This is a genomic window from Nonomuraea sp. NPDC049378 (genome assembly GCF_055586745.1).
This window is the reverse complement of record NZ_JBVJHP010000023.1, coordinates 1-112061: the sequence shown is the minus strand read 5'-3', so window position 1 is coordinate 112061 and position 112061 is coordinate 1. Positions and strand designations below refer to the sequence as shown.

The window sequence follows — 112061 nt, the reverse complement described above, 5'->3', positions numbered from 1 at the left end:
TGGACCGTAACAGCCGCAGGACCGCTGCTCCGATCGCGATCACGATGGTGTTGACGGCCTTCGCGGTGGCTTCTCTGATCATCGCGGTCGCCACGACGGCACAGAGCAGGGCCGGCTACCAGCCCCAGGCTCGCCCTGGCACTCTCGTCGTGAATGTCTGGGCGGAAGACGCGTCGATTGCACGGGCGGTCATTCAGCAGGAGCTGCCCGGAGCGCCTGTCGCCCAGAAAGATGTCCTGGACCACCAAGGATATTTCAGCCTGGACGTCAAGGACGTCGACCTCCCGGACGTGGAGAGCGTGCATCCGGCTGGTTCCATCGGCGATCAGGCGTTCCTGCGCTATCTCACGGGTAATCCGGCCACGCCGTACGACGACGGCACAGCCGTGGTGGTCACGCCTGATGACATACAGGTCGACACGGTGACGCTTTCCTACTCCTTGTCCACCGACAAGGAGTTGAAGGACCTCCGGGTCAAGTCCATCCCCGCGATCGCGGTCAGATCCGCCGATCCGCACGTCAACGAGGTCTTCATCCCGCCGAAGGTCGTGCGGGACCTGGGTCTTCGCCTGGAGCCGGACAAACTGATCGTCGACCCCTCAGCCCATCGAACGACGAAGGCCGAGCAGGACCGGATCGACCGGCGGCTGGGTGATGGGGAGAGTACCTACGTCGAGCGAGGGTTTCAGGAATCGGCCGGATGGATGGGCGTGGTCGCTGCGGCGATCGTCGTGGCGCTCGGCAGCGCGCTGGTCGCGGGCGGCCGGGCCGGCGCCGGAGGCCGGTCGAGACGAGTGTTGTTGCGCGTCAGCAACGGGTCGGTCCTGACCCTGCGGATGTTCGCCGCGAGTCGATCAGGACTGAGCATGTTCTGCGGTACGGCGCTGGGGGCGGCAGCAGGGTGTGTCATCGGGTTGCTCGTGGCGTGGCCGAGCACGACCTCGATCGGTTGGGAGGTGCCGCAGCGGGTGTCCTTCGAAACCCCGTGGTGGGCGATCGCCGGCCTGGTCGCCGGTCTGCCCGTGCTCGCCGGGATCATCGCGGCGCTGCCCGGGCCTCGCGTGAGGGGTTTCACACGTTGGTGATGGAGATCGACTTCCTGACCGAATCCGACCGCGCCTGCTGGGAGTCGCTGGTCCGCGGCAAAGACACGTACTTCCAGGTCGAACGTGGCGACGACGACTACGAACGGGCCTGGCGAAGCCTGCTCGACGACGAGCAGGCACGCGGGGTCGCCGCCAAGCTGGACGGCAGGATGGTCGGCATCGCGCACTACCTGTTCCACGCCAGCGTCTGGTACGCCGGGAGATGCTATCTGGCGGACCTGTTCGTGGACGAGGAAGTCCGGCGGCGGGGTGTCGCGACGGCAGTGATCGAGTGGGTGGCACGGGACGCCAGGGAGCACGGCTTCCCAGGCCTCTACTGGAACACGTTGGAAGACGCCCCGGCTCGCGCGCTCTACGACAAGGTGGGCAAGTTCCACAAAGGGCTCATCCTCTACACCTACCGGCGTGACGATTCTCGGGTGCAGACGTGAAGTGCACAGCTTGCCGTAGCGCAAAGCCGCATAGCCGGGCAAGCCACGGAGAACGCGAAGCAACGTAGTCTTCCCCCGTGGAACTGCGGTTCAAGACGCGCGAGTCGGACTCGGCGTGGGTCGACACGGTGTGGGCATGCACGAGCGAGCAGGTCACTGCAATGACGTCCGTCGCAGGGGTGCGTTGGGGCCTGGTGTTCTGGCAACACGACGGCCGGGCGTACGCGGGCATCACCGGTCCCGAGACCCGGACCGGCACGGCGCCGGTGCCGGAGGGCGCGACCTTCACGGGCATCGAGTTCGCCGTGGGCACCTCGTTGCGGGCCGTGCCCACGCTGGCGCTGGTCGACGGCGGCATCGGGCTCCCCGACACCACGCGCCGGACGTTCCGGCTGGATGGCGCGCGCTGGGAGACGCCCAGCTTCGACAACGCCGAGGCTCTGGTCGAAAGTCTCGTCCGGGCCGGGATCGTGGTCCGTGACCTGCTCCTCGGCGAGGTGCTGCGGGGTCACCGTCCGGCCGTCTCGGGGCGCACGGTCGAACGCCGGTTCCGCGCCGCGACCGGACTGACGCAGGGCACCGTCCGGCAGATCGAGCGCGCCCGCACGGCGGCGCAGCTGCTGGCTGCCGGCGACCCGGCCGCCGACGTCGTTGCCAAGCTCGACTACTTCGACGAGCCGCACCTGGCCCGCGCATTGCGCTCCCACGTCGGACGCACCGTCAGGCAGCTGCGCGAGGGCTCCGGCGGCGCGATCGCCCTCGACCTGGATCAACGCCTGACGTCGTAAACCAGCTTCAGGATCCCGTTCGAGTAGCTCTCCGATTCTCGCAGCGTCAGCATGTGCTTGTCTCGGTCGGCCCGGCCGAACAGGCTCTTCCCGGCGCCGAGCAGCACGGGAAAGACGAGCAGGTTGTACTGGTCGATCAGACCCGCGTCCGACAGCCGCCGAGCCAGCTCCGCGCTCCCGTGGATGAAGATCGCGCCGCCCTCACCCTCCTTGAGCGCGGCGACGTCCTCGGTCGAGCGCAGGATCGTGGTCAGCCCCCACCCGTTGACGATGGCGTCGTCAGACAGCGTGGTCGACACCACATACTTGGGCAGCTCCTTGTAGCTGGCGTGGTCCTCCGAGCCGGGCCAGACCGCCGCGAACGCCTCATAGCTGCGACGGCCGAACATCAGCGCCGTCGTGTCGGTGAGCTCCTCACCCTTCAGCGACCAGGCTTCGGGGACGAACTCGAGGTCCTTGAACACCCACCCGCCGCTACGGTGTTCTTCCCCTGGCCCGCCGCCAGGCGAGTCCACGACGCCGTCGAGTGACATGAAACCGGTGTAGACCAAGTTACGCACTGTGCTGTCTCCTCATGCTCGGGCGTACTGCCGGGTCCACGCTAGATCACGGCCGCGGTAGCCGTCTTGGACAGAAACGACACCTTGGTCAGTGTGCGATGTTGATCAGGTCCAGGTGAAGGTGCGGCGGAGCTGCCGGCGGGCAGGTTGTCCGCCAGTGATCCGACGGAGGACGCCGTTGACGGCGGCCCAGCGGATGACGGCTCCCAGGTCTCGGGGTAGCACCGGGCTGGGTCAGCGCCGGGGCCGTCTGGCGACCAGCACCTCGATGGCAAGTATCTGTTCCCACCGGCCTGCTGGGTTGTCGTCGAGCAGCGCTTGTCGCAGGGTCCTGACGAAGGCAGGCAGCGTGTCGCCGAGCCGGGAGGGTGAGCTGTAGGAGTAGGAAAGCTGGAGCCCGATCAACCCGTCTACGTCCCAGGTCAGGAGGCGGCTGTATTCGCGGGCTTGCATGCTGCTGAAGGGCGAGGCGGCCAACATCTCGTGGTGGTGCTCGCCGGTGGCGTGGAAGGAGTTGGCGGCGGTGTGGATGTCGAGCCCGAACTCCTCGCATACCCGCCTCTCGACCCCCTGCCACGGTTGCGCGTCCGGCTGCCACGGCTCTCCCTGCTGCCTCGTCGGGCTGACCAGCGCCACTGCGCCGCCGGGCGGCAGCAGTTCGTCCAGTTCCATCAGCACGGCCCCACGGTCCATCCAGTGGAACGACCGACCCATCACCACGTGCTCGAATGGCGGCAGCGTCCGCAGAACGGTCGAGTCGCCGGGCAACCAGGTGATGTTGGTGACGCCCTCGGCCAGGCGCCTGCCCTCGGCGAGCATCTCCTGCGCCGGGTCCACAGCGAATACCGCCTTCACTCCTGGGGCCAGCGGGATCGCGATCGTCCCAGGGCCACAGCCGAGATCCAGCACTCGGCTGTCCGAGCCGAGCGTTTCCGCCAGGTGCGCGATCACCGCCTCGCCGTAGCCCGGGCGGTATCTGGCGTAGTACGGAGCGGCGCCGCCGAACAGGTCCTCCACGGATGGGACCATAGACGGACTCCGGACCCCGGACCGTAGCGATCGGGACAACAAGGCGCAGAAAGGGGCGCCGCCCGGCAGTGCAAGCCGAGCAGGTCTCGGCCGGGCCTCAGGCAGGCGGCGCCAGTCGGCTGACTCGATCAAGAAGCGCATCGTTCAGATCTCCCACGAGCACCCCGTTGTTCACCGAGGGCCTGCAACGGGAAAGGATCCGCACCCAGGCCGGCGGTCCCTCCGCGTAGCCGAAGTGCAGAAGGAACATTTCCCGTCGTCCATCGCCGGTTTCCCTGCACGTGTTCCCGCCCGGCTCGGCCTTCAGCGAGTTCAGTTCCGCCGCCAACTGGCGCGCCTGCTGCTGCCCATGCTGCAGCCCGTCAGATGGGTGCGGTGTAGCGCTCCCGCTCTGCTTATCCCGGCAGACCAGCACCTTGATCGCCCCATCGGGCACCATCTGCTCATCCTGTCCCCGCCGCCCGGTCGCCGGGTCGCAAGGGTCCTTGGGCGGGAGGAGCGTCCAGGTCCCGGTGCGGTAGGCGGCGGTGATGCTGGGCCCGATGTATGAATTGCTGACGACTGTGCCGTTGGTGGTCGTGACGCAGGAGTTGACCTCTTCGGCGCTGCCCACCCACAGCGCCTGGCGATCGGGGTAGGCGAACCGGATGAGGTAGTTGGTCATCTGGCCGCCCACCAGCGTGCACATCTTTCCGACACGGTCGGTGGTGACAGGAAGATATCCCAGGTCGTGGGCCATCGACTTGGCCTGGTCGGTCAAGATCCGTGATCCGGCGAGCGACCCCCCGCCCGGTCTCGAGTTCTGACCGGGGTAGGAGCAGATCAACGCGCTTGTCGGTCTACCGGGCACGAGCGAGTCCTCAACCCCGTCGAGATCGGCGGCCGCTGGAACCCAGTGGCCGATCTCGCTGCTTTCCCATCGCTGCGGACACGAAGCCGGCACCGGTGGCACAGGCTCGCCGACCCTGCCCCGGCTCAGGACGACCGCCGCGAGAAGCAGGACCGCCGCTGCGACCACGCCAGTCCAGTGGATGGGTCTCACACCGTTGATGACGTTGTCCGCCCGCCACCGGTTCACCGAAGTGCCGCATCAGGCGACGTTCGCCCTTACGCGAGCCCTGCGTACCGAACGTTGTGGCCGCTGGCGATAATCTACTGATGAGTCCCAGCGAACGTCCCATGCCGCCCCTGAACGCCGACGAGCGCACCACGCTCGAAAGCTGGCTTGACTTTCACCGCACAACACTCGCCATGAAGTGCGAGGGCCTGGACGACGAGCAGGCCTCCGTAGCATCCGTGCCACCGTCCGGCTTGACGGTAACCGGCCTGGTCCAGCACATGGCAGAGGTGGAGCGGAGCTGGTTCCGCCGCGTGTTCGCCGGAGAACAAGCCCCGCCCATCTACGACCCGCAAGCTGACCCGCGTGGCCCCGACGGCGGCTTTGAGCTGGCGAAGGGCGCCACCTTGTCCGACGCTCTGGCCACCTGGCGCGCGGAGATCGCCCATGCCCGCGAGCACTGCGCCGACCGCGCTCTGGCCGACACCGGTCGTTTCATGGAACAGGACGTCAGCCTCCGCTGGATCTACGTTCACATGATCGAGGAGTACGCCCGCCACAATGGCCACGCCGACCTGCTCCGGGAGCGCATCGACGGCACCACCGGCGTATAACGCCGATCAGACGGCGTTCGCCCTGCCGCGTCGACAGGGCGTAGGCACTGGGTGTCGGCGACGGAGGTGTCTCTGCACCAGCCCCGGCCCCGGCAGAAGGGCGCGCGCCGCCGTGGTGGACGCGGGTTATGAGCCGGTGGGCGAGGTCGCGCTGCTGCCGCAGGCCGGTGGGTCGTGCTGCAAATGTCGGACAGGCGCGGCAGGGCCGGCATGCAGTGGTCCGAGAGCCGGATGCTGCACGGGCCGACCCATGGTCGCTCACCGCCCGGTACGGGCGCCCTGCTGCGGAACTCAGCCCTCGGCCCGGTCGTCCCCCGGACCGCCGAGGACTTTCACGTAGGGTGATGAGCCCGTCCGCGCTCGGTGCGAGGTGGTCGAACGGACCCTCGTCGACCCACCCCTTGCGCTCGTAGAACCTCCGGGCCCGGACATTGCCGGCGACCACCGCGAGCCAGGCCCGCCAGTGACCGTTCGCCGCGACACGGCGTTCCGCCTCGGCCAGCAGCGCGGTCGCCACGTCGGTGCCCCGGTGTCGCCTGGCCACGTAGACCTGCTCCACCTCGTCCTCGGCCACCATCACGAACCCGGCCACGGCACCCTCGACGGTCGCGACGACCGTGTCCCCGACGCGTCGCGCGGCGCGTTCCCCGAACGACTCCGGGGTCCGGACCGCGGCGAGTTCGTCGGGCACGTTTCCCCGGTGCCCGTCGCCCCACCCTTCGTGCCAGATGCGGGCGACCGCCGGCGCGTCTTCATCTCTCGCCCGACGCAGCTCCACAACCTCACTCCTCGCCGGCCGAGTGCGGGCTCTCGGCCCCCGAAGTCACCGGCTCCGCCACCTGCCACCGGCAGATCACCTTGGTGAACAGGTCGGCTCCGATGCGCTGGTAGAACCGCTGTGCCCCCACGTTGGCCGTGGCGACCTCCCAGCGGATGACCATGCCGTCCGCGGCCTCCGCGGCGGCGCGCATCAGCTGCTCCCCGACCCCGTCGCCACGCTGGCCGGCGCGTACGTAGAGGTCGTCCAGCGCGAGATAGTCCGTGCCCGCCCACAGGCTGATCCTTTGGAGCCAGGACACGTAGCCGACCGCTCGCCCGTCCGTCTCCGCGATCAGATAGGTGATCTCGGGTCGGGTGAGCAGCTCTCTCAGCCGTTCGACGGTCAAAGTGATCGCGGAGCGCTGGCTCTGATGCTCGGCGATCTCGCAGATCATGCCATGGACGGTCGCCGCGTCAGCGGCGGTCGCACGACGGATGGACACCATGGTGAGTTCCTTTCTCAGCCGGTGGGAGGAACCTGACACAGGTGGCGGAGCGCCACGACGGCGGCGACGGCCGCGGGGGTCGACGATGTTCGTCACTCACGCTAGAAAGCCCCAGGTGGTCGCCGAATCAGTGAAGTCGCCAGTCCCGGCCGGCGCAGGGGAGAACATCTCGATGCCGCTCGTCTGCATGTCTGGATCGTGCGTTCGCGCTGGTGGCTGGTCGTTCAAGCGTCGCGAGGCACGGTGGCGGGCTCGCGCGTGCATCGAGGGACTGTTGCCGGGGCTGGAGCGCAAGAACGACATTGGCCGAGTACACCGGCCAGTTCACACCGGAGGGAATGCAGCACAGTGGCCAAGCAGGTTGGTGACCTCCTCTGGGAGGAGGGAGACGAGCCCTCCGAAGAGGCCAACTGAGACTGGACACGACGAAGGGGCCGACTTGGATGGGGTCGGCCCCTTCGCGTTTACTGCCTCAACCAGGCGCGGAGGATGGGGGATTTGAACCCCCGAAAGGTTGCCCTTTACACGCTTTCCAAGCGTGCGCCCTCGGCCACTAGGCGAATCCTCCGCGGACGAGCTTACCTGACTCCGAGGGGTACGGAGACCACGTTTCTCTCCGAGCCTGCGGGGATGGAGCGAGCACTGCGGCATGCGGCTAGACTGTCAACGGACCCCTCGCGCGGCGTCATCCTGTGAACCTCCCCAGGGCCGGAAGGCAGCAAGGATAAGCGGGCTCTGGCGGGTGTGCGGGGGGTCTCTTCGTTGAGAGCCCCCTCGCAGGCGGGATGGTCGCATGAGCCTTGCGCTTTACCGCAAGTACCGACCCGGGACCTTCGCCGAGGTCAAGGGTCAGGAACACGTCACAGATCCGCTGCGACAGGCCCTGCGTACGGGCCGGATCAACCACGCCTACCTGTTCAGCGGTCCTCGTGGGTGCGGCAAGACCTCCAGCGCCCGCATCCTGGCCCGCTCTCTCAACTGCGAGCAGGGTCCGACGCCCGACCCCTGTGGCGCCTGCGAGTCGTGTGTCGCGCTCGCCCCCACGGGCCCGGGCCACCTCGACGTCATCGAGATCGACGCGGCCTCGCACGGTGGCGTCGACGACGCGCGCGACCTGCGTGAGCGGGCGTTCTTCGCCCCCGTCTCCGCGCGCTACAAGATCTACATCATCGACGAGGCGCACATGGTGACCCGCGAGGGGTTCAATGCGCTGCTCAAGCTCGTCGAGGAGCCTCCGCCGCACCTGAAGTTCATCTTCGCGACGACCGAGCCGGAAAAGGTCATCGGGACGATCAAGTCGCGCACGCACCACTACCCGTTCCGGCTGATGCCGCCCGCGACGTTGCGCGCGCTGCTGGAGGAGATCCTCACCTCGGAGAGCGTGCCGTTCGAGCCGACGGCGCTGCCGCTGGTCGTCAGGGCGGGCGCCGGGTCGGCGCGTGACTCGCTGTCGATCCTCGACCAGCTTCTCGCCGGGGCCGACGACGACGGCATCACCTACGCCAAGGCCGTCTCCCTGCTCGGCTACACCGACGGCGATCTGCTCGACTTGGTCGTCAACGCGTTCGCGGCCCGTGACGGCGGCCAGGTGTTCCACACGGTCAACCGGGTCATCGAGGGCGGCCACGATCCGCGCCGCTTCGCTTCCGACCTGCTCGAACGCTTCCGCGACCTGGTGATTCTGGCCAACGTTCCCGAGGCGGCGTCGAGCGGGTTGCTCGACCGGCCGGCCGACGAGCTGGAGCGTCTCGTCCAGCAGGCCGCCTCGATGGGGCCGGCCGAGCTGACGCGCGCCGCCGAGGTGTTCAACGCCGGTCTCACCGAGATGCGTGGCGCCACCTCGCCGCGCCTGCTGCTTGAGCTGATGTGCGCGCGGGTCCTGCTGCCTGGCGCGGCGCAGGGCGAGGAGGCGCTGCTCGCCCGCCTCGAACGCCTCGAACGCGGCGGCGCGGTCGCCCAGATGGCCGCCCGAGCCGCGTCGGCTCCGCCGGCCGGGCGCGGCATCTCCGGAGGTTCCGGTACGCCCGCGGGTCCTGCTACGCCGGCGGGCCCCGGTGTCCCCGAGGTCGCGGGCCATGGTCGGGTCGCTGCTTCGCCGGTCGGCGAGGGCGCCGGGCCGGGCGGTACAGAGGCGGCCCAGCCATCCGCCCCCTCGCCGAACGCCGGGGATGACTGGCCCACGCCCGTTCGTCCCGGTGCGGGCGGAGGGCAACAGGCAGGGAGCGATGCGTACGCCGCCCAGCCGTCAGCCGGTGCCGGGGACGGTGCCCAGGACGCTCCGGCCTCGGGCGGGTCCCAGGGCGCTCCCGCCGCAGGGGGACCGGGCGCGATCCAGGCGCAGTGGGCCGGCGTGCTGGCCGCACTCAAGCAGCGCAGCATCGTCGTCTGGGCCAACGTGAGCACCAACGCCCAGGTGGTCGGCGTGGAGGGCAACCTGGTGACGCTCGGCTTCACGCAGGTCGGTGCGATGAAGAACTTCACGGGCGGCGGCAAGGACGCCGTCGTGGCCGCCGCGCTCGGCGACGTGCTGGGTGGCACGTGGCGGGTCGAGGCGGTCGTCGGCGGGTCTCCTGCCCCGTCCGCCCCGCGCGGTCCCGCACGTCCGCAGCAGCCCTCTCATGGCGGTGGCCAGGGGCCGGCCGGTCCGCAGGGGGCGCCGGCCGCACCTGCCGCGTCCCACGGCACGCAGGGCTCCCAGGGCCGTACGTCATCACACGGCGCCTCCCACGGCTCGTCCGACGGCGCCTCCCACGACGACCAGGGAGCCGCGGCGCAGGATCCCGGCCAACCTCCGGCGGGCCCTTCGTCCGCCCTTCCCGGCCCTCCGACCACCGACGAGTCGTGGCCGGACGCTCCTGACGACCTCGCCCCCGGCGCGCCTCCGACCCCCGACCCCACCCGTACGGTCGCGGCCGTCCGGCCGGCGGGTTCACCTGGTGGGGCGGCAGGCACCGGGCTGGCGGCGGCTCGGTCAGCGGCCAAGGCCGCCGCGCAGGCCGGTCCTCGCGTCCCTTCCCCCCGTGGCGGCGCCGCGGCGTGGCCGGACGCGGTCCCCGGCCGCTCCAAGGGCCCGGACGCCGACGAGGTCGACCCGCTCAACGACGCGGACGCCGATGTGGACTCGGTCTCGGGCATGGCGCTGCTGCAGCGCGAGCTCGGCGCCCAGGTGATCGGTGAGATCGACCACACCTGACCTCTGAGCACACCTCGGCGCACGGATGGCTGACCCGCGGCACGGAGGGCGGGGCAGACGCAGGGGGTCAGAGGAGGAGGCGGGCGCGGGCGGCGGCGGAGCGCGAGTCGGTGGGGGGCAGGGCGGCGAGGCGTTCGAGCACCTCGTAGTCGTCGCGCCCGTTGCAGGTCTGCGCGTACGTCCAAAGGTCGTCGGGTGTGCCGCGCCGAAGCAGGCAGGCCCGTACCTGGGCCTCCAGCTCGTCGCGTTCCCTGCGGATCTCCGGTGACTCCGAGCGCAGCAGCAGGGGGCCGTTGTAGGCACGGGCCAGCGAGGTCGGGTCGCCCGCGGCGAGGTGGCGGCGCAACTCCAGGAAGTCGGCCTCGATCGGGCAGGTCAGCCGGTACGGTTTTGCCGCGATCGCGTTCCCGAACTGGGCCCGCAGCCGGTGGATCTCCGCCCTGATCGTCACGGGGTTGCCGTCGTCGCCGTAGAGCAGGAACGACAGTTGCTCGGCCGTCAGCCCGTGGGGGTGGAGCGCGAGGAGGGCGAGGAGCTCGGCGTGCCGGAGCGACAGGGGGCGTTCGTGGTCGTCGAAGGTGGCGGTGGGCGTGCCTGCGCCGAGGAACGTCATGGTCAGGGGCGGCGGCGTGGTGGCCGGCGAGGGACGCAGGAGGAATCCGCTCGAGAAGGGCTCCAACAGGGCGACGGAGCCGTCTTTGAGGAGCATGCGCTGGGTCTGGCTGCCGAGGGGAACGCGCTTGCCCAGGCAGCCCGACGGGTCGCCGGAGATGACGCGGCCGGTGGACGACAGCAGGATGCCGGGCCGCCCGCGCAGTGCTTCGTAGCGGCGCCGGAGGTGTTCGTCGCGTTCGTACATGCGCAGGGCGAGCTGGGATTCGGCGAGCTTGGCCGTGACGGCCACCATGGCGACGGTGGCGGGGTGAAGGGTGCGGGCGGTGCCGCTGACGTCGACGCAGCCGATGATCTGGCCGGAGTCGGGATCGCTGATCGGGGCGGCGCTGCACGACCAGACGTGGAGCACGCGCATGAGGTGCTCCTCGGAGTAGACGTGCATGGGCCGGCGGATCGCGAGGGCGGTGCCGATGCCGTTGGTGCCGACGTTGTGCTCGGCCCACTGGTGGCCGTCGGCGAGGCCGATCTGGTCCGCGCGACGGATGACGGCCGGGTTGCCTCGTCGCCACAGCACGCGCCCGTCGTCGTCGGTGACGACCATCACGTGGTCGATCTCGTCGGCCAGGCCGGACAGGGTTTGGACGAGGAGGGGGAGGAGGGGCCGCAGCGGGTGGGCCTGGCGGACGTCCTCGATGTGGGAGGGGTCTAAGACGGGGGGCGCGTTCGACCCCTCCGGGTCGATGTGGGCTTCGAGGGAGCGACGCCATGATGCCGCGATCAGACGGCGTGGGGACTCCGGCCAGTCCTGGCCGGTCGCCACCGCTTCGTGTGCCCCACGTAGGGCGCGGGAGTATTCGTCAAGATAGGCGTAACTCATCGGTCACTCCAAGTAGTCAGCTTGACTATCCGTCTTGAAGGCCCTTCGCGCAAGCCGTTCGTGAGAATTGCACAGAGTGATCAAATAGACGCAACCTGTACGCAACGTTCGCCTCAGTAGCGTTCCCGGCCAGCGCGTCGGTTCGCCGGCGTGAGGCCGGGTCTCGGACGCTGGAGGGGGGCCTGAGACCCGGCCGGACTCGCCGGAAGCATCAATGAACGCCCGTCAGGGGACACGCCGGACAGCGAGCGGATCATCCGGGCAGGGGCCCCGGGACGAAACATGGGGCCGCCACCAGTACATGACGCCGCCCAAACACCGTAGGCTCGTGGCAGTCAAGAACGCGGAGCCACGAGGAGCGCACGACGGTGAACCCAGGGGATGTCAACCTGCAGCAGCTGCTGGAGCAGGCACAGCTCATGCAGCAGCAGCTTGTGAGCGCCCAGCAGGAGCTCAACGATGCGCAGATCGAGGGCTCAGCAGGCGGCGGCATGGTCACCGCCGTCGTCAACGGCTCGGGCGAGCTGCTCGAGCTCAAGATCGACCCGAGCGTGATCGACGCTGGCGACGCGCAGGACACCGCTGACACGATCGCCGACCTGGTGATCGCGGCCGTCCGCGACGCCGTGCGCGCGGCCGCCGATCTGCAGCAGGAAAAGCTCGGCCCGCTCGCGCAGGGGCTGGGCGGCGGCGGCCTCGGACAGTTGCCAGGGTTCTAGGCATGTACGAAGGGGTCGTCCAGAATCTGATCGACGAGCTGGGGCTGTTGCCCGGTGTCGGTCCCAAGAGCGCGCAGCGGATCGCGTTCCACCTGCTGGCGGCCGACCCGGCCGATGTCAAACGGCTGGCGCACGCGTTGCTGGAGGTCAAGGAGAAGGTCCGTTTCTGCCGCACGTGCGGAAACGTGGCCTCCGAGGAGGAGTGCCGCATCTGCCGCGACGCGCGCCGCGACACCCACGTGATCTGCGTGGTCGAGGAGCCCAAGGACGTCGTGGCGATCGAGAAGACGCGCGAGTTCCGCGGGACCTACCACGTGCTCGGGGGCGCGATCAGCCCGATCGACGGTGTCGGCCCCGACGACCTGCGCATTCGTGAGCTCATGACGCGCCTGGCCGACGGTCGCGTCACCGAGCTCATCCTCGCCACCGACCCCAACCTGGAGGGGGAGGCGACGGCGACCTACCTCGCCCGTCTGGTCAAGCCGATGGGTGTGAAAGTGACACGACTGGCCAGCGGTCTGCCTGTGGGCGGTGACCTCGAATATGCCGACGAGGTCACCTTGGGCCGCGCGTTCGAAGGACGGAGGCTGCTGGATGTCTGACGAGTGGAGCGTGCTGGCGCAAGAGATCTCCGGGCACGCACAAGACTACGTCGACGGGCTGACGAGGGTGGCGGGCGGCGAGGGCGGTGACGCCATCTGGTCGCTGCTGCTGGTGGAGGTCGCCCAGGTGAGCCTCGCGGGAGCCAAGCTCGGCGCCAACCGTGACGTGATCCTTTCCGGCAACTACGAGCCGCCGATGAGCGAGGACCCCGACATAGACGGCGTGCGCACGGCGCTGGCCGAGCGGCTTGAGGCGGTCGACGACTACGCCGAGGTGTTCGACCCTTACAAGGACACGGTGGTCACCCCCTACCGGCTTTCCGACGACCTGACCGCGGTCGCCGCCGACCTCATCCACGGGTTGCGCCACTACCACGCGGGCCGCCCGCACGAGGCGCTCTGGTGGTGGCAATACTCATATTTCAACACCTGGGGCAACCACGCGGGCGCCGCCATGAGGGCGCTGCAGGCGCTGGCCGCGCACTCGCGGCTCGACGTGGCGGAGGAGACCACCGCGGTCTGAGGAACATCCACAGAGGGGTATGGCCCATCGGGCGCATGAGACGGCTTCAGTAGACTGGCAGCTCATAGTCCAGACCGGGAGACTTCTTGTGGCCCTCGTTGTGCAAAAGTACGGTGGTTCGTCCGTCGCCGACGCGTCCTGCATCAAGCGGGTCGCGCAACGGATCGTCGCGACGAAAAAAGCCGGCAACGACGTGGCCGTGATCGTCTCCGCGATGGGCGACACGACGGACGAGCTGCTCGACCTGGCCGAGCAGGTGTCGCCGCTGCCTCCTGGCCGCGAGCTCGACATGCTGCTGACCTCGGGCGAGCGCATCTCGATGGCCCTGCTGGCGATGGCGATCGCCAACCTCGGCCACGAGGCCCGCTCGTTCACCGGCTCGCAGGCGGGTCTGATCACCAATTCGGTCCACGGCAAGGCGCGCATCATCGACGTGACGCCGAGCCGCATAAGCGAGGCGATCGACCAGGGCCACATCGCGATCGTGGCCGGCTTCCAGGGTGTCTCGCAGGACACGAAGGACATAACGACGCTTGGTCGCGGCGGCTCCGACACCACGGCGGTGGCGCTGGCGGCGGCGCTCGAGGCCGACGTGTGCGAGATCTACACCGACGTCGACGGGGTCTACACCGCCGACCCGCGCATCGTGCCCGCGGCGCGGCAGATCCCCAGGATCTCCTACGACGAGATGATGGAGATGGCCGCCTGCGGGACGAAGATCCTGCACCTGCGCTGCGTCGAGTATGCTCGCCGCTTCAACCTGCCGATCCACGTACGCAGCTCGTTCAGCACCAAGGAAGGCACGTGGGTCGTCTCCGACCCTTACAACGAAGGAACCGAGATGGAGCAGCCGATCATCTCCGGCGTCGCGCACGACCGGAGCGAGGCCAAGATCACTGTTGTCGGGGTGCCCGACAAGGTCGGCGAGGCTGCCTCGATCTTCAAAACGCTGGCCGACGCCGAGATCAACATCGACATGATCGTGCAGAACGTCTCGGCCGCGGCCACCGGTCGCACCGACATCTCCTTCACGCTGCCCACGGCCGACAGCCAGGCCGCGCTGACGGCGCTGAAGAAGATCCAGGAGCGGATCGGTTACGAGTCGCTGCTCTTCGACGACCAGATCGGAAAGGTGTCGCTGATCGGAGCGGGCATGCGCTCGCACCCCGGCGTCACGGCGACGTTCTTCGCGGCCCTCGCCGACGCGGGGGTCAACATCGAGATGATCTCCACGTCGGAGATCCGCATCTCTGTCGTGGTCGGAGAGGACGGTGTCGACGCGGCCGTGGGGGCCGCCCACCGTGCCTTCGATCTCGACGCCGACCAGGTCGAAGCCGTGGTGTATGGAGGAACCGGACGATGAGCAGCAGGCCCAACCTGGCCCTGATCGGCGCGACCGGCGCCGTGGGCACCGTGATGCGCGACATCGTGTCGACGCGTGAGGACATCTGGGGCGAGATCCGTCTCGTCGCCTCGGCCCGTTCGGCGGGCAAGGTCCTGCGCGTACGCGGCGAGGACGTCGTGGTCCAGGCGCTCGCGCCCGAGGTCTTCGACGGCATCGACGTGGCCATCTTCGACGTGCCCGACGAGGTGTCGGCCGAGTGGGTGCCGATCGCGGCCGCCCGCGGCCCCGTCGTGATCGACAAGTCGGGCACGTTCCGCATGGAGCCCGACGTGCCGCTGGTGGTGCCCGAGGTCAATCCGCTCGACGCGCGCAACCGGCCGCGCAACATCATCTCCACGCCCAACTGCACGACGTTGTCGATGATGGCGGCCATGGGCGCGCTGCACGCCGAGTTCACGCTCACCGAGCTGGTCGTCGCCTCCTACCAGGCGGTGTCGGGCGCCGGCGTGGCCGGTTCCGCGCGGCTCTACGACGAGGTCGAGGCCCTGGCGGGCGACCGCAGCCTCGGCCAGGTGGCCGGTGACGTGAGCAGGGTGCTGGCCGACAAGCTGCCCGGCGAGTCGCCGTTCCCGGCGCCGGTCGCGTTCAACGTGGTTCCGTGGGCCGGCTCCTACAAGGACGGCGGCTGGGCCTCCGAGGAGCTCAAGCTCCGCAACGAGTCCCGCAAGATCCTCGGCATCCCCGAGCTCAAGGTCTCCGCGACCTGCGTGCGCGTTCCCGTGATCACGACTCACTCGCTGGCCGTGCACGCGCGGTTCGAGCGCGAGATCACGGTGGCCGACGCGCATCGCGTGCTGGAGGCGGCGCCGACGGTGGTCCTCATGGACGACCCGGCGGGCGGGGTGTTCCCGACGCCGCTCGACGTGGTGGGCAACGACCCGACCTACGTCGGCCGTGTCCGCCAGGCGGTCGACTTCCCCAACACGCTCGACCTGTTCGTGTGCGGAGACAACCTGCGCAAGGGGGCGGCGCTGAACGCGGCGGAGATCGCCGAGCTGGTCGCGTCCGAGAGGTGACCGGATGATGTGGTGTGACGCCGTGGGTGCCGCACGGCGTCCGCCGCAGGGCACGTCACCGGAAAAGGATGTCCCAGTGGTCGCCTTCGTCGGCGAAGACGGTGCCTGATCCGGATCGGTAGAGCCGGGCGCCGTCGCTGCGGACTCCGGCCCGGTCGCTGACCTTCTTGATGTGCCGGTCGATGCAAGAGTTGTGTGAGATATCCAGCTTGTAGCCGTTGCCGTGGCTGTACTGGCCCGGCGCGTGGCCGGTCTCCGTGCCGCCCGTCACCATGACCGGGCAGCCGCTCTCGCGCTTCAGCTGGATGATGCCGGCGACGGTCCCGGCACGCACGGAGTCGAACGAGGTGCAGTGGCGCCGGTGCTTGCTCGTGCAGTTGCCGGTCGACTTCGTACGCAGGCCCGAGCTCCGCAGCCAGCCGGCGGCGGTGGCGTGGGTCAGCTGCGCGGCCGCCTGCCGGGGCATCACGCGTGCCAGGTCCACGCTGGCGCGCTTGTGAGCCTTGTGCCGCCGTGTGTGGCGCTTCTTGGCCACCTTGGTGCGTTTTCGTGCCTTGGCGGCCTGTGGCCGGCGTTCGGCGGGCGACAGGTTCGCCCGCGGCTGGGCCGGCCACGGCTGCGCGTGTGTGGTGTCCGGCGCCTGCCTGCCTTCCGTGAGCCACCGCAGGTCGTCCAGCGGCCAGTTTCGCAGGGCCGCCAGATCGTCACGGTTCATCATGTTCTCGCGCGCCCAGGGGCCGGCGGGAAGCGGCCAGTTCTCGGAGGCGCTGGACTGCGTCTCCGCCATGGCTGCCCCCAACGGTTGCGGGAGGGGATCCTCCCACCCGCCGGGCCCGGCCTCGTTGGGGCCGCTTCCTGTCCGCTCCCCATCGGGGTGGGTGGCGGCGGAGGCGGCCGAGGCCAGCGCGATGATGGTGATCTCTATGCCGAGGAGCGCGACTACGATGAGGCGCACTGTTCCACGTATCCACATGTCGATGCCTTTTCGCGGAAATAGCCCTTCCGCCTGAAACGACAATCCCACCATTCACAGGAGATAACTCATGCCGCGGATGCAACTTTGCCGTGGATCGGCGATCACCGTGCGGCTCCATGACCTAACCAGCTTTCCCGACGTACAGTGACGAACGTGCCCGAAGCCCGAAACCGCGGATCGGAGAGCACCCGGGAGCTCATCGTCGAGACGGCGTTGCGGCTGTTCAGGGAGCGCGGCTTCGACGCGACCACCATGCGCGCCATCGCCGCGGAGGCCGGGGTGTCCGTGGGCAACGCCTACTACTACTTCGAGAGCAAGGAGGCGTTGATCCAGGCGTACTACGACCGCGCCCAGGCCGAGCACGAGGAGGCCTGCATGGAGTTCCTGGCGACCGAGGAGGCGTTCGCGGCCCGGTTGAGCGGGGTGCTGCGCGAGTGGGTACGCGTCTCCGAGCCCTACCACGAGTTCGCCGTGAAGTTCTTCAAGCACGCGGCCGAGCCGACCAACCCGCTGAGCCCGTTCAGCGAGCAGTCGTCCCCGGCGCGGGAGGCGTCCATCGCGATCTACCGCCAGGTCGTCGAGGGGTCGCGCGACCGCATGAACGCGGAGCTGCGTGAGGAGCTGCCCGAGCTGCTGTGGTTGTTGTCCATGGGGATGGTGCTGTTCTGGGTGCACGACACCTCGCCGGGGTGCGCGCGTACGTACCGGCTGATCGAGGTCACGGTGCCGCTGGTGGACCGGCTGGTCGGGCTGTCGCACCTGCCGGGGCTGCGGGGGATCACGAAGGACTTCATCGCGGCGGTCCACGAACTCCGCGCCTAGCCTCCCATACCGAGCGGTTGGTAGGGTTGACCGGCCAGCGTCCAACCGCGGGCGGAACCGAGCCGGAGGCCGTGCATGACGCAGAAGTGGGGCATGACCATTCCCTTTTACGACCGCTCGCTCGCGCGGTCGCAGGAGCTGATCGCGCAGCTGCCCGGTCTCGGCTACACCGACGCCTGGTCGGCCGAGGTCAACGGCGTCGACGGGTTCACCCCGCTGGCGCTGGCCGCGCAGTGGGCGCCGGGGATCAGGCTGGGCAGCGCCATCGTGCCCGTCTCGACGCGCGGTCCCGGGCTGCTGGCCATGTCCGCGGCCACGCTGGCCGATCTCGCGCCCGAACGGTTCGTGCTGGGCATCGGGGCGTCCTCCCCGGCCATCGTCGAGCGGTGGAACGCCGGCACCTTCGACAAGCCGTACGCGCGCACCCGCGACACCCTGCGGTTCCTCAAGAGGGCGCTGGCCGGTGAGAAGGTCTCGGAGGCGTACGAGACGTTCGAAATCAAGGGGTTCCGGCTGGAGCGGGCCCCGAAGGCGCCGCCGAGAATCGTGCTGGCGGCGCTGCGGCCGGGCATGTTGCGGCTGGCCGCAGCCGAGGCCGACGGCGCCATCACCAACTGGCTCTCCCCACAGGACGTACGCCGCGTGCGCGCCGAGATCGGCCCCGGCACCGAGCTGATCGCCCGCCTGTTCGTCTGCGTGAGCGAGGACGCCGCCCAGGTGCGCGAGATGGCCAGGCGGATGCTGGCCGGCTACCTGACCGTCCCGGTCTACGCCGCCTTCCACGACTGGCTGGGGCGCGGCGAGACGCTGCGGCCGATGCACGAGGCCTGGGCGGCCGGCGACCGGCAGGCCGCGCTGAAGGCCATCCCCGACGAGGTGGTCGACGACCTCGTCGTGCACGGCGACGCGGCCACCTGTCGCGCCAGGATCCAGCAGTACGTGGACAACGGGCTCGACACCCCCGTCCTCGCCCCCATCCCCGGCGGCGAGGTCTCCATCGACCAGGCGGTGCGCGACCTGGCTCCCCGGGCGTAGGAGGCGACGTGGACGACGTACTGAGGCTGGACGCGGTCGCCCAGGCCCGGGCGGTCAGGGAGGGACAGGTCTCGGCGCGCGAGCTGGCCGAGGCCGCGATCGCCCGCATCGAGGCCCGCGACGGCGAGCTGAACGCCGTCATCCACCGCCGTTTCGAACGCGCGCTGGCCGAGATCGACGCCATTCCTGCGCAAGCGCCCTTCAGAGGGGTGCCGATCCTGCTCAAGGACCTGGGCTGGCGGCAGGCGGGGGAGCCGTACAGCGCGGGCTCCTCGGTGCTCGACGGCGCCGTGGACGCCCCCGACGGGTACGGCGTCGTCAGCCTGCGCGAGGCCGGGTTCGTCGTGCTCGGGCGGACCAACACCCCGGAGTTCGGCTCCACGATCACCACGGAGCCGCTGGCGTTCGGGCCCACGCGCAACCCGTACGATCCGGCGTACTCCGCGGGCGGGTCGAGCGGCGGCTCGGCGGCGGCGGTGGCGGCCGGGATGGTGGCGCTGGCCACCGCCAGCGACGGGGGCGGCTCGATCCGCATCCCGGCGTCCATGTGCGGCCTGGTGGGGCTCAAGCCGACGCGCGGGCGGGTCAGCCTGGGCCCGGCCATGGGAGAGGGGTGGAGCGGGTTCTCGTGCCCCGGGTTCGTCAGCAGGAGCGTGCGTGACACGGCGGCGGCGCTGGACGTCGTCGCGGGCATGCGTCCCGGCGACCCGTACGACGCCCCGCCGTTGCCGGGCCCGCTGGCCGCGGAGGTGGGGGCGGATCCCGGGCGGTTGCGGATCGGGTTCCTCGCCACGCATCCCCGGGGCGACGTGCCGGAGGAGCCCGAGGTCGCGGAGGCCGTCACGAGGGCCGCGCAGCTGCTGGAGTCGCTGGGCCACGACGTCGCGCCAGGAGGCCCCGAGGCGCTCGCGGAGCCGGACTTCACCCGGCACTTCGGCGCCATCGTGGCCGACCACCTGGCCGCGCAGGTGGCGGGCCTGGGCGCGGCGCGCGGCAGGCCCGTGGACGTGGAGGAGCTGGAGCCGCGCAACGCCGCCATGGTCGGCGCGGCCCAGGGGCACAGCGCGGCCGACCACATCCTGGCCACGCAGTGGATCGACGGCTTCCGCCGGCGCATGTCCGCCTGGTGGGCCGCCGGGCACGATCTGCTGCTGATGCCGTCGCTCGGGGTCGCGCCGTTCCCGCTGGGCTGGATCCCGCCGAACGACCTCAGCGTGAGCCTCGGCAGGACGATGCACGCCGTGGCCTACACCTCGCCGGTCAACGCGACCGGGCAGCCCGCCGTCTCGCTGCCCCTGCACAGGACCGCGGCGGGGTTGCCGGTGGGCGTGCAGCTGGTGGCGGCGGCCGGCCGGGAGGACCTGCTCGTCAGGGTGGCCGCGCAGGTCGAGCGTGCTCGCCCGTTCGAGCATGCGGCGCTGGCCTGATCGGCAGGAACTCGTGGCGGCGGCGACGCGTTATGTCGTGAAGAGCCACGGGTAGGGGGTTGTCATGATGGCAAAGGCAGCACGCGCGGCGGCGGCGTGGCGGACCTACCGCGAGGTGACCAGACCCGGGTCCCCCGCCTTGATGACCAGGGTCCGCGCGATCCCGCGGATGATCGGCGCCGTCATGCGCGGCCAGTACGACGGCATGGGCAAGGGCAAGCTGGGCCTGCTCGCGCTCGGCGTGGTCTACATCCTGTCGCCGGTCGACGTCCTGCCCGACTTCCTCATGCTGATCGGCGTCGCCGACGACTTCGGCGTCTTCCTGTGGCTGCTCGCCTCCCTGCTGGGCGAGAGCGGGCGCTACGTCCAGCACGAGCGCAGCGTCATCCAGGGCCGCGTCGAGGGCCTCGAACAGGCCTAGATCTCCTCCATCCGCAACCAGGCGCGCGACGGCAGCGGGTGGCCGAAGAGGCGGGCCGCGTTGCCGTACGCGACCCGTGCGATGTCGGCGGGCGGCAGCGTGCCGAGGTTGTGCGCGACCGACTTCTGGGTGTCGGGCCAGGTCGAGTCGGAGTGGGGATAGCCGCTCTCCTGGAGCACGTGGTCGAGGCCGACGGCGAGCCGCACTCCCGACAGCGCGTGGTCGTCGCGCGTGCCGAAGAAGAAGTTGCGGCGCAGCACCTCGCTCGGCTTGAGCCCGCCCTCCCATGACGCCTCACCGGCGACCGGGTGGTCGAGGGCGTAGTCGGCCCGCTCGGCCAGCATCGGCAGCCACCCGACGCCGCCCTCCACGATGAGGATGCGCAGCGCGGGGAAGCGCAGCGGCAACCCCGACCAGAGCCAGTCGGCGCAGGCGAACATGGCGCTGGTCGGCATCAGCGTGGTGATGGCCTCGAGGGGCGTGTCGGGGGAGGGCACGGGCGACCACGACGCGTCGCCCGTGTGCAGGGCGACGACGGTGCCGGTCTCCTCGCAGGCCGCGAAGAACGGATCCCAGTGGCCGGAGTGGATCGACGGCAGCCGCAGCCTGGTCGGGAACTCGGGGAACACCACGGCCTTGAAGCCCTTGGCGGCGTTGGCGCGGATCTCCTTGGCGGCGAGGTCGGGATCGGGCAGCCACGGGAGCTGCAGGCCGATGACGCGCTCGGGGTAGGTGCCGGCCCAGACATCGATGTGCCACTCGTTCCACGCCTTGACCAGGGCCAGGCCGAGCTCCTGGTCGCGGGTCCTGGCGAACGGCATGCCCGACTGGCCGGCCAGCATGCCGGGGAAGCAGAGCGCGGCCCAGATGCCCGCGACGTCCATGTCCTTGATGCGTGCCTCGATGTCGTGGCAGCCCGGGCGCATGCTGTCGAACCTGACGGGGTCGAGGGTCCACTGCTCGCGCGGCAGCCCGGCGCCGACGTCGATGCCGGCGCACGGGTAGGTGGCCCCGCCGTAGCGCCAGACCTGGTGACCCGCCTCCGTCTCCACGACCTTGGGCGCGACTTCGGCGTATTTCTCCGGCAACCGGTCATCGAACAGGTCGGGAGGCTCGATCAGGTGATCGTCGGCGGAGATGATCACGTAGTCGCGCCGCCTCGGGTCTGGGTCGGGGAGCAGCGGCGTAGTCACGCACGTAACCGTACGACGAGGGGATAACGTCGAACAAGCTGCGACGTATCCGTTGGGTCTCCGAGATCAACACATCGGGAGCCGACTCGTGTCAAGGCGCCTCCGTCAACAGGTGGTCGCGCAGCTCGTCGACGGTGTCCTGGGCCAGGCCGAGCACCTGGTCGGCGTACGCCTCGACCGAGCCGTGCCGGTGTACGAGGTCGGTCAGGAAGAGCCGCATGGTCTCGGCGGGGGCCAGACCGAACCCGGGCCACGGAGAAGTTCCCGGGTGTCTCCTGCCCCAGTCGGCGATGAAGCGGTCGGTGGCCAGCCCGGTGAGCGCGTAGTCGGCCACGATGTCGTCCTCGCCGACCCCCGCCAGCGACAGGACCAGCGCGGTGAGCACGCCGGTGCGGTCCTTGCCGGCGGCGCAGTGGATGACGGTGGGGGCGTTGTCGGCCCGCGCGATGGTCTCCAGCGCGGTCCTGAGGTTCGCCACGCCGTCCTCGGTCACCTCCAGGTAGCGGTCGGCGAGGTAACGCTCGATGCCGATCTCCTCGTCGTAGGTGGTGGCGGTGTCCCAGCGGCGGCCCTCGACGGGCAGGTTCTGGTAGAGCAGGCCGTCGGACCGGGGCACGCGGCCGTACCTCTCGATCTCGAACGCGTGCCGCAGGTCGATGACGGCGCGTACGCCCAGGTCGCGGAAGGTCGTGAGATCGTCGCCCGCCAGCCAGCCGAGGGAATCGGCCCGGTAGAGCCGCTGCCACCGGACGACACGCCCATCTTTCGTGAAATATCCGCCTACGTCGCGGAAATTGCAGAGGTTGGTGAACTTGATATGCCGCACTTCACCACCTTAGCGGGGTGCGCTCTCCGCTTCCTCGGCCTGCGACGCCCCCTCCGAGCCCTTCGCGGCCGCCGCCCTCCGCTCGGCCACCTCGCGGCGGATCAGCAGGATCCACCCGCCGACGGCGATGCCGATGAACAACCACCATTGGACGCCGTAGGCCAGGTTGAGCCCGCCGCCGGCGCCCACGTCGGGCTCCGGCACCGGGGCGGGCGCCGCGGCCGGCCGCGGCTGCTGTTCCGTCAGCTCCACGTAGCCGCCCACCAGCGTGTACGGCAGCCCTTTCCCGATCCTGTCGACGTCGATCAGCAGCACCTGGCCAGGAGGCAGCCCTGAGCGCTCGCGGATGCCGCTGGACTCCTCGGTCTCGCCCGGGCGCAGCCGGCCGGTGACCGTCACCTGCCCGGCGGGAGGCGGCGGGACCTCGGGCGGGGTGTCGGCGGTGGCGCCCGCCTTGACCCAGCCCCTGTTGACGATCACCGCCGTGCCGGGGCCGGTGACGAGCGGGGTCAGGACGTAGTAGCCGGGCCTGCCCTCCTGAGGGCGCCGGCGGACGACCAGGGCGTGGGACGGGTCGTACGTGCCCGCCACCGTCACCTTCCTGAACCGGTCGTCCTCGCGGACCGGCCGGCCGGGGGCCGCCAGCCGCTCCAGCGGCACGGGCGCGGCCTCGATGTTGGCGGTGACCCGCTCGCTGTTGGCGGACCGTTCTTCGAACCGCCCGAACTGCCACCGCCCGAGGAACACGAAGGCGGGGATGACCAGCAGCACCACCACGTGGAGCGCGAGCCATCGAGGCGTCAGCAGGAACCGGTACACGCTCTCAAGACTAGGCGCAAGGAGGGGCGCCACCTGCGGCGGGCCGCTCACGCGCTCCTGAGTTCGGCGCTCTCGCCGGGGACGGGCGTGACCTCGCGCGGGCCGCTCACCTCGTGGCCGTCCTCGCAGCGGAACTGCAGCTCGACGGGGGCGCCGCACCCGCGGTGGGTGAGCCGGACGGGCGGTCCTTCTTCGCCTGTCAGGTATTTGTCGCCCCAGTGCATGAGCGCGACCATCAGCGGATAGAGGTCGCGGCCCTTGTCGGTGAGCCGGTATTCGTCGCGCTGGCGCTGCCCGGGCTCGCGGTAGGGCTCCTTGCGCAGCAGGCCCTCGTCGACCAGCCGGGCCAGGCGGGCGCTGAGCACCTGGCGGGGGGCGCCGGTGATCGCCTGCATGTCGGCGAAGCGCCGCACGCCGCTGAACGCCTCGCGCAGCACGAGGAAGGTCCACTTCTCCCCGACGATGTCCAGGGTGCGCTCGATCGAGCAGTTGTCCGCTCGGAGACCCATACGAGACGGCACGTTCATCTCCCTATCATACCTGAGTTCAATTGACAGACTCAGGAGCGACAGGGCAGGCTGAGTTCATGCACGGAACTCAGATCCGCCAGGCCTGCTCTGACGACGAGGAGCGGATCAGACGCTTCCTGGCGGGTTTGTCGCTGCACACGCAGACGCTCCGCTTCTTCACCGGCGTCGCCAGCCCCGCCGCCGGGCTGGTGCGCGCGCTGCTCGCGGTGGACGAACGCCGCGACGCCCTCATCGCCACCACCGCCGACGGGGAGATCGTCGGCCACGCCATGAGCTATCGGGGCGAGTGCAGCGACGTGGAGATCGCCGTGGTGGTGGCCGACCGGTGGCAGGGGTTCGGGCTCGGGCCGCGGCTGGTCGACATGCTGCTGATGCGGGCCGCCGTGCGCGGGGCGAAGACCGTGGCGATGGACGTCCTGGGCGAGAACCGGCGGGTGCTCAGGCTCATCCGCAGGCTCTGGCCGGACGCCCAGATGACGGTCACCTCCGGGTCCGTGGCGGTGACCGCTATGATCAATCAGGCCGGGCCATTTGCGGAATAACGTTCTGGTGGCACACCATTGACAGCGTGAAGAGTGTCAAGAACGGACGCGACGGCCGGACCCGCATCATCGAGGGTGCCCTCCGCCGGTTCAGCCAGGACGGGGTCTCCGCCACCACGCTGGCCAGCCTTCGCGAGGAAAGCGGCGTGAGCGTCGGCAGCTTCTACCACCACTTCGCCAGCAAGGAACACGTCTTCGGCGTGCTGTACGCCGAGATCCTCACGGCCTACCAGAGCGCCTTCCTCGCCGAGCTGGTCAGCCACGAGGACGCCCGCGACGGCATCGAGGCCGTGGTGGCCTTCCACATGCGCTGGGCGGGCGAGCACCCCGAGCGGGCCAGGTTGCTGGTCAGCGAGCGGCCGCCCCGCAAGAACGAGCCCGGCGGCGCCGAGGTGGCCGAGGAGCGCCGCGCGTTCTTCCGCAAGGTCTCCGACTGGTGGCGCCCGCACATGAAGAACGGGCTGCTCCAGCCCGTCCATCCGACCATGTGCTACGTGTTGTGGCTGGGGCCCGCACAGGAGATGTGCCGCCTGTGGTTCGCGGGCGCCCACACGCCGACCGACGAGGAGATCAGGGGACTGGGCGAGGCGGCCTGGCAGAGCCTGCGCCAGCGGCCCGAATAGCGGGCACCCTCCAGCTGCCCCTGCCGAGCGAGATGTCGAGCCGCAGGTCGCCGCGGCGCCTGCGCAGGCCGGGCACGCGTACGCGGGCGAGCACGGCGTACCTGCCCTGACGCGGATAGCCGAATCCGAGCTCGCCCGGCAGCACGCGCAGGTCGTCGCGGTTGCCGCAGCGCGGGCAGGTCCACGAGACCAGGTCCATGCCGCGGTGGTAGCTGGAGCAGGCGCGGAAGTAGTCGTCTGGAACAAATCGGGAATCGCAGGCCAAACAGGGGATCAGCATGAGTCCGCTCCTCCGGATGACGCGCTGGCTTCTCTAGACATATCGCGTCCCGGATGACCGGCGCAGGCAGAGTGCCGGGGCGGATCGGTAACAGTATGAACACTCTCGGTATCGGATCATGCGTAGGAGTCCGCGATGAAAGGATGGACTTGTGGAACGACTGCGTGATCACCTCCTGGAGACCGGTTACACGATCGACGGCGTACGCGAGCGCCTCGGCGCGATGGCCGCCTCCGCGCTGTCCCGGGAGGAGCTGGTCCCGGCGCTGCGCGCCACCGCCGACGGTGATCCGCTGGCGACGCTGATCAGGTTGTGGTGGCTCGGCGTTCCCGTGCCTGCGAGCGCGCTCCCGCCCGCCGTCACGCGGTCCGGGCTGGTCGAGACCGACGGCGACGAGGTCCGCGCGACGGTCCACCTGCAACCCTGGGAGACCGGCGGCTACCTCGTCTCCGACCGCAAGGTCCGGCCGGGCGATCCCGCGCTGCGGCCCGACCACGTCGTGGGGGCCGGCGGCGCCTCGGCCAACCTGGCCCAGCTCGTCACCCGCCGCCCGGTCGGGCGCGCGCTCGACCTCGGCACCGGGTGCGGGGTGCAGGTGCTGCATCTGGACGGGCGGGCCGAGCACATCGTGGCCACCGACCTCAACCCGCGGGCCCTTGAGCTGGCCAGGCTGAGCTGGGAGTTGTCCGGCGTCGCAAAGGTGGACGCGCGCACCGGGTCGATGTTCGAGCCGGTCGAGGACGAGTTGTTCGACCTCGTCGTGAGCAATCCGCCGTTCGTGATCGGCCCGGAGGGGAGGCTGACCTACCGCGAGTCGGGCGCCGAAGGCGACGGCTTCTGCCGCGACCTGCTCCGCGGGACGCCCCGCCATCTCAGCCCCGGCGGACAGGCCCACTTCCTGGCCAACTGGCTGCACGTCGAGGGCGAGGACTGGCACGACCGCGTCGGCGGCTGGCTGCGCGAGACCGGCTGCGACGCCTGGGTGGCGCAGCGCGACGTGCAGGACCCCGCCGAATATGTCGAGCTCTGGCTCAGGGACGCCGCCGAGCAGGGCACCAGGAGCTACACGGAACACTACGACCGCTGGTTGTCCTGGTTCGAGGAGCGCAAGGTCGAGGCCATCGGATTCGGCTGGATCACGATGCGCAACTCGGGCACGCTCGACCCGGTCGTGCGCGTGGAGCAGCTCACCCACCAGGTCAGCCTTCCGGTCGGCGACTACGTCGACTCGGTGATCGACGCCGTCGCGGCCGCCCACCGGGCCGGCGACCTCGACGCCGCGCGGCCGCGTACCGTCGAAGGCCTGCTCGACGAGCGGATCGGCCTGCCGGGCGCGGAAGACCCGATCCGCATCGTGCTGCGGCAGACGCAGGGGCTGCGCCGCACCAGGGAGGTCGGCACGGTGGAGGCCGCGCTGGCCGGCGTCTGCGACGGCGAGCTGGCGCTCGGGCCGCTGCTCAACGTGATCGCCGAGCTGGTCGGCGACGGCGAGATCCCCAACGCCGACGCGGTCAGGCCCCTCATCGCCGAGGGATACTTCCTGCTTTGATCCGGCATTGATCGGACGTTGACACCGCGGGTGGAGGCTCGAGGCCAGGCACGGCCTTGGGGGGTTCGAGGGCCGTGTCAGGTCCGGCCGGTCGTCTATGTGAGGCGGCTGCCGCCTCGCGGAGCATCCCGATGACCGGGCCCCCTAGCGACGCGTGGCGGCGAAGGATGACCGGCCGGGCCGAACTTCAGTCGATCACGAGCACATCGTGACTCCCGAAGGACAGCCTTGATCAACCATGTGTGGATGACACGTCTGGACGACGAGCTGTACTCAGGACTCGACGACGGTCTCGCCGTCAGTCCCGGCGACGGGCTCGCCAGTGGGGGCGCCAGTGGAGATGCCAGTGGTGATGCCAGTGGAGATGCTGGCGGGCTCGTCGGTGGGGGCGCCGTCGAGCAGGACCTTGAGATCGCCGGCCTCGGGAGCGCCGAGCCGGGAGAAGATCTCGAAGGCCTGCCGTAGGCAGTCGAGACTCCTCCCCACGCTGCCGGGTCCGTGATCGAGGCCGCGCAGCGCCTTGCCGAGGACGGTGAGCGAGAGCGCCTCGCCGTAGGGATGGCCGATCTCGCGGGAGACCACGAGGGCCTGCTCGGCGTGGCGCACGGCCTCGGGGTAACGCTCGGCGGCGATGAAGGTCTCGGCCAGCCTGGAGCACACGCGCTGCTCCCAGACCCGTTGCCTGCTGGCCCGGAAGAAGGCCAGGCACTCGGCGTGGTGGTGCACGGCCTCGGTGAGCCGGCCGACCCGGGAGAGCACGATGCCGAGGTGGTAGCGGGCGCGTGCGGTGCCGGCGCCGCTGCCGATCTCGGTGAAGATAGCCAAGCCCTTCTCCGCGGCCGCGATCGCGTCGTCAGGGCGGCCCAGGCCCAGGTGGTCGCGGGCCGAGTAGCTGAGCACCAGGGCCTCGCCGGCCGGCACGCCGTTCTCGCGGTAGAAGCGCATCGCGGAGTCGAACAGGGACAGCGCCTCCGTGTGGCGGCGCTGCCTGCCGACCACGACGGCCAGGGCGTTCAGCACCTCACCGGTGACGACCATCTCGCCGCGCTCGCGCGACAGCTCGTCCACGCGCCTGAAGTGCTCCTCGGCCGCCCTCAGCCGGTTGCCCGCGAACAACACCCGGCCGAGCACGTAACGGGCACGCAGCTCGCCCGCGGTGTCGTCCATGGCCAGCGCGGCCGCCAGCACCGCCCGCGTGCTCTGGTCGAACTCGCGCGTGTGCGTGCCCGACTCCAGCAGCGGCTCCATCGCCACCAGCAGGTCGGCGGCGGGCAGGAGGTGCTCGGCGGCACGCGCGGACGCGGCGGCCTGGTTGATGGCGGCGAACAACGAGTCGCCCTCGGCGATCAGCCACGCCACGGCCTCGTCCACGCTCGTGAACGTGCGCCCGCTCCCCACCACGACCAGGTTGGCCGAGATCATGCTGCCCTCGTACGCCAGCCGGTGCGCGGACTGGGCGGAGGCCAGGTAGAAGCCCAGCAGCCGGCGCAGCGTCATCGTCCTGGCCTGGGGCCGCTCCGTCTTCTCCAGCTCCCGCCTGGCGAACAGCTTGAGCAGGTCGTGGAAGCGGTAGCGGCCCGGCGCGGGCGCCTCCAGCAGGCTGGCGTCCACGAGCGACTCCAGCACCTCCTCGGCCTCGAACGCGCTCATCGACAGCACGGCCGCCGCGGCCCCCAAGGAGATGTCGGGGCCGTTGGGCAGCGCGAGCAGCCGGAACGCGCGGGCCTGCGGGGCGTCCAGCTGCCCGTAGCCGAGCGCGAACGTGGCCTCGACGGCCAGGTTGCCCACCCGCAGCTCGTCGAGGCGGCGCTGCTCGTCGGCCAGCCTGGGCACCAGCGAGGCGACCGTCCACGACGGGCGCGCGGCCAGCCTGGCGGCCACGATCCGCACCGCCAGCGGCAGGAACCCGCAGGCGGCCACCACGTCCATGGCCGCGCCGCGCTCGGCAGAGACGCGCTCGGCCCCGGCCACGGCGGTGAACAACGCCAGGGCCTCGTCCGGCTCCATCACATCGAGGTCGACCAGCCGCGCCGACGGCAGGTCGGCCAGCTTGCCCCGGCTGGTGACGACGGCCGCGCACCCCGCGGAGCCGGGCAGCAACGGGCTGACCTGCTCTGCGTCGCGGGCGTTGTCGAGCAGCACGAGGATGCGGCGCTCGGCGAGGATCGACCGGTAGAGGGCGGAGCGTTCCGCGAGGCCCTCCGGGATGACGTCCGGCGGGACGCCGAGAGCGCGCAGGAAGGCTCCGAGCGCCGACTCGGGCGCGGTGGCCTCGCCGGAGTAGCCGCGCAGGTCGGCGTAGAGCTGGCCGTCGGGGAAGACCTCGTCGACCTGGTGGGCGACGTGCACGGCCAGCGCTGTCTTGCCGACGCCGCCGATGCCGGAGATAGCGACCACCGGCACGCCCTCGGGCGACGACTGGGCGGGCGAGCCGGCCGACACCATCGTGCGCAGGCGTACCGCGATCTCCTTGCGGCCGGTGAAGTCGCTGACGGCGGCGGGCAGTTGCGCCGGGCGCGGCAGGTCGAGCGCCTGCGGCTCCTCTTCGTCCCGCGGCTCTGCGGCGTACGCCTCGTCGTCGGGGACGGGCGCGGCGGCCAGGGTGGGGTCGGCGGCCAGGATGCGCTGGTGCAGCGCGGTCAGCTCGGGGCCGGGCTCGATGCCCAGCTCGTCGACGAGCGCCTCGCGCGTCTCGGTGAACACGTTGAGCGCGTCACCCTGCCGGCCGCAGCGGTAGTAGGCGAGCATGAGCTGGGCCCGCAGCCGCTCGCGCAGCGGGTGGTCGGCGGTCAGCGCGATCAGCTCGGAGACGACCTTCGCGTGGTTGCCCAGCTCCAGGTCGACGTCCATGAGCGTCTCGACCACGCTGATGCGGCGCTCGACCAGCCGGTCGCGCTGGTGCTCGGCGTACGGCCCGACGGCCCCGGCCAGCGGCTCGCCCTCGAACAACGACAGCGCCGCCCGCAGCGCCCTGGCGGCCTCGGACAGCCTGCCCGCCTTGCGCGCGGACTCGGCCTCGCGGATGCCGCGTTCGAAGCGGGTCAGGTCGAGCGCGTCGCCGGCCAGCCGCAGCGCGTAGCCCCTGCCGATCGACGTCAGCAGCTCCGGGCGGGAGCGGGCGGGCCGGTCGGGTTCGAGCACCGTACGGAGCCTGGAGACGTAGGTGCGCAGGGCGCCCAGGGCCCGCGGCGGCGCGTCCTCACCCCAGACCGCGTCGATCATCTCGTTGGGGGTGACCGCGTGCCCTTCCCGCAGCAGCAGCATGCCGAGAATGGAACGCTGGAGCGGGGTGCCGAGGTCGAGTTCCCGGCCATCACGCCACGCGCGGACAGGACCGAGCACGGCGAACCGCAGCTCGCCTGGAACGCTCTGACCAGCCATGCCGTCTGTCTCCAAGCCAATGGAACGATTTGCTACCAAATGATAGATCCATCGTTGCTCGTCACCTAGATGCCGGCTGATCGTTCACCGGGCCGTTGATCCGCCGTTGATCAGGCGTTGAGCTCGCCCCTGGATGCTGGTGGCCGGCTGGGTATGACACTCAGATCGGCACCGAGCACACGCGGGGGCGTGTCATACAGAGCGCCGGCAGGCAGGCAAAAATACCGGCCCCGCCCAGAAAGTTCGGGCGGGGCCGTGACGGACGGATGATCAGGACGCCTCGGCCGCTGCCGGCCTCATGGCGATCCGCCAGGAGCCCGGAGCGGGCATGGGCACACGATGAGCGGGTGTTCATACGCGGGAAACTCTTTCGCCGGCGGCTGCGGACGGGGTGTCTCCGCAGGATGACGACCCTTTGTGGGGGGTGGGGCAACCGGCTCACGGGACTTATGGGGCTGTCGGGAAGAGGATCGCCTAGCCGCTGCAGGGGGCGGGTACGAGCGCGGGCGCCTGCGCGGAGCGTACGAGCGAGAGCTCTTTCAGTCCCATCGACAGATGGTTGAGGTTGGCCGCGATCCACGGGAGCTGGAGCGGGTCGGGGCTGGTCAGAGCGGTCAGCCGCTCCTGCGCGGACTCGCCGTAGAGCAGGCTCACCGCCACTCGCATCCGGGCCGCGGCGGGGTCGTCGCCGAAGGCGTGCCCCGGCAGGACGCCGATGCCGTGGTTCTCCAGCAGAAGTTTGGTGATCTCGGCGGAGCCGCCGAGTCTCAGGTGGCTGAGGTCGGGGTAGAGGTAGAAGCCGCCCTGCGGGGCGGGCACGTCGGCGCCGATTTCCAGGAACCTGTCACGCACGGCCCGCGCGACCAGGCCGTGCAGCCGGCGGCTGCGGGTGATGCGCTCGGTCAGCTCGCGTGGATCGCTGAAGGCGTAGGCCGCGGCCTCCTGTACGGGTGCCGCGGGCGCCGACCAGATCTCGCTGGCCACCGCGAGCAGGCGGGCCCGCAGTGCGTGACCGTCGTCGGGGAGCCGGGCGACGCCGATCCGCCAGCCGCCCAGGGCCAGGCTCTTGCTGAGGCCGGTGGTGACGATCGTGCGCTCGGGTGCGAGGTCGGCCGGGGAGGTGTACGGCAGGGCGGGGTCGTGCAGCAGGTCGCGGTAGATCTCGTCCGAGATGATCATCAGGTCGAGCTCGCGGGCGACCTCCACCAGGCGGCCCACGGTCGCCGGCGTGGCCAGCCGTCCCGTCGGGTTGTCGGGCAGCGTGACCAGCACCGAGCGCACCGTCCTGCCCTGCGCCCTGGCCAGCCGCACCTGGGCGGCCACCAGGTCGGGGTCGGGCACTCCGCCCTCTCCTGGAGGTGCGGGCACCAGGATGGGGCGTGAGCCCACGAGATCGGCCTGCGCGGCGTAGCTGACCCAGCTGGGCATGGGCAAGACGATGTCTCCGCCGATCGCCAGGAGCAGGCCGTACAGCAGTGACTTGCTGCCAGGTCCGCAGACGATCAGCTCGGGGTCGGTGATGAGCCCCCGTCGTGTCCAGTAGCCCGCCGCCGCGACCCGCAGTCCGGGCGCCCCCGCGACCGGTCCGTAGCCGTTGTGCTCCGATGCGGCGGCCAGCCTCTCGCGCAGCGCCGGGTGGACGGGCAGACCGGCCTCACCGAAGGCCAGGTGCAGCACACGTTCCCCGGCGCGTCGTCTTCGTTCGATGTCCTCATTCGCCGCCAGAGTGGCGGACAGAGTTACCGTCATGTTTGTCACGTTCCCAGGGTGGTTGCCAACAGGCATCAGGACAAGCGAGGCTTTTCGTGGGTAGGCATAAGGAAGTCTGATGCTGGAATTGCGGCGTTTGGTGCTGATCTGCGAGTTCGCACGCCGAGGAAGTATCTCGGCGACTGCCGAGTCGCTGGGGTACAGTCCTTCGGCCGTCTCGCAACAACTCGTCGCGCTCGAACGCGAGACCGGCACGGCGCTGATCGACAGGACCGCGCGCAGCGCCGAGCTCACCGACGCGGGCCGCCGGCTGGTCATGCACGCGGAGCGCATCCTGTCCATGGTCGAGGAGGCCGAGTCCGACCTGTCCGCGCACGCGGGCAAACCGGCGGGACGGGTGGTCGTCACCGCGTTCCCGACGGCGGCGGTGGCGTTCGCGCCCGCGCTCGCGCGCTCGCTGCGCCGCCACACGGAGCTCACGCTGCGGCTGGGGCAGAGCCGGTCGGGGCGCGGGCTGCGCGAGGTGCAGTCGGGCGAGGTGGACATCGCGCTCGTGGACGACTGGTACGGCCGGGTACGTGACAGCGACAGCCTGCGGGTGTTCCCCCTGCTGCGCGACCCCCTCGTGCTCGTCGTGCCGCGCAAGCACCGCCTGGCCGACCCGGAGGTGCCGCTGGACCTGCGCGAGCTGCGGGACGAGGCGTGGATGGCCACGCCCGACGGCGAGCCGTCGCGGCTGGCCGTGGACCGCCTGCTGGTGGACGTGGGCGGCACCCGGCCGACGCCGTGGGAGTTCGAAGGGCTGGGGACCATCCTGTCGCTCGTCGCCAAGGGCATCGGCATCGCCGCCGTGCCCGCGCTGGCGCTGGCCGCCGGGGTGCGAGGGCTGGCCGTGCGGCAGTTCCCCGGCAACCCGGTGGGCCGCGACGTGCACGCCGTCGCCAGAAGCTCCAGCGTCAACCGGCCGTCGGTGTCGGTGACGCTGCGGGCCATCCACGTGGCCGCCCGCTACATCGCGGCCGACCTCGAGCCGGTACGCCCGGCGGAGCGGCGGCGCCCCGAGGACGACATGCTCGCCGACTGGCCCGACGGGCCGGTCCGCTCGACCAAGGACGTGGTCGGCCGGTCGTTCGGCGAGTGAGGCGCCGGGCTTCGGCCACGACCGCGCACCGGCCGGTCGTTCGTCGAGGGAGACGTCGTTCGGCCACGACCCGCCCCCGGCCGGTCGTGGAGGCGATAGCGTCTGCGTCCATGGCGCCGACGTACGACATCGAGCACCTCCTGCTCTCCCAGCACAGCGTCCGCACGGTCGCGGGCGTCGACGAGGTGGGCAGGGGCGCGTGGGCGGGACCGGTCACCGTCTGCGCCGTGGTCACCGACCTGTCCGAGCCGCCTGCGGGCCTGACGGACTCCAAGCAGGTCTCCGCCGCCAGGCGTGCGCCGCTCGCCGCCGAGCTGGCCGCGTGGGCGGCCGGAGTCGGCTACGGCGAGGCCACCCACGAGGAGATCGACAGGCTCGGCATGACGCAGGCCCTGCGCAGGGCCGCCCGCCGGGCGCTGGAGGCGCTGCCCGTACGCCCCGACGCGGTGATCCTCGACGGCAAGCACGACTACATCGGCCCGCCCTGGCCGGTGCGGCTGGAGATCAAGGGGGACGCCGCGAGCATCTCGGTCGCGGCGGCGTCCGTGCTGGCCAAGGTGCGGCGCGACGCCTACATGGGGACGATCGGCTGCGACGAGTACGGCTTCGCCGAGAACGCCGGCTACCCGTCGCCGCCGCACCAGGAGGCCCTCGCCCGGCTGGGGCCCACCCCGCACCATCGTCTTTCGTGGTCCTACCTGGACGATCTGCCGCAGTGGCGGCATCTGAAGCAGCACCGTGATCCGCTGGCGGGGGAGGGGCAGGCGACGCTCTTCGGGTGAGCGGGCGCAGCGGGCTCGCTGGGAGTGAGGCCTTCCGGGTGGCGGCTCCCTCCGGATGACCGCCATGATGGATCAGGTGCGAATCGGCATTTTTCTGATCGCGGCGCAGTTTCCCGGCCAGGAAGCCGGGCGCGTGCTGTCCGACGCCGTCGAGCTGGTCGTGGCGGCGGAGGAGGCGGGGTTCGACGACGCGTGGATCGCCGAGCACCATTTCATGTCCTACGGCGTGTGCCCGTCGGCGACCACCCTGGCGGCGGTCGCCGCCGGCAGGACCACGCGCATCGGGCTGGGCACGGCCGTGAGCGTGTTGTCCACGCAGCATCCCGTGGCGCTGGCCGAGCAGGCGGCGATGTTGCACCACCTTTCCCGCGGGCGGTTCACGCTTGGCGTGGGCAGGGGCGGGCCGTGGGTGGACCTGGAGGTGTTCGGCACGGGGGCCGAACGGTTCGAGCGGGGCTTCGGGGAGTCGCTGGACGTGCTGCTCGACGCCCTTTCCTGCGGCCCGGTGGCGGCCGGCGGGGAGTTCTTCCGGTTCAGGGAGGTCGGGGTGGTGCCGGAGGCGGTGCTGCGGCCGGTCGTCGCGTGCACCTCGGAGCCGACGGTGGGGCTGGCGGCGGCGCGCGGCCTGCCCATGTTGCTCGGCATGCACATCGGGGACGCGGAGAAGGCGGCGCTGGTCGCGGACTACGCGGCGCGCGGGGGGACGGCGGCCGGGCACGTGGCGGCGGGGGTCGCGTACGTGGCGGACTCGACGGCCCAGGCGGTGCGGGAACTCGGGGAGTCGTTGCCGCGGTGGCTGGGGCCGGGGCTGGCGGGTTATGTGCCGGTGGACGGCCGGCCGCGCCCTTCACGAGACATCCCGGCATATGCGGATCTGCTGACGCGCATCCATCCGGTCGGGTCGGCCGGACACTGTGCGGAGACCCTGCTGCGCACCGCGGAGAGGACCGGAATCGAGCACTTCATCCTGATGGTGGAGGGTCTGGGGGAGCATCGCCGGACGCTGGAGAACATCAGGCGCTTCGGCGACGAGGTGCTGCCGCTGCTGCCCCGGTGACCCGGCGGGGTGCCGGGTCACCGGGAGGGATCAGCAGTCCACCAGCTCCGGCTTCTGGTTGAGGATCTGGGCGCGCGGAGTGACGAACTCGTGCAGGGCCTTCGTGGCCGTCGGGTCGAAGACGGCGACCCGGTGGCAGTTCTGGAAGGCCAGGCGGACCCCGAAGTGGCGCTCCAGCGCACCGCGCATCGCGTCGCTCGCCAGGCAGCGCAGGAGCTGGCCGCGGGCCTCCTCGGACGGCGGTGGCACCGTGTTGTCCGCGAACTCGGCCCCGGTCTGCTCGCGCCGGCTCGCCAGGTCGCTGATCAGCGACCACGCGTACGGCAGCGAGTCGCGGACGCACGCGACGAAGGCCGCGTCGTCCACGTCACCGGCCCTGGCCTGGTCGAGCAGATCGTTCGGAACGGTCAGCGACATGCTGTCTCCTCTCGAAAGGGATCAAATGTGACGCTAGGCGGGGATGGGGGGAGCCTCCAGATGCCTGGAGGGGGACAGTCGTGTGATCAGGGCCCGTAGACGAAGCCCGGATCTATCTGCTCGGCCAGGTCGGTGCCGGTGCGCTCGTTGCCCCACGCGCGGGCGTTGCGCAGGTGGAACTCCACGGTCTGCCGGCCGAAGCGCTCCCAGTCTTTCTCCTGCTCATCGAGGGTTTTGCGGAGCAGGGCGAGCGCGTCGGCGTTGGCCGGCTCGAGGTCGTCGAGCGTGAAGTGGCGGCCCTGCTCCATGGCGCGGACGGCTGATGAGTGCTCCATCCAGGTGAGCAGATCGTCACCCACGTGCTCGCGCAGGAACTCGACGTCGGACTCGCCGTGCACCTTGTTGCCGACCACGGCGAGCGCCACGTCGTACTGGGCGGCGTAGTCGCGATATTGCCGGTAGACGCTCACGCCCTGCCTGGTCGGCTCGGCCACGAGGAAGGTCAGGTCGAACCGGGTGAACAGGCCGGAGGCGAAGGAGTCGGCGCCGGCGGTCATGTCGACCACGACGTAGGAGCCGGCGTCGTCGACCAGGTGGTTGAGCAGCAGCTCGACCGCGCCGACCTTCGAGTGGTAGCAGGCCACGCCGAGATCGTCCTCGCTGAACGGGCCGGTCGCGAGCAGGCGCAGGCCGTCGGGCGTGGTGAGCCCGAGCGGGTCGGCGGCGAGGTCGTCGAAGCTCAGCAGCGTGGATCCGCGGCCGGGCGGGGTGGTCTTGACCATGGACTCGGCCGAGGGGATGCGCGGGTTGGCGCCGCGCAGGCGCTCCTTGATCTCGGTGAGGTGGGCGCCGAGCGGCTCGGGCTGCCGGTCGAGGCCGAGCACGAGGGCGAGGTGCTGGTTGATGTCGGCGTCGATGGCGACCACGGGGCCGCCCTGGCTCGCCACATGCCTCGCGAACAGCGCCGACATCGTCGTCTTGCCGCTGCCGCCCTTTCCGACGAACGCCACTCTCACGGCGCCTCCTCTTGGGGATGAAAATCGTTACCGTTTCTGTCGAGCCTCATCATGCCACACTCGCTCCATGCGGAACGACGATTTGGCACGCGCCGTACGCCTGCGTGAGGAAGGCCAGGGCGAGCAGGCCCGGCAGCTCCTCGTCGAGCTGGCCCGGCGGCACCCTGACGACGCCGAGGTGGCCTACCAGGCGGCATGGGCGCACGACGCGCTCGGGTTGGAGGCCGAGGCGGTCCCCTACTACGAACGCGCGCTGGCGGGCGAGGGGCTGAGCGACGCCGACCGGCTGGGGGCCTTCACGGGGTACGGCAGCACCCTGCGGGTGCTCGGCAGGCACGCCGAGGCGCTGGAGACGTTCGAGCGAGGGCTGAAGGAATTCCCCGGCGACGGGGCGTTGCGCACGTTCATGGCGATGGCGCTGCACAACGCCGGGCGCTCCGCCGAGGCGGTCACGACGCTGCTCCAGGTGGTCGCCGGGTCAGACCGGGCCGGCGGGTACGCCCGCGCCATCGCCTACTACGCCGACCACCTGGACGAGACGGTCTAACCGCAGGTGGCGTCGAGGTTGATCGGGCTGTCCGGCTTCGGCGTCGCGGGCGGCTTCTCGCGCGTCGGCACGGTCCTGGTGGACGGGCGCTCCCTCAGGGCGTCGGAGACTTTGTCGCGGATGAGGCGCCAGTCGGGGTACGCCGTGTCGATCAGCGGCGGCACGAAGCTGAGGCTGCGGATCCTGGCGTTCTTCACCTTCTGCGACAGGTCCACGACGGCCGGCAGGAGGTCCTGGGGCAGGTCGGTGGAGATGGTCCGCTTGGCGGCCGCGGCCAGCCGCTCGAAACTGTTGATCACGGTCATCGGCTCGGCCTGCTTGACGACCGCGTTGAGCAGGCACTTCTGCCGACCCATGCGGACATAGTCGTCGCTGTCGGTGCGCGAGCGGCCGTACCACAGGGCCTCCTCGCCGGACAGCCTGCGCGTGCCGGGCGGCAGCAGGCCCTCGCGGTTGCGGCCGTACACGATGGGCTCCTTGATGGTGACCCGTACGCCGCCCATGGCGTCGACGAGCTCCGCGAAGCCCTTCATGTCGACCAGGACGTGATACTGCACGGGAAGGCCGATGATGCCGCTGATCGTCTGCTTGAGCAGGGTGGGACCGCGCTCGCCCTTCGGCACGCCCGGCACCATGTCCGGGTGCTCCTCGGCGTACTGGAAGATCTCGTTGAGCAGGCCGGGCGTGTCGGGGCCCGCGCCGGTGAAGCCGAACGGGAAGCGGCTGCCGGCCGGGCCGTGGGGGAGCGGCACGCGCTGGAGGTTGCGCGGCAGGCCGAACAGCGTGGTGGCGCCGGTCGTGGTGTCCACGCTGGCCACGGTCATGCTGTCGGTGCGCACGCCGGGCCTGCCGGGCGCCGAGTCGCCGCCGATGAGCAGGAACTGCACGCGCGCCGCGCCGTTCCACGGATCATGGGCCATGATGGGCGTGCTGTCGGCGCTGGACGGGAACAACGTGTTCACGACGTCCCGCGACAGGTAGGCGATCCTGGCGGCGTAGGCGGTGGGAGCCAGGATGAAAGCACAGAGGGCGACGGTCAGCGTCGTGGTCAGGAAGCGGCCGATCCGGTCCGTGCGCGGGGGGCGTACGAGGACGAACGACCAGACGATCACGCCGGTCCAGGCCAGGGCGATCGCCACCAGCGCTACGGTGAGCACGGTCAGCCAGCGGGGCTGGACGGCCAGAGACAGGAGGTTGGCGCTGTACGCGGTGAAGACGGTGAGCACGCCGGCCAGCATCAGCACGTACGCCGCCATGAGTGCCAGACCGGACCGGCGGCGCTCGACCGCCAGGTGTGCCACTCCCCACAACATCGCCGCGCCCATGGTCAGGGCGATGCTCGCTCCCAGGCCGAATCCTCGTTCTCTCTCCGTCATGCCTGGTCAAACCCCCAATGTGTGCCCATCCAGGTCACCCTAGTAATGAGCAATGCGCTGTGATGGTGCGTCAGGGCGGGGTCCGGTCAATTCCCGGTCAAGACCAGCTTGAGATATAACGTGAATGTGGGCAAGCGACACGGTAGATACGGGTTCGACGCACCCTGGGCGCTGGCGGGTCTGCTCCTCGGAGTGATCATCCTGTCGGCGCTCACGGTGTTGTCGTTCGTGTACGACGTCCCCGAGGCGGGGGTCGCCTTCCTGCTCGGCGGCACCTACACGCTGGCCAGCGCGGGCAGCCACCTCTACACGACGCGGCGCGGCAAGCCGGCCGTCTGGGCGGCGGAGCTGGACCGCCTGGAGGGCGGCGAGCGCCTGCTGGATCTGGGCTGCGGGCGCGGCGCCGTCCTCACGCTGGCCGCACGGCGGCTGGACGAGGGCCACGCGACCGGCCTCGACCAGCGCTCCAAGGAAGCGCCGCGGGCCAGGGCGAACGCCGAGCGGGAGGGCGTCGCCGACCGGGTGTCGCTGGTGGTGGGCGACCTGCGTGACCTGCCGTTCGAGGACGGCGCGTTCGACGTGGTCGTCACCGACCAGGCCATCCACACCATCGCGCGCCCCGGCGGGCGCGAACAGGCCGTGCGCGAGGCGCTGCGGGTGTTGCGGCCCGGCGGGCTGATGTTGATCGCCGACCCGCACCACACCCGCGCGTACGAGGACACGCTGCGCTCGCTCGGCGTCGTCGACGTACGGCGGCGCGACGCCGGCTGGCGGTTCTGGTACGGCGGGCCGTGGTCCCGCACGGAGATCCTCGAGGCCAGAAGCCCCGCCGCATAGGGAAACGTTTGCCGTTCGCTCGCCGGGTATCGAGATGACCTTATGAGCGACGTGGAAACCGGCACCATCACCACGAAGGTGCCCGCGCGGCTGGACCGGCTGCCGTGGTCACGCTGGCACTGGATGATCGTCATCGGCCTGGGCACCGTGTGGATCCTCGACGGGCTCGAGGTCACCATCGTCGGCAACCTCTCCGCGCAGCTCGCCAAGCCGGGCAGCGGCCTGGACATCACCCAGGCGCAGGTGGCGGGCACGGCCGCGGCGCTCTACGTGGCGGGGGCCTGCTCGGGGGCGCTGTTCTTCGGCTGGCTGACCGACAGGTTCGGCAGGAAGAAGTTGTTCATCATCACGCTGCTGGTCTACCTGGCGGCGACGCTGCTGACCGCGTTCTCGTTCAGCGTGTGGTGGTTCTTCCTGTTCAGGTTCGTGACGGGCTTCGGCATCGGAGGCGAGTACGCCGCCATCAACTCGGCCATCGACGAGCTCATCCCGAGCCGGCACCGCGGCCGCATCGACATCATCATCAACGGCAGCTACTGGCTCGGCGCGGCCGGCGGGGCGCTGCTGACCGTGCCGCTGCTGAACGACCTCCCGGTGAACATCGGCTGGCGCGTCGCGTTCGGTCTCGGCGTGGTGCTGGGCCTGGCGATCCTGCTCGTCCGCCGGCACGTGCCGGAGAGCCCGCGCTGGCTGTTCATCCACGGCAGGGGCGACGAGGCGGAGAGGATCGTCGAGGACGTCGAGCACCAGGTCGGCGAGGAACTGCCGGAGCCGTCGCGGTCGATGACCATCCACCAGCGCAAGTCCATCGGGTTCGTCCGCATCGCGCACACCATGGTCGCGCTCTATCCCAGGCGGACCGTCCTCGGCCTGTCGCTCTTCGTCGGGCAGGCGTTCCTCTACAACGCCATCACCTTCGGGTACGCCCAGATCCTGTCCACCTTCTTCGGCATCACCACGAGCACCGGCTACTACTTCGCCGTGATCGCGGTCGGCAACTTCCTCGGCCCGTTGCTGCTCGGCCACCTCTTCGACACCGTGGGCCGAATTCCGATGATCTCGGCGACGTACATCGGGTCGGGGCTGCTGCTGCTCGGCACCGCCTGGCTGTTCGCCCAGGGGGCTCTCACCGCGGTGACGCTGACCGCCTGCTGGTCGGTGGTGCTCTTCGTGGCCTCGGCGGGGGCGAGTTCGGCGTACCTGACCGTCAGCGAGATCTTCCCGATGGAGACCAGGGCGATGGCGATCGCGTTCTTCTTCGCGGTCGGCACCGCCTGCGGCGGCATCGCCGGGCCACTGGTCTTCGCGAACCTGGTCGAGAGCGGCGTGCCGGGGGACACGGCGCTCGCGTTCGCCATCGGGGCCCTGGTGATGATCGCCGGAGGGTTGGTGGAGCTGTTCCTGGGAGTCAAGGCCGAGCGAAAGGGGCTGGAGGACATCGCGGCGCCGCTCTCCGCGGCCGAGGTGACCAAGGCCGCCTGATTTCCGCCCGCCGCCGATCCGTTTAGGCCGCGTAAAGCCGAATGAAATCGCTGTTCTGTAGAACGGTGGCCATGGTCGAAAACATCAAGAAAACCGTCAGCACACTCGGCGCCGTGGCCCTTCTGACCCTGGCAGCGGCAGCCGCCCCCGCCCAGGCGGCCTCGGCCGCCGACATCCCCGTCGACAGGTGCAAGAGAGGAAATTTCTGCATTTACGATCCCCCCAGGTACCCCCTCTGGCAGTACAGCGGGAACATCAGCTACACCCACACCTTCGACGGAGGGTCGTCGTGGATCAGGAACAACGGGTATAGAGTCGCCGGCGCCGACCACATCCGCTTCACCTACCACTATTTCGGCGAGGCGAAGAAGACCGGATGCCTGCATCCGCCGGGCGACGGCACGACGATCAAGAAATTCACCAAGAAGAAGAGCGTCAACATCAACTCGGTCACGTGGGTCGGCGCCTGCTGAGACCCCGCCGTGTCCGACCCGCAGTGGGGGGCGAAGCCCGGAGCCGTGATCGTCCTTCTTGTGCCTGACACCGTGTGAGGCGGTATGCCAGTATGTGCCGACTTCAGGGAGACATACCATGGCGATGGCTGAGCGGGTCGACGAGGTCCTCCGCGCGGGCAAGGCGCCCAACTTCCACGGTCTCGTGGTGATGCGGGGCGGGGAGGTCGTCCTCGAACGTTACGGAGCCGGGCCGGATCACCGGCTCGGCGAGGACCTGGGGCACGTCGTGTTCGACCGGGACACGCTGCACGACGTGCGATCGGTGTCCAAGAGCGTCGTGGGGCTGCTGTACGGGATCGCGCTGGGTGAAGGGCTGGTGCCGGAGCCCGGCGAGCGGCTGGTGCGGCAGTTCGCCGAATATCCGGATCTGGTGGCCGATCCGGAGCGGGCGCACCTCACCATCGAGCACGCGCTCACCATGACCCTCGGCCTCGAATGGAACGAGGACGCCCCCTACACGTCCCCGGCCAACAGCGAGATCGCCATGGAGTTGGCGCCCGACCGGTATCGCTACGTGCTGGAGCGGCCCGTCGTCGAGGAGGCCGGAAGGCGGTGGCTGTACTGCGGGGGCGCGACGGCGCTACTCGGGGGCGTCATCGCGCGCGGCACGGGCAGGCCGCTGGAGGAGTACGCCGAGACCGCGCTGTTCCGGCCGCTCGGCATCGGCGACTTCCACTGGTCCAAGGGCGACGACGGGCTGGCCATGGCCGCGGCCGGGCTGCGGTTGCGCCCGCTCGACCTGGCCGCCGTCGGCCGGCTGGTGCTCGACGGCGGCCGCGACATCGTGCCCGGCGGGTGGATCACGGAAATGCTCACGCCCCGGGTCGTGATCGAGGGCGAGTTCCGCTACGGCTACCAGTGGTACATCGGCACCGGCGAGCGCCGCCAGTACGAGGGCATCGGCAACGGCGGCCAGCGACTGCTCGCGGTGCCGGAGGAGGACCTGGTCGTGGCGGTGACGGCCGGCGAGTACGACCGGGACATGGTCAGCGCCACGACCGTGCTCGACGCCGTGCTCGGCAGGTGAGGGGGCAGGGAACGGGCATGACCCGCCGGGCTCAGCGGGGCAGGATGTCCCGGTCGAAGATGTCGATCGGGAGGTAGAGCGTCACCGTCGGGTTCGGGATCGTGACGATGCAGCTGATGCGGATCTCGACCTGGGCTGCGACGTTCAGCGCACGGCAGCGTCACTGCACCTGCACCGGACCACGGTGTACTACCGGCTCGGCCGCATCGCCATGATCCTCGACACGGACCTACGCGACGGATTGGTGCGCTCGCACCTCCACCTGGCACTGAAGGCCCGCCGGATCGGCCGGGGCCGCTCATCGATCATGAACTGACCTGGTCGGCGAGGTGGGTGACGGCTGTGCGGAAGGCGGAGACGGCCGCTCTGACCGCCGGGTGCCCGCCGTACCCTCGCCTGAAGGCCGCCAGCGTGCGGCGGCTGAGCGGCAGACGGGTGAGGGACACGTCAGGCGGCGGATCGATCGCCGCCAGGCGGGGCACGAGCGCCACCCCCTGGCCGGCCGCCACGAAGGCGAGCACGGTGTCGAAGTCGTCGATGTGGTGGCGCACCATCGGCTCGAACCCGGCCGCCTGGCATGCCCTGATCGCCATCGTGTGGCAGAGGGTGCCCGGTTTGTTGGTGATCCACGCGTCGGCGCGGGCGGCGGCGATCGAGGGGCGGTCGGTGAGGTAGATCGGCTCGCTGAACAGCGGCTCGGTCTCGATGGACGCGTCCGTGACCGGCGGCACGAAGTCGTATTCGTGCACGAGCGCCACGTCCAGCTCGCCCGCCCGCAGCGCGGCCGAGACGTCGGCCGGGTCGATCTCCGAGACCCTCGGCTCGAGACCCGGGTGGGCGCCGGTCAGGGCGGCGAGCGCGGGCGGCAGGAGCACGCGGGCCGCCGTGGGGAACGCGCCGACGCGCAGCGGCCCCGAGGGCCCGGCGCGGGCGGCGGCGAGCGCGGCCGACGCGCGTTCGAGCTGTTCGAGCACGGCCTGCGCGTGCTCGACGAGGAGGTGGCCCGCGGGCGTCAGCGTCACCGTGCGGCCCGTGCGTTCGAGCAGCGGCACGCCCGCCTCCCGCTCCAGCGCGGAGAGCTGCTGGGAGACGGCCGAGGGCGTGAACGTCACGGCCTGCGCCACCGCGGCGATCGTGCCGCGCCTGGCGAGCTCGCGGAGCAGGAGGAGCTTGCGCGGGTCGAGCATAAGTTGAGCTTAACCTCTGGCCAAGAAATCAGTGCTGGACCTAACGGGTTCGCGCGCGTCACCCTCGAAGCATGCTGAGAGGAATCCACGTACCGCTGATCACCCCGTTCACCTCCTCGGGAGAGGTGGCCGCGGACGCGGTCGAGAAGCTCGCGGGCCACGTGCTCGACCAGGGCGCGGCCGGCCTGGTCGCGCTGGGCACCACCGGAGAGGTGGCCGCGCTCGATCCGGAGGAGCGGGCGCTGGTGATCGACGTCTGCGCGCGGGTCTGCGCCGAGCGGCAGGCGCTGCTGACGGTGGGGGTGACGGGGAACGACACCCGATCGACGGCCGTGGCGCTGCGGCGCCTCCCGGAGGGGGTGGGGGCGGCGCTGGTGACCGTGCCGTACTTCCTGCGGCCGGGAGAGCGCGGCGTGGTCGCGCACTTCGAGGCGCTGGCGGAGGAGACGCCGGTGCCGCTGGTGATCTACCACATCCCCTACAGGACCGGGCAGGCGGTCGGGGCCGCCACGCTGCGCCGCCTGGGCGCTCATCCGATGATCGCCGGCGTGAAGTACGCGGCGGGCCTCGACCAGGACGCCGTGGCGCTGCTCGGGGACCCGCCCGGCGGGTTCGAGGTGCTCGGCGGCGACGACGCGTTCATCTCGCCGCTGCTGGCGCTGGGCGCGGCCGGCGGGATCCTGGCCTCAGCGCATCTGGAGACCGCGAGCTTCGCCGAGCTGGCCGGCGCCTGGCACGCCGGGGACGTCACCCGGGCCAGGACGCTCGGGCACCGGCTGGCCAAGCTCTCGGCGACGCTCTTCGCCGAGCCCAACCCCACCGTGCTCAAGGGCGTGCTGCACGCCCAGGGCATGATCCCGACCCCGGACGTGCGGTTGCCGCTCGTGCCCGCGAGCGCCGGCGCGGTGTCACAGGCTCGGCTCGTAGCGGTACATCCAGGCGAGTGATTCCTGGCTCGCGCTCTTCTTCAGGAAGACCGGCAACATCAGGTCGCGGAAGACCCGGGCGACCGGGCCCGCGGCCTTGCTGTTGCTGATCGTCCTCGAGTAGGCCACGACCCGCTCCACCCGGGGCCGCCGCGCGGCCTCGAAACGCTCGAACGCCTTCCTGTGGTCGCCGCTCTCGCGCAGGCACCGGGCCAGCACGATCGCGTCCTCGACGGCCAGCGAGGCGCCCTGGCCGGAGCTCGGCGAGGTCGCGTGCGCGGCGTCGCCGGTGAGCAGGGCCCGGCCGCGGTGCCACACGGACACCGGCGGCAGGTCGTGGACGGGCAGCCCCGGCCCGACGTCGGCGTGCCGGATCAGGTCGGCCGAGGCGTTCGCGTCGTGCTCGAACGCTTCGGCCAGCACCGGCTTCCAGTCGTCCGGGATGTCGCCGAGCTGCCTGGGCAGGTTCGCGAACCACCAGGTCTCGCCCGACTCGGCCACCGTGTAGCCGAAGAACGCGCGCTTGCCGAAGACCATGTTGTAAGTCCCGGGCTCGCCGGTGAGCCCGGAGTCCTCGACGATGCCGCCGAAGCTGTACAGGCCGCTGTAGCGGGGCCGCACGGCGCGCGGGTCGAGGATGTCGCGGGTGCGCGAGTGCAGGCCGTCGCACGCGATCAGCAGGTCGCCGGTGGCCTCCGTGCCGTCCGCGAACCTGGCCGTCACCTGGTCTCCCCGGTCGTCGTACGAGACCAGGCGCCTGCCGTACGAGATCGGGACGCCGCGCCGGGCGGCCTCGTCGCGGACGGCCCGGTAGAGGTCGGACCGCAGGATGGTGTGGCTCACCGTGCCGTCGTCGAGCCGCAGGCCGTTGGCCACCTCGCCGAGCCGTTTGCCGGAGCCGCTCCACATGACCATCCGGGGAGTGGGGATGGCCGACGACATCACCCTCGTGTGGGCGCCGAGCGTGCGCAGGGCGGCCAGGCCGTTGGAGGCGATGTTCAGGAACGAGCCCACGGTGTCGGCGCCCCGTTCGTACGCCTCGAAGATCTCGGCGTCGATGCCCACCTCGCGCAGGGCCATCGCGGTGGTGGGGCCGCCGATGCCGCACCCTACGATCAACGCTTTCACGGTGATATCCTTTCGTTCGGTCGAACGAAATATAGGCAGGAAGAAGATCTCGTGTCCAGAGATATTTCGGAGCAACGAAATGATTTGCTGGAGGCGCTCAGCACGGCGGGGCGGGAGAGCAGCAACGCCGCCGTGATGTACCACAGCGCCATGGGCGCGCGGTTGGGCCTCGGCATGACCGAAGAGAAGACCCTCGACCTGCTGCAACGCCTCGGGCCCCTGACCGCGGGGGAGCTCGCGCAGCACACAGGGCTGGCGCCGGCGACGGTCAGCGGGCTGGTCGACCGGCTGGAGTCCAGGTGGCTGGTGCGGCGGGTACGCGACACCAAGGACCGGCGCCGGGTCATCGTCGAGATCAACCCGGAGCAGCTGGCCGGGTTCGCGGAGCTGTTCGAGCCGTTCGTCGCGGCGCTGTCGCACCTGTACGAGCGGTACACCGACGACGAGCTGGCGCTGATCCTCGACTACCTGAAACGGTCGACGGCCCTGCAGCGGGAGGCCACGGAAGCGCTCACCGGATGACCTGGCGCCGCACGGGCCCGCCCCGAGCGGGCGCCGGTCAGCGTTCGGACTCCCTGATGGCCGTGCCGACGTCGCCGACACGGTCGGCCAGCAGCCCGATCGCGCCGACGGCCCTGGTCATCGGGTCGTCCTCGGCTCCCCCGAGCGCCTTGGCCCTGAGGTAGGCCGCCTTGATCGCCGCCCACCGTTCGGCCTGGGCGGGTGTCAGGCGGCCACGGAGCTCGGCCAGCTTGAGCAGGTTGGCCTCGGCGTCCGAGGTCAGGGTCTGGGCCTCGCCCAGATAGTGGTCGTCGATCAGCGCTTCGAGCTCGTCGTCGTTCATCGCGGGCACGATGCGCTCGGCCAGCTTGTTCATGTTCCGGTACGACCCCTGCAGCCGGTACGGCGGCTCGGTGCGGGCGGCGTCGGACTGGGCGGCCGAGGCGATGTAGGCCTGGTTGTTGGCCAGGACCACCTCCTGCACCCGCACCAGCTTGGCCAGCACGCTGAGGATCTGGTCGAGCTCCGGCTTGGTGTACGGGTGGCCGAGCTGGTCGGGCCGTACCGTCGTGTCGCCCCTGGCCAGCCGCACCAGCAGTTCCACGTCCGCGCGGTCGCGGCCGGCGAGCGGCGCGAGCACGGGGTTGGAGGTGAGGGCGTTGTCGATGTAGCTGAGCGCGAACAGGTGATCCTTGCCGGACAGCACGTCGCCCAGGTTCCACACGTCGGCCCGGTTGGCCAGCATGTCGGGGATGCGGAACCGCTGGCCCGACTCGGTGTACGGGTTGCCCGCCATGCACACGGCGAACCGCTTGCCGCGCAGGTCGTACGTGCGGGTGCGGCCGTTCCACACGCCCTCGATGCGGCGCTGGGCGTCGCAGAGCGAGATGAACTTCTGCAGCAGTTCCGGCGAGGTGTGCTGGATGTCGTCGAGGTAGAGCAGCGTGTTGTTGCCCGTCTCCAGCGCGAACGAGATCTTCTCCACCTCCTGCCTGGCCGTGGCGTCGGGCGCGTCGGCCGGGTCGAGCGAGGTGACGCCGTGGCCCAGCGCCGGGCCGTTGACCTTGACGAACACCAGGCCGAGCCGGCTGGCGACGTATTCCATGAGGGTGGTCTTGCCGTAGCCGGGCGGCGAGATGAGCAGCAGCAGGCCCATCTGGTCGGTGCGCCTGCCCGCGCCGGTCGCGCCGAGCTGCTTGGCCAGGTTGTCGCCGATCAGCGGGAGGTACACCTCGTCCAGCAGGCGGTTGCGGACGAAGGCGCTCATGACCTTGGGGCGGTACTCGTCCAGGCGCAGCCGCCGCCGTTCCGCCTCGACCAGCTCGCTCCTGCGGCGCTGGAAGGCGCGGTAGGCGGGCACCCGCTCCTGCCGGAACCGGCGCGCCCTGGTGAGCAGCTCGTCGAGCCTGATGTCCAGCCTGCGCCCGGCGACGCGGGGGTGGGATCCCAGCAGCCCGTTCACGGTCTCGGTCGTGGCGGCGCTCGAGTCGTGGCGGGGCAGGTCGCACAGCTGTACGGCGATGGCCTCGGTGACCTCGGGGCCATCGCGGAAGGCGGACATCCACGCCTGCGCGAGCTGGAGGCGTTCGGGCAGGGCGACCGCCTGGAGGTCCTCGTCGAACTCGCGCGCCTTGGCCGGGCCCAGCTCGTGGCGGAACGCGTCGAGCAGGTCACGCGCGCCCTTGCTGGTCACGAACCCGGCCGGGCCGCCGCCCAGCTCCTCGACGAGATATTCGCCGGCCAGGCCCGCGTCCGGCGCGGCGTCCGTACCGAGACCGGACATGAACTCCGCGATCGCGGCGCCCAGCTCGGCGGCCAGCGCGCCCAGGGCGGAGGTGTCGCCGAAGACCGTGCGCGCCCGCACCAGCGACAGCGCCCGGGTCGTCGATGTTTTACGTGAAACCTCGTCCAGCCCGAACGCCCAGAACAGCTGGGCGGCCGCGCGGACGTCGGCCGGGTAGCGCAGCAGCCCGGCTCCGTCGCGCAGCCGTACGAGCGCGTCCAGGATGATCGTGGCGTCGTGGTCGTGCACGCCCCGCTCGTAGCCCTCGTCGTACCGCGACTCGGCCGCCTGCCTGACCAGGTCGGCCAGGGGCGCGCCGGCCGTGACCGAGTCGAGCAGCGAGGCGGCCAGGTGCTCGGACCGGTAGACGTCGGGAGTTTCCGAGACCAGCAACTGGTCCCAGAAGGGCCGGGTGTCGGCGAACGACTCGGGTACGGGCGCGCGGTAGTCGGTGCCGGTGATCGCGAAGTACATGGAGGTGCGGTCGTCGTCGCGCTCCACGTGCGGCACCAGCGTCAGGTCGATCGGCTGGGTGTTGACGGCGAACCGGTGGTGGCCGAGTCGCAGGGTCTCGCCGCCGTCCGAGAACAGGTCCAGCCGGTCCCGCAGGGAACGCGCGGCCTCCTGCTGGGCCGACTTGATCCGCCCGTCCAGCTCCTCCGCGCGTACGGCGTCCCCCAGCGCGCGCAGCTCGCCGGCGACCGAGCGGATCTTGGCCACCATCGGGTCGGTCGCGAAGTAGGTGTTCACCTCGTCGAGCGACGACAACGAGCCGAGGCGGCGGGTGACGCTGGCGAGGACCCGCTCGGCGGAGGCGAAGATGCGGTCGGCGCGCCGGGCCAGCTCGTCCAGCTGCGCCTGCTTGCGGGACGAGAACGCCTCATAGACGTCGTCCCGCTTGGCCGACAGCTGCGCGGCGAAGTCGTCGAACTCGCCGAAGCGCGACTCCAGGTTCTCCAGCTGGAGCATCAGCCGGCCGAGCTGCTCGTCGCACTTCTCCGGGTTGTCGGCGATCGCCAGCGCACCCGTGATGGCCTGCCCCAGCAGGGCGAACTCGGCGGCGAACGCGGCCCGCCCCTCGGCCCCCAGCAGCTCGCGGCGGCGGCCGTCCAGCACGGCCCTGGCGCGGTTGACACCGCCGAGGACCTCGGCGATGCGGCCCAGGATGGAGGTGCGCACGGTGGCGTCGGCGATCTCCAGGGAGCCGACGACCTCCGTCACCACCTCCAGCCCTTCCGACTGCTCGGCCAGCCGGTCGGCGACGGGCTCGGCCTCGGCGGCCGTGGTGATCGCGGCGGCTTCGGCGGCCAGCTGCTCGACGGCGGCGTGGTAGGCGGTGAACGCGTCCGCGCCCTCCAGGAACGCGACCGCCCGCCGGCCCACCGAGTCCAGTTCCTCCGCCACCGACGTGGCCAGCGCGTCGAGCGCGGCCAGGTCGACGTAGCGGACCTCGCGCAGCGTCACCAGGTGGCCCTGGGCCCTGCGCAGCGTGGCCAGCAGGCTCACCCAGGCGTCGGCGGTGACCGGGTCGTCGGCCTGGGCACGGCGGACCAGGCGGGTGGTCTCCTCCGTCGCGGTGGCGAGCGTCTGCTCGGCCTGCCTGGTGAGCTGCTCGACGTTCTCGTACTCGTCGAGGACCTGCTCGGCGGTGGCGCGTACGTCGGAGAGCGGGCCGCGCAGGCCGTGGTCGCCGAGCCAGTGGTAGGAGTCGAACGCCCGCGTGCACGCGGCGATGAGCCCCTCGAACGTCCCGGCGGACGGCGCCATCTCCTCGACCATGCGGGACACCGACAGGCAGTCGGAGATGCCGCGCACCAGCTCGGCGTTGCCGATGCGCTCCAGCGGCCCGGTGCCGGCGGGCTGGGCGGCGGCGTAGGTGTCGGAGACGTACGGGGTCTGCCAGACCTGCATGGGGTGGACCCGGGTCGGCTCCTCGGAGGTGGCGCGGAAGACCACCATCGTGCCGTCCTCGAACAACGAGTATCCGTGGCAGACGATGGGCGTGGCCACCTCCTTCCTGATCACGTTGTACGGCAGCAGCAGCGAGCGCCCGTCGCCCCTGGCGTGGAAGACGTACAGGACGTCCTCGCCGTTGGGGGAGCGGACCATCCGCTCGAACTCCAGGTCGGTCACGTCCGTGTCGAACGTCTTGCTGACCCCGGTCGCCAGGTAGTAGCCGCCGGGGAAGATCAGTCCCTGGTCCTCGGGCAGCCGCTGGCAGGCCTGCCCGATGCCGTCGAGCCGCACGACGGATCTGGTGCGCACGTTGAAGACGAGGTGCCGCCAGTCGGTCTCCTTGTACGGCTTGATCCGCATGAGGATGAGGGGCCCGACCCGGGAGTACTCGACGTCGGCGTCGGCGAGGCTCTGCAGGGGTTCGGTGACCGGCTCGGAGTAGATGCCGGCGCCGGTCTCCGTGTTGTCCTCGATCTTGATGGTGAGGTCGCCGCCGACGGTCTCGACGAACACCTCGCCGTCGATGGAGATGTGCGGGTGGCGGCCGAGCACGTGGTCGTCGCGGGTGGTGGGGGTCCACTCGAAGTCGTGGGACGGGGGGAAGACGTGGTCACGCTCACCCCTGTTATCCAGATATTTCGGGGCTCCGCCGGTGCTGACTGCCCAGCGGAGCACCCGCAGATCCGCGGGACCCGTCTGGAACACCGCCAGCAGCTTGCCCTCCACCCGCCGCAGCTGCTGCAGCCGCGTCTCCTTGTAGTACCGGTAGAGCTCGGCGAAGTCCTTCCTGAACGCCGGATCCTCCAGCGCCTCCAGCTTGTCGGCGTCGAACCGGAAGGCGTCGCCGTCCCTGGAGAACCGGTGCACCGCGAACACGTCGGCCACCGTCGTCTCCGGCTTGAGCCCGATGAAGACGTTGTAGCCGAACAACATCACGTCACCCAGGGAGACGATGTCCCTGGGGACGCAGTTGTTCTCCGTACGGATCCGCTCGGTGCCCAGCAGGCGCAGCTCCGCGCCGCCGAACACGCGCAGCCGCTCCTGGTTGACCGCCTCGGCCTTCGCCGCGAGGGCCTCGGCCTGGGCCTGGAGCCGGTTCCTGAGGACTTCGTAGGTCCCCGCCTCCAGCTCAGGCCCGGCTTCGAGCGCAGTCACAGACGGTCAGCCCCTCGCCCCGGCGAGCGCGGCCACCGGCGAGTCGGCCACCCCCAGCCGGCGGGCCGTCTCCAGCAACTCGCCGAGCGCCGACGACTGCGGGCCGCCGTTGTTGATGAGCTGCATGAGCAGGGCGGACACGGTCAGGTTCTTCAGATCCTCGGTACGCACGCCCCTCACCACGTCGGCGAGGTCGGCCGCCAGGCTGGCCGTCCCGTTGACGTACGGCTCGGCCAGGGCGCCCGCGACCTGGGAGTGCCCGATGAACCCGTCGACCGCCTTGCCCGCGGTGATCGAGCCGACCACCTTGTCGAAGAACATCGTGTCGCCGCCGACGATGTCGATGTTGGCCTTGGCCAGCCCGGCGGCCAGGACGCTCGCCTGCGACTCGGCCACGTGCCGCGACACGTCGATGTGCTTGAGACGGATCTCCTTGTCGGCCTCCAGACGCAGGCGGTACTCCTCGTGCTCCCTGCTGGCCTCGTCGAGCGCGGCCATCGCGGCCGCCTTCTCGGTGAGACCCTCGGCCTCGGCCTTGAGCTTCTCGCCGACCGCGGCGGCGCCGGCCAGCGCCATCGCCTGCTCGCCCTCTGCCCGCGCCTTGAGCCGGTCGCCCTCGACCAGCGCCATGGCCCTGGCGCCGTCGGCCTCGGCGGCCAGCTTCTCCTTCAGCGCCAGCGCCTCGGCGCGGCCGATCTTCTCGATGGCGTCCGCGTCGCGCTCCTTGACCTGGACCTGCGCCAGGCCGTCGGCGGCGGACTCGGCCTGGATGCCCTCGGCCAGCCGGATCTTGGCCCGCGCGTCCAGATCGGCGGCCTGCTGCCTGGCCTCGGCCAGCACGAGCTCCTCTCGAGCCTTGAACTTGCTGGCGGCCTCCGCGGCCTCGGCGGCCTTGATGTCCTTGACCAGGTTCTCCTGCGCCTCGGCCTCGGCGGCGATGATCACCTGCTGGCGGGTGCGCTCGGCCTCCTCGACCACGCGCAGCCGCTTGATGCTCTCCTCCTGCTCGGCCACGGTCCTGTCGACCGCGATGCGCTCGCGGATGACCTCGGCGATCGAGCGCTTCTCGGTCTCGACCTCCTTGTCCTTCGCGATGCGGGACAGCTCGGTCTCACGCTCCTTGGCGATGACCTCGAGCAGGCGGTCCTTGTCGATCCGCTCGGTCTCGATGGCGATCACGCGCTCGCGGTTCTTCTCGGCGACCGCGATCTCGCGGTGCTGGTTCTCCCGCTGCACGCCGATCTGCTCGTCGGTCTTGATGCCGGCGGTCTGGGCGCGCAGCCGCTCCTCGGCCTGCACGCGGGCGATCTCCGCCTCCTCGCGGGCCTTGACGGTCTCGATCTCGCGGCGCTGCTTGAGCTCGGCGTCGGCCTGGCGGCGCTCCAGTTCGAGGATGGCCTCGCGGGCGTCCACGTTCTGGCGGGTGATCTCCTTCTCCTCGTTGCGCCGGAACTCGTTCGTCCGCACGTGCTCGAGGGCCGTCAGCTCGGTGATCTTGCGGATGCCCTGCGCGTCGAGGATGTTGCTCTTGTCGAGCTGGGCCAGGGAGGTCTGCTCCAGGTAGTCGATGGCGGCGTCTTCGAGGCTGTAGCCGTTGAGGTCCGTGCCGATGAGCCGGATGATCTCGTCGCGGAACTCGTCGCGCTTGGTGTAGAGGTCGACGAAGTCCAGGTGCTTGCCGGCCGTCTTCAGCGCTTCTGAGAACTTCGCGTTGAACAGCTCCTGCAGCGTCTGCTCGTCGCTGGCCCTGGCCGTGCCGATGGCCTGGGCGACCTTGATGACGTCTTCCGTGGTCTTGTTCACGCGTACGAAGAACGTGATCTTGATGTCGGCCCTGATGTTGTCGCGGCAGATCAGGCCCTCGCGACCGGTGCGGTGGATCTCGATCGTCTTCACCGAGATGTCCATGACCTCGGCCTTGTGGACGACGGGCAGGACGATCTTGCCGGTGAACGTCACGTCGACCTTGTTGATCTTGGAAACGATCAGTGCCTTGCCCTGTTCGACCTTACGGAAAAGGCGGCCGATGAGGACGAGCAGCCCGATGGCAATGATCGCGATAACCGCTATGAGTATGCCGAGTCCGGTAGAGATGACGTCCATCAATGCTCACTTTCATACGGCATGACCAAGAAGAATTCGCCGTCTTTGTCGTAGTCGAAGATGAGTGCGGTGGCGCCGCGGTCGAGGCGGTCCAGCCCGGTCGTGCGCACCTGCACGATCGCGGACGCGCCGTCCGCGGCGCTGACCTCGGCCTGGCCGAAGTCGGGCGTGGCCTCGCCGGTGCGGATCACGCACATCTGGCCGATGAAGTCCTTCCGCGAGGACCTGTCCCCTTCGCGGAAGAGCGGCCGCAGCGGAAGCAGCAGGCCACGGGCGGCGAACCAGCCGCCGGCCACGGCGACGACCGGCACGGCGAACAGCAGGTCGCCCCCCACCGTCTGGCTGCCGATCAAGCACAGCGTCCATGCCACCGCGATCAGCACCGAGAGCGTGATCCCTGCGGGAACTCCCCCGAGCCCCAGCCAGGCCGCGTCGTCGTCCACGTGGAACAGGCCGGTGATGACAGCCAGCCAATACCCCACGACCACGATGAGAAGGATGCTGAAAATGACAGTTGGAAAGCTGAATGCGGCGTCTGTGAACTCGGTCATCCCACCTAGGTGCCCCGTCCCCGTGTGTGTCCCTGTCGCACTATATCTAGATAAAGACCGAGTAAATGGAAAAGTTCCCATAACAGTATGTGACTTGACCTCAACTTCGCTTGAGGTAGCAGGCTCTGTCCCATGAGCGAACTGATGAGGGCCGCGGCCTTCGCCGAGCCCGGCGGTCCTGACGTGCTGAAGGTGATGGAGCTGCCCGCACCGCAGGCGGGCCAGGGAGAGGTACGGGTGCGGGTGCGGGCGGCCGGCGTACAGCCGTTCGACGCGGCCGTACGAGCGGGGTGGCTTCCTCCGTACATGTCGGACGTCGGCTACCCCCGTATCCCCGGCAACGAGTTCGCCGGCGTGGTGGACCAGGTGGGACCCGGCGTGACGGGGGTGGCGCCGGGCAGCGAGGTGCTCGGGTTCTCGCGGCTGCACGCCTACGCCGAGTACATCGTCGTGCCCGCCGCGGACGTGGCTCCCAAACCTGCGAAAGTGCCCTGGGAGGTGGCCGGCGGGATGACCGCGGGCGTGCAGACTGCCGAGCTGGCCCTCGACGGCCTGCGTGTCACGGCGGGCGAGACGCTGCTCGTGCACGGCGCGGCCGGATCGGTGGGCACCGCGGCCGTGCAGATCGCCAGGAGGCGCGGGGCCACCGTGATCGGCACCGCCCGCGAGGTCAACCACGACCATCTACGCGAACTCGGCGCCATCCCCGTCGCCTACGGGGAGGGGCTGTCCGGTCGGGTGCGCGAGCTCGCGCCCGGCGGGATCGACGCCGCCCTGGACGGGGCAGGAGGCCACGCGCTGGAGGTGTCGATCGAGCTGGTCGAAGACCGCAGCCGCATCGTCACGCTGGTCGAGCACGGCAAGGCCGCCGAGCTGGGAGTCCAGGTCGTCCAGGGGGAGCGCACGGCCGAACGGCTCGGGCGCTACGCCGCGCTGTACGCCGCGGGCGAGTTCGCGTTCCCGGTGCGGCGGGCGTACCGGCTGGAGGAGGCCGCGGACGCCCACCGGGAGATCGAGACCGGCCACGGCCGCGGGAAGGTCGTGCTGACCCTGTGAGTCACCGCCGGTGCCGTACGGCCTCGGCCACCGCGAGCTGGATGCGCATCCACTCGCTCTCGGCATGGGTGCCGTCCTCGACCTCCCAGAGGAAGTTCTGCAGCACCCGGCCCAGGGTCCAGCCCGCCGCGCGCCGGGGGTCGAGCCCGAGCCGGTCGACCATCAGGTCGAAGCGCCTGAGCACCGTCCGCGTCACGTCACCCGACGCGACCACGTCGTCCCACCGGTTGTCCAGGGCGGGCATCAGGTCGAACCCGGGGTCGCCGGCCAGCGGCTTGGGATCGATGCTCAGCCACGGCTCCCGCCCGGCCGCCAGCACGTTGTCGTAGTGCAGGTCCCAGTGCAGCAGGCGGTCGCCGGGCTCGTGGACGAGCTCGGCGACCGCCGAGGCGCACCACGTCATCCAGTGGCGGTGGTGCTCGTCCGTCAGCCGCGTGAGCGCCTTGTCCACGTCGTCGAGCATGGCCTGCGCGATGTCGCCCAGCCGGCGCATCCCCGCGGGGGCGGGATGGGCCACCAGACGGGCCAGCAGGTCGGTGAGGATGCCCAGCGCCTCAATGTCGTCCGGCACCGCGGACAACGACCGGTCGGCCTCCAGCCGTTCGAGCAGCATGGTGCCGGTCGCCGGGTCGGATTCGAGCAGCAACACCGACGCGTCGCCCGCCCACGCGGCCAGCCCCATGGCTTCGGTGGCGTTCTCGTCGGTGACGGGCTGCAGCTTGAGGGCTGCCTTCGTGCCGTCGTCACGGACGACGGGCAGCACGAGCGACACCACGCCGTGCCTGGGCCCGCCGTCGAGCCGCAGCCGCCACTCCTCCAGGTAACGATCGGCGAGCGCGGGCAGCCCGGCCGACCAGGCACGCCCGGCCTCCCCGTCGTACTTCACATGAGAGGCGGTCAGCGCCTCCGGCACCGTGATCCGCATCGGCTCAGTAGTGCCAGGGGAACGGCGACCAGTCGGGCTCGCGCTTCTGCAGGAACGAGTCGCGCCCCTCGGCCGCCTCGTCCGTCATGTAGGCCAGCCGCGTGGCCTCGCCGGCGAACACCTGCTGCCCCACCATGCCGTCGTCGATCGCGTTGAAGGCGAACTTGAGCATCCGCTGCGCCGTCGGCGACTTTCCGTTGATCTTCCGGCCCCACTCCAGGGCCGTGGCCTCCAGCTCGGCGTGCGGGACCACGGCGTTGACCATGCCCATGCGGTGGGCGTCGGCCGCGGAGTAGGTGTCGCCGAGGAAGAAGATCTCGCGGGCGAACTTCTGTCCGACCTGCCTCGCGAGGTAGGCCGAGCCGAATCCGCCGTCGAAGCTGGCCACGTCGGCGTCGGTCTGCTTGAACCGGGCGTGCTCCGCGCTGGCCAGTGTGAGATCGGCCACAACGTGCAGGCTGTGGCCGCCGCCCGCGGCCCAGCCGGGCACCACGCAGATCACGACCTTGGGCATGAAGCGGATCAGCCGCTGCACCTCGAGGATGTGCAGGCGCCCGGTGGCCGGCGTGCCGTCGGCGTACTGGTAGCCGTCCTTGCCCCTGATGCGCTGGTCGCCGCCCGAGCAGAAGGCCCAGCCGCCGTCCTTGGGCGACGGGCCGTTGCCGGTGAGCAGCACGCAGCCGACGTCGGTGGTCTGCCGGGCGTGATCGAGCGCGCGGTAGAGCTCGTCGACCGTCTGCGGGCGGAAGGCGTTGCGCACGTCGGGGCGGTCGAACGCGATGCGCACGGTGCCCTGGTCGACGGCTCGGTGGTAGGTGATGTCGGTGAACTCGAATCCCTCGACCGCCTGCCACGCCTTGGGATCGAACAGCTCGGAGACCATGCCCGCAGCCTAACGGATCTGTCCTTTCCGCCCGCCTTGTCGATCCCGGGCCGGCTAGGTGACCTCGGCTCTCAGCTCCGCGAGGAGCTCGCCCTGGTCGGCCAGCATGTCGGTGAGGATGCGCCGGGCGGCGCCGAGCAGGTCGGCGAGCTCTGGAGTGGCCAGGGTGTAGACCACCGTGCTGCCTTCGCGGATGGCGCTCACGATCCCCGCCCGGCGCAGGACAGCGAGCTGTTGTGAGAGGCTCGAAGCCTCGATGTCGATCTGGGCCAGCAGGTCCCTGACGGGAAGTGGCCCTTCCTGGAGCAGCTCCAACACTCGGATGCGAGCGGGGTGGCCGAGCGTTCGGAAGAAGTCGGCCTTGGCCTGATGGACCTCCACGTGCATGTTGCCAGAGTAATCGAGTTCAGTTGCATAATTCTTCAAGTCGTAACGTTGTTGGATAGCATGGCAGCGGGGACGAGGGAGAGTAGCCATGGGCCGAGGTAGAGCCAAGGCGAAGCAGACGAAGGTCGCTCGCCAGCTGAAGTACACCAACCATCACATCGACTACGACCGGCTCCGCGAGGAGCTGGGCGCCGACCCGCGACGCGAGGACTCTCCTACTCCGTCCGAGCAGGAGTCCGAGCGCGGGCGATGACCCGGGTCAGCCGCGCGGGTGCGAGCGTCACGTTCGCCAGCCGCCTGGCCTCCGGCGCCTGATCGGGCGCCGCGAGTTCCAGGCGGCGCAGCACCTCCCGGATGATGACGCGCATCTCCAGGAGCGCCAGCTGCGCTCCGACGCAGAAGCGCCGCCCGCCGCCGAAGGGCATCCAGCCCCTGTTCTGGTGCCCCGCCAGGAAACGTTCCGGGCGAAACGCCCCGGGCTCGGCGAAGGCGGCGGGATCGCGGTGCACGAGCGGGATGTACGGTCCCGCGTACCACCCGGCCGGGATCTCGTAGTCGCCCAGCCGCAGGGGTGAGTCGAGCAGCCGTGGCGCCTCATAGACGACGGGCCGGACGCGCAGCACCTCCTTGACCACCGCGTCGAGGTAGGGCTCGTCGTCCGGCAGGCGTTCCAGCACCTCGGGCATCCGCAGGATCCGCTCGAACGCCCAGGCCAGGCCGGTCGCGGTCGTCTCATGACCGGCGATCAGCATGGTGATCAGCTCGTCGCGGATCTCCTGGTCGTCCAGCCCGGTGTCCAGCAGCCGGCCGAGCACGTCGGTGCCGCCGGAAGTGCCGCGCCGGCGGCCGATCTCGTCGAACAGGATCGTGTCCACGGCGGCGCGCAGCCGCAGGAAGCGCGCGTACGGCGTGATCGGCACCCGTGCGGCGGGGCCGCGCAACCGGTCGGGCAGCATCGCCACCTGCATGGAGCCGCCGGTCTGGATCAGCGCCGGCAGCAGCGCCCGCAGCCTGCCGACGCGCTCGGCGTCCCTGATCCCGAAGATCAGCCGGATGATGATCTCCAGCGTGATCTCCTGCATGCGATCGCGCAGCGCGAAGGGCCTGCCCAGCGGCCACGTCGCGATCTTCTCCGCCGCGATCGCGGCGATGTCGTCGTGGTAGCCGGCGACCTGCCTGGCGCGGAGCGGCGGGTTGAGCGTCTTGCGGTGCCGCCACCACGGGTCCCCGTCCAGCGTGAGCACGGAATGCTCGCCGACCAGATGTGCGAGGAAGTCGCGGCGCGCCGCGCCGGCGTGCCCGCCGCCCTGGTCGGTCCGGTAGACCTGCTCGGCCAGCTCCGCGGTGGTCACGTAGACCTCCGGGGGGAAGCCGGCGTAGCGAACCGTGAAGATCGGGCCGTACCTGCGGTGATAGGCCTCGAACGCGCTCGGCGCCGCGGCCATGAAACGCGCGGTCTGCGCCAGCGCGGGAACTCCCGGTCCCGGAGGGATCACTGTCCGTCCTCCATCTAGATATACGTACGTCATATACGGACGTATATCTGGATACCATGGATCGCGTGGCGCGAACAGAGGCCGGTGGATACCGGGAGAGACTGCTGGCGGGAGCCGTGAGCTGCCTGCAGGAGAAGGGCTACGCCCGCACGACCGCACGAGACCTGGTCGCCGCCTCCGGCACCAACCTGGCCTCCATCGGCTACCACTTCGGCGGCAAGGACGCGCTGCTCAACGAGGCCATCGCCGAGATCTTCGAGCAGTGGACGGAGCGGGTCGAGCGATCCATGTTCGGCACCGAGCCCGGCACCGGCAGGGAGATGCTCGAACGCGCCATGAGGGAGCTGATCGACGTCTTCGAGGAGCTCGGGCCGCAGCTCGTGCTCCTCGTCGAGGGCTATCCCGCGGCGCTGCGCGAGCCCGTGCTGCGGGAGAAGCTGGCCCAGGCCTACGCCCGCGCCCGCACCGCCGGGGTCGGCATGCTGCGCAGGGCCGCCGGCGAGCTCGGGGTCGAGCTGCCGATGAACCCCGAGGTGTTCGTGTCGGTGGTGGTGGCGATCGCCGACGGGCTGATGCTCCAGTGGCTGCTCGACCCGTCGGCCACCCCCGACGCCCGCCAGGTCGTCGACGCCCTCGCCGCGCTCTCCGCCATCATCGCCTGACGCCCGCGCCGTCCGTGCCTGTGGCGCTCGGACGGCGCGGGAGCCGTGTGTGGCGCGGATCGCTCCACCGCTTGGGGGGCGCCGGCCAGCCCGCCTTGGCCTGGCCGGCCTTGACGTCCCGAACAACCCGTTCCGGGGCCAGGGCCCGGGATGACCTGCTGGCCCGGTTGTACCGCATAAGGACGGTTAGAGGACGGTTCGAGGACCGGCGTGGCTAGCGTGTGCTGACGGTTCGTTCTGGCCGGTGGCCGCAGGCAACAGGCCGAAGCGCGTTGCCAGGGCGCACACGCACTCATGGTGATCTTGGAGGACGAATGAAGAAGGAAATGCCCGAAGAGGTACGACCGGAGGCCGAGGGCGAGAAGCTCGAGCTGCGCATCCGCCGGCTCGAGAAGCTTGAGACCACGATCTGGCGTGACATCAGCGGCGGCTGAATCTGAGCGCTACGGGAGCCGACCGGAATTGTCCGGCCGGCTCCCTCGTCTCCGTAACGCCGAAGAAAGGACGTCACGATGCGGATGCCAGCGATCAAACAGGTTCACCGGCCGATGGCGCTGCCCGGCAACCGGATTCTCATCGGGACCAAGCAGTTCGGCGTGGGCGCGGAGATACAGGATCATGCGGATGGCCGGATCGAGCGGCTACTCGCTCTGATGGACGGCACGAGAACCGTCGAGGAGATCATCGACGAGTTCACCGCGGCGTTTCCCTCCATGGATCGGCAGAGCGTCGGCGACGTCATCAACTCCGTCATCGACGGCGGCTTCGCAGAGGAGGCCGACGCGCCGTTGCCGGCCAACCTCACCGTCGAGGAAGCGGCGCGCTACAGGACGGCCCGCGACTTCTTCTCCTGGATCGATCTCGTCCCGCGCGAGTCGCCGTACGCGGTGCAGTCCGCCATCAAGGAAGCGGAAATCGCCCTGCTCGGCGTCGGCGGCACGGGGTCGGCGGTGGCTTCCGGGCTGGTCGCGGGCGGTGTCGGAGCGCTGCATCTCGCCGACTACGACCTGATCGAGGAGTCCAACCTCACCCGCCAGCTGCTCTACTCCGAGAGCGACATCGGCCGCTCCAAGGTGGACACCGCGGTCGCCTCCCTAGCCTCGATGAACCGGCTGGTCGAAGTCACGGGAAGCGACGTGAAGGCGACCGGCCCCGACGACATCGCCGAGCTGATGACAGGCCGCGACGTGTTCGTGCTCTGCGCCGACAAGCCGTTCCCCGACATCATGCGGTGGACCAACGTGGCCGCGCTCCGGACAGGCACGCCGTGGTTCTTCAGCTTGTACGCAGGACCGATGGCCGTGGTCGGCTCCTTCCACCCCGGCGAGACCGGCTGCTGGACGTGCCTGGACCGCAGCGAGGCGCAGCGTGAGCACAAACGGGACGGCCGTTCTCTGATGCGGGAGGACCAGCCCAACGCGGTGGTCGCTGCCAGCGCCAATATCGGCGGGCACCTCTGCGCCCTTGACGTGCTGTATCACCTCGGTGGGCTGCCCCGCCAAACCCGTGGGCAGGTTTTCCACTGGAACTACGCTCGCTGGGACCACTCCTACGCCATCGAAGTCCCTTTCGACGCGGATTGCCCTGACTGCGGGTCGGCGAGGTGACACCGGCGGCCGCCGTCGGTGATCGGAGCGTCGTCGGACTGCATCCCCTGCTTGTCCGGCCCGATGACGACGACCCTCAGTACATCGTGGCCGGACGGCCCGAGATCGGTGAGTTCGCCGAGATGCCCGCCCTGTGTGGTGAGATCATCCGGTTGCTCGGCGACGGGTTGACGGTCGCCGCCGTGGAGGAGGAGATCGCCAGGAGACACGGGGTCGGCGTGGGCGTGGCCGGCGTCGTGGACACCATGCGGGAGATGGGATTCGTCGCGTCGATCGACGGGCAGCCGCTGCCCGACCCGGCGCAGGGTGCGCCACGCCCTCATCTTGGCTCGCTCTCCCGGACGAGCGTGTCCTGGCTGTTCAGCAGGCCGGTCGTGCTGCTGTGGTGGGCGATCGTCGCCGCGGCCGTGCTCACCCTGCTCACCCGTCCTGATGTGTTCCCCGGCTACGAGGACTTCTTCTGGAACGAGCACGTGGGATTCGTGGTGCTGGTCAACACCGCGATGTTCTCGGTCGTCGTCACCGTCCACGAGCTCATGCATCTTTTCGCGGCGCGCTCGCTCGACGCGCCGGCGCGCATCAGCTTCGGCACCCGGCTGCACCATCTGGTCATGCAGACGGACGTCACGGCGATCTGGGGCGTGCCGCGGCGGGCGCGCTACCGCGTGTACCTCGCCGGCATGGCGTGGGACGTCCTGCTCATCGCCGCGCTGGTCCTGCTCCTCGCGCACGCCCCGCCACCCGAGCCGGTGGCCGCCCTGCTGCGCGCGCTCATGCTGGCCGTGCTGCTGAGCGTCGCCCTCCAGGCGCACGTGTACATGCGATCGGACCTGTATTTCGTGCTGCGCGATCTGCTCCGCTGCCGCAACCTGTTCGACCAGGGGTTGGCGTACGCGCGGTACCTGCTTGCGCGGGCCGTGTCCGCGGTGCGGGGGAGAGGCCGCCCGGCGGACCCGTCGACCGTCCTGCCCCCTCACGAGCGGCGGGCAACCCGGCTGTACAGCGTCTTCCTCGCCGGGGGCGCCGGCGTGGCTCTGGCCATGTACGCGTTCTACGGTGTACCGATCGTGGTCTCCTCGCTTGTGCGGGCGGTCACGGCGCTCGCCGCCGGTTTCCAGGGCGGTCCTCTGCTGACGGCGGTGGACGCGGCCTTGTTCCTCCTCGTCGAGGGCGGCCTGCAACTGTTGTACGTGGTGACGTTCCTTCGCAGTCACCGGCACTGGTTCCGGCGGCCCGCGCGGACCGGCTAGCGTGGCGTGACGATCAGGCGGCGCAGGAGTCGTGGGTCGCGTCGAAGCCCTTGATCGCCTCGTGGTCGTCGACGCGCAGCGGCTTGACCCCCTTCCAGTCGTCGCCGATCACCAGCACCAGCCGGTTGGTCTCGGCGGCGGGCACGTGCCTGGGCGCGGCCGTCACGAGGTCGCGGGCGAGGGTGGGCACGCGGGTCTCGCCGTTCGGGCCGTAGAGGATCGTGGTCCTCGTCTGCGGCTTGCGGGCCGTGTCGCCGATCTTGGCGATGTGGTAGCCGCGCTGTTCGAGGGAGGCGGCCACCTCACGGGCCAGCCCGCTGCGCCAGGTGCCGTTGCGGAGCTCGACCTGCACCTTCGACCGGGCGACCTTGGCCTGGCCGCCCTTGACGCCCTCCACGCTCTGGTCTCTGGCCACCACCCGGAACAAGCTGTCGGCCTGGGGCTGCACCCACTCGACCCGGCCCGGCTGGGTGACGGAGTAGTGCCACGGCGTGGTGATGAAACGGATGCGCCCGGCGTCCAGCCCGCGCAGGCTGAGCGCGAGATCCTTCATGACGGACGGGGTCAGGCCGCGGTCCGTCGTCACCGCCCTGGTGCCGGCGTCGAGGACGGCGAACAACCTGGCCGGGTCGGCCAGCGTCTCGCCGCTCATCACCTTCTTGACCATCGAGGCGATGAACATCTGCTGCCGCTGGATCCGCCCGATGTCGGAGCCGTCACCCATGCTGTAGCGGGCGCGCACGTAGCCGAGCGCCTGCTCGCCGTTGAGGGTCTGCCGGCCCGCGGGCAGGTGCAGCAGGGCCTTCTTGTCGCGCACGGGCTCGGGCAGGCACACCTCCACGCCGCCGACGGCGTCGACCAGGCTCTTGAAGCCGGAGAAGTCGACCTTCACGAAGTGGTCGATGTGGATGCGGGTGAGCGCCTCGATCGTCTTCCAGGTGCAGCCGATGCCGCCGGAGTTGAACGACTCGTTGATCATGCCGAGGTGCGGCCGCTGCCCCGGCAGGTCGCCGGTGGCCCGGCAGGCGGGCAGCTGCACGAGCGAGTCGCGCGGGAAGCTGACGACCATCGCATGGTCGCGCCGGGACGACACGTGGACCAGCATGATGGTGTCGGTGCGCTCACCCGCGACGCGGCCGTATTTCGCGTTGGCGCCGTCGCGCTGGTCCGAGCCGACGACCAGGATGTTGAGCGCGGTGCCGGCCACCTTGGCCGGCCGGGCGGTGCCGAGGTCGTCGGCGGTCACGTCGACGTGCTTGACGTTGCCGGTCAGCCTGGCCCAGACGCCCACGACCACGCCGACCACCAGCAGGACGACCGCCGCGGTGATGGCGATCGCCCCGCGCAGCCAGGGACGGCGCCGCCGGCGGTGCGATCGTTTGCTCCGGTGGGAGGGCGGCACATCGCTCACGTGACTCCAGAGGGACGGGGCCGAGGGGCGCCGCCCATGGCCAAGAACCTCGCCGTTCAGATCTCGGCCGGTTGGACGTGCCTGAGTGTACTCAGACGAACACGCTCCGGGGCTCAGTCGGGAACGTTCCTTCGCGGGGTCACCAGCCCCGACTCGTAGGCGAACACCACGAGCTGGGCGCGGTCGCGGGCGCGCAACTTGGTCATCGCCCTGCTGACGTGCGTCTTGGCGGTGGTCGGGCTGATCACCATGTGGGCGGCGATCTCGTCGTTGGACAGGCCGCGGGCCACCAGGGCGGTCACCTCGCGCTCGCGGTTGGTGAGCGCGCCGAGGCCCTCCGGCCGCGGCTCGGGGCGGCGGGCGACGTACTCGCCGATCAGCCGGCGGGTGATGGCGGGGGAGAGCAGGGCGTCGCCGCGGGCCGCCACCCTGACACCCTGCAGCAGGTCGACGGGCTCGGTGTCCTTGACCAGGAAGCCGCCGGCGCCCGCCCTGAGCGCGTCGTAGACGTACTCGTCGAGGCCGTAGTTGGTGAGGATCACGACGTGGACGTCGCTCAGCCGCTCGTCGGAGGCGATCTGGCGGGTCGCCTCGATGCCGTCCATGACCGGCATCTGGATGTCGACGAGCGCGACGTCCGGCCGGTGCTCCAGGGCCAGGGCCACGGCCTGCCGGCCGTCTGCGGCCTCGGCCACCACCTCGATGTCGTCCTCCGCCTCCAGCAGGGCCCGGAAGCCGCCCCTGATGAGCGCCTGGTCGTCCACGAGCAGCACGCGGATCACGATGGTTCCCCCAGCGGTAGTTCTGCGCGTACGGTGAATCCGCCCTCGGGGCGCGGGCCTGCCCGCAGCCGGCCGCCGAGCGCCGTGACGCGCTCGCGCATGCCGCGCAGCCCCACGCCGGGCGTGGGCGGCGTGCCGGGGCCGGCCGTGCCGTCGTCGTCCACCTGCACGACCAGCTCGCCGCCGCCGTAGTCGATGCGCACCGCCGCCGCGGCCCCGCCCGCGTGCCGTGAGACGTTCGTCAGCGCCTCCTGCACGATCCGGTACGCCGCCCTGTCGACCTCGCGGGGCAGCTCGTGCCGCTCGCCGGAGATCGTCACCGTGGTGCGCAGGCCGGTCGAGCGGGCCCGCTCCACCAGGTCTCCGAGCCGGTCGAGGCCGCTGGCCGCGGGCTCGCCGCCGGCGTCGCGCAACACTTCCAGCGTGGCGCGCAGCTCGCGCATGGCGTCGCCGCCCGCCTCCTGGATGGCCAGCAGCGCCGCGGGCACCTCCTCGCCCCGCTTGCGCGCCAGGTGGATGGCCACGCCCGCCTGCACCTTGATGATCGAGATGCTGTGGGTGAGCGAGTCGTGCAGCTCTCTGGCGATGCGCAGCCGCTCCTCGCTCGCGCGGCGGAGCGCGGCCTCCTCGCGGGTCCGCTCGGCCTCGGCGGCGCGCTCTTCCACCTGCTTCAGGTACGCCTGCCGGTGCCTGGCCACGGTCGCCGCCACCCCGGCCGCCAGGAACCAGCCGAGCAGCAGCGTCGTCGACTGGGTGATGGCCTGGGCGTCCTGCGGGGCGGCGGTGGCCAGGTTCGCAGCCAGGTCGACGCCCAGGTAGAGCGCGCCGGCCAGCGCCGCGAGCAGCCGGTGGCCGGCCCTGACCGCGCCGAAGACCGACACGAGCACGGGGAAGGCGGCCGACGGCCCCGGGTCGGCGTACTCGGAGAAGACGAGCATGCAGACCGTGGTCAGGGGCAGCGCGACCAGCGGCGCGCGGCGCCAGGCGACCAGCGCCAGCGAGCCGGCCAGGACCGCGGCCAGTCCGAGCGCGCCGGTGCCGGGGGCGACCAGCGCGGTGGGCGTCAGGATGGCGGCCACGGTCACGGCGAGCGCGCCGTCCATGGCCATGGGGCGCCATCGGGGCACAGAGCTCACTCCTGCACAGTAGGGCGTCGCCGCGGCCGGTTCGTCGGCGCCTGGTCGCACTTCGACGCTACTGCCGGGGAAGTAGGGGCGTCGATCCTGCTTCCCGGGGCGTAGCCGCAGGAGTCTCCGCAGCCACGACGACCGATGACCGGCCGGATACCACCATGGGGTGTCATGGATCCCATCAGAGACAGGAGCTGATGATGGCCGGCTCGTTCCGTTACGTCACCCCGGTGGAGCCGAAGGGCGCCACCGGGCGGGTGGGTGAGGTCTACGCGCAGCTCGCGGAGGACTTCGGCATGGCCCGCATGGCGGTGTTCCTGACGTTGTCGCCGTCTCCGGAGGTGCTCGCCGCGACCTGGGCCCTGCTGCGCGAGTCGCTGCTCGCGGGCGACGCGCCGAGGACCGCCAAGGAGGTTGTGGCGCTGGGGGTGTCGCTGGCCAACCGATGCCCGTTCTGCGTGGCCGCGCACACGACCCTGCTGCACGCGACCGGCGACCACCACCTCGCTGAGACCGTCGCCGCCGGTGGCACGCCCCGCGATCCCGAACTCGCCGGACTGCTGGCCTGGACCAGGAGCCGGGGCCCGGGGCCCTTCCCCGTCGTGCTCGCGCACGAGTACATCGGCACCGCGCTGACGTTCCACTTCGTCAACCGCATCGCCTCGGCGCTGCTCACCGAGAACCTGCTGCCCGCGAATCTGCAGAGGTCGCGCCTGGTGCGGAGCATGGGCGGCCGGATGATGTCCGGCGCGGTGCGCCGCACGCCGGCCGCGGGCGGAGGCCTGCCGCTGGTGGCGGACCTGCCCGTGGGGCCCGAGCCGGCCTGGGCGGCGGGCACGCCCGTCGGCGCCGCGTACGCCGCGCTGCGCGCCGCGGCGCAGGCGGGCGGCGAGCTGCTCGGGCCGGCCGCCCGCTCCGCCGTGACCCGGGCCGTCGCCGCCTGGGACGGCGAACATCCGCCGATGGGCGGCGCCTGGCTGGCCGGGCCGCTGGCCGGTCTTCCCGCCGGGGAACGGGCCGGGGCCAGGCTCGCGCTGCTCGTCGCGCTCGCGCCGTACCGGGTGACCGACGCCGACGTCGCCGCCTGGCGCGGTTCGGCGACGGACGAGGACCTGGTACGGCTCTGCGCGTTCGGCGCCATGACGGCCACGGAACGCGCCGAGGCCCTCATCACCGTCACACCCGCACTCAGGGAGGGTCGTTGACCGCGTCCCGCACCCTCGCCGTTCGGGGCCGGCGGGACTGGAAGGCGACCGGACTCGGCCGTCGCGTGATCAGGGTGGCAGGCGGTCCGAGCGCGGCCAGACATAGTCGAGGTCGTCGGGCTCCTCGTCGCCGAAGACGGGCCGGTAGAAGCCCGGGTCCTTGCGCAGGAGCGCGGAGCGGTGGCTGAGGTGCAGCGACGGGTCGCCCAGCCAGGGCGGCAACTCGCCCGCCGCGCCGAGCTCGTCCTGCCCGCGTACGGTCGTCGTGCCGCGGGACCGGGCCAGGTCGTCCTGGATGGTGGCCGCGCAGGTGTCGGACCGGCCGAGGGCGCACCAGCGCGCGCACACCTCGAGGCCGTACCTGACGAGCGCCTCCTCGTAGCCGGCCCACATCTTCACGACCGGGTGGTGGCGCCAGCCGTAGCCGGGGACGGTGAGGGCGCGCAGGACCTGGAGCGCCTCCACGCGCTGCTTGCCGAGCCGGAGCGGGTCGAGGACCGCCGCTGTCGCGGAGAAGTCCGCATAAGGCAGGAACGTTTGCATCTATACCCCCGCTGACGTGCGCCTTCTCGCGGATGGTATGGACCGTCCGGCGGGCGGCGCGCACAATCGGGGCATGGGAGACGCGTATGTCGGCGCCAGCACGCCGCGACGGGAAGACGCCAGGCTGCTCACCGGAAGAGGAAAGTACGTCGGCGCGGTTCGTCTGCCCGGCATGGCCCACGCCCACGTGATCCGCAGCCCCATCGCCCACGGCAGGCTGCTCGGCTGCGACGCCAAGGCGGCCTGGGCGGCCGACGACGTGCTCGACATCATCACCCCCGCCGACGCCCCCGATCTTCGTCTTCCCTGCGTGAGCCTGTCGCCCGGCCAGCGCCTCCTGTCCTACGGGGCGCTGGACGACACGATCCGATACGCGGGACAACCCCTCGCCGTCGTCGTCGCCCGCACCGCGGAAGCCGCCAGGGACGCCGCCGACCTCATCGAACTGGAGCTGGACGAGCTGCCCGCGACGGTCGGGATCGAACATGCCCTGGAGGACCCCGCACCTCTGCTCTACCCCGACTGGGGCACCAACCTCTTCACCGACTTCACGCTCGGCGACGCCGACTGCGCCGCCGCCGTCGAGCAGGCCGAGCACGTCGTCGAGATGACCTTCAGGATGGGCCGCCTCTCGCCGTACCCGCTCGAACCGCGTGGCGTGGTCGCGGTGTACGCCGACGACGAGCTGACCGTGCACACCTCGTCCCAGGCTCCGCACCACGTGCGCGAGCACCTGGCGGACGCGTTCGGGCTCACGCACGATCGGGTGCGCGTCGTCAGCGGCGACACGGGCGGCGGGTTCGGCGGCAAGGAGCACGTCTACCCCGACGAGGCGATCGTCTGCCTGGCCGCGATGCGCCTGGGCCGCCCCGTGAGCTGGTCGGAGACGCCGGGCGACCGGGTGCTCGCCACCCTGCCCGCGCGGGCGGCCGTGCACCGGGGGCGGCTGGCGCTCGACGGCGACGGGCGGTTCGTGGCCCTTTATGTCGACGTGCTCGGCGACATCGGCGCGCACCCGTCGAACGTCGGCGCCTCGACGTTCGCGGTGACGGCCACGACGCTGCCGGGCCCGTACCGGTTCGACCGGGCCGCGGTGCGCGTGCGCGGCGTCGTCACCAACACCACGCCGACCGGCTCCTACCGCGGCTTCGGCCAGCCGGAGGGCACCCTCACCAGGGAACGCCTGATCGACGAGGCCGCCCGCAGGCTGGGCATCGACCGGGTCGAGCTGCGGCTGCGCAACATGGTGGGGCCGGACGAGCTGCCGTACACGTCGCGCGTCCACCAGCCGTACGACTCCGGCGACTACCCGCTCGCCCTGACGACCCTGCGCGACCTGGTCACACCGGTGGAGAAGGACGACGGGCGGCGGCGCGGCATCGGCTTCTCCTGCCACGTCGAGTCCACCGGCATGGGCCCTTCGATGGACCTCAAGGCCAGCGGCATCCAGGCGGGCGGCTACGAGACGGCGATCCTGCGCATGGAACAGGACGCGTCCGTCGTCGTGTCGTCGGGGGTGGTCTCGATCGGCCAGGGCATCGAGACGGCGCTGGCCCAGGTCGCCGCCGACCGCGTGGGCGTGCCCATCGACCGGGTGCGGGTGGTGCTGGGCGACACGGCGGCGACACCGTACTCGTCGGTCGGGTCGGTCGCCAGCCGGTCGATGGCGATCGGCGGCGGGGCGCTCACCCAGGCCGCCGCCCGCCTGCGCGACAAACTCGTCGCCATCGCCGCGCACCGGCTGGAGGCGGCGCCCGACGACCTGGAGCTCGCCGGCGAGGCGGTGCGCGTGAAGGGCGACCCGCAGTCGTCGGTGACGCTGCGCGAGCTGGCCACGGCGGCCTGGCGCGGCTGGGACCTGCCGGACGGCGTCACGCCCGGGCTCGAGGAGCGCGTCAGCTACGACCCGAAGGCGTACACCTTCGCGTACGGCGCGCACGCCGCGGCGGTGGCCGTCGACCCCGAGACCGGGAAGGTCGAGCTGGAAGGCTACTGGGTGGTCAACGACTCCGGCGTGCTGGTCAACCCCACCCTGGTGGAGGGGCAGATCAGGGGCGGCGTGGCGCAGGGCATCGGCATGGCGCTGACCGAGGAGATCGTCTACTCCGAGGACGGCCAGCCGATCACCGACTATCTGCTGCCGACCACGCGCGAGGTGCCGGACATCGAGGTCCTGATGACCCAGACGCCGTCGCCGCTGACACCCGGCGGCATGAAAGGCGTGGGCGAGTCGGGCACGATCGGCCCGCCCGCCGCCATCGCCAACGCCGTCGCGGCCGCCCTGCCGGAGATCGCAGACAAGATCACGGACGTTCCCCTGACGCCCGCCGCTCTGTGGTCGTTGTGGTAGGCGCCGCCTCTAGGTGAGGTCTTTCAACTCCTTGCCCGCTTCGAGAAGTGCCTGCTCCAGGGCCTTCCGGCCGGCGGGCTTGGGCGCCTCCGGCCGCGCCGCGCGCCTGCCGGGCCGCTCGGCGGCGTCGAGGCGCGGTTCGGTGTCGGTCTTCGGTGCGTTCTCGTCTGGACTGCTCATGGCACAGTCCGTACCCCGTGTCGCACGCACCGTTTCCGCTCGGGCGGAAAAAGAATTCTGATTTATCGCCGAGGATTCGACCCGAACGGCCTTCTCGTGCGTACACGTTTCGACGGCGCCGAACGTCCACCCATAGGCAGGCCCTCGTGTCGAGTGAAACGTGCATTCGTTGCCCCGCCGCACCGGAAAGAGATGTCATGACCTCGCTGCGATCAGCTCGCCGGAGCCGTGTGCAGTACGCGTGGCCGCTGGTCGAAGACGTGCGCACGGTCGGCCAGGCGCGGTCGATCATTCGCGATGAATTAATCTCCCTGACGCTTTCCGACGATCTTATCGACGACGCCGTTCTCATGGTGAGCGAATTGATCACCAATGCGTTCATGTACGGCGACGGCCCCTACGAACTCGCGCTGCACGTGGACGCCAGAGAGATCATGATCGTGGTCGTGGACGGCAGCCCGTTGTTGCCCTCCCCGTCGCCGGACGACGTGTCGGCCGAGCACGGCCGCGGGCTGCGGATCGTGGCCAGGCTCTCCGACGGCTTCTACGGTTGCCACCCCCAGCGCTACATCACCCATCCCGACCTCGTCGGCAAGGCCACCTGGTTCGCGCTGCCGCGCCGGGGCGCGCCCGGCAACGTGGTGCCGATCAGGTCGGGAACCTGACCGGCGGGCGATGAGTTCCGCCGCCGGCGGCGGTCTTCCCTCCGTCACCGTGACATCCGAGGAAGGACCTTCGCCATGACGACCACGCACATCCTCGAAGTCCCCGGCGTGCGGCTGCGTTACGAGGTGCGCGGCACCGGACCGCTGCTGCTCCTGCTGGGCGCGCCGATGGCCGCCGCGTACTTCGCCCCGCTGGCCGACGCGCTGGCCGGCGACCACACCGTGGTCACCCACGACCCGCGCGGCATCGCGGGCAGCGTGCTCGACGACCCCGCCGAGGACTCCACTCCCGAGCTGCGCGCCGACGACGCCGCCGCCCTCATGGACGCGCTCGGCGCCGAGTCGGCCGACGTGTTCGGCAGCAGCGGCGGCGCGGTGATGGGGCTGGCCCTGGCCGCCCGGCACCCGAAGAGGGTGCGCACCCTTGTCGCGCACGAGCCTCCCTGCCTGGAACTGCTGCCCGACGCCGCCGAGCGGCGGGCCGCGACCGAGGACATCATCGAGACCTTCCACCGCGAGGGTGTCGGGCCGGCGTTCGCGAAGTTCATGGCCACTGCCGGCTTCGACGGCGACGAGGTTCCCGACGGGGCTCCGGAGGAGCCGAGCGAGCAGGACCTGGCCGACAGCGCCCGCTTCTTCGCCCACGAGCTGCGCGGCACCACCCGTTACGTGCCCGACGCCGGCGCGCTCAGGGCCGGCCCGCCCCGGGTGGTGGTGGGCGTCGGCGCCGACTCGGGCCGGCTGCTCACCTACCGCACGTCCGTGGCGCTGGCCGGCCTGCTGGGCACGGCGCCCGTCGTCTTCCCCGGCGACCACGGCGGCTTCACGTACCAGCCGGGGGAGTTCGCGCAGACGCTGCGCAAGGCGCTGGCCGCTTCCTGACGGGCCGCCCGACGCGCGGACGCCCAGGCCGGCGCGGGGGCCTGGCCTGGGCGTCCGACTCGTACGAGTCGCGCCGCGGCTGTCAGCCGACGGGCGTGAAGTCGCGCGCGGCGATGAAGTCGGGCCGGCGCGAGGACGCGGCGTACGGCTCCACGCAGGTGTTCTCGACGCTGTTGAACACGACGAAGATGTTCGAGCGCGGGAACGGCGTGATGTTGCTGTTGGAGCCGTGCATGCAGTTGCAGTCGAACATGGTCGCCGAACCGGCGGCTCCGGTGAACACCTCGATGCCGTGCTTGTCGGCGAGGACGGACAGGCTGCTGGGGTCGGGGGTGCCGATCTCCTGCTGCTTCAGCGACGCCTTGTAGTGGTCGTCAGGAGTCTGCCCCACGCAGGACACGAAGCTCTTGTGCGACCCCGGCATGATCATCAGCGCGCCGTTGTGCAGGAAGTTCTCCGTCAACGCGATGGAGATGCTCACCGCGCGCATCCTGGGCATGCCGTCCTCGGCGTGCCAGGTCTCGAAGTCGGAGTGCCAGTAGAAGTCCTTGCCGTTGAATCCGGGCTTGAAGTTCACCCGGCTCTGGTGCACGTAGACGTCGGAGCCGAGGATCTGCCGGGCCCGGCCCACCACGCGCGGGTTGGCCACCAGGTCGGCGAAGACCTGACTGGTCTTGTGCACCTCGAAGATCGACCGGATCTCGTTCGACCCGGGCTCGGTGATCGTGCGCTCGTCCGAGAGGATCTTCTGGTCCTCCGACAGCCGGCGCAGCTCGGCGCGGTAGAGCTCGACCTCGTCGGGCTCTAGGAGCCGGTCGACGGACAGGAAGCCGTTCTCCCCGTAGGAGTTCAGCGTCTCGGCGTCGATGGGCCCGTCGTCCGGTCCGCCGTACACCACCGGGTCCTGCCGGTACAGCAGGGCGGGCTCCTTGGCGCTCCTGGTGGGGTACGGGTCGCGCTGGGTCGGGTTGAGTCCTTCGGTCAAGGTCATGCTTCCTCCTTGATCAATGGGTAGACGCCGTTCTCGTCGTGCACTTCCCTGCCGGTGCAGGGCGGGTTGAAGACGCAGACAGTGCGTACGTCGGTGTGCGCGCGGAGGGTGTGACGCTCGTGGCCGTCGAGGAGGTACATGGTGCCCGGTTCGATCCGGTGCTTCTCACCCGTCTCCTCGTTGGTGAGCTCGCCCTCGCCCTCGACGCAGAAGACGGCTTCGATGTGGTTCGCGTACCACATCGAGGTTTCGGTGCCGGCGTACAGAACGGTCTCGTGCAGCGAGAAGCCGACCTTCTCCCGGGCCAGCACCAGCCGCTTGCTGCGCCAGGTCGGCGCCTCCACGTCGCGTTCGGTCCCGGTGATGTCCTTCAGCGAGCGAACGATCATATTCTCTCCTTTCAGCCGGTTTCGGATTCTCAGACCAGGACGGCTTCGACCGAGTCGGCGATGATGTCCAGACCTTGCGCGAGTTCGTCGGGGGTCGAGGTGAGCGGCGGCAGGAGCTTCACCACTTCGCTCTCCGGGCCGGAGGTCTCCAGCAGGAGTTTCCGCTCGAAGGCCGCCGCGCAGACCGCGGAGGCGTGCGCGGGTTCGGTGAAGGCGATCCCCTGCGCCAGCCCGCGGCCCCGGGTGCCGCTCACTCCCTCGGGGTAGGCCGCCGCGAGCCGGTCCAGCGACTCCTGCACCTGCTCGCCCTTGGTGATGGTCTCCTTCTCCATCCCCTCGTCGGCCCAGAAGTGCCGCATCGCGGCGGTCGCCGTGACGAAGGCCGGGTTCGGGCCGCGGAACGTTCCGTTGTGCTCGCCCGGGTCCCATACGTCCAGCTCGGGCTTGAGCAGGGTGACGGCGAACGGCAGCCCGTAGCCGCTCAGGGACTTCGACAGGCAGACGATGTCGGGCGTGATCCCGGCCTGCTCGAAACTGAAGAACGGCCCGGTGCGCCCGCATCCCATCTGGATGTCGTCCACGATGAGCAGGATCTCGTGCTGCTTGCAGAGCTCGGCGAGGCCACCCAGCCATTCCGGGCTGGCCGCGTTCAGGCCGCCCTCTCCTTGCACGGTCTCGACGATGACCGCGGCCGGGGTGTCCAGCCCGCTGCCGCTGTCGGCGAGCAGCCGCTCGAAGAGCAGGAAGTCGGGCGTCTGGCCGTCGAGATAGTTGTCGAACGGCATCGTGAGGGTCTGCAGGGGGATCCCCGCGCTCTTGCGCTTCATCGAGTTGCCCGTCACCGCGAGCGCCCCGAGCGACATGCCGTGGAAGGCGTTGGTGAAGCTCACGATGGTGTTGCGGCCGGTGTATTTCCTGGCCAGCTTCAGCGCCGCCTCGACGGCGTTGGCGCCACCGGGCCCGGGGAACTGGACGCGGTAGTCGAGGCCGCGAGGTTTCAGGATCACATCCCGGAACGTCTCCAGGAACTCCCGTTTGGCCACGGTGTACATGTCGAGGCTGTGGACGATGTTGTCGCCGCTCAGGTACTGGAGCAGGTCCTCTTTCAGCTGCGGGTTGTTGTGGCCGTAGTTGAGCGTGCCGGCGCCCGCGAAGAAGTCGAGGAACGGACGCCCATCCTCGTCGTAGAGGTGGCTTCCCGTGGCCTTGCGGAACGTGGCGGGCCAGCCCCGGCAGTAGCTGCGGACCTCTGACTCGGTGCTTTCGAAAACGTCCATTATTTCAGCTGTCTCCTAATGGGCTTGCTGATCGAGGGGCCCGATTCGATAGAGCACCTCTGCTTGGTGATCCAGGGGGAACAACTCCTCGCCGAGGAGCGGCCGTCTCTCCAGATCCGCCCCTCGGTCACGGGCGAAGGCGGTGAACAGCCGGTCCGAGGCGAGGTTGTCCGGCGTGACGGTGGCCTCCATGAACCGGCACCCGCTGCCGGCCAGGTAGCCGAGCATGCGGCTGGCCAAGGAGCGGCCTCGCCACTTCTCGTCCACCGCGACCTGCCACACGAAGAGCGTCTGCGGCTCCTGGGGGCGGGTGAACCCGGTGATGAAGCCCCGCACGCCGTTCTCGCCGCGCGCCACGACCGAGGTGTCCGCGAAGTCCCGGCACCAGAGGACGTAGCTGTAAGGGGAATTGAGGTCAAGGATCTTTGATTCACGGGTGATGCGCCACAACTCCCGGCCGTCCTCGAGGCGGGGTGGTCCCAGTTCCTCCGTGGAGGGCGGAGAATCCGCTTGCGGTCGTGGGTGTGCTGACGACATGGACTCCGAATTTACGCGAAGAGGTAACACGGATTACCAGGCCGCCACAGCCTGACAGTTTGAGCTCCAGGTTCCGGGGTACGCCAGTTGGCTTTCCCGTTTTGGCTGGTCGGCGGGGTGGCGGAAGCCCGGCCGGCGGCTCCGCCATCGTCGCAACCGAGCAGCGAGTGCACCCTTTCGCGCGCCTTCGTGAGGAACGTCGCCGGCGCCCGCCGGAGCGCCGGGGACATCGCTTGTACCGCTTGTTCGGTGCAATTTGGGGTGAAAACTATTGAGAGATTAGTCACACCCTACGTTTCATCGTGATAACAGATGGCGTGCTATCGGTTTGAATTCTCGCCATCGATGATCGTTCCCGTTCTCCGCTGCCCACGCCGCGGGGACGCACACCTCACCGGTCCCCGCACCAGCCGGCGACGCCGTCGAGCAAGGACCGTTCGAGGACGGATCGAGGACCGGCACGGCTAGCGTCTGCTGGCGCTGCACTTGGCCGCGAAGGTGTCATCAACGGGGGAGGCTCGATGAGATCACGCGGAGGCGCCGCCGTGCCCGGACCAGCGGAGGTCCTGGTGGCCGTCGGCGACGGGGTTCGTCTGCTGGACGTGGCAGGTCCCATGGACGTGTTCGAGGGGGTGACACGGCTGACGGCCGGCGGTTACCACGTACGCCTCGCCTCTCCTGGCGGGACGTACGTCCGCACGTCCTGCGGCGTACGGCTGGGTACCGACGTCGATCCGGCGGACATCCGGCACGAGTTCGACACGCTGCTGCTCATCGGCTGTTCCGGAGCCGCGACCGGTGAACCCGGCGCGGCCCGCCACGTACGGCGCCTGGCCAGGCTGGCCCGCCGGGTCGCCTCCATCGGCGCCGGGGCGCCGGCACTCGACGGCGTCCCGCTCCAGGGCGGCCGGCCCGCGGAACCGGGCGGATCCCGGCAGGTCGTCAAGGTGGTGCCGCACCCGATCCGCGACGGCAGGGTGCGGAGCGCGCAGGGCATCGCCTCGGCCGTCGACCTCGCGCTCACGTTCGTCGAGGACGACCACGGCGGGGACGTCGCCCACCGGGTGGCCCAATGGCTCGTACGCCGCCCCGACGGCCGGCCCGACAGCGTCGCGCGCCTGCCGCGCCTGGCGCGTGACCCCGCGCTGCGGAGCCTGCTCGGCGACATCGTGATGCGCCCGGAAGGCGAGTTCACCGTGCCCGCCATGGCGGACCGCCTGTCGATGAGCGTGCGGCACTTCAGCCGCCGCTTCTCCCGCGAGGTCGGAATGAGCCCGGGACGGTTCGTGGAACGCGCGCGGGTCGAGGCGGCACGGGCGGCCATCGAGGAGGGGAACGATCCGCTGGAGCTGATCGCGCGCCGCCACGGCTTCCTCACGGGCGAGACCATGCGGCGCTCGTTCCTCCGCCTGCTCGGAGCGCCGCCGAGCGCCTACCGCGCGCGCGACGACGCCGTCGTTTCATGGTGATGAACCCGGCGCGACCACCCTGAAACCTGCCAGGTCTCCTTTCGGGTTTCGGGCGATATGGTGTGCGAAATTCCGGGGAGGCACGGTGCATCGACGACCACATCGGCAACTCGCGTGTGGGATGCTCGCGCTCCTCGCGACGGCCTGCAGCGGGGGCGGCACTCCCGCGGAGACGGCGCCCAGCGCCCCCGTACGCACGATCGTCCCCGGCACCCCGCCACCGTCGCCCACACCCCCGCCCGCGACCGACACCGACTGGTCGATCACCATGGAGGACGACGGGGAGGCGCGATGGCGGGACGCCCAGCTCTTCGCCGCGGGTGGCCGCTTCATGGTGGCCGCCGGCAACCAGCTGCGCGCGATCACGGACAAGGGCAAGCAGGCCTGGAAGCGCACCTTCCGCGGTGACGCGGAGGCCTCGGTCGCCGACGGCGTGGTGATCGTCACCCACCGGAAGGGCGGCGCGTCCACGTGGCCGCCGCCCAACGTGGTCATGGGCCTCGATCCCGCGAACGGCAGGACGTTGTGGAAGGCCACCTCCTCGCCGTACGAGTCGGTGGTCGGCGAGATGGTGTACACCCCTGTCTGCCGCGGGGAGCAGACCGAGCGGCACGACGACTGCCGGCTCAGCGCCAGGGACGCGCGCACCGGGCAGGTCCGCTGGACGATCCTCGCCGAGCACGTCGCCACCGTGACCGGCAGGGCCGGCGGCGTGCTCACCATGACCACCCGGCCGAAGGGCTACCGGGGCAAACACTGGCTCATGACCCTCGACGCCTCGTCGGGCGGGCGGCTCGGCGTACGCGTCGAGAAGGAGCGGTTCGGCGGAGAGCTGCTCTACCCCCGCGGCCAGCAGCGGGTCTCCGGGCCCACCTACCTCACCGGCGGGTTGTTGATCATGAGCAGCAAGAAGGACCAGGTCAAGACGTTCAAGGAGATGTGCCGGCTGGACCTGGTCGCGCTGAACGCCAGGACCGGGGCCAGGAAGTGGAAGGGGCGCGTCAGGCTGGCCGACGCCGAGCGGGACAGGCAGTGCAGGTACGGCCTGCCCGACGTCTCGGCCGACGGCGGCGGCCTCTTCGGGGTCGACGAGCGCGGCCGCCCGCGGGTCGTGGACCTGGCCACCGGCCGGACCCGCTGGACGGGCGGCAAACCGGGCACGATCCTGACCGGCGACTCCAGGACGGTGCTGGTCAAGGAACTGGTCGACGAGAAGGAGACGCTCACCCTCTACGACCTCTCCTCGGGCAAGGCCCGCTGGAGCGACGGCGAGCCGCTCAAGGTCTGGGGCAGGCTCGGCGCCGTTCTCCTCGGAGACCGGCTCCTCGTCCGTCCCGCCGACTGCTACCGCGACAACTGCTACGTCCGCGTCTACGACCTGTCCAAGGGCCCTCTCGACACCGCGCCCGCCGGTGAGTACGCCGGCGCCGGCGACGGCTGGGTCGCCACCCGGGAGACCTCCGGCGAGGCCACGACGTTCAGCCTCAGCCGTACCGGCTGACGCTCAGCCCAACCCGCTGACCACCCCGGCGACGATCCGCTGGAGATCGTCTTCCTGCCGCGACTGCACCTTGACGACGAAGCGGCCCTTGCGCACGAGGACGACCTCGTCGCTGCTCTTCTGCACCTCGTCGGCGCCGTGGAGGCCCGCCTCGCCGTTGACCAGGCCGTCGGCCTCGGCGGCGGTCGCGGCCACCCACAGCACCTCGGCGATGGCCTGCCCGTCCTTTCCGTGCGCGGAGTAGTTCACGTGGCACCGGCTCCTGGCCAGCTCCTGGGAGCCGATCCTGACCGGCCCCTCCACCATGGGCGTGCGCGCTGTCGTCCTGCCCGGCACGTCCTTCAGCAGGTCGCACGCCTGCGGCCACTCGTCCTTGGCCACGCCGCCCAGCTCCAGCGGGCCGTCCGTGGGGGTGGAGGCGTACGCGACGAGGTCGTCCCCCTTCGACGTGGCCACCAGCAGGTGACCGCCGGCGGTCCCGAGCCACCGCAGGCCGCCGACGTCCGAGCCGAGGCTGAGGGGCAGGGGCATCGTGGCGACCTGTTCCGTCGCCGGGTCGAGGACGGTCAGGCGGGCGGGCAGCAGGGTGCCCCCGAGTTTGGCGCTGACGCCGTACAGCCGCCCGCCGGCCGTGACGGACATGGTGTCGTGGGGCGTGGTCAGGGTGCGTAGCTGCCCGCCGACCACGTCGATCACCGACAGGGTCACGTCGCGCGACTCGTCGAGATGCATCAGCCCCAGGTCGTCTCCCACGCTCCGCAGCGAGCAGGGAGCAAGGCACCGGCCGATCCCGTTCAGGTTGGCGATCTCGCGGTCGTCGCGGCCGACCAGGGTGCGCGTGTGCTCGTCGAGCTCGATCAGGGTGGCGCCGGCGCGTACGGAGATCCCCACCAGGGAGTCGTCGGACGTGCCGGTGCGCGACCAGAGCGGCTTCCCGTCCGAGGGGTTGAAGGCGTACAGGTAGTGGTCGTCGCGGCAGGACTCCCTGAACACCAGGACGCTGCCGTCGGTGTCGGTGGCCGCCGACCGGGTGCCGACGTCACAGCCGCTCGGCGCGTGGTGCGGCCGGCGCCAGCGTTCCTCGCCCGTGGCGGCGTCGAGGGCCAGGAGCTCGTCCGGCTTCTCCTCCTCGTCACGTCCTGAGGGCTCGGCTCTGACCAGGAGTGGTACGACTCCCTCGCCCACGGCCAGGCGCCGGCCGGGCCCGCCGGTGAACGGCTTGCCCTCGTCGTCGCCGCGCTCCCACCGCAGCCGGCCGGTGCCCGCCGCCAGCCCGGTCAGGTGGCTGCCTTCTTCGGATCGCGAGGCGACGACCAGGTCATCCTTGGTGACGGCGAACCCGGTCAGCTCGCGGCCCGGCTCGCGGTAGTGCCACCTCTTCCGGCCGGTGCCCGCGTCGTAGACGTCGAAGCCGTCGGCGCCGGCGACGAAGAGCTGGCCGCCCTCCAGCCTGATCTGGCGATCATCCCCCTGCCCGAGCCCTTTGACGCGCCAGGCCTCCCGCATGACGCCGGGAGCCGGGCCCGCGTCGGTGAGCTGCCGGGGGCCCGCCGTGGCGAACGTCTGCTCGCGCCTGACGTCGGGGACGTCCTCGGCGTCCTCGCCGAGGAGCGAGCAGCCGGTGGTCAGCAGCAGCAGGCCCGCCGCCGCGTATATCCGCCACGATGACATAGGTCGAGAGGGTAGCGGCGGGGGAGCACCATCAGTGCCTGTCACCTTTCGGGGAGGCGGCGAGCCGGCGCGCGACTTCGATCACCGTGTCGCGGCGGCGGGCCAGGGCGGCCCGGTCGCTCTCCTCGTCCAGGATGGAGCGGCACATCCGGGGCACGGCGAAGTTCCAGGCGATCAGTCCCATGATGGTGAACAGCAGGTCCTGGGCGGCGCGGACGCGCTCTTCCTCAGGGAGGTGGTGGCCCACGCCCCCTTCCACGAGGTGGTGCACCTTCCGGCGGAAGCCGTCATGGCGCTCGCGCTCGCCCTCCTCGTGTTCGCATGGGGCCTCGAGCGCCTCCCACAGCAGCAGCCTGATCAGCTCCGGGTGTTCCTGATACCAGTCGAACATCTGCCCGGCCGACTCGGCCACCGCGTCGGGGGTGATGGAGATGGATATGCGCACCTCGTCCAGCTTTGCCCGCAGAACGGCGGCAAACAGCTTCTCCTTGCCGCCGTAATAGAGGTAGATGGCCTGCTTGTTGGCCCTGGCGTTCGTCGCGATCCGGTCGACCCTGGCTCCCGCCAGACCGTGCTCCGCGAACTCTGCGGCGGCGGCGTCGAAGATCCGCCGTCTGGTGTCCTCCGCGTCGTAGGCCATGGAGGAATTAAACCATCCAGTTGACTTCGGGCGGCCCTGGCGGCAGGATCAGTAAAACAACTGGATGGTTTATTTACTGAAGGGTCTTTCCATGAGCGCTGCGCCTCCCATCCCCGTCCGTTCCCCGCTGCCCGGCTCCCTCTCCGGCGCCACCGCCGTCCTCATCGGTGCGAGCTCGGGCATCGGGCTGGCCGCGGGCGCCCTGCTGCGTTCCGTCGGCGCCAGGGTCGTGCTGGTCGGCCGCGACCCCGACCGGCTCAAGGCCGCGGTCTCCCGGGTGCGGAGCGCGAGCCGGGCCGACGCCCCGGACGACGCCGTGATGGGCGTTCCCGGCGACGGCGCGGACGAGCAGACCCTCGCCGAGGTCTTCGACCGGGCCGGCCAGGTCGACCACGTGCTCGTCACCGCCGGCGGCATCAGCGGCGCCGGCCCTGTGGCCGGGCTGTCGGCCGACGCCGTCCGCGCAACCTTCGACTCCCGCCTCGGGGCCGCCTTCGCCGCCGCCCGCGCGGCGGCGACCCGGCTTCCCGCGGGTGGCTCGCTCACGTTCAGCTCGGGGATCCTCGTGGTCCGCCCCGCGCCCGGGATGACCGCCCCCCTGGCGGTCACCGGCGCCGTGGAGACCCTCACCCGAGCGCTCGCGGTGGAGCTCGCCCCCGCACGGGTGCGCGTGAACACCGTCCGTTTCGGCCGGATCGACACCCCGCTGCTGCGCTCGCTGCCGGGGCTGGACTCCGACGAGGCGATCGCCGCCGCCGGGTCGACCGCTCCGCTCGGCCGCTTCGGCACCGCGGAGGAAGCCGCCGCCACAGCCCTCTTCCTCATGGCCAACAACTACGTCACCGGCCAGATCATCACCGTCGACGGCGGCGAGGTCCTCAGCTGACTTGGCGGCTGCGCCGGCCCCATGCCGTGACGGCGGCCCGCGCCCAGGCCTGTTCGCGTTCCTCGAACCCCTCCGCGGGGAAGGTGCCGTCCACGGCGACGTCCTCGATGGTGACGGCGTAGCCCGTGGGCGGCGCTCCGGCCTCGGGGAACGGCGGCGCCCCCGGGAAGTCCTCGACGACGGGTTTGCGCCCGCCGTACCGGTGTGAGTTGAGCCGCCGGGCCCGCTGGGTGCCGTGATGCATCGCCTCGACCCCGTCACGCAGGTACATGTGCAGCAGGGCCCAGTAGAAGGACGGGCCTCCGTCGACGGCCCGCCCGGGATGCTGGAAGAAGTAGCAGCTCACCGAGACGGCGTGGAGGGGCGACCACGGCTCGCGCCGCGAGAAGTCGAGGATCAGCAGCCGGTGGAACAGCTCCTCACACCGGTCGCCGGCGGCGCCGCACTCCGTACATGTGGCCATCTGTTCACGGTTGCGCATGTCGGACCGGCACGGCAACCAGGTTTTCCGGCGGTCTTGCATCTCAAGTCGCTTGAGCTCCCATAGTGGCGGCATGGACGACAACGAGCTGTACCCGATCGGGGACGTGGCCCGCAGGACCGGGCTGAGCGTCAGCGCCATCCGCTACTACTCCGACGCCGGGATCCTCGCGCCCACCCGCGTGACCGACGCGGGCCACCGGCTGTACGACATCCGCGCCATCGCGCAGCTGGAACTCGTCCGCACCCTCCGCGACCTGGGCACCGGGCTGGACGACGCCCGCCGGCTGCTCGGCGGTGAGACAACCCTGCACGACCTCGTCGTGACGCACCTGGAGCTGGTCGAGCGCCAGGAGCGGGACCTGCGGGCGAGAAGGGCGGTGTTGAGGACGCTGGTCAAGCAGGGCGGCACGGCCGCGCAGGCGGCTCTGATGCACAAGCTCGTCTCGATGCCCGACGAGGAGCGCGAGCGGCTCGTCGACGACTTCTGGAACGAGGTCGGCGACGGTCTCGACGTCAACCCCGACTTCGTCGACCGGTTGCGGGAGGTGCGGCCCCATCTGCCGGAGGACCCCAGCGCCGCCCAGCTCGAAGCCTGGATCGAGCTGGCCGACCTGGTCCGGGACGAGGAGTTCCGCCGCGCGGTCCGCTCCTACCTCCAGGACGCGTTCTCCACGCCCCCGGGACGGCTCATGGCCGCCACACCGGTGCAGGACTTCATCTACGGGTCGGGGACGACGATCATGCGGGAGATCATGGACGCGTACCGTTCCGGGCTGCCCGCGGACGCGCCGCGTTCGCAGGAGCTGGCCGTCCGCCTCGTGGAGGCGGCCGCCCCGCTCGGCGGCCGCCAGGCCACCGTCGAGCTCCGGCGCGAGATGGCCGCGAAGTTCATCGAGGTCGACGAGCTCCTCCGCGAGGAGCCGCAGGTCGACGATGCCCGATTCGACCGCACCCATGGCAGGTACCTGTCCCTGGTGTCCGCGATCAACGGGACACCTTCCGCCACGGACGAGCAGGCCATGCCCTTCGCGTGGATCTCGGCGGCCCTCCGCGCTTCGCTCCCGCGTACGAGCCTGCCGGGCGGGGCTTGAGTCTCAAGTCGCTTGAGACTCCATAGTTGCGGCATGGACGACAACGAGCTGTACGCCATCGGGGACGTGGCCCGCAGGACCGGGCTGAGCGTCAGCACCATCCGCTACTACTCCGACGCCGGCGTCATCGACCCGACACGTGTGAGCGAGGCGGGCTACCGCCTCTACGACGTCCGCGCCATCGCGCGGCTGGAACTCGTCCGCACCCTCCGCGACCTGGACGCCGGGCTGGACGACATCCGCCGGCTGCTCGGCGGTGAGACGTCGCTGCACGATCTTCTCGTGACGCACCTGGAGCTGGTCGAGCGCCAGGAGCGGGACCTGCGGGCCAGGAGGGCGGTGTTGAGGACGCTGGTCAAGCAGGGCGGCACGGCCGCGCAGGCGGCTCTGATGCACAAACTCGTCTCGATGTCCGACGAGGAGCGCGAGCGGCTCGTCGACGACTTCTGGAACGAGGTCGGCGACGGTCTCGACGTCAACCCCGACTTCGTCGACCGGTTGCGGGAGGTGCGGCCCCATCTGCCGGAGGACCCCAGCGCCGCCCAGCTCGAAGCCTGGATCGAGCTGGCCGACCTGGTCAGGGACGAGGAGTTCCGCCGCGCGGTCCGCTCCTACCTCCAGGACGCGTTCTCCACGCCCCCGGGACGGCTCATGGCCGCCACACCGGTGCAGGACTTCATCCACAAGGACGGCGCGAAGATAGGGGAGGAGCTCGTGGCGGCGTACCGATCGGGGATGGCGCCGGACTCGCCACGGGCGCGGGAGCTGGTCGTCCGCATGGCGAGCGCCGTCGCCGAGGCCATGGACGCGCAGTCCACGACCGAGCAGCGTGAGCGGCTCGCCAGGGCCTTCCTCGTCGTCGAGCAGCTGCGGCGCGAGGACTCCCAGGAGGAGGAGCGGTACGACGCCACCCACGGCAGGTACCTGTCCCTGGTGGAGCTGATCAACGACACCCCGCCCAGCACGGGCGAGGACGATCCGGCGATCTTCACGTGGATCGCCTCGGCCCTTCGCTCCTCGGCCCGGTGACCCACGGAGGGCGCGGCCCGTCGCAACCCGGGAGAAGCGGCTCAGCCGCCGACGGAGTCGTCAGCCGGCGAGGAGCCCGGGAGTCCACCGGCGTACGGCCGCCGCCACGTCCTCCGTCAGGTGCTGGCGCAGGCTGTCGTCGGGAGCGCCCGACGGGCCGATCAGCGCACCCGTACCGTGCGAGGGGCCGGTGCAGGCGGCGAGAACGGCGGCCGCGGCCTCCGCCACCGGGCGGGTGACCCACTCCTGGACCTGGTCCCAGAGCGGTCGCATCTGAGGCGGCAGGATGTCGATCGTCATCTGCGCCGCGTTGGGCGTCGCGGCGGGTCCCGGGTCGACGGCCACGACCTGCGTGCCCTGGCCGTCCAGCCGCTCGGCGAGGTCCATCGTGTAGGCGAGGTGGGCGAGCTTCGCCCGGCCCGTCGCGGCCATGCCGTAGTAGGGCCCCGGCGGCTCCGCCTCCTCGAACACCGGCACCGCGGCCATGATGGCGGAGGAGGTCACGTTCACGATGCGGCTGGGCGCGCCGGCCTTGAGCGCGTCCAGAAGGGCCTCGGTCAGCACGTACGGCGACAGGTGGTTGAGCATCAGGCTCGCCTCGATGCCCTCGGCGCCCTCCCAGCGCCGGGTCCACATGCCGCCCACGTTGTTGACCAGCAGGTGCAGGGGGCCTTCCGCGGCCAGCCGATCCGCGAGCGCGCGGGTGCCGGACAGGGAGGAGAGGTCGGCGCGGAGGAAACGGCCCCCGGGGCGCCCCGCTGCCGCCTCCAGCCGGGCCGTCGCGGCGGCGCCGCGGTCGGCGTCGCGGCCCACGACGGTGACGTCCCAGCCCCGTGCCGCCAGCCCTGCGGCCGTCTCCAGGCCGATCCCGCCGGTTCCCGCGGTCACGATCGCCTTGCGGGCATGCTCAGACATGCGTCATCCAATCAAGAGGGTGAACGGGTGCCGCGGGTGAGGTCGCGGGCCGAAAGGGCTCCGCGCCGCGGCGCCTGTCCAGCACACACCGGCCAGCCGGGGAAGGGAAGGTCCGATGCGGCAGACCGCCATGTCGCAGCGGCATAGCCGCACGTGAGAGACTGCGCGCGTGGCTGATGTGGAGATTCGCCAGTTGCGTTACTTCATCGCGGTGGCCGAGGAACGCAACTTCACCAGAGCCGCCGCCCGGCTCGCCATGACCCAGCCCGCGCTCTCACGCGCCATCCGCGCCCTGGAGCGGGACGTCGGAGCCCCACTGCTCGTCCGAGCCCCCGGCGACGTGAGCCTGACCTCCGCGGGGGAGGTCCTGCTGGGCGAGGCCAGGGGCCTGGTCTCCCAGGCCGGGCACGCCATGTCACGGGCGCGCAGGGCGGCGGGGACGCGGTCTCCGCTGACGGTGACAGGGCCCGGCTGCGACGCCTGGCTGCTCGACGAGCTCGTGCACGCGTACAACGAGACCCTGCCGCTGATGCCAGGACGTGTGGTGGTCGGCAACGCGGACGACCAGTTCGACCAGTTGCGCTCCGGCGCGGCCGACCTCGCGCTGCTGCGCGCGTCGCTCGACGACGAGACGCTGGAGAACGTGGTCCTGCACATGGAACAGGTGCACGTGCTGCTCGCGGCGTCACATCCGCTGGCCGGCAGGGAATCGATCGCCACGGCGGACCTGGCGGACGAGCAGGTGGTGCGCTGGCGGGGGAACAACCTCCAGCGCATGGCCGCCGAGCTCTGGCCGGACGGGCTGCCGGGGCGTCCGGGGCCGGTGGTGAGCGACGGCATGCAGATGCTGTCGGTCGTCCGCCTGGGGCAGGCCGTCGTCCTGTGCACGCCCCGCGCGGCGGCGGCGACGGGATCGGCGGACGTCAGGGCCGTCCCGCTCAGCGACGGGCCGCCGGTGCCGCTACGCCTGGCCTGGCTCCGCGACCACTCCCAGGTGCGGTCCGTACGCCGGTTCGCCCACCACAGCCTCGCCGTCTGCGCGCAGCCGGGACGGGCAGGCGGCTAGGGCTCGGGCGCGAGGGCCGCCAGGCGGGGGGCGAGCCGCCCGGCCATGAGGCGGTATCCGTCGGCGCTGGGATGCAGGCCGTCGGGGAGCAGGAGGTGAGCGTCGCCGGCTCCGAAGACGCCGGGCCCGTCGACGAGGTGGAGGTCGCTCTCGCCGCATCGGCGCAGCGTGGTCACGGCGTCCGTGACGGCGCCGCGGACATCGTCCAGGGTCATCATCGCCTGGTTGGGCAGCCGCTCACGGCTCGGCGAGACGATCGGCGAGATCACGGCGACGGGCGCCCGCGGATGCGCGTCGCGAACCGCCTGGATGAACCCCGACACCTGGCCGGTGAGCGTCCGCGGGCCGAGACCGGCGCTGCCGTAGACGTTGATGCCAAGACACAGCGAGATCAGGTCCGCGGGCGTACGCGCGATGGCCCTGGCGGCGATGGGATCGAGGTGGCACTCGCCGGCGAAGCCGAGGCAGGTGAGGTCCCAGCCGAGGCGCCGGGCGACGAGAGCCGGCCACGTCTCGCCGGGGCCGGCGGCCGAGCGGCACTGCGTGATCGAGCTTCCGTACGTGACCCAGCGCAGCCCCTCGTCGGCGGCGGTGGCGTACGTCGCGCCGTGCAGGACGAGGGGGCCGGTCCGGATCTCGCCGAACTGGGGCAACCACACCTCGACGGCCTTGGGTCCGGGCGGCAACGCGACGTGGCTCGTCGCCGCCCCCGCCGTCAGCGCCGTCCGCCGCCACAGCGCGCCGTCCACGACGACGTCCAGCGACGTCACATCGTCGTCCACCGCGTGGGTACGCAGTTCCAGTGCGGTCGCGTCGGTTCGGACGACCGCGCGGACGCCGGCGGGCATCCGCGCACGCGTGACCAGGCCTGGAGCGTGGGCGGTGGCGATCCGGTCCGGTGGCAGCCGCCATGGTTGCCATGAGCCGCCCTCCTCGGTCCAGGCCAGGCAGCCCCGCCAGACGTCCGGCCGGGCGTCGGGAGCGAGCCGGATCGCCTCCACGCGAGCCGGGTCAGACTTCGGCGCCGAGCACGACGTTCCGCCAGGATTCACCGTCGGAGAGTGCGAGGCCGCGCTTGCCGGTCTTGGGATCGCGGATCATGATGATTCCTCCGGTGTGGCCGGCCGCGTCCGGCAGCGTGTCGGGCGCCTGCTCGGCCAGGGCCACCTGGTGCGCGTACACGGTTCGCATCCGCCGGTCCGCGCTGCCCAGATCGCGTGCGTTGTCGGCGGGCGGGACCAGCCCGGTGGCGCTGGAGGTCATGGAGACCAGCCCGTTGGTGTTCGTGGTCGAGCAGAGCAACTCGGTGGCGGCCGATCCCGACTGGTTGACCGGGACCACCCGCAGCCCGCCCTTGACGCCCGGGTTGGCGTTGTTGCCCTCCACGACGAACGAGCCGTAGTGGTCCTCGCCCACCGTGGGCTTCTCGGTCGAGGTGCTGACCACCTTCGCCGCCGCTCCCAGCGGCTGGGCGACCTCCATCCGGTTGAACCGGCCCGGTTCGGCCTGCACGAACGAGTCGGCCGCCACCGGGCCCGCGACCAGCGGCACGTGCGCGGAGGCGTTGCCGATGACGTGTGACTCGTGCAGCCCGCCCGTGGTCATGATCGGCGGGCGGTCGGCGGGGTCGGCCGAGATGACGTTGCCGATGACGCTGAACGCGCTCGCCTTCCCGGCCACCCTGATCGCGGCGGCATCGGATTTGCCGTCGAGGTTCCAGTGGTCGAACGAGTTGTTCGCGATGGTGATCTTGCTGGCGTCGTTCTCGAACCGGATCGGGGAGTGGTTGAGCCAGTTGAAGGTGTTCCCGCTGATGGTGACGTTCTGCGCCTTGACGCCGCTGGAGAACTGGATGGCGCTCGGGCCGTCGTTCAGCGGCGGTTCGAGCCCGCCGAGGACGTTGTCGGCGATGGTCAGGTTGTGGCCCCCGCTGGTGACCTCGATGATCGGCCCGTTGTCGCCCTTCTCCACCATGTTGCCGCTGATGGTGGAGTTGGTGAGGCTGCCGATCAGCAGGCGCCGGCCGATGTCGAGCAGGTTGCCCTGGATGATCGCGCCGCGGAAGTCGGCGTCCTCGGCTCCCTCGGTGACGATGGCCTGGAACGGGCTGTGGAAGTGGTTGTTGGTGATGAGCCACTTGCGCAACCCGTACGGCGGGACGTGCACGCCGCCGCCGTCGACGCCCTCGGTGGGCCAGGCGAGGCTGATGCCGGTGGTGCAGAGGGCGACGAGGTTGTGCGAGAAGTACAGCCCGCGGCCGACGTGCTCGACGGCGAGCTTGAACGAGATGAACGTGCACTCCAGGATGGCGGCGTCGGTGTCGTCGGTGTTGACCTCGCCGGCGAAGCGCAGCGCCCGGTTGTTCTCGGTCTTGGCGGGGGCGACGAAGGCGAGGCCATGAATCGCGGCGAGCGAGCACCGCACGTCGATGCCCACGCCGTCGTGCTCCACCTGGATGATGGACGCGCGGTTCGTCATGGTGCTGTAACCGCGCAGCTGGATGCGGTTGTAGTTCTCGCCGGGCTGGTCGGGGATGACGATGGTCCGGGTGATCCGGTAGGTGCCCGGCGGGAAGACGACGATCCGGTACTGCGTGCGCTGGGCGTTGATGGCCTGCTCGATGGCCTCGGTGTCGTCGTGCTTCCCGTCGGCCAGCGCGCCGAACTGCTGGGGCGTGACGATCTCCGGCGGGTCCGCGGTCGCGGCGGCCACGGGGGAGGCCCTCCATGACGCGGTGGCCGCGGCCGCGCCCAGTGCCGCACCGCCGATCCGTAAAAGCGCTCGACGATCGGTGCCCTCGGGCATGGCCTCTACCTCCTGTGATGCGAGTTGATACGTATAGATCGTGGATCGTACAGACGTCATATGCGGCTTACAAGAGGCGGAAGATGCCCGTTCTACGCCTGCTTTGCGACACCTCGACGTAATCTTGGGGAAATTTGCCCCTTGTGTGCACCCCCTTTTGGTCCCTAGAGTGCCTCGGAGTCGTTACGTATTAGTCAAGTGGATCGCCATGCGCAAACGAGCGGGGCCCCGTCGCCCCACCCAAGTCGAGATCGCCCAGCGGGCCGGAGTCTCCCAGGCCACGGTCTCCCTCGTGCTCAACGGGGGCCCGGGCGGGCCCGTGGCCGAGGAGACCCGCCGACGGGTCCAGCAGGCGATCGAAGACCTGGGGTACGCCGTCAACCCCGCCGCCCGCGCGCTGCGCGGGATGACCGTCAAGACCATCGGGCTCTACACGTTCGAATCGGTGTTCCCGGTCGACCAGCGAGACTTCTACCACCCGTTCCTGCTCGGAGTGGAGGAGGAGGCGGCGCGGCTCGGCTACGACCTGCTGCTGTTCACCTCGGCCAACACCGCCCAGGGCGGGGTCTACGCCAGAGGACGCAACGCGCTGCTGAAGGCCGACGGCTGCGTCCTGCTGGGCCGGCACATCTCGCGTGACGACCTGGCGAACCTGGCCAAGGAGAACTTCCCGTTCGTCTTCATCGGCCGGCGCGACATAGAGGGGACGGAGCTGTCCTACGTCGCCCCCGACTACGTCACCCCGACCGCGGCCCTCGTGGAGGAGCTGGCCGCCCTCGGACACCAGCGGATCCTGCTCCTGCGGCAGACCGACGGCGCCGAACCGGGCGACGATCGCGAGCTCGGCCTGCGGCAGGGGGCGCAGGCCGCGGGCCTGCGCCCCGATGACCTCGTCGTCGCGTTCTCCTCCGGCGCCGAGGACATCGGCACGGACCGGGTCGCCGGCTGGGTCCGGGAGGGGATCACGGCGGTCGTGGTCGAGCCCTCCGAGGACAACGCCACCGGCCTCGCCCTGGCCGACGTCGCCGAGGCGGCCGGCCTGCGCATCCCGGACCACCTGTCGGTCGCCTTCCTCGGCTCCGCACCGCCGCCGACCGCGACCAGGATCTGGACGTCGTTCGAGATACCACGGGTGGAGATCGGCCGGGCCGCGGTGCAGCTGCTGGTCAACCTGCTCGAAGGCGCGGAGCAGCCGCCCCTCCAGCTGGTCGTGCCGTGCACGGACGTGCGCGGCAACTCGATCAGCCGGGTGGTGCGGCGATGACCAGGTACGCGCTGCGCACGGCGGCGACCGGCGTCCTGATCATCTTCGGGGCCGCCACCCTGGTGTTCTTCATCATGCGGGCCGCCCCCGGGGACCAGGCTCTGGTGCTGCTCGGACCGGACGCCACGGCGGCCGAGGTGGCGGCCGCCCGGACCCGGCTCGGCCTGGACCAGCCGCTGCCGATCCAGTACTGGCACTACCTGACCCAGCTGGCGACGCTCGACTTCGGAGAGTCCTACCGCTTCGGGCAGCCGGCGGTCGAGCTGGTGCTGTCCCGGCTGCCCGCCTCGGTGGAGCTCACCCTGACCGCGACCGTCATAGCGATGGCGGGCGTCGTGCTCGGCGCCCTGGCCGGCGCCCATCGCGGCCGGTGGATCGACCGCGGGATCTCCGGTTTCGCCCTGACCCTCTACTCCATGCCGCCGTTCTGGATCGGGATCATGCTGATCCTGGTGATGGCGTTGCAGCTCCGGCTGCTCCCCAGCGCCGGCGTCGGCACCCCGGCGCACATCGTGCTCCCGGCGCTCACGCTCGCGGCCCCCTTCACCGCGCTCCTCACCCGGATCACCCGGAGCAGCGTCGCCGACACCATGGCGGAGCCCTACGTGCAGCGGGCGTACGCCAAAGGGCTCAGCACACGCGAAGTGGTGACCGGACACGTGGTACGCAACGCGGCGACCCCCGTGGTGACCGTGGGGGCGCTGCACGTGAGCACGCTGCTGGGCGGCGCGGTGATCGTGGAGAGCGTCTTCACCTGGCCCGGTCTCGGCTCGTTGCTGGTGACGGCGGTCACCAACCGCGACTACTCGATCGTGCAGGCCGCCGTGCTCCTCATCGCGGTCATCGTGGTCTGCTGCAACGTCGCGGCGGACCTGATCGCCGCCCGGCTCGATCCGCGAGTCCGCCTGGGGGCACGCGCATGAGTGCGATAACCGTCCGGCCGCGGTTGTGGCCCGTCCGCCTGAGGTCCACGCCGACCGTAGCCACGATCGCCACCGTGGTGCTCGCCGGCTACCTGCTCGTCGGCCTGATCGGCCCGTTGCTGATCGCGTACGACCCGGTGGCGACCAGCGTGGCGGACCGGCTGCTGCCGATCGGGGCGGCGCGAGCGGATGGCACGGTCGCCCTGCTGGGCACCGACGGCGCCGGCCGCGACATGCTCGGCCAGCTCGTCTACGGCGCCAGGACGTCGATCATCATCGGGATCTCCGTGGTGGCCGCCTGCCTGGTGGTGGGGCTGGCCTTCGGGACGCTCGCCGGTTACCTCGCCGGCTGGACCGACGTCGCGATCTCCCGGCTGATCGACGTCCTGATGGCCTTCCCCGGCATCCTGCTGGCGATCGTGATCGCCGGCCTCTTCGAGCGCAGCATGCTGGTCGTGGTCCTGGCGTTGTCGGTGGCCGGCTGGGTCGGCTTCGCCAGGCTCGCCCGTGGCCTCACCCTCTCGCTGCGCGAACGGCCCTATGTCGACGCGGCGCGGCTGATCGGGGTCGCCACCCCGGTCGTGATCATCCGGCACGTCATCCCGTTCGTCATCGGCCCGGTGACCGCGTTGGCGACCACGGAGTTCGCCGGCGCGGTGCTGTCCGAGGCCGGACTCAGCTTCCTGGGCCTCGGCCTGCCCTCGGCCACGGTCTCCTGGGGCCAGGTCATCGCTCATGGCAAGGACTATCTGGACACCGCCTGGTGGATCTCCGCGCTACCGGGGCTGGCGCTGACCGGCCTCGTGGTGAGCACGGGCCTGCTCGGCGACCATCTCACCCAGCGTCTCGGCGCCAGCCGCTGACGGCTCAGCCAATGTCAGGAAGGATTCCCATGAGGCCCGTTCGGCTTCGTCGTGCGGTGGCCCTCGCCGCCGCGACAACATCCATCGTCGGGCTGGTGGCCTGCAGCACCACCACCGGCGGCTCGCCGACCGGTGGCGCCGTGCAGCAGGATCTGGCCGTCGCCGTCTGGACGCCGATCGAGAATCTCGACCCCCACGGCGCGTCCGCGATGGACAACGGCACCCAGGTGGCGGCCAAGGCGATCTTCAGCGCGCTGGTCCGCACGGCGGGGAAGGGCTCGTTCGAGGGCGTGCTCGCCGAGTCGTGGCAGGCCAACGAGGACGCCACGGAATGGACGTTCACGCTGCGGAACAACGTCAAGTTCTCCGACGGCACGCCGGTCACCAGCGCCGACGTCGTCGCCTCGTTCGAGCGGCTGCTGGCGCTCAAGGGCGCGATGGCCAGTAACTATGCCGGCCACAAGGCCAAGGAGAGCGGTGCGGACAAGGTCGTCATCACGGCCGAGGACCCTGATCCCGCGCTGCTCGGCAAGCTCATCACCTTCTACGTCACCCCCGCCGCGCACCAGGACGGCGATTGGGCCAAGCCGATCGGCTCCGGCCCGTTCGTCGTCGAGAAGTTCACGCCGGGCCAGAGCCTGGTGCTCGCCCCCAACCCCGGCCACTGGCGCGGCAAGCCGGCGCTGAACCGCCTGGAACTGCGCAGCATCCAGGAGATGGCGGCGCGGATGACCGCGCTGAAGACCGGCGAGGTGGACCTGACGTGGGCGGTCCCCGACGACCAGTTGCCCGGTCTGAAGGGCGACTCCGATCTCGTGGTCGAGAAGGACTCGGGCAGCGGCGTCATCACCATGTGGATGAACGGCTCGGAGAAGGGCCTCAAGGAGGCCGCTGTCCGGCGCGCGCTGTGGCAGGCGGTCGACTTCGCCACCATCATCAAGTCGCTCTTCCCCGAGACGGGTTCGCCGGCGAACTCCGTGGTGACCCCCAACGTGCTCGGCTACGCGCCGCAGACTCCGGTGACGTACGACCCGGCCGCGGCCAAGAAGGCGCTGGACGACGCCGGCTGGGACTACGACCAGACGATTCAGATGCAGTTCTCCCAGCCGCAGTTCCAGCAGTTCGCCGACGCGGTGGCGAGCGACCTCGCGAAGATCGGGGTCAAGGCCGAGCCCACCCAGAAGGAGGCGGCGGTCTTCCTGCAGGATCTGCTGGCGCTGAAGTGGGACCTGAACATCCAGCAGCTCGGCACCGCCGGCTTCGACGCGGCGACCAGCCTCGGCCGGTTGTACACCTGCGCGGCCAAGCGCACGGGCTACTGCAACCCCGACCTCGACAAGCTGCTGGCCCAGGCGGGCTCGACCAGCGACACCGCCAAGCGCCAGGAGCTGTACGCGCAGGCCAACAAGGTCATCTGGGATGACGCGGTAGGTATGTACCCCATGTTCGTGCGGAACCTGTACGTCCGAAACAAGTCCGTGCAGGGCCTCGCCATTCCCCCCGACCTCACGCCGGACTTCTCCACCGTCAGGATCGGCAACGGCGCATCATGAACCGCTCCTCGAACGTCACCGATCCGGTGCCGGCGGAGCTCGACCCGGAGCAGGCGCCGCTGCTCCAGGTCGAGCACCTGTCCATCGACCTGCCCGGCCCGTCCGGGCCGGTCCGCGTGGTGGACGACGTCTCGTTCACCGTCGCCGCGGGCCGGACCACCGGCCTGATCGGCGAGTCGGGCAGCGGCAAGACGATGACGGCGAGCGCGATCATCGGCCTGCTGCCGGCCGGCGCGGCGGTCTCCGGCCGGCTGCTGTGGCACGGCGAGGACATGGCCGCCATGGCGGAGCAGGACCGCCGCCGGCTGCGCGGGCGCGGCATCGCCATGATCTTCCAGGACCCCCAGGCGGCGCTGGATCCGACGCAGACGATCGGCCGGCAGGTCGGCGAGATCCTGCGGCGCGGCGGGATGCCCGCGAAGGAGGTGCGCGGAACCGTGATCGACCTGCTCGACCGGGTGGGCGTCCCGGACCCGGAGAAGCGGCACGCGCAATATCCCCACCAGTATTCGGGCGGGCTGCGACAGCGGGCCATGGTGGCGACGGCGCTCGCCGGCTCGCCGGAGCTCATCCTCGCCGACGAACCGACGACGGCGCTCGACGTCACCGTGCAGGCCCGCATCCTCGCCCTGCTGAGGCGCGTCCGCGACGAGGAGGGCATGGCCATGCTGCTGGTCAGCCACGACCTGCGGGTGATGGCACACGTGGCGGACGAGGTCGTCGTCATGTACGCCGGCCGCATCTGCGAGGTCGGCAGCGGCAGGGAAGTGCTCAACAGCCCGGCGCACCCGTACACGCGGGCGCTCGTGGTGAGCGTCCCGGCCGTACGCAGCAAGACGGCCATCGCCGAGCCGCTGCCGGGCAGCCCGGCGAGCCCGGCGGAACGCCCGAGCGGATGCCCCTTCCACCCGCGGTGCGCCAAGGCGCAGGCCCGGTGCGCGAGCGAGGTGCCGCGGATGCGGCAGGTCGCCGCCGGCCGGCAGGTCGCCTGCCACTTCCCGGAGGAGACGTGAGCGCATCGGCTCTGGTCGAGGTCAGCGACCTCGTGGTCAACTTCCACACCCGGCGAGAGCGCAGGCGCGGCACCGCGCCGAACGCCGTCGACGGCGTCTCCTTCGCCCTCCGCCCTGACGAGACCCTCGCGATCGTCGGGGAGTCCGGCTCGGGCAAGACCACGGTCGCCCGCTGCGTCGTCGGGCTCCAGGCACACCAGGAAGGCGCGGTCCTGTTCGACGGGGCTCCGGTCGGCCCGGTGGCGAAGCGGTCACCGGCGACCCGGCGGGCGATCCAGATGGTCTTCCAGGACCCCGCCGCCTCGCTCAATCCCAGGATGAGCGTCCGGTCCATCATCGCCGAGACCTGGCGGACCCACCCGTCGGCCGCTCCGGACGGCCGCTCATGGGATGCCGCGATCGGCGAGCTGCTCGCGGACGTCGGCCTCGACGCCGACGTCGCCACCCGGCGGGCCACGGCCCTGTCCGGTGGGCAGTGCCAGCGGGTCAGCATCGCCCGCGCGCTCGCCCTGCGTCCTCGGCTGCTCGTCTGCGACGAAGCCGTCTCGGCGCTCGACGTCTCGGTGCAGTCGCAGATCCTGCGGCTGCTGGCCGGCCTGCGCGCCGCCCGCGGGCTCGCCATCCTCTTCATCACCCACGACCTCGGGGTGGTCCGGCAGATCGCGGACCGGGTGGCGGTCATGCACCAGGGCAGCCTGGTCGAGACGGCGACCGCCGACGACCTGTTCGAGCGGCCCGGCCATCCGTACACCAGGAAACTTCTCGACGCCGCCCTTGACCTCGAGGGCGCCTGAATTCACATGCAACCAGGGGGAACGTTGGAATCGCGGATCACTGATGCGGATCTGGCCATCATCGGCGGTGGCGTCGGCGGAGTCGCCGCCGCGCTCGCAGCTCTGCGCCGCGGGCTGCGGGTGGTGCTGACCGAGGAGGGCGACCGCGTCGGCGGGCAGTTCACCAGCCAGGGCGTGCCCCCGGACGAGCACCGGTGGATCGAGCAGTTCGGCTGCACCGCCTCCTACCGCCGGTACCGCAACGCGGTCCGCGATCACTACCGGACGTGGTACCCCCTCACCGTGGCCGCCAGGAGCCAGCCACACCTCAACCCCGGCCTGGGCCGGGTCGGTGCACTGTGCCACGAGCCGCGGGTCAGCGGTGCGGTGCTGCGCGCGCTCGTCGACCCCTACCTGAGCAGCGGCCGGCTGCGCGTCCTGCTCCGTGCGCGGCCGGTCGCGGCGGAGACCGACGGCGACCGGGTCAGCAGCGTGACAGTGGACCGCGCGGACGCCGGCCTGGTGCACATCGCGAGCCCGTACTATCTGGACGCCACCGAGCTCGGTGACCTGCTGCCGCTCGCGGGCGTGGAACACGTCACCGGGTTCGAGTCCAGGCACGAGACCGGTGAGCCGAGCGCGCCGGAGGCGGCGCAGCCCGGCAACATGCAGGCGTTCTCCTGGGTGTTCGCCGTCGATCACCGCGAGGGCGAGGACCACGTGATCGACCGGCCGGCGAATTACGACCACTGGCGCGCGTACCGTCCCGACTACTGGCCGGGACCGCAGGTCGGGCTGACCGCGCCGGACCCGCGGACGAGGGAGCCGCTGACGCGGACGTTCACCCCGAACATCCGCTCGGGGCCCGTGCTCGCCGACCAGAGCCAGGACCCGGGGGATCGCGAGCTGTGGGAGTTCCGCCGGGCCGTCGCCCGCGAGCTGTACGAGCCCGGCTTCGTGACCAGCGACGTCACCCTGGTGAACTGGCCCATGATCGACTACGTGGCGGGGGCCCTCATCGGCGTGAGCGAGGAGGAGAAGGCCCGCCACCTCGCCGGAGCGCGTGAGCTCTCCGCGAGCATGCTCTACTGGCTGCAGACCGAGGCGCCACGGCCGGACGGCGGCCGCGGCTGGCCGGGACTACGGCTGCGGCCGGACGTCATGGACACCCCCGACGGCTTCGCCGCCGCCCCCTACATCCGCGAGTCCCGGCGGATCAGGGCCGAGTACACCGTCGTCGAGCAGGACGTGTCCCTCGCCGTACGCGGAGATGCGGGCGCGAAGCCGTACGACGACACGGTCGGCATCGGCATGTACCGGATCGACCTGCACCCCTCGACGGGCGGCGACAACTACATCGACGTTCCCAGCTGCCCGTTCCAGATCCCCCTCGGCGCCCTGCTGCCCGTACGCGTGCGGAACGTGTTGCCGGCCGGCAAGAACATCGGCAGCACGCACATCACCAACGGCTGCTACCGGCTGCACCCCGTGGAGTGGAACATCGGCGAGGCCGCCGCCTCACTGGTGGCCTACTGCCTGGGGGAGACGGTGGAGCCGCACGATGTCCGGCGCAAGGAAGCACACCTGCGAGCGTTCCAGGGCGCGCTGAAGGCCGACGGCGTCGAGCTGTCCTGGCCGGAGATCCGGGGGTACTGATGCCGGTGTCAGGTGTGATCGTCCCCGCCGTGACCCCGATCGGCGAGAGCGGGCGTCCGGACCTCGCGGCCGGCCTGGGATATTTCGGCGCGCTCGCCGCCGCGGGCATCACGAAGATCATGCTCCTGGGCACGAACGGCGAAGGGCCGCTGCACCAGACGGCGGAGATCGGCGCGTTCCTCGCCGATGCCGTCGGCCGCTGGCGGTGGCTGGTGCCGGGCGGCACCGTCGTCGTCAACGTCTCCGCCGCCGGCACCCGCGAATCGCTCAGGCGGGCCGAGCTCGCCGCGGCGGCCGGGTGCGACGCGGTCGCCCTCAGCCCGCCCTGCTACTTCCACCATGACGAGCACGACATCGTCGAGCACTACCGGGCGAGCCGTGCCGCGGCCGTGCCGGTGATCGCGTACAACATCCCGCGGTACGCGCCGCCGTTCTCGGCGGGCTCGATCGCCGCCGTCGCCGACATGGAGCACGTCGCCGGCGTCAAGGACAGCTCCGGCGACCCGGACATCCTGCGGCAGTGGCTCGACGTCAAGCGCCACCGGCCGGACTTCGGCGTGAGCCAGGGAGCGGAGGGCAAGATGCTCGACGCGCTGTCCGCGGGCGCGGACGGGATCACTCCCGGAATCGCCAACCTCGCCCCGCGCGTCGCGCTCGAACTCGTCGCCGCGCACCGCGCAGGCGATCAGGAGCGTGCCGCCCTGGCCCAGAAACGGGTCGTCTCGCTGCTCGGGGTGCACGCGATCCGGGCCGGAGTCCCGGTCGTCAAGGCGAGCCTGGCCCTGCGAGGCCTGTGCGCCCCCACGGTCGCCCCACCGCTGCGGACCCTCGACGACGGCGAACTGGCGGCACTGCGCGAGTTCCTGACGGAATTCGAGCCTGACCTGATCGGAGCCGCCGATGGCTGACGTCGAGTGGTGGCGTACCGCGGTGATCTACCAGATCTACATCCGGTCCTTCGCGGACGGCGACGGCGACGGGATCGGCGACATCGCCGGGATCCGCAGCCGCCTGGGCTACCTGGCCGGGCTCGGTGTCGACGCCATCTGGATCACGCCGTGGTACGAGTCGCCGAACAACGACGGGGGCTACGACGTGGCCGACTACCGTGCCATCGCCCGCGAGTACGGCGACGTGCGCGGGGCCGAGCAACTCGTCGCGGAGGCGCACCGGCATGGCCTGAAGGTGATCCTGGACATCGTGCCGAACCACACGTCCACCGATCACCCCTGGTTCCAGGCCGCGCTCGCCGCCCCGCCCGGCTCCCCGGAACGCGCCCGGTACCACTTCATGGACGGGCACGTCGTCCCCAACGACTGGCGCAGCACGTTCGGCGGCCCGGCCTGGACCCGGGTGCCCGACGGGCAGTGGTACCTGCACCTCTTCGACCCCACCCAGGCCGACCTCGACTGGTCCCATCCCGAGGTCCGCGCGGAGTTCCTGGACCTGCTGCGCTTCTGGTTCGACCGCGGGGTCGACGGGTTCCGCGTCGACGTCGCCACCGGCCTGATCAAGCACCCCGGTTACCCCGATCTCGGCTACCGGGAGGAGGACCTGCTCGTTCTCACCGACGTGCCCGACCATCCGCACCGGGACCGCGACGAGGTGCACGCCGTCTACCGGGAGTGGCGCGAGGTGGCCGACGCCTACGACCCGCCGAGGATCTTCGTGGCCGAGGCGTGGGTGGCGGACCCCGAGCGGCTGGCCAGGTACGTGGCGCCGGCCCAGCTCCACACCGCCTTCAACTTCCCCTTCCTGCAGTCCGCATGGGACGCCGGCGACCTCTTCACGGTGATCGACTCCACGCTCCGCACGATGTCTCTCTCCGGGTCCCCCTCCGGCGCGCCGCCCACCTGGGTGCTGTCCAACCACGACGTCGAACGCACGGTGACCCGTTACGGCCGTGCCGACACCCGCAAGCACCAGGGGAGATCCGGTCACGAGCTGGGCCCGGTCGACGAGGATCTGGGCCGCCGTCGCGCCAGGGCCGCGCTGCTGCTGATGCTGGCGCTGCCCGGCGTCGCCTACCTCTACCAGGGCGAGGAACTCGGGCTGCCCGACCACATGGACATCCCCGACGATCGTCTCCGCGACCCGATCTGGACCCGTTCGGGCGGGCGCCGCCGGGGACGCGACGGCTGCCGCGTACCGCTGCCCTGGACGCCGGCGCCGGACGGCGCCGGGTTCGGTTCGGCGGACCCGTGGCTTCCGCAGCCTCCCGGATGGGGGCGGCTCTCGGTGGCGAACCAGGTGGACGACCCGGCCTCCACCTACCACCTCGTGGCGCGGGCGCTGCGGATCCGGCGGGAGCTGGACGTCCCCCAGGAGCTCGAGTGGGTGGACCGAGCCGGCTCGGTCCTGCGCTTCCGTCGCGGACCGGACTTCGAGTGCGTCGTCAATCTCGGTGACACGGAGGTGCCGCTGCCCGCCGGCACGGTCACCCTCCTGCGCAGCGACGCCCACGCCGCCGCGGGCGACCCGCTCGGACCGGACACCGCCGCCTGGCTGCGGGTGCGGGGCGACGGTACGACATGAGCCGACCCAACATCGTGCTGATCCTCGCCGACGACCTGGGCTACTCGGACATCGGCTGTTACGGCGGCGAGATCCGCACGCCGAATCTCGACCGGATCGGCCGGGCCGGGGTGCGGCTGTCGCAGTTCGCCAACACGGCACGGTGCAGCCCGTCGCGCGCGTCCCTGCTGACCGGGCTGCATCCGCACCAGACCGGTGTCGGTGTCCTGGCCGGCAACGGCGCACCCGGAGGCTATCCGGGCAGCCTCGACGACCGCTGCGTGACCGTCGCCGAGCTGCTCGGAGCCGCCGGGTACGCCACCGCCATGTCGGGCAAATGGCACCTGAGCGGGCCGTTGTGGGAGCCGGCCGGCTCGTGGCCCACCCGGCGAGGATTCGGCGACTTCTTCGGAACCCTCAGCGGATGCGGGAGCTACTACGACCCGGCGACCCTGTACCGGGGCGAGGCGGACGCGAGCGCCGAAACCCGCGATCCGCGGTTCTTCTACACCGATGCGATCACCGACCACGCGGTGGAGTTCATCGGCCGGGAGGCCGCCGCCGGCCGTCCGTTCTTCGCGTACGTGGCCTACACCGCGCCGCACTGGCCGCTGCACGCGCCCGAGGAGGACGTCGCCGGGTACGACGGCGTCTACACCGCGGGCTGGGACGAACTGCGCGCCCGCCGGCTCGACCGGCTGCGCGCCGAGGGCCTGCTCGGCGCCGAGTCGGCACTGTCCCGGCCCGACCCGGCTCAAGCACCGTGGGCGGCGGCGCCGGACCAGGCGTGGGAGGCCCGCCGCATGCAGGTGTACGCCGCCCAGGTGGAGCGGATGGACCGGGGCATCGGCCGGATCCTCGACCAGCTGGCGACCTCCGGGGTCTACGACGACACCGTCGTGGTGTTCCTGTCGGACAACGGCGGCTGCGCCGAGATCCTGCCGCTCGGCGACCTGGAGGAATTCCGGGCCAGGCGGCACATCGTGCCGGCGGCCACCCGGGAGGGCGCCGAGTTGCGTGTCGGCAACCTCCCGGGTGTCGATCCCGGCCCGGAGGACACCTACGCGAGTTACGGCCCCGCGTGGGCCAACCTGTCCAACACCCCGTTCCGTCTCTACAAGCGGTGGGTCCACGAGGGAGGCATCGCCACCCCGTTCATCGTGCACTGGCCCGCGGGAGGCCTGGCCGCGGGCCGGATCGTCCGGACCCCCTTCCAGCTCACCGACGTGCTGCCCACCCTGCTCGCCGCCGCCGGCGTCGAGTACCCGCGCGAGTACCAGGGGCGGGATACGCCGCCCTTGGAGGGGCGCAGCATGGTGCCCGCCGTGCGCGGCGAGCCGGTCCCGGACACGTGGCTGTTCTGGGAGCACCTGGGCAACGCCGCCGTACGCCGGGGGCGGTGGAAGCTGGTCCGCGAGCACGCGGGGCCATGGGAGCTCTACGACATGGACACCGACCGCTCCGAGCTGGCCGATCTCGCCGGACGCCACCCCGGCCGCGTCGCCGAGCTGGCCGCCGCGTACCGGCGCTGGGCGCGGCGGGTCGGCGTCATACCCCGCGAAGGGGCGGGTTGACGGGTGTGCTCAGGTCTGATTCGTACCGATGACGCGTCTCGAAGTTTGCTGAGACGCTCGTCTCGGCACCCTGACCGGGGGCGCGTACGCGACCGATAGGGTCAGCCAGGATCGCACCGATGCGAAGGGGAACAACCTGCCGTGAACGTAGGCGTCGTCGGGCAGGCGGCGGGGTTGTTCGCGGTCACGAACATCGACGACATCCTGATCCTGGCATTGTTCTTCGCGCGGGGCGCCGGGCACCGGGGTGCGGCGGCGCGCGTGGTGGCCGGCCAGTACCTCGGGTTCCTCGGCATCCTCGTCGTGGCCGCGACCGCGGCAGTCGGCGCCACGTTCCTGCCCCAGCCGGTGCTGCCGTACCTGGGAGTGCTCCCGCTCGTCCTCGGGCTCAGGGCCGCCTGGCAGGCGTGGAAGGATCACCGCGACGGTGGTGAGGACGAGCGCGCGGACGGGCGTGCCGGTGGTCCGAAGGTGCTGGAGGTCGCCGCGGTCACCTTCGCCAACGGTGGCGACAACATCGGTGTCTACGTCCCGGTCTTCGCCACCGCCGGTGCCGGCCCGATGAGCGTGCACATCGCCGTTTTCCTGGCCCTGGTGGCCGTGTGGTGCCTCGCGGGACGATTTTTCGCCACCCGCCCGGTCGTCGCTCGCGCGCTGAGCCGGTGGGGTCACCTCCTGTTGCCGATCGTGCTGATCGGCCTCGGGGTGCTCATTCTCGTGGAGGGCGGCGCCTTCGGCCTGTAGGGGTCAGCTGACGCGCGTGCTCGTGGTGGACGCCCGCACTAGCCGGCGACCTGCGTGGTGACGCGCTGGACGGCCTTGACGGCGGCGTCGGGCTGGTCGGTGTAGATGTAGTGGCCGCTCTTGGCGGCCGTGCTCAGCCTGCTCCTGCTGGAGATCGCGAGCCACTTGCGCTGGCCGGCGCTCCACGCCTGCTCCAGGTGCTCGCCGTAGGTGGGGATGGCCGCGAGGTACGGCCGGCCGTGCTTGATCACCTCGACCGGGATGTCCCCGGCGGAGCGGACCTTGCCGTCGGCCATGACGAGCTGCTCCGGGTTCTGCCCCTTGAAGATCGCCAGGTTCTGCGCGCGCACCTCGGCCGCCGGGCCCTTGGCCGAGGCCGGGATGACCTTGGCGACGTCGCCGGCCATGGTCGAGGGAGTGGCGTCCATCAGCACCAGCCCCTTGACGCGGTCCTGGTGGTCGGGGGCGTAGCGGGCGGCGATGAGCCCGCCGAGCGAGTGGCCGGCCAGCACGACCGGGCGGTCACCGGCGACCTGGTCGAGCACCCCGGTGAGGATCTTGCCGGTGCTCGCGAAGTCCTGCGGGCCCTGCGGCTTGTCGCTGGCGCCCGCGCCGAGCCGGTCGTAGGAGCAGACCCGGTTCTTGGCGCTGAGCGTCTTCTGCAGGGCGGCCATCTTGGTCAGGTCGTCGCCGCCGCCGTGCATCAGCACGATCACCGGCGCACCGTCGGCCGCCGCACCCGAGCAGGACACGTTCACCGACCTGCCCGCGACCTCGATCTTCTTGGTCCCGTAGCTCAGGTCGGCCTCGATCTGCTGCTCGGCGGAGGCGATGGGGTCCCAGTTCTCCAGCGCGTCGCCGTTGCAACCGGTGGCGCCCGCGCCGATCACGGTGCCGCACAGCGCGGCGAGAACGGTTGCCTTGATCTTGCGGGGCATGGGGGTCCTCCGGTGACTCACAGGGTGGTGTGGTGGGAAAGCGGCGGAGCGCCGTAACCACGCCTCAACGTTATGGATCAGGCCGTCCCCGAAGCGTCCCCGCACGGTGGACATTCGCCGGTAGCTCGCACGGGGGACAAGCGCGCCCGCCGCCGCGTCACCGCCGATCGCGGCCGGTCAGCGCTTCGACCGTCCCGCGGCCCGGTGCCGCACCGCGTAGAGCAGGCCCGAGACGCCGAAGAGCACCAGGGTGATCGACAACCACCGCCCGAGGTAGGGGGAGGTGCTCAGCCCGACCGCTGCCTGGTAGTTGCGCTCGGCACCGCGCAGGACGAGGGGGAACCACACGAGCAGCAGCAGGCAGGACAGCCCGGCCGGCACCCGTACGTGATTGACCACCGCGGGCCGCCGCCCGGCCGGCCGAGCCGGGCCGGGGCGCGCAGGAAGCTTCGGCAGGGATCGGATCGCGGTGTCGGCCGCCGAGTACAGCGGCCACAACACCAGGTCGTGGAAGATGACGGCGCCGACGAACCACACGGCGAACCCCATCCAGATGCCGGCCTCCACCACCCGGGTGGCGGCGTAACCGGCCACCGCGAAGCAGGCCGCCAGCCCGAGAAGGTGCCACGGGCCGGCACCGTAGGCGCTCGCCCACCGGCTCGCGCCGCGACCGCGGCGGTTCACCGTCCCTCCCGGCGGAACTCGAGTTCGCGCACCCACTTGGTGTTGTGCACGCCCGGGGCGTTCGGCACGATGACGCGCGCGGGGAATCCGTGGTCGAGGGAGAGATCGGCGCCGTTGACCCGCAGCGCCAGCAGCGAACGCGGGTCGGCCACCTGCCCGGCGCTGAGCGAGGCCTGGCCGAAATAGCCCACGCGCTGCAGCGATCCGGCCGTGACCGCCGCCGCGCCGGGCGGGACGCCGGCCAGGCGGGCCAGGTCCGCCAGCCGCACACCCGTCCAGACCTGCTCGGTCGACCACCCCTCCACGCAGGCGATCGGCAGCGCGTAGGTGTGCAGCGGCATCGCCAGCAGGTCCGCACGGGACAGGTGCACCGGGCTCGCCCCCACGACCGCCAGCCGCCACCCGTCGCCCGTCTCCGCCGCGGTGACGCCGAGGCTGGCCGCCGTCTTGTTGACCTGGAAGTCGTTGGGCCCCGTCCCGTACTCGCGCCCGTGCGGAGCCAGCAAGGCCGTTCGGCGCAGCGGCCCGTCCAGCGTCTGGCCGGCCGACAGGCCGAACATCAGCGCCGAGCCACCGCCGACGAACGCCAGCAGGCCGCGCCGGGACATGGTGGGCGGCGCCGGATCAGCCGGGACCAGGCCGTCGGGGTCGGGAGGTTCCGGTCGCGTGTCGGCCAGGCGCGTACGCAGCTCGCGCCGCAGGTCCCGGGACCGCACCGCGCGGACCGCCCGGGGCAGCCGCATGGCGACGTGGACGGCCAGCGCCGCCAGAAAGATCCACGCACCGTACAGATGCGCCGGATAGAAGGAGAAGGGGAAGACGTAGAAGAGCTGGATGTTGAGGATCCCGGTAGCGAACTGGAACCCCGCACCGCCGACCAGCAGCACCAGGCTGGCGCGGTCGACGGCCTGCGCGATCGAGCGCACCGGCGGCCACTGGAACAGCTTGGGGATCACCGACCACAACTTGGCCAGCAGCACCGGTACCAGCGTCAGCCCCAGGATGACATGGGTGCCCTGGGTGACCCGGTACAGCCAGGCCGGGTGCGTCGGCCAGTCGAAGAGATAGAAACCCAGCAGACCCTTGCCCGGCGTCGTGTCGTTGCCCGGCAGCCGGGGCTCGTAGGCGGCGTACGACACCAACCCGGTGACCGCGACGACGGCGAGCCCGACGAGCAGGACGAGACCGAGCACCGACGTGAGCCAGGGACCGCGCAGCGGGCTCCGCCAGAAACCCGGGCGGAACGGCCCGGGGGGCGCGGTCGCCTTCGGCCGTCCGGCCCGGCGGCTTCCCGTAGCGGACGCGTTCCGGGCATGGGCGCGCCCATGCGGCGTATCCGGCACTGATCCCCCCGAAGCCGGTAGTCGGATGCTGAGCTCCTTACCGGGAGTGCCGCCTTCAACACGGGACGACGGTAAACATCCCGCCATGCCGCGATCGCCTTGTCCGGGTCCCCCGCGTTCTCGACGGTCCCACGACGGACGTCCTGCCGATCATGACCGCTCCGGCGGCGCCGCGTGATTCACGCGTGTTCGTATCCCTCGTCACACGCGTCACATGGAGCAATCGTGCCAATTGCGACGCAATATGCCCGATCTTGACCTAATCTTGTGCAGTCTATGAACGTTTCTCACAGATTCGCAGCGCTCGCATCCACCGGTGTGGCCCTCACGATGGCCGTGACCTCGCAGGTGTTCGTCTCGCCTGGCGTGGCTTCGGCGGCCGTGGCACCCAGCAACCAGATCCAGCACGCTGCCCAGCCGCTCGGGGGAGCCGCGGCGAGCACGCTGAGCCGGAGCGCCAGTGCGAACAAGTCGCTGGCCACCAAGAACCGGATCTACCGTACCGGCCGCCTCACCGACGTGAACTGCAGGCCCGGTGCGCTGCCGTCCGGGAGCACGGCAGCGTACAAGCGCTTCCTGACCCGCGTGACCAACTGCCTGAACAAGGCGTGGGGCGCGCAGTTCCGCAAGGCGCGGATGCCCTTCTCCAAGCCGCGGCTGCGCATCATCACCAGCAAGGTGAACACGCCCTGCGGCAGGTGGAGCACCGGCGCCGACGGCTACTACTGCTCCGCCAACCGCACGATGTACATGCTGATCACCAAGAAGCAGCTCCGCCAGCCGTTCCCGCTGGGCATCGCGCGGCTCATGGCTCACGAGTACGGCCACCACGTGCAGCAGACCTCGCGGATCTGGAGCTACTACTGGACGGCCCGCAACTCGGCCGGCCGCTCCCAGCGCCTGGCGCTGTCGCGCAGGTCCGAGCTCCAGGCCGAGTGCTTCTCCGGCGCCTTCATGTCGACGCTGCGGGACGGTTCGCAGTTCTCGGACCGGCAGTGGGACTACACGGTGAACTGGTTCAGGAAGAACGGCGCCAAGGCGTGGCCGCAGAACGACCACGGCAGGGGGCCCACGCAGGCGACCTGGATGACGCGCGGCTACAACAGCGGCTCTCCCGGAGCCTGCAACACCTGGGCCGCGTCGGCCCGCAGCACCACCTGACGTCACGCCACCCTCGGTGATCGTGCTTCGAGCGGACTGACACCGCGTTCAAGGCGATCTCCGTGCTGTCCACCACGTTCTCAAAGGGGAAGGGCCGGGCCCGTCACGGGTCCGGCCCTTCCCTTGTGTCATCACGGGTCCCGGCTCCGTGACAGGTCTCGGACGCACGGTACAGAAGGTCTGCATCCGGTGGTAACGACATTCGTACGCCGGCCACCGATCATCGTTCGTGGACCAGGACAGGAGGAACCGGATGACCATGCGCAGAGGCGTTCTCCGGACCATGGCGGTGGCAGCGACCGGGATCGTCGCGGTGGCGGTGAGCACCACCCCGGTCATCGCCCACAGGAGCGGCAACGGCCTGCAGACCCCCCAGCTCAGCGTCTATCCCTACAACTACAACGACGTCTGGCAGCCCGCGATGAACAAGGCGGGATCCAACTGGAACGCGACCAGCACCCCGGTGCGGGTCTACAAGGACAGCGACTCCGGGTCGACGATCACCGCGAAGAGCTACAGCAACACCTGGTACGGCACCTACACCCGGTGCGGCCCCAGCTGCTTCTACATCAAGCTCAACTCCCGCACCATCGCCAGGGACGCGTCCAACACCTCCAACTTCATCACCAGCGTTCTCGTGCACGAGCTCGGCCATGCCCTGAACCTGGCGCACAACACAGTGACGTCCATCATGAACCGCAGCCGGAACCGGAACTCCACGACCTACACCAAACCCCGGCCCCATGACGTCAGCGACGTCAACGCCTATTACTGATGACCGGATGCGTGGGAAAGGCAGATCACATGAAGGCGTTGACCCGGCTGCTGGCGGCCTCCGCGACGGCGGCCCTTCTCGTGACGGGATGCTCCGGGGCCGAACCGGCCACGATGGTCATCGAGGCCGAATATCCCGAGTACAAAAGCGCGGAGGAGCTTTTCGCGCGGGCGACGCTGGTGGTCGAGGCCACGTTGTCGACGACGTCACGCGTTCGGCGCGAGGCGGAGCCCGTTCCTGATCCGTCGGACACCGACCCGTTGTCGAACCCGATGGCGGGCGCCCCGCAGCAGGCGGATCCCTCGGCCGCCGCGCCGCCAGGCGACGTCGTGACCGTCCACGACGCGAAGGTGCTGAAGGTGTTCAAGGGGTCGGCGAAGCCCGGGCAGACCGTCGAGGTCAAAGAACTCGGCGGCACCATCGACGGCGTGAAGTACGAGGTGGAGCACGCCACGCCGCTGAAGGGCGGCGGCAGCTACCTGCTCTTCCTGGAGACGTACGCGGACTCCCCGGCCGCGATGCTCAACTCCGACCAGGCCCAGTACGCGGTGAGCGGCACGGGCGACTACGTCGCGCTGCCGGCGAACTCCATCAAGCTGACGGCCGACGACGTCTCCAGGTTGTCGGCCAAGGACTGACCCGCAGCCCTGGCGAGCTTCGCGACAGGCTGTTCGACCGTGGCGTAGCCGGCGATCAGGAACCGGCCGGCTTGTGGAACAAACCTCTGCTGGGCAGAATGCACCCGAGGGAGCCCGGCGAGGAGGAGCGCGTGACGGAGTGGCGCCCCCGGCTGCGGGAAAGCGTGATCGTCCAGGCCGAGGGCCGGGAGCTGCTCTTTCTGTGCACGGCGGACAGGACCGTGAAGAGATTCGCCGCCGACGATTTCGTGAGACACGTGATAAAGCTCCTCGACGGCACGCGCACGTATGCCGAGATCGAGCGTTCCGTCGGTGATGCGCAGGCGCTCGGTGAGGTGCTGCAGATCCTCACGGAAGAAAGGCTGCTGAGTCGTGTCGGGGATTTGGCGTCGTCCTTTTCGAAGCTCGGGGAGGAGCGTGCCGAGTTCTACGACCGCCAGTTGCGGTTGCTCCAGGATTTCTGTGACCAGGGCCGTGCCGACGTCGTTTCCGGCGTGCGGTTGCAGGAGCGTGTGGACCGCTCGACGGCGGTGGTGTGCGGCGTTGGCGGGCTCGGGGGCTGGGTCGCGCTCTGTCTGGCGAGCGCGGGTGTGGGCGCGATCCGCCTGTGCGATTTCGACCGGGTCGAGCCGTCCAATTTGACCCGGCAGAGCCTGTTCGCCGTCGCCGACGTGGGGGCGTCCAAGGTGGAGGCGGCCGCTGCCAGGCTGCGGGCGGCCAATCCTTATGTCACGGTCGAGACCTTCGACCGGCGTGTGACGTCGTCCGCCGATCTGGCTGACCTGGTGGACGGGGCGGGTGTCGTGGTCAACGCGATGGATTTGCCCACGCCCAATGACACGGCCGCCTGGGTGAGCGAGGCCTGCTGGCCGGATGTGCCGCACATCCTGGGCACCGGCTATGCGTACCATATCGGGGTGCTCGGCGCGACGGTTCTTCCGGGCAGAACGGCCTGCTGGGCGTGTGTGCGGGCCGAGACGTTCGCAGATCACGGGCGTCATCGGATGGAGTCGCTGATCGGCAAGAGGCAGAGGGCGGGCGCCATCGGGGCGTTGTGCGGGCTGATCGGCACCATTCTGGGTTGGGAGGCGATCCGGGTCCTGGCGGGGCTGGAGCCGGCGCTGAGCGGCAAGTGGAGCGAGGTGGACTTCTGGCCGCTGGAGATCCGTTCGCGTCCCGTTCCGCGGCGACCCGACTGCCCGACCTGCGGTCCCTGACGACACACCGCCGGAGGGGTTCCGCGCGTTGTGCGCCTGTGCCCGGTCGTTTCTGGAACGCTGGTGGCGGAGGACGCTGCGGGCGAGGTGGTTCGGAGGCGACATGAACGAGGCGACCGCGCATCTGCTGTTCGATGCGGTGGAGCGCTTGGAGAAGAACATCGTGGCCCGGGAGTGCCCGGCCGTCGTCGCCATGGAGGGCACGGACAAGGTCGTCCTGAGCGAGTACGACTACCTGCGCGATCCCGTCACGGCGGAGGCGTTCGAGATCAGGGCGGCGGAGAAGGCCCTGGAGATCGACGTCGTCCGCTGGGTGCTGGGCGTTCCGCAGGTGTGGTTGTTCAAGCCTCCGGGCACGATCGCCGTCCGGCCCGTCTCCTCCCAGCCGCTCCAGGAGGGAGAGCAGGAGGCCATCACCTGGATGAGCTTCGACCGCGACGACGGCGTGGACTACGGGCGGGTCGCGTACGTGCGCCGCCCGAACGGGGAGCCGGTGTTCTCGGACCCGGAGGTCTTCGACGTCGCCATCCGGCCGGCGCAGACCATGCCCGGTTTCGTGCTGCTGCAGCGGTGCCTGGCCGAGGACTGAGGGCCGGCCCTCGACGGACCGGCCCTCGCCCCGGTGGCTGCCGTCAGCGGTGGCCGTTCTCCTTCAGTTCGATGACCCAGGCACGACGCTCGGCGATCCTGCCGTCGCGCATGACGAACACCTCCGCCATGGACATGCGCATCTCGCCGCCCGCGACTCGCTTCACCGTCCCGGTGAGTTCCGCCATGACGACGTCGCCCTGCTCGACCATGCGCACGACCTCCAGGTGAGGAGGGTTGGCGAACTCGGGCGGGCCGTCGATGGCCTGGTCGTAGGCGTCCTTGCCGGTCAGATGGAAGGCGCCGAAGACGGTCCACTCGATGTCGTCCGTCAGGCAGGACAGGATCTGCTCGTGATCGTTCTTGCGGAAACCGTCCAGATAGGTGTTGACGGTCTCGATGTTCCGTGACATGTCTGCTCCTTCATGTCGGATGTCGCACTTCAAGGGGGCGTCACGCCGTCCTCACCGGAAAGGTCGGAGCGCCCGGAGCGTTCTTGACATCGCCCCGGCATCCGATGTCCAACTCGCCAATGCCGCCGGGGATCGAAGAGTTCGCAACCGTTTCTTCACCCAGTGGACCGCCGGAACGGGCCGTCCAGGTTTACAGTGCGTCCATCCAAGGGAGCACGATGAGGTTTGGGATATTAGGTCCACTGACGGTGTGGCGCGAGGAGGAGCCGCTCGATCTCGGCACGCCCAAGGCGCGCGTGCTGTTGGCGGTCTTGCTGTGCCAGGCGGGCAACCCTGTTTCGGAAGACCAGCTGCTTGTGGCGCTGTGGGGGGACACCCCTCCGAAGAGCGCCACCAAGAACGTGCAGACCTACGTCCACCGGCTCCGGCGGCACCTGGACGACCCGGCTCGCGTCGTGCGGCAGGGCTACGGCTATCTGGTGACGGTCTCCGCGGACGAGCTCGATGCGGGGCGGTTCGAGAACCTGGCGAGCTCGGGGCAGGCGGCGGAGGCCGCCGGTGAGCCGGAGGCGGCGACCCGCCTTCTGCAGGAGGCGCTGGATCTCTGGCGCGGGCCCGCGTTCGCCGGCATGGCCGATGTCCCGATGCTGGCCACGGAGGCCGCGCGGCTGGACGAGGTGCGCATGTCGGTCCTGCAGTCGCGGATCGCCGTGGACCTGAGCCTGGGTCGCCACGCCGCGCTGCTGGGCGAGCTGACCGCGCTCACCGGCGAGTACCCCCTGCGGGAGCGGTTGCGCGCGCAGCTGATGCTGGCGCTGTACCGCTGCGGCCGGAGGGCGGACGCGCTCGCCGAATACACGCGTGCCCGCAGGACACTGGTCGAGGAGACCGGCCTGGACCCGGCGGAAGAGCTGCACGACATGCACCAGAGGATCCTCACGGAGGACCCGTCACTCGACCTCGTTCCTCGCGCCCAGGCGAAGATCACGCGCTCGCCTGGAGGGCCGGGCCCGTACAGGCCGGCGGAGGCCCGGCCCCACCGTGAACGGGCCGCGCGCCGGCCGGACGGAGTGAGCACCGAGCCGGGCGAGAAGGCGCGGCACGCGCCCGGGCGTGTCCTGCCCGCCTACCGTCGCGTCCATGCCACGGCCCTGACGCCCGAGCTTCGAACGGCCCCCATCCCCGCGGAGCTGCCCCCGGACATCGCGGAATTCACGGGCAGGGACGGCGAGGTGGCGGAGCTGACCGAGGCCCTCACCAAGCCGCGGCCGGGCACCGTCGCCATGGCCGGCGTCGCGGGTATGGGAGGCCTGGGCAAGACCACGCTCGCCGTGCACGTCGCGCACCGGATCGCGGGTCGTTTCCCCGACGGTCAGCTCTACGCGGACCTGCGCGGCGCCTCCGCCGACCCCGCCCGCCCGGAGGACGTGCTCAGCCGCTTCCTGTTCGCCCTGGGCATCAGCGCCACCGGCATACCCGAATCCCTGGAAGAACGCGTGGCGCTCTACCGGAGCTGCCTGGCCGGACGGAGAACTCTCATCCTGCTGGACAACGTCGCGGGGGAGGAGCAGGTGCGGCCGCTCCTGCCCGGGGCCCCCGGCACGGCCGTGCTGCTCACCGGGCGTGTCCGGCTGGTCGGCCTCGAGGGCACGAGCCTGCTGGAGCTCGACGTCCTGCCGTCGGCCCAGGCCATGGACCTGCTGAGAAGGATCATCGGTGACGAACGCGTCCAGGACGATCCGGACGCGGCTCTGGAGATCACCCGGCTGTGCGGTCGCGTCCCGCTGGCGGTCCGCATCTCGGCGGCCAGGCTCCTCGGCAGGAGGCAGTGGAGCCTGGCCCACCTCGCCGGCGTCCTCGGGGAGGAACGCCACCGGCTGGACGAACTCGTGGCGGGCGACCTCGACATCCGCGCGGGATTCGAGATGACCTACCGGACGCTTCCCGCGGGCGCGCAGCGGGCCTTCCGGCTCGCCGGGCTGCTCGACGCGCCCGACTTCGCCTCCTGGGCGGTGGCCGCCCTCCTGGACGTGCCGGTACGGCAGGCGGAACGCGAGATCGAGACCCTGGTCGACGCCCATCTGCTGAACCTCACGGGGACGGACGAGACGGGCAGGCTCAGGTACCGGTTCCACGACCTGATCCGGTTGTACGCGCGCGAGCGGGCGCAGCGCGAGGAATCCGAACCCGAGCGCCAGGCCGCGCTCCGGCGGGCCCTGGGCGCGTGGCTGGCCCTGGCGGAGGTCGCGGCGGAGCACGTCCCGGGCCCCTGCTTCGCACTCATGCACAGCAGTGCGCCGCGCTGGCGGCTGCCCGCGGCGGTGTCCGGCCCGCTGCTGGCCGACCCGATGGCCTGGTTCGGCGCGGAGCACGCCGCGCTGATGGCGGGGGTGGCCCAGGCGTGCGAGGCGCGCCTGACCCAGCTCGCGTGGGACCTCGCGGGGTCCACCGAGACGTACCTCAACGTGCGCGGCCTGTACGACGGCTGGCTGCGCATGCACGAGCAGGCGCTCGCGCTCTGCCGTGAGACCGGCGACAGGCGCGGCGAGGCCGTGCTGATGCGCGGCCTCCTGGAGGTCACCACCTGGAGTTCGCCGGCGGGCCCCGGACCGGCGATGACGCGGATGCGGGCCGGCGCCTCGCAACTCCTCGACCTGTTCACCATGCTGGACGATCCGGTGGGAATGGCCGACGCCCTGGCGACCCTGGCCTGGAGCATGACGGCCGACGGGAACGGCGGTGCGCAGGCGCTCGCCCTGGCGGAGCGCGCCCTGCGGACGGCCGCCGACGCGGGCTACCTCGGCGGCCAGGCGCGGGCCTACCACGTGATGGCGATCATCTACGGCGAGGACGACCCGCGGGCGGCGCACACGGTCCTGGAGCAGGCGACGAAGGTCGCCGAGGCGCTCGGCAACCCCCACTACACCACGACGATCACCCAGTTCCTCGGGGCGGCGAAAGCGTTCAGCGGTGACTTCGCGGGCGGCCAGCGACTGCTGGAGAGGTCCCTGGACATGGCGCGGCGGTTGAACTACCGCTATCTGGAGACGTTCTCGCTGCTCTACCTCTCGAAGTTGTTCCTCGTCACCGGGGACGAGCGGGCCAGGGCGACCGCCGAGCTGACGCTGGCCCACAGCGAGGACGGCAACTTCGGCCATTACCTCGCCGACGCGCTCAGCCTTCTCGGGCAGGTGAACCTGGCCGAAGGAGACCTGCCCGCCGCCATCGCCGCCCTCGAACGCTCGGTCCGGGTCTGGCGGACCCGCGGCTCGATCCCCTACCTGGCGCGGACGCTGCGCGCCCTCGGCGACGCCCACGACGCCGCCGGCGACCACCGCACGGCCAAGGCCATCTGGGAAGAGGCTCGCGAACTGTTCCACGGGATCTCGCACGAGGACGGCGTGGGAACGCTGGACGCCCGGCTCGGCCGCTGACCCGCTCATGTCGCCGCGAGACGAACCGGCCACCACGAATGTTGTCATCCACCCGGTCCGTCCGTACGCCGCTCCGGCGGGCGCGAAAGGGGTGCGGTCTTTCTCGCCGCGCAGCCGTGCGCATTTCACGCCGCGCACAAGTCAACCTGTCCCCGGACATTGATGGATCTGATGGAGAGATACCTGACCGCCGAACGCAGAGGGTGGGAAATGTCGGATACCCGACACGCGTGTGGCGATTCTCCTTTGCGCTGCACTTGGATGGTCACCATTCCGGTTCATTGATGGGAGGAACCGCATGGGTTCGGTTCGTGTGGCCATTGTCGGTGTCGGCAACTGCGCGTCGTCGCTGGTCCAGGGCGTTCACTATTACAAGGACGCCGACCCGGACGTACGGGTCCCGGGCCT

The 112061-nt window shown here is 70.8% G+C and carries 105 protein-coding genes, 1 tRNA gene, 1 other RNA gene and 1 pseudogene (1 of these 108 running past the window's edge); 62 read left to right on the top strand and 46 right to left on the bottom strand.

What is annotated here, in order from left to right; translation table 11 throughout:
• From ACZ6SA_RS39595 to ACZ6SA_RS39585, 3 genes are all read left to right on the top strand, one after another.
• Positions 1–1085 carry the 3' portion of a hypothetical protein gene (locus tag ACZ6SA_RS39595; RefSeq protein ID WP_465834053.1) on the top strand. The gene continues 355 nt to the left of window position 1, outside the view, so only the last 1085 of its 1440 coding nucleotides appear in the window; the start codon falls outside the window, past its left edge; it ends in the stop codon at positions 1083–1085.
• Positions 1085–1537: a GNAT family N-acetyltransferase gene (locus ACZ6SA_RS39590; protein WP_465834051.1), complete on the top strand. Its 453-nt coding sequence runs from the start codon at positions 1085–1087 to the stop codon at positions 1535–1537. The genes ACZ6SA_RS39595 and ACZ6SA_RS39590 overlap by 1 nt, the downstream gene beginning before the upstream one ends.
• Before the next feature lie 77 nt (positions 1538–1614).
• Positions 1615–2325: a helix-turn-helix domain-containing protein gene (locus tag ACZ6SA_RS39585; RefSeq protein WP_465834049.1), complete on the top strand. Its 711-nt coding sequence runs from the start codon at positions 1615–1617 to the stop codon at positions 2323–2325.
• On the opposite strand, the gene ACZ6SA_RS39580 is transcribed toward ACZ6SA_RS39585, so the two are convergent.
• The 3 genes from ACZ6SA_RS39580 to ACZ6SA_RS39570 form a co-directional block, all read right to left on the bottom strand.
• Positions 2307–2885, bottom strand: a complete 579-nt coding sequence (locus ACZ6SA_RS39580) for a dihydrofolate reductase family protein (RefSeq protein ID WP_347647562.1) — start codon at positions 2883–2885, stop codon at positions 2307–2309. The two genes, ACZ6SA_RS39585 and ACZ6SA_RS39580, sit on opposite strands and share 19 nt — an antisense overlap.
• A gap of 234 nt (positions 2886–3119) precedes the next feature.
• Complete coding sequence (locus tag ACZ6SA_RS39575; RefSeq protein ID WP_347647563.1) at positions 3120–3902, bottom strand: class I SAM-dependent methyltransferase; 783 nt, start codon at positions 3900–3902, stop codon at positions 3120–3122.
• Between the two features lie 109 nt (positions 3903–4011).
• Entirely contained in the window at positions 4012–4674 is a 663-nt protein-coding gene (locus tag ACZ6SA_RS39570) for a hypothetical protein (RefSeq protein ID WP_465834047.1), read from the bottom strand.
• Positions 4675–5072: 398 nt separating this feature from the next.
• Between ACZ6SA_RS39570 and ACZ6SA_RS39565 the strand changes: the two genes are divergently transcribed.
• Entirely contained in the window at positions 5073–5585 is a 513-nt protein-coding gene (locus ACZ6SA_RS39565; protein ID WP_347647565.1) for a DinB family protein, read from the top strand.
• On the opposite strand, the gene ACZ6SA_RS39560 is transcribed toward ACZ6SA_RS39565, so the two are convergent.
• The 3 genes from ACZ6SA_RS39560 to ACZ6SA_RS39550 form a co-directional block, all read right to left on the bottom strand.
• Positions 5482–6363 (bottom strand): GNAT family N-acetyltransferase, encoded by an 882-nt coding sequence (locus ACZ6SA_RS39560; RefSeq protein WP_465834044.1) that lies wholly within the window; start codon positions 6361–6363, stop codon positions 5482–5484. The two genes, ACZ6SA_RS39565 and ACZ6SA_RS39560, sit on opposite strands and share 104 nt — an antisense overlap.
• 4 nt (positions 6364–6367) lie before the next feature.
• Positions 6368–6850 carry a GNAT family N-acetyltransferase gene (locus tag ACZ6SA_RS39555; protein WP_465834042.1) on the bottom strand — a complete coding sequence of 161 codons (483 nt, stop codon included), beginning with the start codon at positions 6848–6850 and terminating at the stop codon, positions 6368–6370.
• Positions 6851–7333: 483 nt separating this feature from the next.
• A tRNA-Ser gene (locus tag ACZ6SA_RS39550) sits at positions 7334–7418 on the bottom strand.
• Between the two features lie 98 nt (positions 7419–7516).
• On the opposite strand from ACZ6SA_RS39550, the gene ffs reads away from it, so the two are divergent.
• Together ffs and ACZ6SA_RS39540 are read left to right on the top strand one after the other, a co-directional pair.
• An RNA gene (ffs, locus tag ACZ6SA_RS39545) (signal recognition particle sRNA small type) lies at positions 7517–7612 on the top strand.
• Positions 7613–7643: 31 nt separating this feature from the next.
• Positions 7644–10043 carry a DNA polymerase III subunit gamma and tau gene (locus ACZ6SA_RS39540; RefSeq protein ID WP_465834040.1) on the top strand — a complete coding sequence of 800 codons (2400 nt, stop codon included), beginning with the start codon at positions 7644–7646 and terminating at the stop codon, positions 10041–10043.
• A 67-nt stretch (positions 10044–10110) separates the two neighbouring features.
• Here the strand turns inward: ACZ6SA_RS39540 and ACZ6SA_RS39535 are convergent, their stop codons facing one another.
• The gene (locus tag ACZ6SA_RS39535) at positions 10111–11535 is read right to left on the bottom strand and encodes a GAF domain-containing protein (protein WP_347647568.1); all 1425 of its coding nucleotides are present in this window, start codon (positions 11533–11535) and stop codon (positions 10111–10113) included.
• Between the two features lie 368 nt (positions 11536–11903).
• On the opposite strand from ACZ6SA_RS39535, the gene ACZ6SA_RS39530 reads away from it, so the two are divergent.
• From ACZ6SA_RS39530 to ACZ6SA_RS39510, 5 genes are all read left to right on the top strand, one after another.
• Complete coding sequence (locus ACZ6SA_RS39530) at positions 11904–12254, top strand: YbaB/EbfC family nucleoid-associated protein (protein WP_171055572.1); 351 nt, start codon at positions 11904–11906, stop codon at positions 12252–12254.
• A 2-nt stretch (positions 12255–12256) separates the two neighbouring features.
• A complete protein-coding gene (gene recR, locus ACZ6SA_RS39525) occupies positions 12257–12856 on the top strand; it encodes a recombination mediator RecR (protein WP_347622999.1) in 600 nt (199 codons plus the stop codon).
• Positions 12849–13379, top strand: a complete 531-nt coding sequence (locus tag ACZ6SA_RS39520) for a DUF5063 domain-containing protein (RefSeq protein ID WP_347647569.1) — start codon at positions 12849–12851, stop codon at positions 13377–13379. Before recR ends, ACZ6SA_RS39520 begins: the two co-directional genes overlap by 8 nt.
• Before the next feature lie 88 nt (positions 13380–13467).
• A complete protein-coding gene (locus tag ACZ6SA_RS39515; protein ID WP_347647570.1) occupies positions 13468–14742 on the top strand; it encodes an aspartate kinase in 1275 nt (424 codons plus the stop codon).
• Positions 14739–15800 carry an aspartate-semialdehyde dehydrogenase gene (locus tag ACZ6SA_RS39510; RefSeq protein ID WP_347647571.1) on the top strand — a complete coding sequence of 354 codons (1062 nt, stop codon included), beginning with the start codon at positions 14739–14741 and terminating at the stop codon, positions 15798–15800. The genes ACZ6SA_RS39515 and ACZ6SA_RS39510 overlap by 4 nt, the downstream gene beginning before the upstream one ends.
• 55 nt (positions 15801–15855) lie before the next feature.
• Here the strand turns inward: ACZ6SA_RS39510 and ACZ6SA_RS39505 are convergent, their stop codons facing one another.
• Positions 15856–16755, bottom strand: coding sequence for a hypothetical protein (locus ACZ6SA_RS39505; RefSeq protein WP_347647572.1), 900 nt, complete (start codon positions 16753–16755; stop codon positions 15856–15858).
• Between the two features lie 174 nt (positions 16756–16929).
• Between ACZ6SA_RS39505 and ACZ6SA_RS39500 the strand changes: the two genes are divergently transcribed.
• From ACZ6SA_RS39500 to ACZ6SA_RS39485, 4 genes are all read left to right on the top strand, one after another.
• Complete coding sequence (locus ACZ6SA_RS39500) at positions 16930–17598, top strand: TetR/AcrR family transcriptional regulator (protein ID WP_347647573.1); 669 nt, start codon at positions 16930–16932, stop codon at positions 17596–17598.
• 75 nt (positions 17599–17673) lie between these two features.
• Positions 17674–18633 carry an LLM class F420-dependent oxidoreductase gene (locus ACZ6SA_RS39495; RefSeq protein ID WP_347647574.1) on the top strand — a complete coding sequence of 320 codons (960 nt, stop codon included), beginning with the start codon at positions 17674–17676 and terminating at the stop codon, positions 18631–18633.
• 8 nt (positions 18634–18641) lie between these two features.
• Positions 18642–20060 carry an amidase gene (locus tag ACZ6SA_RS39490; protein ID WP_465834034.1) on the top strand — a complete coding sequence of 473 codons (1419 nt, stop codon included), beginning with the start codon at positions 18642–18644 and terminating at the stop codon, positions 20058–20060.
• 67 nt (positions 20061–20127) lie between these two features.
• Positions 20128–20481: a YkvA family protein gene (locus ACZ6SA_RS39485; protein WP_347647576.1), complete on the top strand. Its 354-nt coding sequence runs from the start codon at positions 20128–20130 to the stop codon at positions 20479–20481.
• On the opposite strand, the gene ACZ6SA_RS39480 is transcribed toward ACZ6SA_RS39485, so the two are convergent.
• The 4 genes from ACZ6SA_RS39480 to ACZ6SA_RS39465 all read right to left on the bottom strand — a co-directional run bounded on the left by ACZ6SA_RS39480 (position 20478) and on the right by ACZ6SA_RS39465 (position 23846).
• The gene (locus ACZ6SA_RS39480; RefSeq protein ID WP_347647577.1) at positions 20478–21674 is read right to left on the bottom strand and encodes an amidohydrolase family protein; all 1197 of its coding nucleotides are present in this window, start codon (positions 21672–21674) and stop codon (positions 20478–20480) included. The two genes, ACZ6SA_RS39485 and ACZ6SA_RS39480, sit on opposite strands and share 4 nt — an antisense overlap.
• A 91-nt stretch (positions 21675–21765) precedes the next feature.
• Entirely contained in the window at positions 21766–22500 is a 735-nt protein-coding gene (locus tag ACZ6SA_RS39475; protein ID WP_347647578.1) for a tyrosine-protein phosphatase, read from the bottom strand.
• A 9-nt stretch (positions 22501–22509) separates the two neighbouring features.
• Positions 22510–23319 (bottom strand): SURF1 family cytochrome oxidase biogenesis protein, encoded by an 810-nt coding sequence (locus tag ACZ6SA_RS39470; RefSeq protein WP_465834031.1) that lies wholly within the window; start codon positions 23317–23319, stop codon positions 22510–22512.
• A 47-nt stretch (positions 23320–23366) separates the two neighbouring features.
• A complete protein-coding gene (locus ACZ6SA_RS39465; RefSeq protein ID WP_347647580.1) occupies positions 23367–23846 on the bottom strand; it encodes a winged helix-turn-helix transcriptional regulator in 480 nt (159 codons plus the stop codon).
• Between the two features lie 59 nt (positions 23847–23905).
• On the opposite strand from ACZ6SA_RS39465, the gene ACZ6SA_RS39460 reads away from it, so the two are divergent.
• Positions 23906–24391, top strand: a complete 486-nt coding sequence (locus tag ACZ6SA_RS39460) for a GNAT family N-acetyltransferase (protein WP_347647581.1) — start codon at positions 23906–23908, stop codon at positions 24389–24391.
• 26 nt (positions 24392–24417) lie between these two features.
• Positions 24418–25014 (top strand): TetR/AcrR family transcriptional regulator, encoded by a 597-nt coding sequence (locus tag ACZ6SA_RS39455; RefSeq protein WP_347647582.1) that lies wholly within the window; start codon positions 24418–24420, stop codon positions 25012–25014.
• On the opposite strand, the gene ACZ6SA_RS39450 is transcribed toward ACZ6SA_RS39455, so the two are convergent.
• Positions 24962–25294 carry a hypothetical protein gene (locus tag ACZ6SA_RS39450; RefSeq protein WP_465834028.1) on the bottom strand — a complete coding sequence of 111 codons (333 nt, stop codon included), beginning with the start codon at positions 25292–25294 and terminating at the stop codon, positions 24962–24964. The genes ACZ6SA_RS39455 and ACZ6SA_RS39450 overlap by 53 nt on opposite strands.
• A 151-nt stretch (positions 25295–25445) precedes the next feature.
• Here ACZ6SA_RS39450 and ACZ6SA_RS39445 point away from each other — a divergent pair, with 151 nt between their 5' ends.
• Positions 25446–26843 carry a DUF7059 domain-containing protein gene (locus ACZ6SA_RS39445; RefSeq protein WP_347647584.1) on the top strand — a complete coding sequence of 466 codons (1398 nt, stop codon included), beginning with the start codon at positions 25446–25448 and terminating at the stop codon, positions 26841–26843.
• A 273-nt stretch (positions 26844–27116) separates the two neighbouring features.
• Here ACZ6SA_RS39445 and ACZ6SA_RS39440 read toward each other — a convergent pair whose 3' ends face one another.
• Together ACZ6SA_RS39440 and ACZ6SA_RS39435 are read right to left on the bottom strand one after the other, a co-directional pair.
• Positions 27117–30224, bottom strand: coding sequence for an AfsR/SARP family transcriptional regulator (locus ACZ6SA_RS39440; protein WP_465834026.1), 3108 nt, complete (start codon positions 30222–30224; stop codon positions 27117–27119).
• 474 nt (positions 30225–30698) lie between these two features.
• Positions 30699–31973, bottom strand: a complete 1275-nt coding sequence (locus tag ACZ6SA_RS39435) for a pyridoxal phosphate-dependent aminotransferase (protein ID WP_347647586.1) — start codon at positions 31971–31973, stop codon at positions 30699–30701.
• A gap of 79 nt (positions 31974–32052) precedes the next feature.
• On the opposite strand from ACZ6SA_RS39435, the gene ACZ6SA_RS39430 reads away from it, so the two are divergent.
• The 3 genes from ACZ6SA_RS39430 (at position 32053) to ACZ6SA_RS39420 (ending at position 34914) form a co-directional block, all read left to right on the top strand.
• On the top strand, positions 32053–33075 hold the full coding sequence (locus ACZ6SA_RS39430; RefSeq protein ID WP_347623018.1) for a LysR family transcriptional regulator: 1023 nt from the start codon (positions 32053–32055) through the stop codon (positions 33073–33075).
• 110 nt (positions 33076–33185) lie between these two features.
• A complete protein-coding gene (locus ACZ6SA_RS39425; RefSeq protein ID WP_347647587.1) occupies positions 33186–33857 on the top strand; it encodes a ribonuclease HII in 672 nt (223 codons plus the stop codon).
• Between the two features lie 76 nt (positions 33858–33933).
• The gene (locus ACZ6SA_RS39420) at positions 33934–34914 is read left to right on the top strand and encodes an LLM class flavin-dependent oxidoreductase (protein ID WP_465834023.1); all 981 of its coding nucleotides are present in this window, start codon (positions 33934–33936) and stop codon (positions 34912–34914) included.
• 30 nt (positions 34915–34944) lie between these two features.
• On the opposite strand, the gene ACZ6SA_RS39415 is transcribed toward ACZ6SA_RS39420, so the two are convergent.
• Together ACZ6SA_RS39415 and ACZ6SA_RS39410 are read right to left on the bottom strand one after the other, a co-directional pair.
• Positions 34945–35331, bottom strand: a complete 387-nt coding sequence (locus ACZ6SA_RS39415; RefSeq protein WP_132606396.1) for an SCO5389 family protein — start codon at positions 35329–35331, stop codon at positions 34945–34947.
• Between the two features lie 86 nt (positions 35332–35417).
• Positions 35418–36347 (bottom strand): ATP-binding protein, encoded by a 930-nt coding sequence (locus tag ACZ6SA_RS39410; protein WP_465834021.1) that lies wholly within the window; start codon positions 36345–36347, stop codon positions 35418–35420.
• A gap of 67 nt (positions 36348–36414) precedes the next feature.
• Here ACZ6SA_RS39410 and ACZ6SA_RS39405 point away from each other — a divergent pair, with 67 nt between their 5' ends.
• A complete protein-coding gene (locus ACZ6SA_RS39405) occupies positions 36415–36894 on the top strand; it encodes a tetratricopeptide repeat protein (protein ID WP_347647590.1) in 480 nt (159 codons plus the stop codon).
• Here ACZ6SA_RS39405 and ACZ6SA_RS39400 read toward each other — a convergent pair.
• The gene (locus ACZ6SA_RS39400) at positions 36891–38270 is read right to left on the bottom strand and encodes an LCP family protein (RefSeq protein WP_465834018.1); all 1380 of its coding nucleotides are present in this window, start codon (positions 38268–38270) and stop codon (positions 36891–36893) included. The genes ACZ6SA_RS39405 and ACZ6SA_RS39400 overlap by 4 nt on opposite strands.
• A 126-nt stretch (positions 38271–38396) precedes the next feature.
• Between ACZ6SA_RS39400 and ACZ6SA_RS39395 the strand changes: the two genes are divergently transcribed.
• The 5 genes from ACZ6SA_RS39395 (at position 38397) to ACZ6SA_RS39375 (ending at position 42447) form a co-directional block, all read left to right on the top strand.
• Entirely contained in the window at positions 38397–39107 is a 711-nt protein-coding gene (locus ACZ6SA_RS39395; protein ID WP_465834016.1) for a class I SAM-dependent methyltransferase, read from the top strand.
• 42 nt (positions 39108–39149) lie between these two features.
• Positions 39150–40589 (top strand): MFS transporter, encoded by a 1440-nt coding sequence (locus ACZ6SA_RS39390; protein WP_465834014.1) that lies wholly within the window; start codon positions 39150–39152, stop codon positions 40587–40589.
• A gap of 113 nt (positions 40590–40702) precedes the next feature.
• Positions 40703–41062, top strand: coding sequence for a hypothetical protein (locus ACZ6SA_RS39385; protein ID WP_465834012.1), 360 nt, complete (start codon positions 40703–40705; stop codon positions 41060–41062).
• Between the two features lie 118 nt (positions 41063–41180).
• Complete coding sequence (locus ACZ6SA_RS39380) at positions 41181–42131, top strand: serine hydrolase domain-containing protein (protein WP_347647596.1); 951 nt, start codon at positions 41181–41183, stop codon at positions 42129–42131.
• Between the two features lie 130 nt (positions 42132–42261).
• Positions 42262–42447, top strand: coding sequence for a helix-turn-helix domain-containing protein (locus ACZ6SA_RS39375; RefSeq protein ID WP_465834093.1), 186 nt, complete (start codon positions 42262–42264; stop codon positions 42445–42447).
• On the opposite strand, the gene ACZ6SA_RS39370 is transcribed toward ACZ6SA_RS39375, so the two are convergent.
• Positions 42437–43318, bottom strand: coding sequence for a LysR family transcriptional regulator (locus tag ACZ6SA_RS39370; RefSeq protein ID WP_347647597.1), 882 nt, complete (start codon positions 43316–43318; stop codon positions 42437–42439). The genes ACZ6SA_RS39375 and ACZ6SA_RS39370 overlap by 11 nt on opposite strands.
• 71 nt (positions 43319–43389) lie before the next feature.
• On the opposite strand from ACZ6SA_RS39370, the gene ACZ6SA_RS39365 reads away from it, so the two are divergent.
• On the top strand, positions 43390–44265 hold the full coding sequence (locus ACZ6SA_RS39365; protein ID WP_347647598.1) for a 4-hydroxy-tetrahydrodipicolinate synthase family protein: 876 nt from the start codon (positions 43390–43392) through the stop codon (positions 44263–44265).
• On the opposite strand, the gene ACZ6SA_RS39360 is transcribed toward ACZ6SA_RS39365, so the two are convergent.
• Positions 44227–45372 (bottom strand): FAD-dependent oxidoreductase, encoded by a 1146-nt coding sequence (locus tag ACZ6SA_RS39360; protein ID WP_465834009.1) that lies wholly within the window; start codon positions 45370–45372, stop codon positions 44227–44229. The genes ACZ6SA_RS39365 and ACZ6SA_RS39360 overlap by 39 nt on opposite strands.
• A gap of 51 nt (positions 45373–45423) precedes the next feature.
• On the opposite strand from ACZ6SA_RS39360, the gene ACZ6SA_RS39355 reads away from it, so the two are divergent.
• Entirely contained in the window at positions 45424–45894 is a 471-nt protein-coding gene (locus tag ACZ6SA_RS39355; protein WP_347647600.1) for a MarR family winged helix-turn-helix transcriptional regulator, read from the top strand.
• Positions 45895–45931: 37 nt separating this feature from the next.
• On the opposite strand, the gene ACZ6SA_RS39350 is transcribed toward ACZ6SA_RS39355, so the two are convergent.
• The 3 genes from ACZ6SA_RS39350 to ACZ6SA_RS39340 are packed head-to-tail and all read right to left on the bottom strand — an operon-like array spanning position 45932 to position 53421.
• The gene (locus tag ACZ6SA_RS39350) at positions 45932–50767 is read right to left on the bottom strand and encodes a DNA repair ATPase (protein WP_465834007.1); all 4836 of its coding nucleotides are present in this window, start codon (positions 50765–50767) and stop codon (positions 45932–45934) included.
• Between the two features lie 6 nt (positions 50768–50773).
• Positions 50774–52870 (bottom strand): flotillin family protein, encoded by a 2097-nt coding sequence (locus ACZ6SA_RS39345; protein ID WP_465834005.1) that lies wholly within the window; start codon positions 52868–52870, stop codon positions 50774–50776.
• On the bottom strand, positions 52870–53421 hold the full coding sequence (locus tag ACZ6SA_RS39340) for a hypothetical protein (protein WP_465834003.1): 552 nt from the start codon (positions 53419–53421) through the stop codon (positions 52870–52872). The genes ACZ6SA_RS39345 and ACZ6SA_RS39340 overlap by 1 nt, the downstream gene beginning before the upstream one ends.
• A gap of 132 nt (positions 53422–53553) precedes the next feature.
• Here ACZ6SA_RS39340 and ACZ6SA_RS39335 point away from each other — a divergent pair, with 132 nt between their 5' ends.
• On the top strand, positions 53554–54477 hold the full coding sequence (locus ACZ6SA_RS39335) for an NADP-dependent oxidoreductase (RefSeq protein WP_465834001.1): 924 nt from the start codon (positions 53554–53556) through the stop codon (positions 54475–54477).
• 1 nt (position 54478) lies between these two features.
• Here the strand turns inward: ACZ6SA_RS39335 and ACZ6SA_RS39330 are convergent, their stop codons facing one another.
• From ACZ6SA_RS39330 to ACZ6SA_RS39320, 3 genes are read right to left on the bottom strand one after another with little or no spacing between them, the layout of a single operon-like run.
• On the bottom strand, positions 54479–55402 hold the full coding sequence (locus tag ACZ6SA_RS39330; protein WP_465833999.1) for an aminoglycoside phosphotransferase family protein: 924 nt from the start codon (positions 55400–55402) through the stop codon (positions 54479–54481).
• Between the two features lie 4 nt (positions 55403–55406).
• Positions 55407–56285: a 1,4-dihydroxy-2-naphthoyl-CoA synthase gene (locus ACZ6SA_RS39325; RefSeq protein WP_347647606.1), complete on the bottom strand. Its 879-nt coding sequence runs from the start codon at positions 56283–56285 to the stop codon at positions 55407–55409.
• Positions 56286–56339: 54 nt separating this feature from the next.
• Positions 56340–56672, bottom strand: coding sequence for an ArsR/SmtB family transcription factor (locus ACZ6SA_RS39320; protein WP_090938046.1), 333 nt, complete (start codon positions 56670–56672; stop codon positions 56340–56342).
• An 88-nt stretch (positions 56673–56760) separates the two neighbouring features.
• Here ACZ6SA_RS39320 and ACZ6SA_RS39315 point away from each other — a divergent pair, with 88 nt between their 5' ends.
• The gene (locus ACZ6SA_RS39315; protein WP_132515731.1) at positions 56761–56925 is read left to right on the top strand and encodes a DUF3073 domain-containing protein; all 165 of its coding nucleotides are present in this window, start codon (positions 56761–56763) and stop codon (positions 56923–56925) included.
• Here the strand turns inward: ACZ6SA_RS39315 and ACZ6SA_RS39310 are convergent.
• Positions 56888–58168 (bottom strand): cytochrome P450, encoded by a 1281-nt coding sequence (locus tag ACZ6SA_RS39310; RefSeq protein WP_465833995.1) that lies wholly within the window; start codon positions 58166–58168, stop codon positions 56888–56890. The two genes, ACZ6SA_RS39315 and ACZ6SA_RS39310, sit on opposite strands and share 38 nt — an antisense overlap.
• A gap of 65 nt (positions 58169–58233) precedes the next feature.
• Between ACZ6SA_RS39310 and ACZ6SA_RS39305 the strand changes: the two genes are divergently transcribed.
• The 3 genes from ACZ6SA_RS39305 to ACZ6SA_RS39295 all read left to right on the top strand — a co-directional run bounded on the left by ACZ6SA_RS39305 (position 58234) and on the right by ACZ6SA_RS39295 (position 61687).
• Positions 58234–58830, top strand: a complete 597-nt coding sequence (locus ACZ6SA_RS39305) for a TetR/AcrR family transcriptional regulator (protein WP_465833993.1) — start codon at positions 58234–58236, stop codon at positions 58828–58830.
• 548 nt (positions 58831–59378) lie between these two features.
• Complete coding sequence (locus ACZ6SA_RS39300; RefSeq protein ID WP_465833991.1) at positions 59379–60437, top strand: HesA/MoeB/ThiF family protein; 1059 nt, start codon at positions 59379–59381, stop codon at positions 60435–60437.
• On the top strand, positions 60434–61687 hold the full coding sequence (locus ACZ6SA_RS39295; RefSeq protein WP_465833989.1) for a hypothetical protein: 1254 nt from the start codon (positions 60434–60436) through the stop codon (positions 61685–61687). Before ACZ6SA_RS39300 ends, ACZ6SA_RS39295 begins: the two co-directional genes overlap by 4 nt.
• A gap of 13 nt (positions 61688–61700) precedes the next feature.
• Here ACZ6SA_RS39295 and ACZ6SA_RS39290 read toward each other — a convergent pair whose 3' ends face one another.
• The 3 genes from ACZ6SA_RS39290 to ACZ6SA_RS39280 all read right to left on the bottom strand — a co-directional run bounded on the left by ACZ6SA_RS39290 (position 61701) and on the right by ACZ6SA_RS39280 (position 65007).
• Positions 61701–63098 carry an LCP family protein gene (locus ACZ6SA_RS39290; protein ID WP_465833987.1) on the bottom strand — a complete coding sequence of 466 codons (1398 nt, stop codon included), beginning with the start codon at positions 63096–63098 and terminating at the stop codon, positions 61701–61703.
• A gap of 113 nt (positions 63099–63211) precedes the next feature.
• Positions 63212–63880 (bottom strand): response regulator, encoded by a 669-nt coding sequence (locus tag ACZ6SA_RS39285; protein ID WP_465833985.1) that lies wholly within the window; start codon positions 63878–63880, stop codon positions 63212–63214.
• Entirely contained in the window at positions 63877–65007 is a 1131-nt protein-coding gene (locus ACZ6SA_RS39280; RefSeq protein WP_465833983.1) for a sensor histidine kinase, read from the bottom strand. The genes ACZ6SA_RS39285 and ACZ6SA_RS39280 overlap by 4 nt, the downstream gene beginning before the upstream one ends.
• Positions 65008–65210: 203 nt before the next feature.
• On the opposite strand from ACZ6SA_RS39280, the gene ACZ6SA_RS39275 reads away from it, so the two are divergent.
• Complete coding sequence (locus ACZ6SA_RS39275; protein WP_347647614.1) at positions 65211–66215, top strand: carboxymuconolactone decarboxylase family protein; 1005 nt, start codon at positions 65211–65213, stop codon at positions 66213–66215.
• A gap of 69 nt (positions 66216–66284) precedes the next feature.
• Here the strand turns inward: ACZ6SA_RS39275 and ACZ6SA_RS39270 are convergent, their stop codons facing one another.
• A complete protein-coding gene (locus tag ACZ6SA_RS39270) occupies positions 66285–66758 on the bottom strand; it encodes an MSMEG_6728 family protein (protein ID WP_465833980.1) in 474 nt (157 codons plus the stop codon).
• A 73-nt stretch (positions 66759–66831) separates the two neighbouring features.
• Between ACZ6SA_RS39270 and ACZ6SA_RS39265 the strand changes: the two genes are divergently transcribed.
• Positions 66832–69108 carry a xanthine dehydrogenase family protein molybdopterin-binding subunit gene (locus tag ACZ6SA_RS39265; RefSeq protein ID WP_465833978.1) on the top strand — a complete coding sequence of 759 codons (2277 nt, stop codon included), beginning with the start codon at positions 66832–66834 and terminating at the stop codon, positions 69106–69108.
• A 9-nt stretch (positions 69109–69117) separates the two neighbouring features.
• On the opposite strand, the gene ACZ6SA_RS39260 is transcribed toward ACZ6SA_RS39265, so the two are convergent.
• On the bottom strand, positions 69118–69288 hold the full coding sequence (locus ACZ6SA_RS39260; RefSeq protein WP_443156022.1) for a hypothetical protein: 171 nt from the start codon (positions 69286–69288) through the stop codon (positions 69118–69120).
• A 197-nt stretch (positions 69289–69485) separates the two neighbouring features.
• On the opposite strand from ACZ6SA_RS39260, the gene ACZ6SA_RS39255 reads away from it, so the two are divergent.
• A complete protein-coding gene (locus tag ACZ6SA_RS39255) occupies positions 69486–69953 on the top strand; it encodes an ATP-binding protein (RefSeq protein WP_465833976.1) in 468 nt (155 codons plus the stop codon).
• Positions 69954–70028: 75 nt separating this feature from the next.
• A complete protein-coding gene (locus tag ACZ6SA_RS39250) occupies positions 70029–70835 on the top strand; it encodes an alpha/beta fold hydrolase (RefSeq protein ID WP_465833974.1) in 807 nt (268 codons plus the stop codon).
• A gap of 82 nt (positions 70836–70917) precedes the next feature.
• Here ACZ6SA_RS39250 and thpD read toward each other — a convergent pair whose 3' ends face one another.
• Genes thpD through ectA form a run of 4 tightly spaced genes read right to left on the bottom strand, consistent with a single transcriptional unit; the run spans position 70918 to position 74029 of the window.
• Positions 70918–71826, bottom strand: a complete 909-nt coding sequence (thpD, locus tag ACZ6SA_RS39245) for an ectoine hydroxylase (protein ID WP_347647620.1) — start codon at positions 71824–71826, stop codon at positions 70918–70920.
• On the bottom strand, positions 71823–72215 hold the full coding sequence (locus tag ACZ6SA_RS39240) for an ectoine synthase (protein ID WP_347647621.1): 393 nt from the start codon (positions 72213–72215) through the stop codon (positions 71823–71825). Before ACZ6SA_RS39240 ends, thpD begins: the two co-directional genes overlap by 4 nt.
• 29 nt (positions 72216–72244) lie before the next feature.
• Positions 72245–73492: a diaminobutyrate--2-oxoglutarate transaminase gene (gene ectB, locus ACZ6SA_RS39235; protein ID WP_347647622.1), complete on the bottom strand. Its 1248-nt coding sequence runs from the start codon at positions 73490–73492 to the stop codon at positions 72245–72247.
• Between the two features lie 15 nt (positions 73493–73507).
• Positions 73508–74029, bottom strand: a complete 522-nt coding sequence (gene ectA, locus ACZ6SA_RS39230; protein WP_347647623.1) for a diaminobutyrate acetyltransferase — start codon at positions 74027–74029, stop codon at positions 73508–73510.
• A gap of 521 nt (positions 74030–74550) precedes the next feature.
• On the opposite strand from ectA, the gene ACZ6SA_RS39225 reads away from it, so the two are divergent.
• Both ACZ6SA_RS39225 and ACZ6SA_RS39220 read left to right on the top strand, forming a co-directional pair.
• Positions 74551–75498, top strand: a complete 948-nt coding sequence (locus tag ACZ6SA_RS39225; RefSeq protein WP_465833970.1) for a GlxA family transcriptional regulator — start codon at positions 74551–74553, stop codon at positions 75496–75498.
• Between the two features lie 85 nt (positions 75499–75583).
• A complete protein-coding gene (locus ACZ6SA_RS39220; RefSeq protein ID WP_465833968.1) occupies positions 75584–76999 on the top strand; it encodes an outer membrane protein assembly factor BamB family protein in 1416 nt (471 codons plus the stop codon).
• 3 nt (positions 77000–77002) lie between these two features.
• Here ACZ6SA_RS39220 and ACZ6SA_RS39215 read toward each other — a convergent pair whose 3' ends face one another.
• Both ACZ6SA_RS39215 and ACZ6SA_RS39210 read right to left on the bottom strand, forming a co-directional pair.
• Positions 77003–78670 carry an outer membrane protein assembly factor BamB family protein gene (locus ACZ6SA_RS39215; protein WP_465833966.1) on the bottom strand — a complete coding sequence of 556 codons (1668 nt, stop codon included), beginning with the start codon at positions 78668–78670 and terminating at the stop codon, positions 77003–77005.
• A gap of 31 nt (positions 78671–78701) precedes the next feature.
• Positions 78702–79310: a TetR/AcrR family transcriptional regulator gene (locus tag ACZ6SA_RS39210; RefSeq protein WP_465833964.1), complete on the bottom strand. Its 609-nt coding sequence runs from the start codon at positions 79308–79310 to the stop codon at positions 78702–78704.
• A 91-nt stretch (positions 79311–79401) separates the two neighbouring features.
• Between ACZ6SA_RS39210 and ACZ6SA_RS39205 the strand changes: the two genes are divergently transcribed.
• Positions 79402–80196, top strand: a complete 795-nt coding sequence (locus ACZ6SA_RS39205; protein ID WP_465833962.1) for an SDR family oxidoreductase — start codon at positions 79402–79404, stop codon at positions 80194–80196.
• Here the strand turns inward: ACZ6SA_RS39205 and ACZ6SA_RS39200 are convergent.
• The gene (locus tag ACZ6SA_RS39200; RefSeq protein WP_465833960.1) at positions 80189–80659 is read right to left on the bottom strand and encodes a DUF5946 family protein; all 471 of its coding nucleotides are present in this window, start codon (positions 80657–80659) and stop codon (positions 80189–80191) included. The genes ACZ6SA_RS39205 and ACZ6SA_RS39200 overlap by 8 nt on opposite strands.
• 91 nt (positions 80660–80750) lie before the next feature.
• On the opposite strand from ACZ6SA_RS39200, the gene ACZ6SA_RS39195 reads away from it, so the two are divergent.
• Positions 80751–81770, top strand: coding sequence for a MerR family transcriptional regulator (locus ACZ6SA_RS39195; protein WP_465833958.1), 1020 nt, complete (start codon positions 80751–80753; stop codon positions 81768–81770).
• A gap of 33 nt (positions 81771–81803) precedes the next feature.
• Entirely contained in the window at positions 81804–82799 is a 996-nt protein-coding gene (locus ACZ6SA_RS39190) for a MerR family transcriptional regulator (RefSeq protein WP_465833956.1), read from the top strand.
• Positions 82800–82859: 60 nt separating this feature from the next.
• On the opposite strand, the gene ACZ6SA_RS39185 is transcribed toward ACZ6SA_RS39190, so the two are convergent.
• Positions 82860–83714, bottom strand: coding sequence for an SDR family NAD(P)-dependent oxidoreductase (locus tag ACZ6SA_RS39185; protein ID WP_465833954.1), 855 nt, complete (start codon positions 83712–83714; stop codon positions 82860–82862).
• Between the two features lie 169 nt (positions 83715–83883).
• Between ACZ6SA_RS39185 and ACZ6SA_RS39180 the strand changes: the two genes are divergently transcribed.
• Positions 83884–84780, top strand: coding sequence for a LysR family transcriptional regulator (locus ACZ6SA_RS39180; protein WP_465833952.1), 897 nt, complete (start codon positions 83884–83886; stop codon positions 84778–84780).
• On the opposite strand, the gene ACZ6SA_RS39175 is transcribed toward ACZ6SA_RS39180, so the two are convergent.
• Together ACZ6SA_RS39175 and ACZ6SA_RS39170 are read right to left on the bottom strand one after the other, a co-directional pair.
• Complete coding sequence (locus tag ACZ6SA_RS39175; RefSeq protein ID WP_347647634.1) at positions 84777–85781, bottom strand: GDSL-type esterase/lipase family protein; 1005 nt, start codon at positions 85779–85781, stop codon at positions 84777–84779. The genes ACZ6SA_RS39180 and ACZ6SA_RS39175 overlap by 4 nt on opposite strands.
• Positions 85782–85791: 10 nt before the next feature.
• Positions 85792–87585, bottom strand: coding sequence for a right-handed parallel beta-helix repeat-containing protein (locus tag ACZ6SA_RS39170; protein WP_465833949.1), 1794 nt, complete (start codon positions 87583–87585; stop codon positions 85792–85794).
• 208 nt (positions 87586–87793) lie between these two features.
• On the opposite strand from ACZ6SA_RS39170, the gene ACZ6SA_RS39165 reads away from it, so the two are divergent.
• From ACZ6SA_RS39165 to ACZ6SA_RS39115, 11 genes are all read left to right on the top strand, one after another.
• On the top strand, positions 87794–88849 hold the full coding sequence (locus ACZ6SA_RS39165; RefSeq protein WP_465833947.1) for a LacI family DNA-binding transcriptional regulator: 1056 nt from the start codon (positions 87794–87796) through the stop codon (positions 88847–88849).
• Positions 88846–89772, top strand: a complete 927-nt coding sequence (locus tag ACZ6SA_RS39160) for an ABC transporter permease (protein WP_347647638.1) — start codon at positions 88846–88848, stop codon at positions 89770–89772. Before ACZ6SA_RS39165 ends, ACZ6SA_RS39160 begins: the two co-directional genes overlap by 4 nt.
• Positions 89769–90635: an ABC transporter permease gene (locus ACZ6SA_RS39155; RefSeq protein WP_347647639.1), complete on the top strand. Its 867-nt coding sequence runs from the start codon at positions 89769–89771 to the stop codon at positions 90633–90635. Before ACZ6SA_RS39160 ends, ACZ6SA_RS39155 begins: the two co-directional genes overlap by 4 nt.
• A gap of 29 nt (positions 90636–90664) precedes the next feature.
• Positions 90665–92188, top strand: coding sequence for an ABC transporter substrate-binding protein (locus tag ACZ6SA_RS39150; protein ID WP_465833944.1), 1524 nt, complete (start codon positions 90665–90667; stop codon positions 92186–92188).
• Positions 92185–93201 carry an ABC transporter ATP-binding protein gene (locus ACZ6SA_RS39145; RefSeq protein WP_465833942.1) on the top strand — a complete coding sequence of 339 codons (1017 nt, stop codon included), beginning with the start codon at positions 92185–92187 and terminating at the stop codon, positions 93199–93201. The genes ACZ6SA_RS39150 and ACZ6SA_RS39145 overlap by 4 nt, the downstream gene beginning before the upstream one ends.
• Entirely contained in the window at positions 93198–93995 is a 798-nt protein-coding gene (locus ACZ6SA_RS39140) for an ATP-binding cassette domain-containing protein (RefSeq protein WP_347647642.1), read from the top strand. Before ACZ6SA_RS39145 ends, ACZ6SA_RS39140 begins: the two co-directional genes overlap by 4 nt.
• Before the next feature lie 24 nt (positions 93996–94019).
• Complete coding sequence (locus tag ACZ6SA_RS39135) at positions 94020–95630, top strand: FAD-dependent oxidoreductase (protein WP_347647643.1); 1611 nt, start codon at positions 94020–94022, stop codon at positions 95628–95630.
• On the top strand, positions 95630–96538 hold the full coding sequence (locus ACZ6SA_RS39130; protein ID WP_465833940.1) for a dihydrodipicolinate synthase family protein: 909 nt from the start codon (positions 95630–95632) through the stop codon (positions 96536–96538). The genes ACZ6SA_RS39135 and ACZ6SA_RS39130 overlap by 1 nt, the downstream gene beginning before the upstream one ends.
• Positions 96531–98165 carry an alpha-amylase family glycosyl hydrolase gene (locus ACZ6SA_RS39125; RefSeq protein ID WP_465833938.1) on the top strand — a complete coding sequence of 545 codons (1635 nt, stop codon included), beginning with the start codon at positions 96531–96533 and terminating at the stop codon, positions 98163–98165. The genes ACZ6SA_RS39130 and ACZ6SA_RS39125 overlap by 8 nt, the downstream gene beginning before the upstream one ends.
• Positions 98162–99718, top strand: coding sequence for an arylsulfatase (locus tag ACZ6SA_RS39120; RefSeq protein WP_465833936.1), 1557 nt, complete (start codon positions 98162–98164; stop codon positions 99716–99718). Before ACZ6SA_RS39125 ends, ACZ6SA_RS39120 begins: the two co-directional genes overlap by 4 nt.
• A gap of 141 nt (positions 99719–99859) precedes the next feature.
• On the top strand, positions 99860–100462 hold the full coding sequence (locus tag ACZ6SA_RS39115) for a cadmium resistance transporter (RefSeq protein ID WP_465833934.1): 603 nt from the start codon (positions 99860–99862) through the stop codon (positions 100460–100462).
• A 38-nt stretch (positions 100463–100500) separates the two neighbouring features.
• Here ACZ6SA_RS39115 and ACZ6SA_RS39110 read toward each other — a convergent pair whose 3' ends face one another.
• The 3 genes from ACZ6SA_RS39110 to ACZ6SA_RS39100 all read right to left on the bottom strand — a co-directional run bounded on the left by ACZ6SA_RS39110 (position 100501) and on the right by ACZ6SA_RS39100 (position 103277).
• Positions 100501–101400, bottom strand: coding sequence for an alpha/beta fold hydrolase (locus ACZ6SA_RS39110; protein WP_465833932.1), 900 nt, complete (start codon positions 101398–101400; stop codon positions 100501–100503).
• Positions 101401–101577: 177 nt separating this feature from the next.
• Positions 101578–102084, bottom strand: coding sequence for a hypothetical protein (locus tag ACZ6SA_RS39105; RefSeq protein ID WP_465833930.1), 507 nt, complete (start codon positions 102082–102084; stop codon positions 101578–101580).
• Positions 102081–103277, bottom strand: coding sequence for a molybdopterin-dependent oxidoreductase (locus ACZ6SA_RS39100; RefSeq protein WP_465833928.1), 1197 nt, complete (start codon positions 103275–103277; stop codon positions 102081–102083). The genes ACZ6SA_RS39105 and ACZ6SA_RS39100 overlap by 4 nt, the downstream gene beginning before the upstream one ends.
• A 468-nt stretch (positions 103278–103745) precedes the next feature.
• Here ACZ6SA_RS39100 and ACZ6SA_RS39095 point away from each other — a divergent pair, with 468 nt between their 5' ends.
• The 5 genes from ACZ6SA_RS39095 to ACZ6SA_RS39075 all read left to right on the top strand — a co-directional run bounded on the left by ACZ6SA_RS39095 (position 103746) and on the right by ACZ6SA_RS39075 (position 107807).
• Positions 103746–104588 (top strand): neutral zinc metallopeptidase, encoded by an 843-nt coding sequence (locus tag ACZ6SA_RS39095; RefSeq protein ID WP_347647650.1) that lies wholly within the window; start codon positions 103746–103748, stop codon positions 104586–104588.
• Positions 104589–104841: 253 nt separating this feature from the next.
• On the top strand, positions 104842–105363 hold the full coding sequence (locus ACZ6SA_RS39090) for a matrixin family metalloprotease (protein WP_347647651.1): 522 nt from the start codon (positions 104842–104844) through the stop codon (positions 105361–105363).
• A 29-nt stretch (positions 105364–105392) separates the two neighbouring features.
• On the top strand, positions 105393–106001 hold the full coding sequence (locus tag ACZ6SA_RS39085) for a hypothetical protein (protein WP_465833925.1): 609 nt from the start codon (positions 105393–105395) through the stop codon (positions 105999–106001).
• A gap of 131 nt (positions 106002–106132) precedes the next feature.
• Positions 106133–107218 carry a HesA/MoeB/ThiF family protein gene (locus ACZ6SA_RS39080; RefSeq protein ID WP_465833923.1) on the top strand — a complete coding sequence of 362 codons (1086 nt, stop codon included), beginning with the start codon at positions 106133–106135 and terminating at the stop codon, positions 107216–107218.
• A 103-nt stretch (positions 107219–107321) separates the two neighbouring features.
• A complete protein-coding gene (locus ACZ6SA_RS39075; protein ID WP_465833921.1) occupies positions 107322–107807 on the top strand; it encodes a hypothetical protein in 486 nt (161 codons plus the stop codon).
• 43 nt (positions 107808–107850) lie between these two features.
• On the opposite strand, the gene ACZ6SA_RS39070 is transcribed toward ACZ6SA_RS39075, so the two are convergent.
• A complete protein-coding gene (locus tag ACZ6SA_RS39070; protein ID WP_465833919.1) occupies positions 107851–108219 on the bottom strand; it encodes a nuclear transport factor 2 family protein in 369 nt (122 codons plus the stop codon).
• A 218-nt stretch (positions 108220–108437) separates the two neighbouring features.
• Here ACZ6SA_RS39070 and ACZ6SA_RS39065 point away from each other — a divergent pair, with 218 nt between their 5' ends.
• Positions 108438–111653 (top strand): AfsR/SARP family transcriptional regulator, encoded by a 3216-nt coding sequence (locus ACZ6SA_RS39065; protein WP_465833917.1) that lies wholly within the window; start codon positions 108438–108440, stop codon positions 111651–111653.
• A 298-nt stretch (positions 111654–111951) separates the two neighbouring features.
• Positions 111952–112061: pseudogene (locus tag ACZ6SA_RS39060) on the top strand (inositol-3-phosphate synthase); the annotation flags it as partial.

What these genes read in the sequence shown, in the direction of transcription:
- ACZ6SA_RS39590 (WP_465834051.1), top strand. Translation starts at nt 1,085, where the DNA reads ATGGAGATCGACTTCCTGACCGAATCCGACCGCGCCTGCTGGGAGTCG.
- ACZ6SA_RS39565 (WP_347647565.1), top strand. Translation starts at nt 5,073, where the DNA reads ATGAGTCCCAGCGAACGTCCCATGCCGCCCCTGAACGCCGACGAGCGC.
- ACZ6SA_RS39555 (WP_465834042.1), bottom strand. Translation starts at nt 6,850, where the DNA reads ATGGTGTCCATCCGTCGTGCGACCGCCGCTGACGCGGCGACCGTCCAT.
- ACZ6SA_RS39540 (WP_465834040.1), top strand. Translation starts at nt 7,644, where the DNA reads ATGAGCCTTGCGCTTTACCGCAAGTACCGACCCGGGACCTTCGCCGAG.
- ACZ6SA_RS39535 (WP_347647568.1), bottom strand. Translation starts at nt 11,535, where the DNA reads ATGAGTTACGCCTATCTTGACGAATACTCCCGCGCCCTACGTGGGGCA.
- recR (WP_347622999.1), top strand. Translation starts at nt 12,257, where the DNA reads ATGTACGAAGGGGTCGTCCAGAATCTGATCGACGAGCTGGGGCTGTTG.
- ACZ6SA_RS39520 (WP_347647569.1), top strand. Translation starts at nt 12,849, where the DNA reads ATGTCTGACGAGTGGAGCGTGCTGGCGCAAGAGATCTCCGGGCACGCA.
- ACZ6SA_RS39510 (WP_347647571.1), top strand. Translation starts at nt 14,739, where the DNA reads ATGAGCAGCAGGCCCAACCTGGCCCTGATCGGCGCGACCGGCGCCGTG.
- ACZ6SA_RS39495 (WP_347647574.1), top strand. Translation starts at nt 17,674, where the DNA reads ATGACGCAGAAGTGGGGCATGACCATTCCCTTTTACGACCGCTCGCTC.
- ACZ6SA_RS39485 (WP_347647576.1), top strand. Translation starts at nt 20,128, where the DNA reads ATGGCAAAGGCAGCACGCGCGGCGGCGGCGTGGCGGACCTACCGCGAG.
- ACZ6SA_RS39465 (WP_347647580.1), bottom strand. Translation starts at nt 23,846, where the DNA reads ATGAACGTGCCGTCTCGTATGGGTCTCCGAGCGGACAACTGCTCGATC.
- ACZ6SA_RS39460 (WP_347647581.1), top strand. Translation starts at nt 23,906, where the DNA reads ATGCACGGAACTCAGATCCGCCAGGCCTGCTCTGACGACGAGGAGCGG.
- ACZ6SA_RS39450 (WP_465834028.1), bottom strand. Translation starts at nt 25,294, where the DNA reads ATGCTGATCCCCTGTTTGGCCTGCGATTCCCGATTTGTTCCAGACGAC.
- ACZ6SA_RS39440 (WP_465834026.1), bottom strand. Translation starts at nt 30,224, where the DNA reads ATGGCTGGTCAGAGCGTTCCAGGCGAGCTGCGGTTCGCCGTGCTCGGT.
- ACZ6SA_RS39435 (WP_347647586.1), bottom strand. Translation starts at nt 31,973, where the DNA reads ATGACGGTAACTCTGTCCGCCACTCTGGCGGCGAATGAGGACATCGAA.
- ACZ6SA_RS39430 (WP_347623018.1), top strand. Translation starts at nt 32,053, where the DNA reads ATGCTGGAATTGCGGCGTTTGGTGCTGATCTGCGAGTTCGCACGCCGA.
- ACZ6SA_RS39425 (WP_347647587.1), top strand. Translation starts at nt 33,186, where the DNA reads ATGGCGCCGACGTACGACATCGAGCACCTCCTGCTCTCCCAGCACAGC.
- ACZ6SA_RS39415 (WP_132606396.1), bottom strand. Translation starts at nt 35,331, where the DNA reads ATGTCGCTGACCGTTCCGAACGATCTGCTCGACCAGGCCAGGGCCGGT.
- ACZ6SA_RS39405 (WP_347647590.1), top strand. Translation starts at nt 36,415, where the DNA reads ATGCGGAACGACGATTTGGCACGCGCCGTACGCCTGCGTGAGGAAGGC.
- ACZ6SA_RS39400 (WP_465834018.1), bottom strand. Translation starts at nt 38,270, where the DNA reads ATGACGGAGAGAGAACGAGGATTCGGCCTGGGAGCGAGCATCGCCCTG.
- ACZ6SA_RS39390 (WP_465834014.1), top strand. Translation starts at nt 39,150, where the DNA reads ATGAGCGACGTGGAAACCGGCACCATCACCACGAAGGTGCCCGCGCGG.
- ACZ6SA_RS39380 (WP_347647596.1), top strand. Translation starts at nt 41,181, where the DNA reads ATGGCGATGGCTGAGCGGGTCGACGAGGTCCTCCGCGCGGGCAAGGCG.
- ACZ6SA_RS39370 (WP_347647597.1), bottom strand. Translation starts at nt 43,318, where the DNA reads ATGCTCGACCCGCGCAAGCTCCTCCTGCTCCGCGAGCTCGCCAGGCGC.
- ACZ6SA_RS39365 (WP_347647598.1), top strand. Translation starts at nt 43,390, where the DNA reads ATGCTGAGAGGAATCCACGTACCGCTGATCACCCCGTTCACCTCCTCG.
- ACZ6SA_RS39345 (WP_465834005.1), bottom strand. Translation starts at nt 52,870, where the DNA reads ATGGACGTCATCTCTACCGGACTCGGCATACTCATAGCGGTTATCGCG.
- ACZ6SA_RS39340 (WP_465834003.1), bottom strand. Translation starts at nt 53,421, where the DNA reads ATGACCGAGTTCACAGACGCCGCATTCAGCTTTCCAACTGTCATTTTC.
- ACZ6SA_RS39335 (WP_465834001.1), top strand. Translation starts at nt 53,554, where the DNA reads ATGAGCGAACTGATGAGGGCCGCGGCCTTCGCCGAGCCCGGCGGTCCT.
- ACZ6SA_RS39330 (WP_465833999.1), bottom strand. Translation starts at nt 55,402, where the DNA reads ATGCGGATCACGGTGCCGGAGGCGCTGACCGCCTCTCATGTGAAGTAC.
- ACZ6SA_RS39325 (WP_347647606.1), bottom strand. Translation starts at nt 56,285, where the DNA reads ATGGTCTCCGAGCTGTTCGATCCCAAGGCGTGGCAGGCGGTCGAGGGA.
- ACZ6SA_RS39320 (WP_090938046.1), bottom strand. Translation starts at nt 56,672, where the DNA reads ATGCACGTGGAGGTCCATCAGGCCAAGGCCGACTTCTTCCGAACGCTC.
- ACZ6SA_RS39315 (WP_132515731.1), top strand. Translation starts at nt 56,761, where the DNA reads ATGGGCCGAGGTAGAGCCAAGGCGAAGCAGACGAAGGTCGCTCGCCAG.
- ACZ6SA_RS39300 (WP_465833991.1), top strand. Translation starts at nt 59,379, where the DNA reads ATGGCGCTGCCCGGCAACCGGATTCTCATCGGGACCAAGCAGTTCGGC.
- ACZ6SA_RS39275 (WP_347647614.1), top strand. Translation starts at nt 65,211, where the DNA reads ATGGCCGGCTCGTTCCGTTACGTCACCCCGGTGGAGCCGAAGGGCGCC.
- ACZ6SA_RS39270 (WP_465833980.1), bottom strand. Translation starts at nt 66,758, where the DNA reads ATGCAAACGTTCCTGCCTTATGCGGACTTCTCCGCGACAGCGGCGGTC.
- ACZ6SA_RS39265 (WP_465833978.1), top strand. Translation starts at nt 66,832, where the DNA reads ATGGGAGACGCGTATGTCGGCGCCAGCACGCCGCGACGGGAAGACGCC.
- ACZ6SA_RS39260 (WP_443156022.1), bottom strand. Translation starts at nt 69,288, where the DNA reads ATGAGCAGTCCAGACGAGAACGCACCGAAGACCGACACCGAACCGCGC.
- ACZ6SA_RS39255 (WP_465833976.1), top strand. Translation starts at nt 69,486, where the DNA reads ATGACCTCGCTGCGATCAGCTCGCCGGAGCCGTGTGCAGTACGCGTGG.
- ACZ6SA_RS39250 (WP_465833974.1), top strand. Translation starts at nt 70,029, where the DNA reads ATGACGACCACGCACATCCTCGAAGTCCCCGGCGTGCGGCTGCGTTAC.
- thpD (WP_347647620.1), bottom strand. Translation starts at nt 71,826, where the DNA reads ATGACCTTGACCGAAGGACTCAACCCGACCCAGCGCGACCCGTACCCC.
- ACZ6SA_RS39240 (WP_347647621.1), bottom strand. Translation starts at nt 72,215, where the DNA reads ATGATCGTTCGCTCGCTGAAGGACATCACCGGGACCGAACGCGACGTG.
- ectB (WP_347647622.1), bottom strand. Translation starts at nt 73,492, where the DNA reads ATGGACGTTTTCGAAAGCACCGAGTCAGAGGTCCGCAGCTACTGCCGG.
- ectA (WP_347647623.1), bottom strand. Translation starts at nt 74,029, where the DNA reads ATGTCGTCAGCACACCCACGACCGCAAGCGGATTCTCCGCCCTCCACG.
- ACZ6SA_RS39225 (WP_465833970.1), top strand. Translation starts at nt 74,551, where the DNA reads ATGAGATCACGCGGAGGCGCCGCCGTGCCCGGACCAGCGGAGGTCCTG.
- ACZ6SA_RS39215 (WP_465833966.1), bottom strand. Translation starts at nt 78,670, where the DNA reads ATGTCATCGTGGCGGATATACGCGGCGGCGGGCCTGCTGCTGCTGACC.
- ACZ6SA_RS39210 (WP_465833964.1), bottom strand. Translation starts at nt 79,310, where the DNA reads ATGGCCTACGACGCGGAGGACACCAGACGGCGGATCTTCGACGCCGCC.
- ACZ6SA_RS39205 (WP_465833962.1), top strand. Translation starts at nt 79,402, where the DNA reads ATGAGCGCTGCGCCTCCCATCCCCGTCCGTTCCCCGCTGCCCGGCTCC.
- ACZ6SA_RS39200 (WP_465833960.1), bottom strand. Translation starts at nt 80,659, where the DNA reads ATGGCCACATGTACGGAGTGCGGCGCCGCCGGCGACCGGTGTGAGGAG.
- ACZ6SA_RS39195 (WP_465833958.1), top strand. Translation starts at nt 80,751, where the DNA reads ATGGACGACAACGAGCTGTACCCGATCGGGGACGTGGCCCGCAGGACC.
- ACZ6SA_RS39190 (WP_465833956.1), top strand. Translation starts at nt 81,804, where the DNA reads ATGGACGACAACGAGCTGTACGCCATCGGGGACGTGGCCCGCAGGACC.
- ACZ6SA_RS39185 (WP_465833954.1), bottom strand. Translation starts at nt 83,714, where the DNA reads ATGTCTGAGCATGCCCGCAAGGCGATCGTGACCGCGGGAACCGGCGGG.
- ACZ6SA_RS39170 (WP_465833949.1), bottom strand. Translation starts at nt 87,585, where the DNA reads ATGCCCGAGGGCACCGATCGTCGAGCGCTTTTACGGATCGGCGGTGCG.
- ACZ6SA_RS39165 (WP_465833947.1), top strand. Translation starts at nt 87,794, where the DNA reads ATGCGCAAACGAGCGGGGCCCCGTCGCCCCACCCAAGTCGAGATCGCC.
- ACZ6SA_RS39160 (WP_347647638.1), top strand. Translation starts at nt 88,846, where the DNA reads ATGACCAGGTACGCGCTGCGCACGGCGGCGACCGGCGTCCTGATCATC.
- ACZ6SA_RS39155 (WP_347647639.1), top strand. Translation starts at nt 89,769, where the DNA reads ATGAGTGCGATAACCGTCCGGCCGCGGTTGTGGCCCGTCCGCCTGAGG.
- ACZ6SA_RS39150 (WP_465833944.1), top strand. Translation starts at nt 90,665, where the DNA reads ATGAGGCCCGTTCGGCTTCGTCGTGCGGTGGCCCTCGCCGCCGCGACA.
- ACZ6SA_RS39145 (WP_465833942.1), top strand. Translation starts at nt 92,185, where the DNA reads ATGAACCGCTCCTCGAACGTCACCGATCCGGTGCCGGCGGAGCTCGAC.
- ACZ6SA_RS39130 (WP_465833940.1), top strand. Translation starts at nt 95,630, where the DNA reads ATGCCGGTGTCAGGTGTGATCGTCCCCGCCGTGACCCCGATCGGCGAG.
- ACZ6SA_RS39125 (WP_465833938.1), top strand. Translation starts at nt 96,531, where the DNA reads ATGGCTGACGTCGAGTGGTGGCGTACCGCGGTGATCTACCAGATCTAC.
- ACZ6SA_RS39120 (WP_465833936.1), top strand. Translation starts at nt 98,162, where the DNA reads ATGAGCCGACCCAACATCGTGCTGATCCTCGCCGACGACCTGGGCTAC.
- ACZ6SA_RS39110 (WP_465833932.1), bottom strand. Translation starts at nt 101,400, where the DNA reads ATGCCCCGCAAGATCAAGGCAACCGTTCTCGCCGCGCTGTGCGGCACC.
- ACZ6SA_RS39090 (WP_347647651.1), top strand. Translation starts at nt 104,842, where the DNA reads ATGACCATGCGCAGAGGCGTTCTCCGGACCATGGCGGTGGCAGCGACC.
- ACZ6SA_RS39085 (WP_465833925.1), top strand. Translation starts at nt 105,393, where the DNA reads ATGAAGGCGTTGACCCGGCTGCTGGCGGCCTCCGCGACGGCGGCCCTT.
- ACZ6SA_RS39075 (WP_465833921.1), top strand. Translation starts at nt 107,322, where the DNA reads ATGAACGAGGCGACCGCGCATCTGCTGTTCGATGCGGTGGAGCGCTTG.
- ACZ6SA_RS39070 (WP_465833919.1), bottom strand. Translation starts at nt 108,219, where the DNA reads ATGTCACGGAACATCGAGACCGTCAACACCTATCTGGACGGTTTCCGC.
- ACZ6SA_RS39065 (WP_465833917.1), top strand. Translation starts at nt 108,438, where the DNA reads ATGAGGTTTGGGATATTAGGTCCACTGACGGTGTGGCGCGAGGAGGAG.